This is a genomic window from Gallicola sp. Sow4_E12 (assembly GCF_052116305.1).
Taxonomy (GTDB): domain Bacteria; phylum Bacillota; class Clostridia; order Tissierellales; family Peptoniphilaceae; genus JBQKLI01.
This window is the reverse complement of record NZ_JBQKLI010000003.1, coordinates 1-115,343: the sequence shown is the minus strand read 5'-3', so window position 1 is coordinate 115,343 and position 115,343 is coordinate 1. Positions and strand designations below refer to the sequence as shown.

The window sequence follows — 115,343 nt, the reverse complement described above, 5'->3', positions numbered from 1 at the left end:
AACGCTTGCAGTTAACGGTAGTGCTGCATTAATTTCATGGGAAGTATCTAGTGCATTTTGAAGGTCTTTAATATGAAGACCTATTCTAAAACCGGGCTCATAGTTCCCTTCAATCATCATAGGAACTTTGGCATCCATAACAGTTGAGCCGGCAAGTCCTCCTCGAATTGCTTCATATACAAGTTCTGGGTCCACATCGGCTTTCTTCGCTAATATCATAGCTTCACTAACTGCGGCAATATTTAGGGCAACGATAACTTGATTTGCCAGTTTTGTAGTGTTTCCTGCTCCAACTTCCCCTACTCTTACTACAGATCCTGCCATAGTCATCATAAGATCATAATATTTATCGAAGACTTCTTGCTTTCCTCCAACCATAACGGAAATTGTACCATCTATAGCTTTCGGTTCTCCTCCAGATACTGGAGCGTCTAAAAACTCTACTCCTTGTACACTTAATTTAGCTGCAAATTCTTTGCTTGCTACAGGGTTAATAGAACTCATATCAATAACTGCTTTTCCTTCAGTTAACCCTTCTGCTAGCCCTCCAGGGCTGAATAATACTGTTTCAACTTGAGGAGAGTTAGGAAGCATAGTAATGACTACATCAGATTGTTCTGCAACTTCTCTGCTATTTTCTACACCAATAGCTCCTTCTCCTATCATCTCTTCAATAACTTCTTTTTCTAAAGTATAAACAACTAATTCATATCCGGCTTTTAAGATATTCTTTGCCATTGGTTTTCCCATTATTCCTAATCCTACAAATCCTACTTTCATATTTTCCTCCAAATTATAAGTTCATTTTATTAATTTTTCTATTATTGTTATGTGATTGGTGCAGGGTTAAACACCGCTAGCTGATTATATAATCTATAATGATCAGCACGAGTATCTTCGCCGCTAGCAACTTTTATAATATATTCAAAGAGTTCATTTCCTACTTCTTCTATAGTTTTACTGTGATCTGCTATTTCTCCTGCATTGATATCTATAAGATCTTTCCATTTTTTATAAAGCACATTATTGGATGCAACTTTTATAACCGGCACTTCTTTTAAATTATATGTTGTCCCTCTTCCTGTGGAGAATACCATTATGTTTATACCTGATGCCAGCTGTTGTGTCCCGCAGACAAAATCTGATGCAGGCGTAGCTGCAAAGGTTAAACCTTTCTTCCGAATTCGCTCTCCTGGCGAAAGAACATCCACAATTTCTGATGTACCTGATTTAGCAATCGAACCCATTGCCTTGTCAATAATTGTGGCAAGACCTCCCGCTTTGTTCCCTGGAGAAGGATTTGCCGCTCGATCTACTTCAGCTTGTTCTAAATAATTATCATACCATCTCATTTCCTGTATCATTTTTTCACGAACTGATTTATCACGTATCCTTTTTAGTAAAAGATGTACCCCATCACGAACTTCAGTTACTTCTGAAAATATAACAGATGCTCCTTGCTGGATGAATAAATCAGCTGCATATCCAATTGCAGGATTTGCCGTCATACCGGAAAATGCATCACTGCCTCCACATTGCAAACCTATCCGAAGTTCACTCACAGGAATTTTTTCTCTTTTCCTCTTATTCAATTTCTGTAATACCGCTTCCGACTTTTCCAAAAAGGCATCTAACATTTCTTCCATACCATGATAATCCTGCATAACGAGGATAGATTCAGCCTCTATGCCATTGAATGCATCTTCTGACTTGAACTTTTCACACCCAAGACATACTGCGATACCTCGACCGCCAAAATTTGGATTAAGCGCAATATTACTGATAGTCCGTTGTGGTATTTCTGAATTCTTTGCATTAATAGCCACTCCACAGCCATATAAATGATTTATAGCAGCTACACCGTCAACATTTTTATATTTAGGCAAAAGGTCTTTCTCTACTTTTTCAACTGCGATATTCACAAACCCTTCCGAACATTGTACAGTCGTATTGATCGCTAAAAGATTTCTAGTACCGACAGAACCATCTGGATTTCTATAACCGTAAAAATATCTCTCTTCTATTTTTTCAACATCTTTAAATCGATATTGGTCCTCAAATTCAGGAATATTGTTTTCATTGAGATGATCGATCTTATCTATATATATAGAATGCTCATCTACATATTGCCCTTTCTCTTTAGTTTCAGCTGCATATCCTATAATTTCTCCATATCTTATAATTGGACTGCCTTTTTTTACATCTTCAAGCAGAATTTTTTGACCAAATGGGATATCTTCTTGGACAGTTATTCTAATCTCCTCAAGGTGATCCCCTTCCTTTAGACCTTCTTCCTTGCTGGCTGTAGCTACATTATCTAAATGGTTAACCTTAATGATTCCTGACATAAACTACCCTCCTTATTTAAAGGAATATACTTGCTAAGACGACGGCGAGCAAACTCACTCCGGACCCAATAAAAGAAATCATAGTCTTTGCCCAGAACTGATCTTTAATATCTTTCAATCCATACAATCCATTGAATACCCAATAACCGCTATCATTAAAGTAACTAAATGCAACTCCACCTGCACAAGTAGACATTGCAGCTAAGATAGGTGACATTCCTAACTGTAGTACTAATGGTGCTGTTAATGTTGCTGCAGTTGTTAAAGCGACTGTTGCAGAACCTAATGCAATTCTCATTAAGGCTGCTATAATAAATGGAATAATAATAGGTGGAATTGGAGTATTAAGAATTGCTTGTCCTAATGCATCTCCAATGCCCGCTTCTCTTACTACATTTCCCAAAGCTCCACCGGCTCCAGTAATAAGCATAATCATACCGGTTGCTTTAATTCCTTCTTCCATAAAATCAAGCACTTCTTGTCTACTCATGTTTTTTCCTAATCCATAAGCCGATATTAATGTACCAATAATCAATGCTACGATTGGATGACCAAAAAAGTTTGCAAAGGGTATAGCTCCGCCTTCTAATCCTAAAAATCCTACGATAGAATTAATAAAAATCAGAATTAGCGGGACTACTACAGGTGCAAAGGATAACGCTGTAGAAGGAAGATTTTTATTCTTAAATAATACTTCGATATTTTCAATCGATTTAACGTATTCTTCTTTATAATCTGTTTTATAAAACTCTGTTCCTGTTTCATTTGGAATTAAATATAATTTTTTCCCAAGCCATTTGCAATAAATCATAGAAACAATAAATGTGGGTATAGTTGTCAAAATACCAGCAATAATCATCTGACCAATATCAATATTTAATATCCCAGCTACTGTTAATGGTCCTGGTGTAGGCGGTACAAAGACGTGAGTCAGTTGTAGTCCTGTTGCTAGAGCTAACCCTAATCCGATGACCGATTTCCCTGTTAATCTAGATAATGATTTTGCCAATGGAGTTAAAATAACAAGTCCTGAGTCAGAGAAGACAGGTATAGAAACTATGTATCCGGTTAATCCTAAAGCCCACTCTTCTTTTCCTTTTCCGACCATCTTAATCATACTAAAAGCCATTCTTTCTGCGGCACCCGATTTTTCCAAGATAACGCCCATCATAACGCCTAGCCCAATGATAATACCCGTACTTCTCAATGTGTTTCCAAACCCATCTGTAATAGCTGTCATAACACCATCTACAGACATTCCGCCGATTATTCCTGTGATCATACTTGCAATTATTAATGCTATAAATGTATGAACTTTTGTTTTCATCGATAAAACAATAAGTACAATGATCCCTATTGCCAATCCTAATAACATTTGTGTACTACTTACACTTGCAATTGTTGCATCCATATTATCCCTCCAAATATTTTTTTGATAATGTTTTCCTTTTCTACAATATACATAGAATTTACTTTGTGATAACATTTTATTAGAACAACGCTTCTAAAACTATAGTACAAAAAACATATTTTAAAACGATAAACTAATTAATTTTGTTATAGGAGACATTAAATTATATGAAAATCAATAAATATGCTGCACAATCAATTGTTGACAGCATGAAAGAGATAATCAATTATGATATCAATTTCATAGATAATAACGGAGTAATATTAGCCTCAACAGATGAACATCGTATTGGACAAGAACACTATGGGGCAAAAATCTGCATCCATAATAAGGAGGATCTCTTTATTTATTCCGATGATCTATATAAAGGTTCTAAAAAGGGAATTAATATGTTGCTGTACTTTGAGAATGAAATTATTGGTGTAATAGGAATTACAGGAGAACCTGATGTTATAGATAAATACGGCCGAATTATAAAAAAAATGAGCGAGATTCTTATCTATGAAGATTGGTACAAGACCAATAAAATGAAAATGAAAGAAAATGTCAGAATCTCAATCGAAGGATTACTTTTAGATAATAAATCTGCAGGACCTAGCCTTTATCCAGAAAATGACATTTCTGAGAAATATATTATTACTATAATTTGGGAAAAAGATAGTATCGATTCAGCTCGTCTAGATAAAGTTTATAATAAAATCATGAGTCTAATTAATATTGATAACAATAATTATATAGCTCAATTTTATAACGAAATTGTTGTCATTATCTCTGCTATCAATGAAGATGAATTGTCATATCTCGTCCATAAAATTTATGAAACTATTAAAGTCTATGGTACATTTTCTATTGGAGTTGGTTCATCCTACAGAAATGAGATAGATTTAAAAAAATCTTATGATGAATCAAAAGCCTCTTTAAAATGGAACTCTATCTCTAGCAGCAGCACTTCTATTGCATTTTATGAAAATCTAGATTTAGGTCTTCTATTTAATAATACTACTAAGACAGATATAAAAATCTATATAAATTCTATAACCAAAAACATACCTGAGAAAGACATAGCATTATATCTTGAACTTATCCAATCTTATTCTAAACACAATGGAAAAATCAAGGAAATAGGGGAAGAGTTGTATATTCATAAAAATACAGTGCAGTACAGATTAAATCGCCTGTATGAGATTACTGGGTATAATCCAAGAAATATCACAGATTTTGTAAAATTATATTTAGCTTTTTCCATGATGGAATTAGATGATTAACCGTTTTATATTCATTATTGATATTGAAGTAAAAAAAAAGCACCCCTAAGAATGCTTTTCATTATACTACTGCTATACATATAAAATAGAGAATCAATAAATGCAGCGGATAAAAGAGATAGAAGAAATATTTCGGCTGATTGCCTCTTTCTCCGTTATAGATATGGATCGGAATCAATGATAATACAGGTAAAAGAGCTGGAATTATCGCAGCGATCATCATAGGATGAAATCCGTAACCCATCTGAATATAGGTATAGACTACATTAACGATACATAATACCACAAAGGCAAGAAATCTCTGTAAGGGTTTGTCTCTAAAGAAATAAAATACAAAGATTAAAAGAACTCCAAAAGCTCCGTAATCTGTGTTGATCATTTCAGCTGCAATTGCTGCTAATAAGACAATCATAAAGGCTGCCAAGGTCATATTGAATCTCAGTTTATGAAAAACGATAATAGCGAATAACCCGATGGCTAATGTAAAGAAGATATTCTGATGGCTTGTTTCGAATACTTTTCCGAATAAAGACAAGTCAAAAGGCACTTCAGATAGTAATGCAAAAATAGCCAGACGAATATTATATTTTACAGCATCTTTTGTATGAAAGAATCCCTCTACAATTAAAAAGCAGAAGATGGGAAAAGAGATTCTTCCTATTGTCCTGAGAATTGTATAGATTGTCATAAGCTCCATAGGCATTTGTCCGCCCTGCATATTCGAGATAGATATTAACGGCATTAACACCACTGCACCGATATGGTCTATAAGCATGGTTATAATAGCAATCCATTTCAGTCCCGCTCCTGAAAGACCGCCTTTTCTTGTACTTTCCATAAAATCTCCTTATACTGCTATATCGATATTATACTTTTTGTCGTCTGGATTATAATCTTCTAATGTAAAATCTTCAATAGTAAAATCTTCAAATTCCTTTATGCCAGGATTTAAAAGGAGTTTCGGTTGAGATTCTTCTTTTAATTCGATCTGGCTAATAGATTTTACTGTTTCAATGTGCCGATCGTAGATATGAAGATTTTGAACAAAATGCATAAATTCTCCTGCTTCGTATCCTGTTACCTGAGCTACCATTCGAAGAAGAGCATAGTATTGGAAGGCGTTTACAGATCCAGGACCTGCAGCCGCTAGAAAGTCGCCGCTTCTTTGGATTAAGGTAAGATTCAGTTTTTTTCCAGCCACGGTCCACATGGTCATAAAGGCGCATGGGATCAAGGTCATATCTGCTAAATCTTCCATATCCATCATCGACATAAAGATTCTTCTGTTTAAAGGATTGTTTCGAAGTTCGTCGATAACCCTTTTAATCTGTGTTGTCATCTTCCCTGTTTCCGGACTTTTTATAGATTTTGCTATCTGATAGCCGTAAGATTTCCCAAGGTTTCCCTCTTTATTCTGCCATTCATCCCAGTAGTGTACATTATATTTCTCCTTTAAGAGATTTACATCGTTTGATGCATCCTGATAGATCCAAAGGATTTCTTTTATACCTGATTTCCAAGGAATTTTACGAAGATTGATAATAGGGACTTCTCCCGCTTTATAAGTAGTGATCTGCTGGGGAAGATAGATCGCATAGGCCGCTTCCTTCCCATCCCATTTCGCACGTACAAGGCTATTTTCTGCTTCATTTTCTTTATATCCATTCTCAAGAATGTTCTTTGCTGATTCTATATATAATTCATCTACACGACTCATTTCAAAAACCTCCTAATGGATTAATTATAGCATAATTTAGTAAATTAGTATTAATGGACTTTAAAGCAGATTCTTCTTTTGAATCCAATGCTTTTTCGGAATCAGCTCTCTGATATCCCCGTTCATAATTTCTGCAATAATATTTGCTGCAGCCAGTGTTGTTTTGAATAGGAATAATATACAACTAAAGTCCCCTTCTTTACACCTCTCTTTTGTCTTCAAGTATCTATTTATTCCTTATAGCTTCTATAGCGAAATTACAAAAATATGTTATACTCTTTCATAGAATATAAGGAGGGGAATCCATTGAAATCGATCTATAGAAGGGGAATAAAAGACGGGCTGCCTATATTTATGGGTTATGTCGCTGTATCCTTTACATTTGGAATTCAAGCAAGACTGCAGGGGCTTACGGTCTTTCAGTCGGGAATTCTTTCTTGGACAAATGTAACATCTGCCGGTCAATTTGCAGGCCTCACTTCCATAGCAACCCAGGCTGCCTTATGGGAAGTCATCATAACACAATTTATTATTAATTCTAGATATATGCTTATGTCAAGTGCGCTGTCTCAAAAAATTCCTGTATGGACACCTTTTCAAAAACGAGCTTTAATGGCTGCTGGAGTAACAGACGAAGTTTTCGCCTTATCGATAGCTTATCCCGGCGAGCTGAATCCCGTCTATACCTACGGGCTGATGACAGCCGCTATTCCCGGCTGGGTTCTAGGTACGGTACTGGGCGTCGTTTCAGGCAGTCTCCTTCCTGTTCGGGCTGTCAGTGCTTTAAGTATAGCTTTATACGGTATGCTTATCGCTGTTATTGTACCGCCGTCTAAAAAGCAGAATCTTCTAAAAGGCATTATAGCAATCTCTATGATTTGTTCTTTCCTTTTCTCAGTCCTTCCCGTTGTAAAGGAGATATCTTCAGGTATACGATTAATCTTTCTAACCTTGGTGATAACAGGGATTGCAGCACTGCTCTTCCCTATCAAGGAGGAAAACTATGAATAATCCCTATATTTATATATTTACTATGGCTATTACAACTTATCTTATGAGGCTCCTGCCCTTAACTTTAATACGAGGCAGAGTAAAAAACAGCTTTATACAATCGTTCTTATACTATGTACCCTTTGTCACCTTATCGATACTCATCTTCCCGTCGATCCTTTCTTCCACAGAAAGCTTTTATTCTGCACTGGGAGGATTTATTATCGCTATTGTCTTAGCTTATAAAGAAAAAAGCCTTCTAACCGTAGCGATTGCAGCGTGTATCGCCGTTTATGCTATTGAATTGTTTATAGTCTAAAATAAAAAAGAGAAAAGAACTTTTTCGCCGTTGGCTTAAAAGTTTTCTTGAATAAAAGAAATGAAAAGCCTTGTTTCCGAAATCGAAAACAAGGCTTTTTTGATATAAAAATATAAACGAGGACACAGTATCTACCTATAACAACCTGCTTTTTCCATCCAAAAGAAACACGCTCCACCTTTCTACCATAACTCCACTCTATCACTCTTTCTTTTAAAACTCTTCCTTTAACGCTTCCCCATACTTTTCTTTCACAAAGGTACAGAAAACGATTAAATAGGACAGTCCTACAGAAAATCCGGCTAACACATCGCTGGCGTAGTGGACGCCCAGGTATATTCGGCTGAGTCCGATTAGAATAATCAATATAGAAAATACAGCTGTATATATTTTACTTTTCTTCTCATTCTTTACTTTTTTATGAACTAAATAAATGAGAAATCCGTAAAATGCCATAGAAGACATGGAATGGCCGCTGGGGAAACTGAAACCTCCCTGCTCGATTAAACGATATCCTTCCGGTCTGGGGCGTTGGATTAAGTATTTTAAAGAAGTGTTTATGATAGCCGACAACACAAGGTTTAGAGGGATGAGCCATTTTATGATTTTGTTTTTAACAAGAAAAATAGAAAGGATGCCCATAAGAGTAAGGAAAATCGTCCCTCCAAGTTCGGTTATTATCTTTAAAATCCCAGTCAAATAAGGCGCTCTTAAGTTCTGCACAAAAAAACCATAGGCTAAACGATCCGTCACAAGTGTTTCCCGTTCGAAAACCTCTTCCAAAAGCACTGCAAAAACAAGAAGCAGCAAGGCTAAGGCAAACCATCTGCTTTTAATAAATTTTAAAAATTTATCCATACTTTACTCCTTTTTAATATAAACTTATTCTACCATAAATAGAACTTTAAACGCAGAAAGAAGACTCTTCCAAGTCTTCTCTCTGTGTATCTATATTATTGAGGAGCGTTTTACCCATTTTAATGTTCGTGTGGTTCCTCTAATTTTTTAAATACTTCTGTATCGTATTCGATATTATTTTTATCATAATAGTCTTTAATCGCTGCAAGAACTGCCTCTTCTGCTAATACAGAACAGTGAACTTTGTTCTTTGGAAGCCCGTCTAAAGCTTCAACTACTGCTTTATTGGACAGCTCCATAGCCTCTTCAAGAGTTTTTCCTTTGATCATCTCTGTTGCCATTGAACTTGTTGCTATGGCAGAACCGCATCCGAAGGTGTTGAATTTAACATCTGTAATAACGTCTCCATCTACTTTAATATACATTTTCATGATATCGCCGCATGTAGCGTTTCCTACTTCGCCTACTCCGTCTGCATCGTCCATTTTTCCTAAATTTCTTGGATTTGTAAAGTGATCCATTACTTTATCGCTGTATAACATTTATTTGCTCCTTTCATCTAAAAAGAAATGATTGTTTTTTGTATTTTCTTCCCAAACCGGGGAAATATCTCTTAAATAGTTTACTACTTCCGGTGTCTGTTCCACTATATAATCTACTTCTTCTTCCGTATTGAACGGACTAAGAGATAGTCTTAAGGATCCATGGGCAACTTCGTGAGGAAGCCCTAAGCTCATAAGCACATGACTTGGATCAAGAGATCCGGATGTACAGGCAGATCCTGAAGATCCTTCGATTCCTCTTTGGTCAAGAAGCAGAAGAAGGGATTCTCCTTCGATTCCTTCAAAGATAAAGTTTACTGTACCAGGCAGTCTTTGTTCCCGATCGCCGTTTAACTTGCTGTAAGGGATTTGAGACAAGCCTTCGATTAGTTTATCTCTAAGGGCTGCTACTTTCTTATTATCTTCGTCTAATGTTTCCATAGCTTCTTCTAGAGCCGCTACCATTCCGATAATACCCGGAAGGTTTTCTGTACCGGCTCTTTTCCCTTTTTCTTGTGCTCCTCCGTCGATTAAAGGAAGAATACGTACGCCTTTTCTTGCATAAAGTGCGCCGACTCCTTTTGGTCCATGGAATTTATGGGCTGAAAGGGATAATAGATCGATATTTTCTTTTACAACATTTACATGAAGATGGCCGATCGCCTGTACTGCATCTGTATGGAATAAGACTTTCTTTTCTCTGCAGACCGCCCCGATTTCTTTAATCGGCTGAATCGTTCCGATCTCGTTATTTGCATACATAATAGTAACAAGGGCTGTATCTTCGCGTATTGCACCTTCTACGTCTTTAACGTCAACAATTCCTCTTTCTCCAACATCAAGATAAGTAACTTCGAAACCTTCTTTTTCTAGGCGCTGAAGGGTGTGAAGTACTGCATGATGTTCGATTTTAGTCGAAATAATATGTTTTTTATCTTTCTTCGCTCCTAATAAGGCTGCTGAACGAATCGCTTGATTGTCCGCTTCGCTCCCTCCAGAAGTAAAATAAATCTCTTCCGGTTTCGCTCCGATAATATTCGCAAGTCTTACTCTTGCATCATATAATTTTTCTGCTGCAAGCTGACCTGTTGTATGAAGACTGGAAGGGTTCCCATAATCTTCTTTCATACTTTTTAAAACTGCTTCGATGGATCTATCAGTCATTTGTGTTGTTGCTGCGTTATCTGCATATACTCTCATGTCGATATTCATCTTCTTTCCTTTATTTTAATATTTAGCTGATCGCTTTAAAAGCTCTATCTAAATCTTCTAGTATATCATCTATATGTTCTGTACCAATGGACAAACGAATTGTATTTCCATAGATACCAAGTTTCTCTAAATCTTCTCTGTTCGATTGTGAATGGGTTGTGCTTGCAGGATGGATCACTAAAGATTTCACATCTGCTACATTAGCCAAAAGGGAAAAGAGTTCTAAATGGTCGATAAATTTTTTCGCCTCTTCATCATCACCTTTTATGTTAAACGTGAAGATAGAGCCTCCCCCATTTGGGAAATATTTTTTATAATTATCGTGATCTGGATGATCTTCTAAAGAAGGATGATTCACTTTTTCTACTAACGGATGTCCCTTTAGATAGTCGATCACTTTTAGCGCATTTTCCAAATGTCTTTCTACTCTTAGAGACAGTGTCTCAAGTCCCTGCAATAATAAAAAGGCATTAAATGGAGACAACGCTGCTCCGGTATCTCTTAAGAGTACGGCACGGATTTTTGTTACAAAAGCTGCCGGTCCCAAAGCTTCCCAGAAATTCACACCGTGATAAGACTCATCCGGCTGTGTTAAAGAAGGAAATTTCCCGGATTTTCCCCAGTCGAAATGACCGCCTTCTACGATGACTCCGCCTAAGGTTGTTCCATGTCCGCCGATAAACTTCGTCGCAGATTCGATCACGATATCTGCTCCATGCTCCAAGGGTCTTAATAAGAAAGGCGTTGCAAAGGTGTTGTCTACGATAAGAGGTATTTCCTTTTCGTGGGCAAGCTCAGCTATTGCCTCTATATCAAGGACATCAGAATTTGGATTTCCCAATGATTCTATAAATATAGCTTTTGTATTTTCCAAAATTGCATCTTTATAATCTTCTAAGTCATTTCCTTTAACAAAGGTAGTTTCTATACCGTAATTCGGCAGCGTCTTTTCAAGCAGATTATAGCTTCCGCCGTAAATCGTGCTTTCCGAAACGATATGATCTCCTGCATGTGCTAAAGTAAGAATCGTATAGGTTAATGCTGCGGAACCGGATGCTACAGCTAATGCGGCCGAACCTCCTTCTAAAGCTGCGATCCTTTTTTCAAAGGTATCCCATGTTGGATTTGTCAGTCTTCCATATATATTTCCAGGATCTTTCAAGGCAAAACGAGCCTCGGCGTGATCTGCATCGTGAAATACATAAGAAGTTGTCTGATAAATCGGTACTGCTCTAGAATCCGTTGCCGGATCCGGATTTTCCTGTCCTACATGCAATTGTAATGTTTCAAATTTATAATTTTTAGTCATTGTGTTCTCCTTTAAAATATTTTTATTTGTTCCTGGATGTTATTAATTTGAAGAACACATGAGTCCAGAAGTATATGAATTTCTGGAAATATGAATAAATAATTTAGACATAATAATCCCCCCGAACTTCCTATATTTATCATAAAGGTAAACTCCTACTTTGTCAATAGGACATGAGGAAATTTTTAATAGCTTTTATAATGGAATCTGATTCTCGTTGTTTACATTGCCTTTCAGCACATCTTCCAATGTTAAATTCCCGAAAAAATTCTCGATCAAAGTGTCCAGTTCTCTCCATATTGGAAGGGTCAAACATTTATCGCTGCGGTTGCAGGTTGGTCCTTCTCCTTCTAAACAGCTTACCGGTGCCAGGCTATCTTCCGCTGCTTGAAGAATTTCTAAAAGTGTATACTCTTTCGGTTCGCGTTTTAAACGATAGCCGCCGTTTTTACCCATTTTGCTGATTAAAAAATCTGATTTATTTAAGGGGCGGACAACTGCTTCCAAATATTTTTGCGAGATTTCCTGACGTTCTGCCACATCTGACAATGATACAGGTTTCTCTTTTCCATAAATAGCAATATCTGCCATAGCCCTGATTGCATATCTTCCTTTTGTTGAAACTATCATATGAATTCCTCCTTATATTAATATACCCATAACCAAGTAGGAGTTCAATAGTTATTTTCTGAATTATAATAATTTAATGTACTAATTTTGCAAAAAAAGAGTTATTTTTCATCCTTTCACTAATCCTGTCCATAAAAAAAGCGAAGCTTTTATCCCAACTCCGCTCTTTTACTAATCTTCACTAGATTTACCTTCCGCATTAGCAGCTCCGTATCCCACCAAAACAACCTGCCCTTTTATACACAAAGAAACAAGCCCCATGTTTCTACCATAACTCCACTCTATCACTCTCCCCACTCTCACACTCTTTTTTTATATCTCTTTTTTTAGGGCTTTTAAGTTCTTCCTTTAACTTCATAAGGTATATTTCCGAGTACAATATGCTTAAGATATTTTTCGCCGATCTCCTTGGCTTTATATAAGCTTTCAATCTTTGTGGGTAGATCTGTCCTTTTATAAGCAGGAAAATATCTTGAAAAATGAAGAGGAATATCCGGACCGATCTCTGCGATCCTTTTTACTAACGTTGTTATTTCTTTTTCTTCTGTATTCACCCCGTCGATTAGAAGGGTGGTTACTTCCACATGGCCGAATTCTTTTGCAATCTTTATATTTCTAAGTACTGTTTCCGGATCGCCTCCGCAGATTCTTTTATACTTCTCTCTATCCATCATCTTCAAATCAATATTCCAGGCATCGATAAAAGGCGCCAGCTCTCTCATAGGTCCTTCTTGGAGACTCCCATTTGACACTGCTGCTGTAATAAGATTTCTGTTTTTCGCTTTTTTTGCGAGTCTCAGCATCCCTTCATAGTTCATGGTCGGCTCATTATAGGTAAATGCAATTCCTATAGACCCTTCTAATGCAGCCCGCCTTAATACTTCTTCATCTTCTATTTTATACTGGGGAAGATCCCAGAAGTCTTTTGCAATCTGCCAGTTTTGGCAAAAGTCGCAATGAAAATTGCACCCTGCCGTTCCTACAGAATAAATAACCGACCCCGGTCTGCAATAGGCTAAAGGTTTCTTTTCGATGGGATCGTATCCTTCTGCCAAGAATATTCCGTCGGTCATAGAATAAAGCCTGCCTTTTTTGTTCTTTCGTACCTTGCAGATTCCGTATTCGCCTTCGGAGATGATGCAGCTGTGAAGACAAAGGCTGCACCGGACTTTTTCCTCCTCGAGAGTTTCATACCATAATGCTTCCTTCATTAGATCCCCTCCTCGTAGCGCACTACTTCGAAACGCTCCACCTCATAGATTTCGGAAGGGGAAATATTTGCTTTTCGAAGAGCAATGGAAAGCTGCTTTTCAACCGTATCTACCCCCTCAAGATCCGGCAGAAGGAGACCTCTTCGAGTTCCTTTCGAAACGATGATTCCATAACGTTCCACATTAAGATCCAAGAGAGATTCTACCCTTTCCGGCTCTCCTAGAACATCTACACTATAATCGAGAGTATCGAGTTCTTCCTCCTGTACCAGCGGAAAACGGGGATCTCGGCTGCAGGCGGATAATGCATTTTGAATAATTTCCTCTGCCAGATTATCCTGAACCGGTTCTATCGTTCCGATACAGCCCCGCAGCTCTGGATTATGGAGTGTAACAAAACATCCGGCTTTCAGTTTTTTCAGCTCTTCATAATCTTCTCTCTTTATATTATATTTTTCAAAATCTTCATCCTTTAAAAATACCGGCACTCGTCTTTCTCTTGTGTAAAGCTCCACTGTTGCAATCGCTAAATCCAGTATACAATCTTCTGCACTCATCATTCTTCCTCCACATCTATAAAGGCCGTCATATATCCTACTCCGAATGGTCCTTCATAAGAAAAGACCTCCGGCTTCACGTTTTTTTCTTTTAAAGCTCCTGCCATTATTTGAAAAGACCGCAGTCCGCACTCTGCCGCAGGATCACTGATTTTCTTGTCGAAATCTATAATTCCTTGAAAATCTCCTTGTTCTACTAATTCTTTTATCTTTTTATCGAAAACAGGTCCTTGAGAATTATAGGAATAAGGTCCGGAGTCTTTTAAAGCATGGGATAAGTCCCCGGAAGCAAGAATCATAACAGAACCTTCCCTTTCCTCTATCGCCTCTTTTAATACTTCCCCCATTTTCTCCATCTCTTTTCCATCGAGAAGACCGTAAGCCATAAGGAGTATCTTAACGCTTTCAATTTCCTGATCGATATAATACATGGGAACAAGCACACCCCAGTCCAAGGAGAGTTCTTCCCCGTATTTTTTCATAAATTCTCGATTTATTCTAAGGAGAGGTATATTTTTCTCTTTGCTTTTCGCAAGTATTTTTTCTCCTAATTCCATATCGATCTCGTATTTTTGTGAAGAATCCCCTACTCCGAAACTTGTAAAATCTCCTGAAAGCTCATTTTCCATTACAATGGAGTGAGCATCTCGAAATACTGTTCCGTGGGGAGTGATTACGATAATCGTATCCGGTTTTTTTCTCGCTGCTTCTTTGGCCATTTTTTTCATGCCGGTAATAGTTGTAGAGGCTTCTCTTTCTCTTCCTCCGCCTACAATAGGCAGTATAATAGGCGGATGAGGGCTTATAGCTGCACCTGTTATTTTTCCCATATTCCGCTCCTTTCTCTATTTACTGACTGTTTTTTTATTTTCTTATAACCAAACTTTTACTTCTATCTAATCTATTCCCTTCTTTGTAGTAAAATAACTATAGGAGGGATGTTATGGAGAATTTAATGCCGCAAGAAGTATTGGAACTCTTTGATCTATATAATAAGAACAACTTTAAGCTTTATCTTGTCGGAGGGAGCTTAAGAGATCTTCTTTCCGAAAGACAGATCATGGATTATGATTTCACTACAGACGCACTTCCTTCAGAAACAAAATCGATTTTAAAAGAGGCTAAGATTATCGATATCGGAAAAGAGTTCGGAACGTTGAAAATCTTCTACAAAGGATTCGAATTTGAGATCACACCTTTTCGCAAAGAATCGCAATACGATCATCGAAAACCTGGAAAAGTTTCTTTCGGGATCCGCTTAAAAGAAGATCTTGAGAGAAGAGACTTCACGATCAACGCCTTGGCTTGGTCCCCTCGGGAAAATATGGTGGATTATTTCAACGGAAAAGAAGATCTGGATAGAAGGATCATTCGCGCTATCGGAGACCCTAAAAAACGATTTAAAGAGGATGTGCTCCGTCTCCTTCGTGGGGTGCGTTTCGCTGCAAAAGAAGGCTTCTCCTTTGAAAAAAACACATTTCTTGCCATAAAGGAAATGTCCGGCGATCTTAAATATATAAGCAGGGAACGGATTCTGGAGGAATTCACAAAAATCATAACAGGAGAAAACCCTGCAAAAGGAATCCGATTATTAGAAGAAACGGATATTTTAAAATTTCTTTTTCCCCGGTCTTCAAAATTAAAAAGATACACTTTCAACCATCCTGAAGATCTTTCCCTTCAGCTGACTCTTTTGTTAGAAGCTCTATACAAAGATGTCCAGCTGCAAAAAGAGCATCTTTATCGTTATCCCTACTCTAAGGAACTTCGAAGGCAGGTTCTCTTTCTTTTGGAACATAAAAGGGATGTACTTTTAGATCAGCCTTATTTCATACGAAAAAACAGAGCAGAATTTGGAAACGAAAACATGGAGCGCTTCATCCGCTTTAAAGAAAATACAGGAGAGAATCTTTCCCTATATAAAAAGTCTTTGCAAGACGTTCTAAAAGAAAAGCCCTGCCTGTCTATAAAAAACCTTGCTGTTTCTGGCAAAGATTTGATAAATATCGGCATTCCCCCAGGTCCTCTCATCGGAAAAAGTTTAGAATTTCTCTTTGACGAAGTGTTAAAAGATCCTTCTAAAAACAAAAAGGAGATTCTTTTAAGACTCGTGACAACACCCCCTTATAATCAGCGTTTTTTTGAATGAGTGAAACTATTTCGGGTAAATTATGAAACAAAGGAGATTATTATGAAAAGAATACTGATGCTTTTCTTAGCCCTTTTAGTAGGATGTACAAAAGGAGGAAATTCAATGAATACAGAAAACAACGTTTTAAATATAGGTTTGCAGATAGGTAAAAATACAGATATTTCCACGGCCGATCCTCATAACTCCATTGTTTTAGCGGGAGGATGCTTCTGGGGAACCGATGAATATATGCAGAGGCTGCCCGGGGTTGTCCGAACTTTCTCCGCTTATGCCAACGGAGAATTTCTAGATCCAAGCTATGAAGAAGTCTGCAGCGTACGAACAGGACATGCTGAGGCGGTGTTTGTAGAATACGATCCGAATGTGATTGATTTAGAACATCTGCTGGAACAGTTTTTCCTTACGATCAACCCCCTTCAAAAAAATCGGCAGGGAAACGATCGGGGAAGCCAGTACCGCAGCGGCATCTATTATCTGGATGAAACAGATCTGCCGATTATCGAGAAAGCTGTTCAAAAAGTAGAATCAGAATACGGCAAAAAAATCGAAACGGAAGTAAAACCTTTAGCCAATCTTTCCATTGCAGAAGAATATCATCAGGATTATCTTCAGAAAAATCCTAACGGATACTGTCATGTAAGTTTCGATACACTGCCAAAGGAGGGCGACGTTTTGACAAATAAAAAAGACAATAATCCTTTTTTCGATTATGAGAAGAAAGATAAAGAAACTCTAAAAAAAGAACTGACACCGGATCAATGGAAGGTTACCCAAGAAAGCGGAACAGAAAGACCTTTCACGGGAGAATACGATAAGTTTAGCGACGAAGGAATCTATGTAGATATTACGACCGGACAGCCTTTATTCTCAAGCGATGATAAATTCGACGCCGGCTGCGGATGGCCTTCCTTTACGAAACCCATCGATGATTCTGTTATAGAAGATAAAGAAGACAACAGCCACGGCATGATAAGAACGGAAGTCCGTTCCGCTCTAGGAGATGCTCATCTAGGCCATGTCTTCCCCGACGGTCCAAAAGACAAAGGAGGTCTTCGCTACTGCATCAACAGCGCTTCCTTAAGATTTATTCCAAAAGACAAAATGGAAGAAGAAGGATATGGATACCTTTTGGACAAATAAAGAAGTGTGAGAGCTTTTTTAAAAGAAATGTGGAGTGTGAAGAGTGATAGAGGGGAGTTAGGGTAGAAACATGGGTCTTGTTTCTTTTTGATATAAGAACAGATGATACCGCTTAATCTAGAACTGCTCGAGCGAATGTGCTTTCTACTCTACTCATACTATTTCGAAATAAGATAACATAATAAATTTTAGCAATAAAAAAGGTGGAGACGATTTGTCTTCACCTTTTATTTTTTTAGTCTACTGCTGCTGTTACGATAATTTCTACTAATTCATCTGGATTGTTTGCTGCAGCTTCGATACATGCTCTTGCTGGCGCATTTCCTTCTGCAACCCACTCATCCCAAGCTTCGTTCATTTCTTTGAAAGTTGTAACGTCTTTCATATAGATCGTAGCCATTAAGATTTTAGATTTATCAGAACCTAAGTCAGCTAAAATACCATCAATTTTTTCTAATGTTTGTTTTGTCTGCTCTTTTACTCCGCAGTTTAAGTCGCTGGCAACTTGTCCTGTAATATAAGCAGTACCATTGTGTACTGTAGCAACACTCCAGCGATGACTTGTTTTATATCTTTCGATTGACATAAAATACCTCCTAAAATTTATTCTATTTTCATTATAGCAGAAAACCGCGTGAAGTTCTTCCACCCTTTATTTCAATAAAATCCATGGTTATTTCCTTACACTATCACAAAAGGAGTCCGTCTTTTTACCCCGCAGAAAAACGAATGCACTTCTCATTTTTCGTCAACAACTCCCCTCTCCCCACTATCACACTACACATTTTTCTTCTTTTACCGTTCATCCTCAACTCTGTCTTTAAGCTCTGTAAAAGAGAACCATTCCCATACCACGTCGCTGTTTCTGTAACCGTCGCCAAAAGTTGGATCGGAATAGAAGTACTTATCCTGAGCTTTTACTTCTGTCCAAGCATGGGGAATAGACTCGCCCTTGTTGTTTTTATAGACCCCTTCTACAGATAGATTTCCGATTTCTAACGCATCTAATATACCGTTATAATAATCTACATAACCGGAACAGACAACAGTACCTGTTTTACAAGCGGTATAAGCATTTCTGGGAACCCAGCTTTCTTGAACCCCTAGTTTTACGCCGGCACTGGAATCATCGTATTCTATATCTTTTACTGTAGTTTGATAAGCGAACTCTGCCTGTTTTACAGGATCGCTGGTTTTAGATCTTATATACTCCGCCTTCTCCTGAAATACCTTGTCCAAATATACTAGTTCATCTGCCGTAAGAACAAAATCCATTTCCAGATATATTTTATAGGGCTGTATATCAATATAGGACCATTTCATGCCGGACCAAGATTCTCTCGGGTCGAGATAGGCCTTGTTATTTTTCCAAGCTTCCTGCAGCCCGTCCATATACTTTTCTTGATCTTCTTTTGTTTTGATCCCGTCAATATGAAGATTCACTCTTCCTTCATGAAGATGAGCTAAATATCTTAAGACTTCTTCGTAGGAATTTTCTGTAGTGAACCGAAGAAGCGTAACATCATCCTTGTCCTTTTCTACTTTTATGGAATTGCTTAAGGCTGATTTTTCACTGATCGGCATATAGATGAGTTCTTTCTGATCTTCCCGATTCTGGGCAAGAGGTGTACTGGGCAGCTCTTTTTTTGAACTGGATCGTATTTTTTCTTCCACCACACCAGAAACTACATTTAACGCTGTTGTCTGCCCAAGTTCTATGTTTTCCAGTGTGGGCGCAAGGATCACATTCCATAAAAGGACTGATAGTATAAATGTTATAACAATTTTAAATATTGATTTCATCAAGCCTCCGAATTCCTTTACAAAATCCTGTTATTTCTTTTCTTTCTTTTCCTTTTCATTTTTTTCTATTTCATTTTTCTGGCAGATCGCTTCCGCCCTTTGAATAAAATCTTCAAGGATTTTAATACGGGCATACTTCTTGTCATTTCCTTCAATCAGTACCCATGGAGCTTCCTTTGTATTCGTACGATCGATCATTTCGTTCATCGCTTCTACATACTGATCCCATTTTTCACGATTTCGCCAGTCTTCGTCAGTCAACTTATAGGGTTTCTCTTTCTGACGGCTTTTAAACCGTTCCAGCTGCTCCTCTTTATCGATATAAATAAAGTACTTTACAACCAAGGTATTAAAATCCGCAAGCTCTTTTTCCATCGCATTGATCTCATCATAGGCTCGTTCCCATTCTTGTATATCCGCAAAACCTTCTACTCTTTCCACCATAACACGGCCATACCAAGATCGGTCAAATATAGTCATCCGCCCTTTTTTCGGGAAATTCATATAAAATCTCCACAAATAATGACGATTGTTTTCTGTCTCCGATGGTGCTGACGTAGGGTTGACACGATAACCTCTTGGGTCGATAGGTTTTGTAAGCCTTTTAATCGCTCCGCCTTTTCCAGCCGCATCCATTCCTTCAAAGACTATCACAGAAGGAATTTTATGCTTAAACAGCCGATACCCCAGCTGCTGGACTTCTTCTTGAAGTTCGTCGATTTTTTTATCGTACTTATCCTTTGAAAGCATAAGATCTGTACGAAGTTCCTGGAGATGAGTGGGATTCTTTTGATAATCCCGAACAAAAATATCTCCCGTTTCTTTTAATCCTAATAAATAGTCGATGCCTTTTTGTATTTCTTTGATAGAAAGACCTAAAACACATTTCGATGCCTCTTTAATATTCTCCCCTGAAACAATATGCCAAGGAGCTCTAAACGTATTTGTTTCTTCTAGAATATAATCATAATGCTTAAAATATTTCTTAAAATTCTTATTTTCTTTTCGGTCGAAATCGTCCACTAGAAAATCCCGGTCTTCATCTTTTTCCAACACCTTAAGGCGTTCCGTCTGAGTTTCTTCCTTTATATTTAGAAAGAACTTCAGAATAATCATCCCGTCGTTCATTAAGGTATCTTCTACATCCAAAAGATGCTCCAACTGTTTATCGATTTCTTCTTTCGACTGATCTGCATTCATCTTTACCTGATGGTAATGGCTTCTGTCAAATACAGCAAAATCTCCGCGAGGCGGAATTCTTGTCCATAAACGCCATGTATAAGGTCTTACCAAATCCTCATATCTTAAGCTTTCAAACACATGAACAATAAAGTGTTTCGTATCTAATTCTCTTACAAGATCATTAATAACAGCGCCTTTTCCTGCAGATTCAAAACCATCCACGATAATCATCACAGGGATTTTCATATAAGTGCACTGTCTTTGCAATACAGCCAGCTGTTCTGCTAAATCCTTGGTCTTAAAATTCGAATAGGTATTATCTAAATCTTTAAAATCAAAATCCTTAATCATATAGCCTGCCCCTTCCTTCTGAACGAATCCTAAATTTGTACTGATTATACTAAGAAACGGCTGTATATGCAAATAAAGAGTAGAAGAAACATTAAAAAAGTGTGGAGTATGTTAGAGGGGAGAGGGGAATTTTTTCGCTTTTGCCTCAAAAATCTGCGTACATATAAGAAAAGAAAAAAATCCTTGTTTTTGAATTCGAAAACAAGGATTCTTTAGTAGTACATGTTTTTTATCTTCTAGAAAACTCGAAAAGAAGTAAATAGAACACTTAGACCTGTATTTATACAAACTCTTTATCCTGAGTAAACCTGTCAAGATATCATTATCTACACTTTTATTCTATTGTTCTTTTCCCTTCACCAGATAGTACAAAAGTTTGGAATAAGGGGTTTCGATCCCTGCCTTTTCCCCTAGGCGGATCATTTCTCCTGCAAACAAATCCACTTCTGTCTTTCTGCAGGCTCTAAGATCCTGGAGGGTGGATGGAACTCCTTCGTCTATCTCTTCTATCAATGCCTTAATATTATCCGATATATTCTCTTCCGATAATTTCGCTCCGTAGTGCCTGCCTACCTCAACGACTTCTCTTTGCACCAGTTTTACAGCTTCTAGAATCTCTCTCTTCTTCATCTGTCCATAATTAAAATCCAGCACAGCAGCGATTAGATTTTCAGAAACATTGATGCAGAACTTGCTCCACATATTTGTAATAATATCTTCAGAAAGAATATAAGGATAGCTGATCTGTTTTAGAAATGCTTCGACTTTTGTTACGGCTTCTTTATTTTTACCCTCCGAACCGATGGTGATATTGATTTGATCTTCTTTAAAAACGGTTCCCTCTTTTCCACGGTTAAAGGAACCTCGTACCACTGCATGAACAACAGGGTTTGTGAATCTCTTTCTAAGCTCTGTCTCCGTAGACACTCCGTTCATTAAGGATACAATGATCGTTCTCTTATCGATGGACTTCTGAAGGTTTTCTACTGCCTGCTCAAAATCTATTGATTTCACCGATAGAAACAGGATATCCAGCGGTTGATCCTTCTTTTCTTGAACCTGCACCGCAATATCTCTGCCATTGATCCGGATTCCCTTTTTATATTTTTCCAATCGATCAGGGTCTCCCAGCACGACAATAGCATGTCCCTTCTCTGCTCCAAAATACAGCAGCGAACTGCCTACTGCTCCCGCTCCTATTAATCCCGTGATCATAACTCTTCTGCTCCTTTACTCTGCCTTTTACTCTCTGTATTTTGAAGATATACATCCATCTGAGGATAGGGTATAACAATCCCTTCCTCATCATAGATCTCTTTTATCCTCTCCGTAATCGAAAACTTTGCCTTAAGATAATCTTGGGGCATCACCCATGCTCTTCCTGTTATCGTAACTGAACTGTCCTCTAAATTCTTTATAAAAATTTCAATCTCCTCGGATAAAGTATATTCATTTTCCATAAGGATTTTTTCCATAATTTTTTTAGCCTGTTTCATATCGGAAGCATAACTAATCCCGATATCTACTTCCACCTTTGTCTTTCCAATCACCGAAAGATTTTCTATCTTCTCATTCAGAACTTTTGAGTTCGGGATATAGAGTCTTGATTTTGTAACAGTGAGAAAGCTGGTGTAAAATAAACGTATTTCATCTACTTCCAGAAACTGATCTTTATTGCCTGCCAAATAGACATAATTTCCCCGCCGTATCTGATGCAGGGTTACTAAGAGAATTCCGCTTGCCAAGTCCGATAAGCTTCCCTGCAGAGCCAAACCTATCGTCAGCCCGATCGATGCAACTAAAGCAGCAATCGATGCCGTTTCAATCCCCAACACCGAGGCGATTGCTGTGAGCAGGATAATATAAAGACCGATTTTAAAGGCGACATCCGCAAAATGTCTGAACCCATGGCTTGAATTTTTCTTTATTAAAAAATTATGAAAGAGCTTTCGTAAAAAACGTATAATATACATCCCGATAATAAAAATCAGGATAGCCGCTGCCACACGCTTAAACAGATCAAACCATTGAAATTGTACAGTTTCAGTAGCAATTTCTTCTCTTAATTTTTTTATTTCTTCCGCCATCTCTTGAATTTTTGTGTATTCATCCATACAGATACCTACTTTTCTGTCTTAATTATTAAATCTCCCGGTTCATTATAATAAAACCCATTCATCATTCTCCTATTATCCGGATCTACAATAAATTCCGGATGAGGATAGTTTTTGACTTGTATTTCCAGACCGCCCTTATCCATTGTATTTTTTATGCGCAATAAATTTACATTATACTGATTTTCATTCTCTATCATAGGGACGGCCCTTCTTGCGAGTATAAGTATCAACAGTGCCGATCCCACAGTAATAAGATACCGGTTAAACTGCTTTTTCCCGAACATGTCTTCATCAAAAGACAAAACAGCCAAGATCATAAAAAATATCATCATCAGATAGTAGTCCTTTGCTAAAGGCGAATGGATAAAAAGATTGATCATAAAATTGATAAAGATTCCTGATAAAACCAAAAACCAGGTTCGTCGGTTCTCTCTGTTTTCAATCCCGTGGAATCCGTAAATCATCAGATATAAACAAAAGACCGCATGAACAATAAAATCAAGCTTCATCATGGAGCTGTCGCCGCCTCTATAGATACTGTTTAACTGAAAGAATTCCAAAGGAACCACCTTCGTTAAAAGAGCATAGAGGAAGAAGCACCCAGCAATAACCGCCATAGGAAGATCCAGCTTCGTGTAGTTTTTGCGATAGCGGCTGATAATCCCTATAAGAATCACTACAAATACGGAAAAATTAGTAAAAGGAGATGCCGCTCTAAAGTTGTGATAATATTCAATAAAATTGTCGGAAGCAATCCCGGTTTCATTGGCAAAAACAGTCAACCCTTCTAAAAATGTGGCCGGAGAAGAAAAAAGAATAATCGTACCGATAACCGTTCCAACGCTCCAGCATATTGCCTCTATAGATATCTTGCCGGTACCCCTCTTTTCATACACCAAAAACACAAAACTTAAGGGTAAAAATACTAAGGTAAGGGTCTCGGCGAAAAGACAAGATGCCATCCCTAAAAAAAAGAAGAACACTGCCAGAGGGATTTCTCTTTTTCTTTCTGGATCTCCCTGACCCATCTTCATCCATAGAAGGTAGATCAGAAAGAAATAAACCGGAAATACTTGATAGAAAAAACCTGTATTCCAGAAAAGAACTTGTGAGAGCAGGGGTATCGAAAAGGCTGTAAAAAACAGAAACACTGCTAAAAAACTCATCGTATCTTTACGTTTAGACATTCCCCAAATCACAAAAATCGTTCCTAGGATAAACAAGGCTTTAACAAGATCTCTCAGCCATTCCGGTACCATAAGAAGATAAGAGAAAAGATTCCCCAACACTTTCCCGTCCACATTCTGATACTGCTGCCCTAAAAGCCCGAGAAAGCCGGATGGACTTCTATCTCTAAAACCAACACGATACCAATCCGTACCGCTGGGCTGTGCATGCATCATCATAAAAAAAAGTATAACAGCTGTTACAGCCATTACTGTATATAAATAGTAATCGTATTTTTTCTTTTCCATCTCTTTACCCCGCTAAAATAATCTCTACTTTGATAGTATCATAAGAAAGAATTCCTTTCATTCTTTCTACTAAAACATAATCATTATGCCACTTCTATTCAATAATACTTTCAAATATAGTATATTCTAAGAGAGGTGAATCCTATGAAAATAATAAAGAAAATTTTCTCTATGGCAAAAGTAGAACTTTTAAAATTAAAATATGAACATAAATTCACTCTGGAAGACAAGCCCTTAAAATATATGTTTTTCCCAGAGGACAGCCCCTATCTCATCGTAACTTTCTCCGGTTTTTCGCGAAAAGGAGCAGGAGCCCGGTATAACTATATAAAAAGCTTTCAAGATATTCAGGCAAATAAACTCTTTATCTTAGATAATTACGGACCGGATGGAGTAGAGGGCTCCTATTACTTAGGAGAAAAGAGAGACTTCTTCTTAGACCGGGCTGTAAGCTTTTTAATAAAAAACACCGCTTGTGAAAGAGGAATATCAAAAGACCATATTATCACTGCCGGAAGCAGCAAAGGGGGCTATGCGGCCATCTATCAAGCCCTGAAAAACAACTACGGCTATAGTGTTGTCGGTGCTCCCCAAGTTTATCTTGCAGACTATCTTCAGGAAGTAAAAATGGAGTATATCGACTATATTATGGGGGATCATGGGAAAGCAACTCAGGAAGAAATGAATCAGCTGATTACAAATTTCCTTGTCCCTTCCTCCCAGACAAAATTCTATATCCATATCAGTACCGAAGACCACCATTATAAAAATCATATCCTCCCTTTCACAAAAGTTTTGGACAGGTATGGAATATTCTATGAACTAGATAAAGAAAGTTATACAAACCATGGAGATGTGGGAGAATATTATAAGAATTATGCAGCGGAAAAAATCAAAGAAATAATCGAACAAAATACATAATCTTATCTTGAAATTAAACCTTTTATTAAAATAACTTCTACTAAAAAAGAGTTGGACTGCAGCGGATGCAGTTCAACTCTTTTTTACTCTATCTCCACGATTATACTGTTTTTCTAAAACTTCTATGATTGCCAATACGATATTTTGGAAGGTCTAGTTCACTCAAACTTTCCATCCGTTCTTTAAATTCCTCTTTGCTTAAGTCGCTAAAATACTCCGCTGCATAAGAACCATTTTCTAAAACTTTTCCTTTTCTACGATTCAGTCTTTGGAATATATCAAAGTCCATTGTCTTTTCTTGAGAAGGGAAAAAAGAATATAGATTTCTCTTTCGAAGGAATAGTTCCCGATTCATTGCTGCATATGAATTAATCCAATGATCCGGCATGAGATTGCTCACTTCATAAAACACAATCCTGCAATGCTCTGGAATATTATCTATCATGGACAACAAAAGACCTGTCGTTTGCCGATGGATGGGATGGGCATCATAGGGAGAGACCGTAAAAATTCTATCGAATTGTTCCTCTATAATTATCTGCTTTAGTTTTTCTTTTTTCAATTCAGCTTCTTCTATAAATCGGTCCTCTCCAACACCTAAAAATTCTACTCTTTTTATATTTAATTCTTTTGCAATTCTTAGGGCTTCCCTGCTTCTTTCCTTAACTGTATCTTCGTAGTTATGAGCCGAAAGACTTCCTCCGCTGTCTGTACTATAGCAGAGTATATGTTCCTTAGAACTCTTTAACAGATAGGCACCCATACCTATCGTTTCATCATCTACATGGGGCACAAGGACCAAGTTCTTTTCTTTTTCTGCAATGGGTTTAAGGGAAAATTTTTTATTGTATAATTTATGGATCAATCTTTCATTATATAGACGAATAGGTCCTCTTAAAACTCGCGCTAATTGTTCTTTCATCTTTCCACAACCTTATTATATTTCTTTCCATTCCAATTTTTGAAATACACTTTTCCAATCCTTGAAAAGCCCATTTTATTCATCGCCGACATCGATGGTTTGTTGGATTCATCCACTAAGTCAAGGGCATATTGATAGCCTCTATTTTTATAAAATCTCATTTCATGATGAAAAGCCGTATCCGCAACACCTTGTCTGCGATACTTTTTAAAGGTATAGAGATCATATAAATACATCTCATTCTTTTGAAGTTTCCTCTGGTAACCGGATTCCTCTTCTTCTAACGATCCTATTGAAGACCATAAATAACCGCAAATATCGTTCTTGTACTGAACAACGATCCCTCTATGCTGCGGATCCTTGATCCTGTTTAAAAAGATACTCTTTTTTCTTTCATCAAATTCTTCAGGATAATCTTCTGCTATTTTTTCTATCTCTGCTTTATCTATTACTCTGCATACAAAATTCTCATTTTCTATAGTATTCTCCAGCATCGTAGTTATTTCAGCTTTTAAAATATAGAAGGTTTTATATATTCTAGATTTTCCTCTTTTTATAACACCGCTAAAACCTTCTGAACGAATCACTTCCTTAAATCTCTCCATCTCTTTCTCCTTTTATATTCTTATACCTTTATTAAACATGAATTCGATTTATAGATCAAGCCCAATTCCTTCCTATCTCTCTTATGCTATAATCATTTTAGGAGGAGAACGCATGGATAAAAAAATAATAACAAGTTACGATGAATTTTTAACACTAGAAGAAGACTGGATTCGATTGGAACAACAAGATCCGGATGCACTCGTCTATAACTCTTTTTCCTTTACAAAATCATGGCTCAAAGTTTATGAAAAAGACGATGACATCTCTCCCCTTATCATTGTCCTCTATCATAATGATAAAATAGCAGGCATTGGACCCTTTTATATATTAAAACGAAAAAAGCTGTTTCTTAAATGGCAGGAGCTTCATTTTATAAATCAAGGAGATTATCATAATCTTCTGCTTGACCGCTCCATCCTCTCTAATGTTCAAAAATTTATTAAAGAAATTGTAGAAACGATAGAAGAAAAAGGCAGCTTATGGGATAGAATGGTTCTTTCTTATATTGATAGCAAAAGTGATTTAGCTCATTATTTTTTAAAGAACGAAAAATACAATCCTCTTCTGAAATATCTAGTTGAATCACCCACTTTATATCTAAATAAGTTTGAAAATTTCAATGACTTGAAAAGGGGATTTTCGAAGAATATTAAAAACTTTAAAAACAAGCTAAAAAAAGAAACAGGCTATACTTTTGAAATACATAACTCGATAAACAGCGATCTTTACGAGCAGATTGCACAGCTGCACCGGATGGAACAAAAGTATTTGCAAGAAGAAAAGAATAAAACTGCTCGAAGGAGCCTTTATAATGATGCCTTAAGAAACGAGTATATCGAGCTTGTCTCAAAACAATCCCCCGTTATTCTGTTTTTATTAAGAGATAGCCACGGTGAAATTATATGCTACAACTATAATTTCGTGTTCAAAAAGAGGCTTTATTCTTGGAATATCGCTTACAATCCTACATTCAAACAGTATAGAACAAATTCTGTCCTCTATTATGATCTCTTGCATTATCTTTACGAACGTGATGATATCTTAGAATTTGATTTCGGGGCAGGACGGTACCCATGGAAATACCGCTGGACAAAAGACTTTTATGTATTATACGAACTTGATTATTGGAAACCCAGAAATCAGATGACGGCTTTATTATCAAAATATATGAAACATAAAAAATAGAACATTTTAGAATTTCACCTTAATATTACATTTTCTAACTCTATAAAACAAAAAGTACTGAGCAATATCGCTTCGGTACTTTTTGTTTTATAAAATAGAATAATTGCAGATATTTGCGAAAATACAAAAAAAGAGATGAGCTATGCTCATCTCTTTTGAATTGCTTTTATTCTATTCTTACTTGCTTGCTTCAAGAACAGCAGTGTTTAATTGGCCTTGTACATTTGTAGAAACTGCATTTGTACCACCAAGAATAACTACATCAGTAATTTTGTGTTTAACGATATAGTCTTTAACTGCTGGAGTTAAGTTAGCTGAGTTAGATAAAAGAATAGGAGCTTCTTTTTCTGCTGATAAAGCACCGCCAACTAAAGCGTCAGGGAATCTTAATCCGCCAGCAACAAATGCGCTACCAGCTTGTGGGAAGAATCTTTCAGCTACTCTCATTGAAGTTAACTGTCTGTTTTCTCCGTAGATTCTTTCTTTAGTTGCAATGTTTAAGTTAGTGTAAGTTGCAGGAGTAATCGCTGCGTCTCCACCAACTACAATACCAGATACAACTTTGTAATCGTTGATTACTTTTGTTGTTTCAGCAGGTACAGCGTTTGGAGCTGTAAGAAGAATTGGTGCTCCGTAGATAGCTGCAGGTACAGATGCTACTAATGCATCAGCAAAGTCCATTCCAGATGCTACGAAAGCTTGGAATTCAGTATCTACGTTCGCTTCTTCAACGTCGATCATTGGAAGAACTCCACCATTTAATGATGCAATTCTTTGAGCAACTGCTGCTGAAGTTCCGTAACGGTTATCCCCGAATAAACGAGTAGTAGTTAAACCTTGTTTTTCTAAAGCGGATTCTAAAGCTGGGTTAACAGCTGCAGTACCACCAAGGATAATAACACCTTCAACATCATAATCTTCGATGAATTTTTCAACAGATGGAGCAAGTTTATTGCCATCAGTTAAAAGGATAGGTGCATCATAGTATTTAACTAAACCATTTGCAGTTAATGCATCTGGGAAGTCCATACCATTAGCAAGGATAACAGTTTTCTTACCGTTTAATGGATCAGTTTCTGGTAAGTTAACTTGGTTAGCGCCTAATTCATTAGCGTTAGCATATAATTTTTTAGCTACTTCTACAGAAGTATCAAAACGAGTATCTCCATAGATTCTCTTAACTAATTGGCTTGCGCCAGTTGGTACTAAGTTGATAACAACTTCGCCATTTTGAGCATCAATGATACTAGCAGTTAATGTAACTCCTTCAGGAACTGAGTATCCATTAGCTGCAGTTACGACTGCTCTAAATGGTAATCTGATTTCTTTGAAACTATCTTCGTAATCGACATCATCCTCAATAGCATCGTCGCTTAAATATTTTAATAAGTCAGCAACTTTAACATTTGAGAATGTTACTTCTCCGTTAGAGTTTGTTTTTCCTGTTGCAATTGCTTCTCCGAAAGACTCAGGTCCGAATAATTCAGTTGAGTTCTTTTGGATTTCAACAGTTGCGCCTTCTACAGCTACTGTAGGATTGTTTAATCCTCTAACAATAACTTTAAGATCTGCATAGTTTTCACCTAATACAGGTAATGTTAATACAGCTTGTCTATCTTTAGAGAAGTTTGTAAATACTACGATATCATCGTCAGTATCATAAGCTTTATCTTTACCAGCTTCTACTAAAGCTACGATTGGAAGACCTTCGCCAGAAACGTAGTTTTTAGCTAGTTCTAATGTTGCATCAGAGAATACAAATTTACTGTCAACTGCGATATCTCCGTTGTCATTGTTTCTTCCAGCTGGTACTCCGAAATTACCTAAGTGTCTATCATAGTCTACTTGGTTGATTGCATTAGAATCACCATATACATACTCGCCATTCTCAACTTCTACTGCATAAACTCTTAAGTCAGTAGCAGTTTCAACTGCTTTTCCTTGAGTATCGCGAGTGTAGATAGTATATCCATCTGCATCTGCTGGGTTAGCTAATTTGAATTCGAATTGGAATTCTGAAGGGGCTTTAACGTCTAAAGCTACTTCATTAACTACTACAGGTTCTCCATCTTCCATCTTTTCAGTGATTGCTTTAACTGAAGAAATTTGACCTTTTGCATTTGTAGTTATAGCGAACTTGTTAGGAGTTCCCTCTACTACTTCTTCGATTTCCATTTCTACTACATAAGTAGTATTTTCAGTTAAATACTCACCATCTGTTAATTCGTATTCACCTCTAGCTAATCTTTCGATTTCACCAGGTTTACCAGGTTCAGTAGTTGCTGTACCGTCGTCTGTTTTTAGTCCGCCTTTTGTTACCACAAATTTAATTTGTGTGTGATTAGGATCAGCTGGATCTACTACACCTGTCGCTGCGAATGCAGGAACGGTAGCAAGAACAACCATCGCTAATGCTAAAACAAAAGATAGGACTTTTTTCATGGAACTTTTCATGATAAAAATCACTCCTTCTTAAATTTTTCCCCTCGCTTCTTTGCCACCTTTTAAGACAAAGGCAAGTCCCGGATCCGAAGATCCTTTACTTGACTAGACATCATCACTCTGTGCACCCATCGATACAATGGGCAATGGAAACTGTAGCTTGTAGATACAACACAGTCCTCTACACAACTATAGTAGCCTTACACATGATCGATGTACTACGTAGTTGTGAGTTCCGATGCCTTCTTAATACAGTAAACAAGAAGAAAGGAATTATTTTGTACACTACTATTATACCCTCAATTCCGTTCTCTTACAAGTCTTGGAGCGTTTCTCTAAGAAGTATAAGATGTTGAAAGAAAGTGTATTATTATAATGTACAGAAATAAACTAACGGTAAAGCTTTACCGTCTTCAAATATTATAAATGGCTTGTAACTTTTTTGCAACCTTTTAAGAAAAAAACGGTAAATCTTAAGCTTCTTAACAAAATAAATAATTATAACAGCTGTTAATAAGCTCATTTTTTATATAGTTTTAATTTTAAATATATCTTGTTTTAGAATATGAAATCGTTTTTTCTCCCTTTCACTTTAAAGTATCTGAGATCTTTTTTAACAATTCCATAAAAATCTCTAGTTCCCCTCTATTGTAAAAGCATTTTTTGTTATTTTGATTATTATTACTTTTTTGTAATTTAAAAGGAGATCTTAAGTATAAGTCTCCTTTTATCTGCATTATTCTATTGAAAGTATAAAAATTTATTATAATATGCCTTTTTAAATTTTATTTTCAGTGAATTTGGTGAAGCATTTATTCATGAAGGCTTTCCACTGCATTTAAAACATCTGCTATTTCTAAAATTTCTATATCGAAAATCCTTCCTGCATCGGTGGCTTCGGATATTTTAGGATCGATAGGGATTTGTCCAAAGGTATCGATATTTTCTTCCTGTGCTATCTGAGAAATTTTACTCTTTCCAAAGACTGAAATTTTCTCATCGCAGTTTGGACATTTTAAATAACTCATATTTTCTACCACTCCAATAATCGGAATATTCATCATATCCGCCATTTTAATCGCTTTTCGTACGATCATAGAAACAAGGTCTGAAGGCGAAGTTGCAATAACAATTCCATCAATGGGCAGGGATTGGAATATCGTAAGAGGTACATCTCCAGTTCCCGGAGGCATATCTACAAAGAGAAAGTCCACTTCTCCCCAAGCAGCTTGATTATAAAACTGCTGGATAAGATTTGTAATCACAGGACCTCTCCACAATACAGGATCGTCCTCATGCTCTAGAAGCATATTTGTACTGATAATCTTTACTCCGTTTTCAGCTTCGCTTGGGATTAAAAGCCCCTCTTCATCCCCTCGTGCTTTTTCTGTAATTCCAAAATATTTTGGAATACTGGGTCCAGTGACATCTGCATCCAATATTCCTGCAGTATACCCTCTTTTTTTCATTTCGGAAGCAAGAAGGCTTGTCACTAAGGATTTTCCAACTCCTCCCTTTCCGCTTACTACACCAATAATCTTCTTTATATTTGATTTGCTGTTTTGTTCTATTAAAAGGCTTTGTTCTTCTTGTCTAGAACTGCAAGTTTCCCCGCAGCTAGAACAACCGCCGTCGCAATTATCTGACATAATCTTCCTCCTATATCGTTAAAATTTACTGCCATTTCTTATTTTATTCCTAAGCGTTGTGTTTTTCAAGAGAAAAAGAGATTTTAAAAAAAGTGTGAAGTGTGAGAGAGGGGAGCGATAGGTGTCAAGGTAGCTGACACCTATCGACTCCCCTCTCCCCACTGCACACTTTCTTTTCTAAAGTTCTTCATAGGGAATATTAAAGGTGTCTCCGCCTTTTAGGCTTCCGCTTTCGTATCCTTTCATAAACCATCTTTGTCTTTGTTCTGCTGTTCCGTGGGTGAAGTTGTCCGGCATTACTCTTCCGGTCATTCGTTCTTGCAGAACGTCGTCCCCTACAGCAGATGCAGCGCCTTGAGCTTCTTCAATATCTCCGGCTTCTAGATATCCTTTGCCTTTAATATGATTTGCAAAGACTCCTGCGAAATAGTCTGCTTGAAGTTCCAGTCTGACAGAATACTCATTATAGCGTTTTTCAGAAACTCTTCCTTTGAATCCCTGAACCTGCTCTAAAATGCCTAATTCGTTTTGAACATGATGGCCTACTTCATGTGCAATAACATAAGCATAGGCAAAATCACCCGGCGCTCCGTACTGTGTATGAAGCTGATTATAAAAATTCGGATCGATGTAGACACCGTGATCTCCTCCGCAATAGAAAGGTCCCACATTGGAGGATCCTTGTCCGCAGGCTGTATTTACAACTCCTTGATACAGTATGAGCTGAGGATAATTGTATTGCAGATTATTGTCCGCAAAAATTTGTCCCCAAACATCTTCTAAATCCGCAAATACCGTTGAAGAAAAAGCCTTCAGTTCATCATCTTGTCCTGCTTCTTCCGACATTTCCATTCGTTGCGTGCTGTTTTGTTCATAAGGAATGACAGCTCCTCCGCCGCCTCCCCCCATCATATCTAGAGGATTTACCCCCGTAAACAAAGATATAATGAGAAGCAGCGCGATACCTCCGCAGCCAAGTCCTCCTGCAGCCATCCCGCCGCCCATTCTTCCGCCGCTGCCGCGCAGATCGGTAACGTTGCCGCTTTGTCTACGCCCTTGCCATTTCATAAATTTTCTCCCCCTTAGCCATATCAAGATAGTATTTGACTATATATACCCTTCTCTATTCCACTTTTAACGTAATACCTTGATAAGTTGGAAAAGAGCTGATTTATTTCTTTAACAGGATCTTGAGGACACACTTTTGTCAAATAAATACTTGAAAATAATTTTGCCGGCTATAGGGGCAGAACTAAATCTATGCTTTTCTTCTGCTCTCTCTTATTACACAAAAACGAATATATCTTTTGAACCCTTTTCTGCTGCCATTTCTGAAAGGGCTGAATGTTTTCAAATTGCGAGCCGGTATCTTTTTTTCATAACGGCAGCTTGTATATGTTTTTAATTTTCATATTAAAAGTAAAGGATAAAAATTACTTATTCTTAAAGTTCACCACTACAAGTTCAGGTTTGTTATAGAATCTAGGTATTCTTGTAGATTCTCTGCTTAATCCCCTGCTTACAATCATCTTAAAATTATAAATTTCGTTTATGCCCATTGTATATTTAGGGAACAAGCCTTGATTCGGCGCATAGATCCCTTTTTCTAGAATAAAAGGCAATCTCCATTGTCCGCCATGGGCATGACTTGAAAATACATAGTCAATATCTAATCTTCTATAATATTTAACATCTTCCGGTCTATGGGCTAATAAAATAGATATACTATCGCTTTTGAATTTTCCCAATGTTTCAAACTCTGTCAGATATTGTTCCCCTATCTCAGGATCATCTAAACCTAAAATATTAACTAGATTGCCCTTTACATTTATTTCTTTTATATTTCCTTCTAAAACCTCAATACCCAAGCTCTTAATTTTTCTTTTTATATATTCCTGTTTGCCAGACCATATTTCGTGATTGCCTGTAACATAAAAAACCGGATAACTCTTAGCTAAGTCTTTAATAGTATCAAATCCTGTCTGCATAGGAAGTTCGTCATCAATAATATCTCCGCCCAATAGGATCAGATCCGGTTTTTCTGATTTAACTTTCTGCAACAATTCTTCTTGTTCTTCTCCATACTTGCAGCTATGAGTGTCTGCAATAAACACAACTTTCATCTCTTGTTTTACCCTGTGATCATAGATATCGTATTTTGTTGTCTCTATATTACTATTTAATCCATTAATAAAAATTGCAACCAGCACAAATAAAATTACATACAAACTTTTTCTATTTCTTATTTTTCTCATATCTTCTACAAACTCCATTGATTATTATTTTTAAATTCTCGGCAATCTATTTTGCCTTGTCTATTGTTGTAAGCTTCCTGTCCTTATCATCCTATGAGCTATATATTCACAAAAAAACAATCAAAAAAAGTCTACAATCCTTACACGATCTTACGATATTGCAACGTTTACAGACTCAAATATAATATGTTAGCAACATTTTTTCTACTTTTTTTTATAAAAGAAAAGAGAGTGGATATTTTCCTACTCTCTTCCTCCAGTTCTCAAAAAGGATACTATTTTAAAATCATTTCCGGATGGATATTTTAATGAGTATCCGCTATTCTATTGCTTTTAACGCTTCAACCATATCAATTCTCTTAAGCATTCTGTGAACGATAAGCATTACAATTACAGAAAACAAAAGGGTAATCCCTGCGGAAAGGATGAAGTTTGATGCGTGAAGTGTGGGGTCCATCATTTGGCTGTCGCCCATAAGAAAATCTAGGATTATCTTGTGCATAAGATATCCGATAATATATCCTGCTAAGATTCCGATGATCGTCAGCAGCATAGTTTCCCGATAGACATAGGCTGTTACTTCTTTCGGATAAAACCCTAATACCTTTATCGTAGAAAGCTCCCTTTGTCTTTCCGATACGTTGATATTTGTTAAATTATATAACACCACAAAAGCGAGCATAGATGCTCCTATAATTATGATGTATACCATGACATCGATGGATTCTACTAGATCATTTGTATATCCTTGGAAGGTTTCTGTATTTATTGTTGCTGCAGCAGCATCTAAATTCATAATCTCTAAAAGCAGAGCATCTGTTTCATCTGTATTATGATCCTCCGTAATCGCCATATCTGCATTGAATTCTACATTTTCATCCCATTCTGTATTGAGATACGCCGGTGCTGCAAAGATATAGTGTCCGATATAGTATTCGCAGATATCCGCTACTTTTAGCTTAACCTCTTCTCCCTTGTTATTATAAAGAGTGAAAAGATCGTCTTTTTTCACATTAAAAATTTGGGCTGTTTTTTCTGTAAGGACTATCCCCTGGTTTGTGAGAGGTATTTCCTCATCGGTACGGGGTTTGCGGAGATTGACATATCCTTTGAAAGCTTCTGCATCTTCCGGTGAAATTAATGTAATGTTTTGTGTGATTCCGTCCGTGCTGTTTCTCTGGAATTCTTCCATATAGATATTTGTGCTTTGTTTGATTCGTTTCTCTTTATCGATTTTTTCATTGTATAGCGCAATATTTTCATCAGAAGCATTATTATTATAAACCGATATAAAATCGTATTGTATAATCTGATCAAACTGTTTTGTCATCGTCTCTTTTATAGAATCTCTTATAGCAAATCCCATAAATATCAGCGCCGTACAGCCTGCTACTCCGATTATCGTCATAAACATTCTCTTTTTATAACGGAAGATATTTCTCATAGTTACTTTGTGCAGGAAGCTGAGTCTTGTCCATAGCGGTGTAATTCTCTCTAGGAAAATTCTGGTTCCTCCTTTTGGAGATTTTCCTCTTAATAATGCTGCCGCATTTTCTCTTAAGGACTTTCGAAGGACGAGATATGCTACGCCGGATGTACAAACAAGTCCTACTATTAGAGCTAGAATATTAACATCCCATCTCCATGAACTTTTTACATCCTCAAAGATATAACCTACAGAGTAGGCTCTCGCTATATAGAAACTAATGAGCTTAGTGCCTATAATGATCCCAAGTATCGTTCCGATAAGACTTGCAACTGCTCCATAAATCAAATATTTTCTGCTGATTTGATTGTTGGAATATCCCAAGGCTTTTAATGTACCCACTTGTATTCTTTCTTCATCGATCATACGAGTCATTGTGGTCAAGGACACAAGCATGGCGATAAGAAAGAAAAATACCGGAAAGATATTGCTGATGATATCCAGATTTTCAGCCGCTGTAAAGTATCCATAGAGAGAAGATTCGTCGACTCTGCTGTCTACATTGTAGCTCGGCTCTATGATAAGATTTCTGTTTTCCCGTGCTTCTTGAATATCTTCTTCTGCCTTTTGGAGATCTTCATCTGCTTCCTTTTTTTCTCTATCGTATTCTGCCTTGTTTTCATTAAGTTCTTCTTGAGCTGTGTTTAAGGCATGTTCTCTAGCTGTCAGTTCTCCGGGAATCGGTGCTCCCATGGCGCGGATTTGAGACATTTGATTTTCAATAGCCGCTCTTGCGTTATCTATTTCTTCTTGAGCATCGGTCAGCCTCTGCTGTCCATCCGCTAAATCTCTTCGGCCTTTTCTAATTTCTTCTTGTCCCGTTACTATACTATCGTTTATTTCAGTTATCATAGCATCCTGTTTTTCTTTCGGACGATCTCTTAAAAGCTTTTGGAATTCTGACTGATGATCTTTAATTCGTCTATTATACAGGGGATCTGAGGTTGCTATTCCTTCTAAATTCTCAAAACGATACCTTGCTACAGAATATTTGTCCGCTTTAAAATGTTCTTTGAGTGTAACTGCAAACCCTTTTAAAGATCCATTTCCTTCCGTTGTAGAGCCTTTATTTCCTTCTGTAATATATTCTGGGTTGATGCCGAAACCGGATACTGTATAGTCATATCGATCTAGGAGAGACTCTTCCTCTCCTTTTGCTTCTTCTTGTTCAAAAGAAATGGTATCCCCTATTTTATATTCACTCATTAAATCCCGATCTAAAAGAATTTCTCCCGGTTTTTCCGGAATGTTCCCTGCGACAACTTGAGTTAGGGAGATCTCTTCATTCATGTTCTGAAGGCGTATTACCTCCTCTTTATCTTTTATTAACAGATCCGCATTATATCCGTATTCTAATGCTTCTACACCTGTTTTTTGATTGAGCTGCTGTAGATCTTTATCATTAAGTCCAAATGTAGAACGGACTGTTATATCCTGATAGCGAAGATCTTCTAGGAAGGTATCCCCTTGTCCAGTCATTGCAGGACCGGTCACTTTGAGACCTACAAAAACCGCTACTCCTATCATGATCATAATAATAAGGGAGAGAAGTCGTGGAAATGATGATTTTATTTCGATTAATATATCTTTGTGCAAAGCTTTCATAGGATCACCACTCGATCTCGTCAATGGATTTTGGATTTTCATTCAAAGTAATCGACCGTACTTTTGAATCATTGATTTCAATCACCCGGTCTGCTATAGGAGCGATAGCGCTGTTATGTGTAATCACGATAACTGTTGTATCGGTCTCTATGCAGGTGTCCTGCAGCAGTTTAAGGACTTGTTTTCCTGTATGATAATCTAATGCCCCCGTCGGCTCGTCGCAAAGAAGCAGTTTCGGATTTTTCGCCAAGGCTCTGGCAATCGCCACCCGCTGCTGTTCTCCACCGGAAAGCTGGGCTGGGAAGTTGTTCATTCGATTCTCTAGTCCCACTTCCTTCAACACCGTTTCCGCATCTCTGGCATTCTCTACAATCTGCGAAGCCAGCTCTACATTTTCCTTTGTCGTAAGGTTGGGAACGAGATTGTAGAATTGAAACACGAAACCTACATCCGATCTTCTGTAGCTTGTGAGCTGCTTTTCATTATACAAAGAGATTTCCTTTCCATCGACTAGGATCTTCCCCTCGTCGTTTGTATCCATGCCCCCTAGAATATTCAGGACTGTAGACTTGCCGGCACCGCTTGGCCCTACAATGATGACAAACTCGCCTTTTTCTATCGTAAAATTAATTTTATCATTGGCTATGATGGTGGTTTCTCCCATCTTGTAAAATTTCGAACTGTCGATCATCTCAACATATGACATATTCTCCACCATTCCTTTCAGTTGTATTTACCTTTTGCCTACTCTATAATATTAAGATACCTGTCTTTAGGTACCCTAATCAAATTATTTATTAACTATAATTATACTATAAAGAATTGGAGCATTTATGTTCGAGACTGTTGAATACAAAGAAACGTTAAAAGAAAAAGATAAACTATATGTAGATGTACGGACTCCTAAGGAATTCGAAAAAGAAACGATCCCCGGCGCCATCAACCTGCCTATTCTTTTTGATGACGAAAGGGCTGTCGTCGGAACCTTATACAAACAAAAAAGTCCTGAAGATGCCAAGCTTGCCGGCGTACAATTTATTTCAAAACGGCTGCCGGAAGTTTTTGCTGAATATCAGCGGCTTTTTAAAGAGTACAAAAAGGTTTATGTTTTTTGTTCTAGAGGGGGATACCGAAGCTCTTCTATCGTGTCCTTTATTTATTCCTTGGGGATTCATATTTATAAATTAGACGGGGGCTACAAATTCTACCGCCAGTTTATCCGGGAAGAACTTCAAAAAGAGATCCAAAGAATTACTCCTATCGTTTTATACGGAAACACAGGAACGGGAAAAACTAAAATACTGCAGGAACTGGATGCCTTGGGCTATCCTGTTGTAGACTTAGAAGCAATGGCAAATCATAGAGGCTCTCTTTTAGGTTCTGTCGGTTTGGGTAAACAAACGACTCAGAAGATGTTCGAATCTTATCTCTATGACGGCCTTCTTAAGGGAAATCCCTTTGTGTTTATGGAAGGAGAGTCTAGACGAATCGGAAATGTGGCTCTTCCAAAAGAATTATACGATAAAATGCCGGAAGGAATTTCTATAAAAATAGAAAGCCCCATGGAATACCGGGTCAAAAATCTTGTAGAAGAATATTTAAAGGCTCCCTCTTCCGACGGTAAAGAGGAATTTTCAAAATCTTTAATGGAAGAAGAGCTGATCAGAGCTCTCGATAAGATTAAAAGATACTTTTCTAAAGAGCGAATTGAAGAATATAAAAAACAGATTCATCAGGGAAATTATGATTTCGTAGCAGAAGAACTCTGCAGATATTATTATGATCCGAGATATTCTACTCGAATCAGCGATTATGATTTCGAATTCGTTAACGACAACGAAGTTCAGTGCGCAAAGGTGATCGCAGATCAGTTAGGCTATTTGTTTGAAAAGCAGGAATAAAGTTCTTGACAAGCGGCAATAGCCGCGTTATAATATATTTTCCTAGGTAATTTCTACAAGATTTTATCTATAGCCTGGAGAGTTGGCCGAGCGGTCGAAGGCGCACGATTGGAAATCGTGTAAGCGTGATAAGCGTTTCGAGGGTTCGAATCCCTTGCTCTCCGCCATGCACTAGATGGGGAACTAGCGATGCCCTGTAACCTGCAATCGCTGTAGCAGGGTCGAATTCCCGGTGGAGGGTCTCTTTTGATGAGGTCTGACTGCGACACGTGGTGTTGAAGAACGGGTCCTGCGCAATAGGAAGCTATGAATCTGGTCAGGTCAGGAATGAAGCAGCCATAAGTAGTCCTTTCCTATGTGCCGCAGGGCAGCCTGTTCGGAGCTAACGATCGCGGTTCCGCTCATTGGATTAGATTCAAATCCGGGTGTGCTACATAGAAAAAAACGAGCTCTTTAAAAGAGTTCGTTTTTTATTTGCATTCTTTTAAATTTCTTGTTCGAAAACTTCTCCTCGTTCCATTCTTCGAAGAATAGCTTTTTCATCTCGAAGCTCTGCAAGTATGCCTTGAATCTGTTTCATCGTGCGTTCTACATTCTTTCGATTCTTGCGGACCTGCATCTGAACGATAACGTCTACTACCGTACTATCTAAAAAATAATCCGCTAAGACTGCCGGTTTCGACATTTTAATTTTTAGTGTCGTATAATTGCTTACATTCGCCAGTTCTCTCTCAAAAGTATTTATCGCCAAAACTGCTTCGTCGGCAATTTTGCCGGCTTCTTTTATTTTTCTCTGTTTAATAAAAGTAGTCAGCCACTTTCCTTTTATCGTATCCAGTATTCCCCATCTGCTTGCAGAGGATAGTTCATCTCGTACTTTAGCAAGCTTTTTATAAGCAGTCTCTCCGCTCTTTATCGCTCTATCTAAGTAGTTGATTTCTCTTTTGTAATTTGCGCTCATATAATTCCTCCTTCATTTACCCTTATTGGTTCTTAAATACCCTTTATCCCGTCTCTTTAAGCAGGGGGAATGAAAAGAGCGGGTTTAAATTTTCTCATAAAAAAACAAGAACCAGAGTTCTTGTTTGTATCTTTGCATTAAACTGTTTCTGTTACAACAGCATCGCCTAGTTCAGATGTACAGTTTGGACATCTTGAAGCTTCGATATCGATAGATGTTTTACAGAAAGGACAAATTTTTGTTGTTTCTTTTACAGGCTCTTTTTTCTTGAACTTGTTCATCGCTCTAACAATCATAAATAATACAAATGCAATAATGATAAATTTGATAAGTGCTGTGATTACAGCCCCGTATTTAAAATCGACGCCCATTACAGAAACTGCCAATGTCGTAAAGTCCACTCCTGCTGTCAACGCTCCTACTAACGGCATGATCATAAAATCAACGATAGCTGTTACGATCGCTGTAAATGCAGAACCGATAACAATACCGATTGCCATATCAAGCATATTCCCCTGCAGTGCAAATTCCTTAAACTCTTTTAACATTTTTCTACCTCCTAGTATATTTTTGAGTCATCCTCAATGCCATTATACTCATTATCCCTTATTTAATAAAGTATTCTTTTCGATTCCATAGAAAAAAAGCACCCGTTATGGATGCTTTTTTTATTTTATAATAAATATCCTTACTTGTTTTCGTCCCCACTGATATGCTTCTCTATTGGAGTTCATATAGACATCGATCTTATTTCCTTTGATAGCTCCTCCTGTATCTTCCGCTCTGCCAAATCCATAACCTTCTACATACATTAAGGTTCCTATAGGAATGACCCTGGGATCGACAGCAATTGTTCCTCTTTTTGGATAGGTACCGCTTGCTGTCGGGTACGTTCCCGATTCGTTATAAGCTGTGGCAACAACATTCATCGCTTTTTTATACACGAAATTCTCTCCTGAAGGCGTTGTGTAGGAGTTCTCGACCTTTACTTCTGTCTTTGAAATTCCGGATACCGGCACATATCTCATAGAACCATCAAATTCTATATGAAGATATCCGTTTATAATCTTTCCAGAGACTTTACTCCCTTTGGGAAGTCTTCCTACCGTTCTATAAGATGCATCTGCTCCGGATTTTACTTCTAAATCTTTTCCAGCCCATCCGCTTAAAGACTGGGAAGGTATCTCTTCAGCTTTTGGGGAGGTCTTGCTTACAATTTTCCCTACAGTGTCTGTAATCGCTACTTCTTCTCCTGATAATGTGGATGCTACTTCTTCAAGAGAACTTAATTTAAAGTTTTCCCCTGTACTAAGGGCATATAAGCTATCCACTTTTCTATCGGCTAAAGTTTTCTCTAAATCATTCAGCTGGCTTGGACCGCTGATTAGAAAAACAGGCGCCTTTTTCTGCGCTGACAAAGCCGAACTTAAAAGAGCATCTTTATAATCTCCTCCATCCGCAAGTATTGCAGATTTTGAAGGACCAAAGGCTTCCGCTACTGCTTTGGAGGTTTCGTATCGGTTTTTCCCGAAAAGTATAAAATTATTCAGCTCTTTTTTATCTTTGCCCATCACAGAAAAGATCTCCTCTTTTACAGCATTCGATACTGCAGCATCTCCTCCTACAAAATATACAAGTTTGTCTTTGTTCGCTTGAAGATACTTTCTAGAAGATTCGGAAAGCTCTGCTTTGCGTGTTAGAATAATATTCATATTTTTTTCAATAGCAAGGGCACTGGCTGCCAGGGCATCTGGAAAGTTTTCTCCGCTTGCTATAAGTATATTTCTATTTTGACCTAATGTTCTCGCTACTTCTACGCCGGTTTCATAGCGGGTACTTCCTGAAATTCTGCCTTTGAAGTTTTTTATATTCTTTACAACATTATCCGGCACCGCTTTTTCTCCTCCGACAGCGTATACATTCTGTGCCTGGCGGATTCTTTTATAGCCTAAAGAATCTATCTTCCCATTTTTTACATAAAGAATCGATCCGTTCTTTTCTCCCGCTAAAACTCCTCCCGTTAAGGCATCCGCATAATCCTCTGCGCTTACTAGAAATAAATTTTCTACTTCGTCAAACAAATAGGCGTCGGAAAGATTTGATGTTTCTTTGATTGTAGAACCTTTTATATAAGTGGCATTAAGATTTTGTGCAAAAGACGGTTCGGATACGACTGCTGCCGAGCCGATCATAAGGGATAGTGCAATTTTGTTGATTAATTTCATATATTTCCTTTCTGCTTCTGATTTTCCATATCATTTTATCTGTTCCAAACAAAAAGCACCCTATCGGGTGCCGATGTTATTAGTTTAAAATTCTTCTTGCTGTTACGAATGTGTTTACATAATAGCTTGAATTGATATTGTCCATTTTAACTCCAGTTGATGGTGAAGAAGAGTGGATTAATTTTCCGTCTCCTACATACATTCCAACGTGGCTGATTCTTGATCCTCCGCCTGTTGCAAAGAACATTAAATCTCCTGGCTTAAGATTGTTTCTGCTTACTTGAACTCCGTTAGAAGCCATCGCTGCTGAGTTACGATTTAATTTAATACCTGCATGAGTTTGATATAGGTGATACATAAGACCTGAACAGTCGAATCCAACATTTGGATTCGCTGAGCCCCAAACATATCTTGCTCCTAGGTATCCGTATGCTCCTTTTACTAAAGCATCTTGTGTAGAAGATTTTTCTACTTTAACTTCAGTTTTAGAAAGGTCGCTTACTGCTACATATCTTGTAGATCCGTTGAACTCGATACGTACGTAATTATTAATCACTGCACCGTATACTTTAGTACCTTGGCTTAATGTGCCTACTTGTTTATAAGATGGATCTGCTCCGGATCGAACTGCTGCAGAACTTTTTACCCACCCTGTGAAAGATGTTTGAGGTGCTGGAGCCGGTTTTTCTGGTGCCGGTTCAGCAGGCGCTGGTGCTGGAGCTGGTTCAGCCGGTTTTTCTACATTTATTACTTTTCCTACTGTGTCTTTAATCTGCACTTCTTCAGATCCAGATAGTTTTGTTACGATAGTATCTAAATATTGAACACTGAATTTATCTCCAGTACTGATTCCGTACACATCGGATAAACTTTTAGTTGAAAGGTAATTTGTTAAATCTTCTGCTTGTCTAGGTGATGTAGCTAAGATCATAGGTGCTTGTTTTTTAGCTGCTAAAGATGTTCCTAGCAAAGCATCTTGATACTGGCTTCCATCTGCAATAATTGCATTATTGAAAGGACCGAAAGCTTCTGCTACCGCTTTGGATGTTTCATAACGGTTTTTTCCTGCGATTGTTACTTTATTATAGTCGTTAGGGTTTTTACCCATAATAGACAAAATTTCTTTTTTAACATTGTCGCTGATCGCTGCTTCTCCACCGATGAAGTATACTAAACGATCTTTGTTTCTTTCTAAATATGATTTTGTAGAAGCAGGCACCTGATTCTTTCCAGTTAAGATAATATTATAATCTTTTTGGATAGCTAGTGCTGATGCTGATAATGCATCTGGGAAGTTTTCACCGCTTGTAATAAGGATATTTCTATCTTTTCCTACAATGTTTGCTACGAGCTGAGCTGTTTCGTAACGGTTTGCTCCAGCGATTCTTCCTCTAAAATTGTCTAAGTCTTTCACAAGAGAATCGGGGATACGAGCATCTCCTCCGATAACATAAACATTTTTAGCTTGGGTGATTCTTTTATAACCCCGCTCATCAATTTTCTTATCATTCACGAAGAATAGTGAGCCGTTGTTTTCACCCATATGTACTCCGCCTGTTAAAGCGTCTGCATAATCTTCGCCGCTTACTATAAATAGGTTTTCTACTTGGTCAAACAAGTATCCGTCCAATAGATTAGATGTTTCATCTACTGTTTTTCCATTAATATAAGCAACATTTAATCCAGCTGCTAAAGAAGGTCCTGATACAGATACTGCTGCTGCGCAGATCATAGTAGACAGCGCTGCTTTTTTCATAAATTTATTTATCATATTTTTAATTAAGTCCTTTCTGAATAAATTTGCATTATATTTCGCAAAAGTATTTTTTATTGCTTGATTCATTCAACAAACAGTATTTTAAAGGACTTAATTTTTGATGTCAACGGAATGAAACCTTTTTGTCATAAAAAAGTTCTATTTTGCCTCGTTCTTCTAAAACTCAATAATGTTTGTAACTTTTTTGTAATTTTACTAAGGGTCTGAGAACGCCTAAATTCAAATAGTTACAAAAAGGTTACAAAATGTAACAAATCGAATACAAGCTATTTCAGGCCTAATTATTACATTTTCGTAATTTTTATAGCTCATGTAATGATTTTTTTGCCAAATAAAAATAGCGCAGCTGAAGCTTCCCGATATCAATAAAACTGCCTGCAAAAAGACCGGTCCAAGTATCCTTAAACTCTGTCTTTTGATAGGCTTTCACTTCACACCCCGCTTCTAAAGGATGAAAGGTGTAGTCTACCGTACTTTTTGTTTTTTTGTTCTCCATAGAAAGATAGAGGCGTTCCATAGGGATCTTTTCAAGAATCTTATAATCTGTCCTTTGTCCGTTTATATCGATCTCATAATAAGAATTCTCATCGATTTTTACCGACTCTCTGATTCCTTCTCTCCAATGAAAGTCTTCATGATTTGTTAGTTTTTCCCACACCAGTACAATATCCGTTTTAAATTCCGAGGACACTTTCGCTTCTTTCATCCTATACTCCTTTTATTAGTCTGCTCTTTTTCTCTATAATTTCATCTATTTTATTTTGATAGTCTCTTAGATTCTTATAATTTCTGTAGTTTTCTATGCGGTTTTCATTTGGATAGAGGATTTTGCTGTTGGAAGTCATTCCAAGGCCTATCACCGTCTGCCGTTCCTCCATCATATACATATTATACAAATTCTCTTTTCCGGGCAAAGCATAGCCTACATTTTCATGATTTCCTAGGATCTGCTTTTGACGGTACAGATAATATGGCTCGTAAGGGCTTTCTGCTATAAAACGATGAACTCTCTCGAGCATATCCCCGATCAAATCCCGTTCTCCGCCTAAGTTTTCCTGTCTTTCCATAAATTTCGAACCTCGTTTTACAGAAAGAGTATGGATTGTTAAATTCTCCGGCATTAATTCCTTTATTTTGTGAAGATTATATTCTAAGTCCTCCATTCCCTCCCCTGGAAGTCCTAAGATAAAGTCCATGTTGATACAATCGAATCCAATCTCTTTCGCTTCTTCGTATAAACGGATGAGGCGGTCATTGTTTTGAACCCTTCCGATTTTTTTCAGAGTTTTATCATGAAAACTTTGTGGGTTTAATGATATTCTTGTGACACCCTTCTCTTTGAGCAAAAAGAAGACCTCTTGTGATAAGGTATCTTCTCTTCCGGCTTCCACTGTCCACTCAACAGGCAGTCCAAAATCTTCCTTTACCCCCTCTAGCAGAACTGTTAAATCTTCCTTTTCTAAAGAGGTGGGCGTACCTCCTCCAATATAAACCGTTTCTAATTTCTTGTCTTTAAGGACTTTTCCCATCGCCTCCATTTCTCGAAGGAGCGTCTTTATATAGTCTTTTCTATAATCACGCTTTTTATATAGTATCGTCGGGAAACTGCAGTAATCGCAGCGGGTAGGACAGAATGGGATGTTTATATAAAGAGAATAAGAATCTTCTTTTATAGGATAGAGATAAGGCCTTTGACGGCAGGCTATAGTATAAAGAAGATCTGCTTTTTCCTTAGAAAGAGAGTACTCTTTAGTAAGTCTTTCCAAAATCTCCTCCCGATCTTTCTTTTGGTCCATCAACTCCTGTACTATTTTTACAGGACGTATCCCTGTCAATATCCCCCAAGGAGAAGTCTTTTTATAATACCCTTCCAGCAGTTTCAATACGGCTCTTTTAAAAGCACGCCGTTGAAGTTTTTCTTCTTCTATATAAGGAACAGATAGTTCGACTTTTTTATCTTCTTTATATAAGGAAGCTTTCCTATTTTTGTATTCAATTGCAAGATTTAAATCCTCTTCTCCGGAAAAACAGATTTCTTCCCTCGGTACAAAGGTTCTGACTAATTCAAATATATCATAATGGAGTTTCTCTTCATCTAAATAAATTCTCATATCTTCTCTCTTTTCGTTTTTTTACTATTGTAGCAGATACACAAGTTTTTTGAGAATTTTTATAGATTGTACTATACTGTTATAAGTATTAAACATAGAACTTACTTTAGGAAAGGTTGTTAAGAATGTTAGATGAAGAAGTTTTTAATCCAGTAAAAACAGAAATCGTAAAAGTACTTCAGGATTTAGTCCGTATCCCCAGTGTAAATCCTCCGGGTCTAGAACTGGCAATGGGTGATTATATCTATAAGTATATGACCGAAGCAGGAATCGAAACTGAAAAAGTTTTCGTTGAACCAAACCGCTACAACATTGTCTCTACCCTTCCCGGAAAAAACAGAGAGAAAGGCATTATTTTTACAGGACATATGGATGTGGTTCCTGTCAGCGATGACGAAAAACAAAGATGGAATACCGATCCTTTCGGTGCCAATATCATCGGCGAATATCTATATGGAAGAGGCTCTTCCGATATGAAAGGCGGACTATGCTGCGCCATGGTCGCTATGAAAACTCTGAAGGAGCAAAATATCCTTCCGGATCAAGATATCGTACTGGTTGCAACTGTGGATGAAGAAGACTTGATGAAAGGGTCCAAAGCCATGAGAGGCTCCGATCTTTTAAAACACTGCAGAAGCGTTGTCGTCTGCGAACCTACAGATTTAGAAGTCTGCACCTCCAGCAATGGAAGAACTTATGGATATATTCATGTCCGCGGGAAAACAGGACACGGCTCTCGACCCGGTGTTGGACAAAACGCCATTGAACTTTCAAGATTTATTATGGATCATATGGCTGAAGAAGATTTCAAAGAATTCGAACACAAAGACTATGGCCGAAGCTTCTGGCAGCCTTTAGCCATACACGCAGGAGTCAACCCTTGTGTTGTCCCGGATAAATGCTCTATGGAAATCGATGCAAGAATTGTTCCAGACCACACTCCAGACGATGTTTGGGTAGCTATCAAAAAAATATTTACTGAAATCCAGAAAGATATCCCTGCTTTTAAAGCAGACATCGAACTTATCGATGAAAGAGAATCTTGGGAAACCTCTCCGGAAACAGAAATCATACGACGTACAAAAGAAGCCTTTCAACAACTCCAGCTTCATTATGAAGACTCCCATTTTACAGGCACCACAGACGGGACAATATTAAGACGAGATCATAGAGATGTTGTCATTTTAGGTCCGGGAAGCTTGGATGTCGTTCATCATGAAAATGAAAAGGTCCGCGTCGCCGACCTTTATAAAGCTTTTGAACTTTATCTTCAAATCATGACTTTAGAAGAATTTTAGCCAAAGAAAAAACTCTTCCAAAAAGGAAGAGTTTTTTCTTTGATTATGGCTAATTTTTACGTGTAATCACTTAAGCCTTAATCCAATACGTTGAATTTTTGTAGTAAAAGAATTATTTGATCCCCTATGAATGGTTGAAAATAATTTCAATAATCTCTTTTACTTTTTCATCCACCAATGAATAGCAGCTAAACGCGCCTTTTCGTTCCATACGAACGATTCCCATATCCTTCAGCTTTCCCAACGATTGCGATATCATTGATTGGGAGCAGTCAGAGTTTTCTAATAACTGGGAGACGGTTCTGCTTTCATGCAGGTATAATTCGTGGACGAGAAATAATCTTATCGGATTCGATAAAGCTTTAAGCAAATCTGCACCTTCTAAATAGGCTGTTTCCATTTCGCGTCACTCCAATATCATAATATTGTAATCTTAATAGTATATTAGTAAAGCAAATTTGTCAAATAATTAATGAGAGGTTATTATGGATACTATATTAAATAATAAAAAGAAAGGAATCGCCGCAGCCCTTTTTTGTATGTTTTTATGGGGTTCTGCTTTTCCTGTCTTAAAACTAAGCTATCAAGAATTAAATATCCCTGCCAATGATTTTATGACGAAAATATATTTTGCAGGCATCCGATTTTTTCTGTCGGGAATTTTAGTTTTTCTCTATTCTTTCTTTTTCACCAAAACAAAAAGAGGAAAAATCGATCTGAAATTTTTATTGCTCCTAGGTCTTGTACAAACAACAATCCAATATTTTTTCTTTTATATCGGAGTCGGTAATACAAGCGGAGTGAAGTCTTCTATCCTTCAGGCCTCCTCTACTTTCTTGATCGTCCTCTTCTCCCATTTCATTTTTAAAGACGATTCCCTAAGTCTTCGAAAGATTATCGCTTTGGCTTTTGGTTTCGGCGGGATCTTCGCCGCCAACATCTCCATGGGTTTAGACTTGAGTTTTCGACTGACTGGAGAAGGATTTCTTCTGATGTCCTCTTTGGCAAATGCCTTAGGAACCATCCTTGTGAAGTTAAAAGGAAAAGATATGAATCCTCTAACCCTTACCTTAGGACAAATGATATTCGGTTCTCTTCTTCTTTTAATTCCCGGTAAAATATTTCAACATTCTCCATTAGTATGGACCCCTTTTGCAGTCCTGCTGCTTTTTTATAGTGCCTTTATTTCTGCAGCTGCCTTTACCTTATGGTATGAGTTGTTGAAACATTATAAATCCGGAGAAATTTCAGTGTATCAGCTTTTTATCCCCATCTTCGGTTCTTTTTTATCCTTAGCCCTACTACCGGAGGAACATTTGAATTATAATTTAATTATCGGTTTGATACTTGTCTGTATCGGAATATGGATATTAAATAGAAAGAGGTTCGTATGAAAAAATTAAGAATTGATAAAATCCTTGCCAATCTAGGATATGGAACAAGGTCTTCTATAAAAAAAGAAATGAAAAAAGGCGTGGTTACGGTAAACGATAAAGTCGTAAAAGACAGCTCCACCCTTATCGACCCCGAAAAAGATGAGCTTTATTATAAAGACCTTCTCATTGAATATCAGGAGTATATCTACCTTGTGATGAATAAGCCGGCAGGAATTATTTCTGCAACAGAAGACTATAATCAGGAAACCGTAGTCGATATTTTAATCCCGGAAGACCAGGCACGTGATCCTTTTCCTGTAGGCAGACTTGATATCGACACAGAAGGACTTCTCCTTCTTACAAACGACGGGAAATTTGCCCATAAAATTTCAAGCCCCAAATCAGAAATTCCTAAAACTTATTTTGTAAAAACAAAAGAAAAAATCGAAGAAAAACTCATCAAAAAATTCAAGAAAGGCATTTATCTCATTAACGAAGATATTACGACAAAACCTGCAGAGCTTGAAATATTAAGCGACCACACCGCCCACCTTACCATCTACGAGGGAAAATTCCACCAGGTTAAGCGTATGTTCGAATATACCGGAAACGAAGTACTCTTCCTAAAAAGAATCAAAATAGGCGCCTTTTCGCTCCCTGAAGACCTAGAGCCAGGGGAATATAAGGAAATGGACTTAGAGGATTTAGAAAAAGAGATAGGGATATAGAAGAAATGAAGTGTGGAGTGTGAAAGAGGGAAGAGGGGAGTTGAAGTTGAAAAGTTCCACTTTTCTTTTGTTTGATAAAAGAATTATTTGCGTTTATAACTTTAATGAAGAAGGTTGTTATTCTAATTGTATTTTTAAAAATATAAATAGAAAATAACTTTTTGCTGTTTTATAGTTGCTGATCTCATAGCAGCCTGCTTCTTATAATATAAAGAAAAATGAAATCTTTCTTTCATATTTCTACTATAACTCCCCTCTTCACATTCAACACTTCTTTTTTTAATCTTTCACACAAAAAAAGACCCCTTCCGGGATCTTTTTTTATTTGTTTTCAGCAAGTTCTATATTAACTTTAGAGCCTTTGATATGGCCGCCTTTTAGTTTTTTAAGAATTGTATCGGATACTTTTGGATTTACATCTACAAACGTAAATTTATCATAAATATCGATATTTCCTACGTCAGAAGCTTTTACTCCTGCATCTTTGCAGATTGCAGATAGTATATGTCTTTGGCTGATGCCGACTCTTCTTCCAACATTGAAATAAAGTCTTTTTGATTTGCCGAAAGAATTTGATTTTCTCTTGTCGCCTCTTCTTCGATCGTTTCCTCTACGGTCTCGATCTCTGCCGTCGCGATTATTGCTTCGGCTAAGTTTCTTGTTTGTATTAATATCAACATAATCCAACTCTTTATGTCCTGTAAGATTTGTATTGTTTTGATACAATTTCAAGATTGCAGCAGCGATTTGAGAAGCGCTGTATTCTTCAGCTTCTAGAAAACTTACTGTTTTAATTTGATTTTCAAGATTTTCATGATCCATAATGCGTCTTAATTCGTTAAGAGTCTTGGAATCTTGGTTTTCTCGAATATCTTTTAATGTAGGCATTAACTTTCTTTCGATTGTTGTCTTCGTATATTTTTGAATATCACGAAGATTATTATAATCTCTAGAAGTTACGAAGGATATAGCTGTTCCTTCTCTGCCGGCTCTAGCTGTTCTTCCGATTCTATGAACATAATATTCATTATCCTGCGGAATGTCGTAGTTTACGACAAGATCCACATCGTCCACATCGATACCCCGTGCTGCAACATCTGTCGCAACCAGTATATCAATGGTACCTTTTCTGAATTTGTTCATGACTACGTCTCTTTGAGTCTGCTTTAAGTCTCCGTGAAGACCGTCTGCAAAGTATCCTCTAGACTGCAAATCTGTAGTTAATTCATCCACCATCCGCTTGGTATTACAAAATACTACTGAAAGTTTTGGATTATATATATCTAAAACTCTCGATAAAATTTCCGACTTCATAAAGGATTTTAATTCATAGTAGAACTGATCTACTTTAGGAACGGTCATCTCTTTATGCTGTATTTTTACAATTTTAGGTTCCGCTTGGTATTTCTTTGCGAATCTCAAAATTTCCGGTGCCATAGTTGCTGAGAAGAACAAAGATTGTCTTTCTCCCGGAATATAGTTTAATACAAATTCGATATCTTCTCTAAATCCCATGTCAAACATTTCATCTGCTTCATCCAGTACGAACATGCGTACATCATCAAGCTTCAATGTCTTTCTTCGGATATGATCCATTACACGTCCCGGTGTACCGATAACGATTTGGATTCCTTTTTTAAGACTTCGAATTTGCCGATCTATAGGCTGTCCTCCGTATATTGGGAGTACTCTAATTCCTTGCTTGTATTTTGCAAGCTTTGAGATTTCTTGTGAAACCTGTATGCAAAGCTCTCTTGTTGGACATAATACTATTGCTTGAACAGCATTCTTTGTCGGATCTACTTGTTCTACAATAGGGATACCGAAAGCCGCCGTCTTTCCTGTTCCTGTCTGAGCTTGACCGATAACGTCTTCGCCCTCCATCAAATAAGGTATTGCTTGTGCTTGGATTGGCGACATTTCTTCAAAGCCCATATCGGAAACGGCATCGAGTACCTCTTTTGACAGATTTAATTCTTCAAATCTTTCTTTTGTCATTCATTTGTCCTTTCTAATTAAATTACTTGTCTAGTGTATCACAAAAAACAGCAAGTTGCGAGGGCGAAACCAATGAAAACCTTACCCCAAAAGAAAGAGTGAGAGAAGTAAAAAAAAGTGGTAGAAAAGAAGAGTGGTAGAGTGAAGAGTGGAGTTGTTATAGAAAACGAAAAAAAGTTTTCATTTTTCTTTATATTATAAGAAGCAGGCTGCTATTAGATCAACTATTATAAAATAGCTAAAGGTTAATATCTAATTATACTTCTTAAAATATAACTAGAATAATAACTTTATTCATCGAAGTTACAAACGGGATCAAATTCTTTTATAAAACAAAAGAAAAGCGGAGCTTTTCAACATCAACTCCCCTCTCTCATTCTTTCACTCTTCTTTAAGTTCTCTCACTCTTCTTTTTTAAGCTCTTTCACTCTTCTTCTTTAAGCTCTTTCACTCTTCTTCTTTAAGCTCTACCCTATCATGCTCAAGTCCATTGTGCTTAAGTTTCCTCCACCGGTATAGAGCTGATAATAGAGTCCTTCTTTCTCCATCAGTTCTTGATGGTTTCCTCTTTCCACGATTCCATCTGGTGTTAGTACTATAATTTTGTCTGCATTTTGAATAGTTGTCAGTCTATGGGCGATGGTTAATGTGGTCCTTCCTTCTGAAAGTTTTTCCAAAGATTCTTGGATAATTCGTTCACTTTTATTATCTAGGGCTGAGGTGGCTTCGTCGAGTATAAGTATCTCTGGATTTTTCAAAAAGACTCTGGCAATAGAGATACGCTGTTTTTGTCCTCCTGAAAGTTTTACTCCTCTCTCACCTACATAGGTGTCGAATCCCTGTGGAAGCTCCTGTATAAAAGAGTAGGCTCCCGCAAGCCTTGCAGCTTCCATAATCTCCTCTTTTGAAGCACCTGGTTTTCCGTATTCAATATTTTCATATACCGTTCCTGAAAATAGATAGACATCCTGCTGTACGATTCCGATATTTGAACGAAGGCTCTCCAGTGTCAGTTCTCTTACATCTTTCCCGTCTATAGTAATAGATCCTTCCGTTACATCATAGAACCTTGGAATTAAGTTGCAGATTGTAGTCTTTCCGCCGCCGCTGGGTCCGACGAGGGCTACTTTTTCCCCTGGAGAGATATCCAGATCAATATGGTCCAACACCTTCTCTCCTCCTGGATTATAACGGAAGGAAACATCTTGAAAGCGGATCTTTCCTTGTACTTTTTCTAATTCTTCTGCATCGGATATATTTGTAATCTCTACTTCTTCATCCATGATTTCCATAAACCGTTCCATACCAGTCATGCCTTTTTGGAACTGCTCCGTAAAATTTACGATTCTACGTACCGTATTGATTAAAAGGCTGACATACATAATATAGGCCACTAAGTCTCCTGGTGTGATCGAACCTCTCATCATGAAAATTCCGCCAAGACTCATCACTGCAAGATACATCAGTCCTTCAAAAAGTTTCGTAACAGACATAAACCCTGCCATGCTTTTATAGAATTCTCCTTTTATATCGAGAAATTTGTTGTTGCCTTTTTGGAATTTTTCAAGTTCTATATCTTCATTGGCAAAAGATTTAACTACGCGGATGCCCAACAGATTGTCTTCAATATCCGCATTCAGTTCTCCGATATGATTTCGCTGATCCTTGGAGCTTTTTCTCATATTCGTTCTAAATTTGCTGGAAAAATATATCATAAGGGGAATCAATGTGAATAAAATCAATGTCAACGGCACATTGATCCGAATTAATATAATAAAGGAGAAGATCATTTGAAGAGCACCTATAAAATACTCTTCCGGACAATGATGGGCAAATTCCGTAATATCGAATAAATCCGATGTAATTCTAGACATGATCTGCCCTACTTTATTTTCGTTATAGAAAGAGTCCGATAATTTTTGCAGATGGGTAAAAAGATCTCTTCTCATGTTGGTCTCGATTTTTGCTCCCATCATATGCCCTGTCATGGTCATATAATATCCTGCTACCATGTCGATTATTTTAAGCACCACAAAGAGAACAACCATTGTAGCGATAATTCTAGGGGTGATCAGATTAATATCTTCTAGGGCTAAGTTTGTCATATATCTTAATATCATCGGCAGAATAATTTCCGATGCTGTAGAAAGAGCCGCACAGAACAAATCCAAGAAAAATATAGATGAATATTCTTTAAAATAAGGAAATAGTCTGGCTAATAATTGTTCGTTATTGTAATTTCTGCTTTGAACTCCGTATTCCATTGAAACCTCCTTTATTCTTTTCAAGTGCTTAATCATAACAGTAATTCCAAGGAATTTCAAATATAAATTTCCTCTCGAAAAAACAGAGCAGACATATCTGCTCCGCCTCTTTTCATTTTTAGTTATAGCTTATATATCGATGATTATCTTGCTGCATTTTGGACAGTAAAAAGCTTTTGCCTTGTTGGAAAGACCCTTCGAGAGAATAAACCCTCCTGCTTTTTCTATCTGGACTTTATTCGCCATAGGTACAGACTTTCCTTTCGGCAGATAATAGACTTTGCGATTTGCTGCCGACTGAAGTGTTCCTTCTTCCATTCTTTCATTACAGTATCCGCATTTCATATTATACCTCCGTATATTTGCCCCAAATTTCCCGCAGCTTTTTAATAATATCCCGGTCTGCTTCTTTTGGATAAACATAATTTAATTTCTCTGCAACGACCAATCCCTCTTTTCTAAAAAGCATACAAAGCTGAAAAAGATTTGTCCATAGTTTGTCCCGATCCGGCTGAGGATAAATTTCCAAATATTTTTCATAATGGTCTTCTGTTAAATAGGTTTTAAAATGTTCATAGTGCTGGCCTACATTGACACCAAAATTATAATTGCATCCAATATAATAAGCTGTCATCTCATCTAAATATTTTTTTGCATCCATATAAATATTTGTAGAATAAAGAACCTTGTCATGATACAGCCCTTTTCCAATATTCAAAGCTGTCACAAAAAAATTGCTGCAGCAGTTTGTAAATTCTTCCCGACTTGGCTTATGCTGACGGTATGTTGCTTCAGAACGTTCTTCTTTTCCTTCTAAAAGCTCTTCCTTGTCTAAAAGGATCTTTGCAAGGCTGTCTTTATTGAGATATTCTTGCGCTTCATTGTAGAGTATAAATGTAATATCCAGTTTAGTAATATCATCCAATACTAAAATAAATCGGAGGGAATTCTGATAAAATTTCTTTAAAAACTGCATTCCTTCTTTTTTCTCAAGAACCAAAAGAGATCCGAAATATTCTTCGATTTTACTTGAATTCCTAAACTCTTTTAAATCCTCTACTCCGTAAATAATTACATAATCGTATAGTTCATCTTTTTTAATATTGGGATTGGTACGATCTCCTGTTTCGATCATACATTTGACGCCTTCATTTTCGATGGCAAATTCCATTAATTTTAAACGTAATTGATGTTCATTTGTATTTAACATGATTCAACCTCTAATCTTTTTATAAACCCATCCACTATTCTAGCTGTAAATCCCCATATTAAGGGATCTGTATCCAAATATAAAGGAACGGAATGTACATATTCTCCAAAGGGATAATCCTTTCCCGATGGAATTCGTTCATAAGGAAAATCATCCTGAAGCTGTATTCTCATAGGAGTATTGTAGTTCTTTGGCGGATTTTCTATAAAGTATTTTACAGGAACTGTAAAAATACTTTCTACCTCATCATTTTGCCGAAATTTATTCTGATCAAAATCTTCCGTTCTTCCTACAAAGGAACGAATCATCCTGTTGGATGCAACCAGATAATCCAGCTCTCCGAGAATCTTAATCTTTGACGGATCTATACCGATCTCTTCTTTTGTTTCTCGAATTGCCGCTTCTTCGTAGCTTTCTCCCGCTTCTACTCTTCCCCCCGGCAGGGATACTTCCCCAGGCTGTCTAATGTTTAAGGATCTTTTTTCAAAGAGAATCTCTTCCCTGCCTTCTTCTCCTACTAAAAGAATCAGCACTGCAAAGATCCCGGCATTGCCTAAAGGAACGGGTTTTCTATTTTTAAATTTAATCATATCTTCACCTAGTTCTATTTTAACATAGCCGATGTGTTGGAACAAACATTCGGATCGTGGGCTATTTTATAATAGCCTCCTGTTTTCCAAGAATCGATGATTTTCTTTGAAAAGTACAATTCTTTTTGTTTCTTTCCGATACTTAGATATGGAAAGTCCTCTTCCCAAGGATTCCACTTTAACTTTCCATCATAAACAAAATCGCCGATAATATTTTGAAAGTTCCGGCTGACGATGTCTCCATTTTTCTTATCCCAAGGCAAACGAAACTTCCCTCCCAAGATCCAGTCATAGGAGGAAAAGAGATAGTTAAGCTCCGAAGAATGATAAGCACCCATCAGCCCTAACAAAGGCAAGGTCCAGACATAATCGAAGCGATAGTACCACAAGGGATTTTTCTCAGAATATTTCTCTCCATACCAGATTCCGGGAATTCGGATCACTAAATCAGAATAATAATGATCTTTCCATCTTAAGCCGTACTTTTTCCAATAAAGTTTATTTCTTTCTTTACGGCTTCCTTCTTCCAATTTCTTTAAATAGCTTAATGTATCCTTTAAATTCCACTGATCTAATATATAAGGATATTTTATCGAGTCAATTTCCCCCTTTGTGCTGCCCATCAAGAGAGGAATTCTTTTTACGATATTATCGATGGCTTGGATAGGAGGTTCTTTTATATAATAATTATCTATTGCCAGCTGATAGGTATTGATTCCATATCCCGTCTTTTTCGAAAAAGGCATCTGGCTGTCTGCAATCTGCCTTTGTGTTAAATTCCTGAGCTCTTCTTTTGTCGTAATATTCATATATTCAAGATACTTCCTGCCGACTTCTTCAGAGGCTTCACAAGTATGTATCCCTGTGGGGACTCCGCTTAAAATAACAGCTTTATAAATATATTTATTGATTTCTTCAACCGTTAAAAGGGCAGAGACGATGGTTCCTCCTGCAGACTGCCCCGCTATAACAATCTTCTTCGGATCTCCGCCAAAAGCTTCTATATTATGATAAACCCAGCGTAAAGCTTCTGCCGCATCATAAAACCCTGGATTTCTTTTAAATTCTTCTCCTAAAAAAGAAAAATCCACGAATCCGAAGACACCTAGACGATAATTTATACTTACCATTACAAACTCTTCACGATCCACAAGAATCTCTCCGTCTAAATTCGGGTCTTGGCTGGATCCGGCTACAAAGGAACCTCCGTGTATAAAGAGAAAGACCGGCTTTTTCTTCCAGCCTTTTTTCGTCCATATGGTTAAGTTCAGGCAGTCTTCTCCTTTAGGATAGCCTCTTGTTTCCTGAGGGCAAATATTGCCCATTTCTTTCACTTCTTTTTCTCCTTGATACTCTTTCGGCAAAGGATAGTTCCATCTGTTTTTCCCTGCAGTAGACTCGGCATAAGGAATACTTCGAAAACAAGAAACTTCTTTTAATTCTGTTGTAAAAATTCCGTTTTGTGCTTTTACTGTCCAGTCCATATTACACCTCTATACTATTCTACCCATATTTCTCTCTAGATGTTATACTTAAAATATACGAATTGTTTACAAGATTAAGAAAGGAGAAATTATGAAAAGCCAAATAACGATTTCAAGTTTAGATTCCAATCCGGATCTATTAATGGGAACAATCGCAGCAGCTATGGAAGAGTCCCCTTTTTTCTATTCCGAAAAAGACACCCTGCCTTCTGAAGTGAACAAACTTATAGCGAAAAACGATATCGGCAAAGCTCTTCTTATAAGTACAGAAGATCATCTTTCTTCCGCTATCGAAAAACAGCTTAAAGGTAAAGGCATCGAGGTTGAATGGGTCAAAGGAAAGGACTGTTACGAACTGTCTGTTCTATTGGCAAAAAGATATTTCCCGGAGGCGTCGAAATTTATCATAATTAACCCTTCCTATGTGGAAGATTCCGTTAATGCTCCTATGCTTTCTTTAAACAAAAAAGCACCGATCCTTTTTACTAAAAAAGATTCAGTGCCTCCTGCTGTTGAAGAATATTTAAAAGAACGGTGTATTATAAATTTCCATTTTTTCGGAGATGAAAATGTATTATCCGAGGAACTCGCCGATAAACTTCACAAAATTTCAGAAACTCGTTAAGAAGTCCTATTTTGACAGGGCTTCTTTTATTTTTTCTAAATCCTCAAAATTCTTATAGTCGATGCTTTTATTATAACTGTCGATAATATCCTGATCCATTTCGCTTCTTTTCTCAATGGGCTTTTTCTTTAATGCAAAACAGAACCCCTTCATCATAAGACGATGAATAGTCGACATTCTATCATAGTCCATGGCTCCATTTAAATGAAAGATCTTGTCTTCACCGATAACTCTATTTCCAAGCTGGCTTTTCAGCTGCTTCATTCTGATTCTTACCGTTTCGGCATCCTCCGGATTGCCCATCCCAACTGTAATAATATAGACTTCCTTTTCCCCAGCTTTCTTTAAAAATTGAGATAGATCTTTGATCTTCCCTGCATAAAGTCCGCCGATATAGATAAAACGATCATAATCAGAATACCGATTAAAATCTTTTTGATTCTCAACCTTTATATCCGTCATCTGTCCTAATTTTTCAGCATAGGCTTTGCTTGTACCATAATAGCTTGCATATAGAATAATACTCTTTATGATGTTGTCCATCCTTTCCGCCTCTTATTATCCTTAATTAAAACAGTTCTTTATAAAGTTAATACTAAAGAGCGGTTAATAGTTTTTCTGCAGACAGAAACACTTTTTCGGTAATTTTCTCTTCGTCGATTTTTACAAGCCTTCCCTTTTCTACTACTACTTCGCCGTTAATCATAGAAATATCCACCTCTCCTGTATATCCCACTGTCCCCAAGAAGGATTTTGGATCCTCAAGGGCTCCTGCAAGACCCAGCTGGCTTTTTTGAATCATAAAGAGATCTGCTTTTTTACCGACTTCAATACTTCCGATATCCTCTCGGCCTAAAACTTTCGCTCCGCCTCTTGTGGCGATTTTTAAAATATCGTAACCTGTGGGTGCTTTTCCACTGGAATGAAGCCTATGAAGAAGGAAAGAAGCTCTAATTTCTTCCAAGAGATTTGAGCCGTCGTTGCTGGCACTTCCATCGACCCCCAACGCTACTGGAACACCCAGCTCCAGCATCTCAGAAATTCTCGCTACTCCAGAAGAGAGCTTCATATTCGATATCGGACAATGGCAGACTCCTGTCTTCGTCTGTGCGAGAACTTTCAATTCTTCCTCATTAAAATGAATCCCGTGGGCATACCAGACATCGCTTCCCAACCAGCCTAATGAATCCATATATTCTAAAGGCCTCATGCCGAACTTTTCTAAGGTGAATGTTTCTTCGTCCTTTGTTTCAGCTAAATGGGTATGAAGTCTTGCCCCATACTCTCTTGCAAGAAGGGCAGACTCCCTCATAAGATCTCCTGTTACACTAAAAGGCGAACAAGGCGCTAGAACAATTCCCTGCATATCGTTTTTATTATGATATTTCTCAATCAGTCTTTGGGAATCTTTTAAAATTTCGTCTACAGACTGAACGACAGTATCCGGAGGAAGTCCACCGTCTTTTACACTTAAGTCCATACTTCCTCTAGAAGCAGTAAACCGCATTCCAAGGTCCTTCGCCGCCTCAAACTGAGCTTCGATAAAGCCAACACCATCTTTTGGAAAAACATAATGATGATCGAAAGCAGTCGTACAGCCATGTTTCATCAACTCTCCCATCGCCGCAAGGGAGCTATTGTAAATCGTATCCCTCTCCAAATTTTTCCAAATCTCATACAAAGTTTTAAGCCATGGAAAAAGCTCCATGTTTTGAACTTGCGGAAGATTTCTAGTAAACATCTGATAAAAATGATGATGGGTATTCACAAGGCCGGGATAGAGTATTTTGTTTTTTCCATCAATCACTTCATCCCCTTCTAAACATTCGCCTATTTCCGTGATAATCCCTTCTTCAATTTTAATATCTATATTGTCAAACACTTGATCCTTGTCATCGCAGGTAACCACTGTAGAAATATTCTTAATAACTGTACTCATACTTCCCTCCTCGAAATAAATGATTATTATCTTCAGTATAAGACAGACTAAAAGGAAAAACAACTGCTTTTACAAAAGAACTAGAGGTAGAAAAGTGAAGAACATCTCTTTTCTTATGTATTACCAAATAAATCAGAAGAAACACGCACCCTGTTTCTACTTTCCCTATAATCTACTCCCTATAACCTATTTCCTACTTTACGCAACAAAAAAACCTCCCGACAAACGAGAGGTTTTATGGTAATTCAATATATTTAGAAACAGATTATGCTTAAGTCTTTCATGATACAAACGAAACACGCTTCTTGTTTCTACTTTCCCTATAACCTAGCCCCTAAATCCTATTTCCTACTTTTCACTGACACTAAACTTTAGCTGTCCATTTTCTGTTGTTATTTTTACAGTATCTTTTTCGCCGATTTCGCCTTTTAAGATCATTCGTCCAAGTTCTGTTTCTACATGTTTTTCAACATATCTTTTTACAGGTCTTGCACCGTACTGAACATTGTATGCTCTTGCTAAGATAAGCTCTTTTGCATCTTTTTCAAGTTCAATCTTAATTTGTCTTTCTTCAAGGCGGACTTGTATCATGTCGATATATTTGTCGATGATTTCATAGATTTGTTCTTCAGATAAAGGCTTAAACATTACGATATCATCCACTCTGTTTAAGAACTCTGGTTTGAAAGATCTTTTTAATTGTTCTTCAACCTGAACTCTTGCACTTTCTTCTATTTCTCCTTCTTCTGTAATTCCATCGATCAAGAATTGGGAGCCGATATTCGAAGTCATAATGATAATTGTATTTTTAAAGTCTACTGTTCTTCCTTGGTTGTCGGTTAAACGTCCATCATCCAGTACTTGAAGAAGAATGTTGAAGACATCGGGATGAGCTTTTTCGATTTCATCGAAAAGCACTACAGAATAAGGGTTTCTTCGTACAGCTTCTGTAAGCTGTCCTCCTTCTTCATAACCTACATATCCCGGTGCTGCTCCGATAAGTCTTGACACAGTGTATTTTTCCATATATTCACTCATATCAATACGGATCATATGCTTTTCATCATCAAACATAGTTTGAGTGATAGCCTTAGCAAGTTCTGTTTTACCAACTCCTGTAGGCCCTAAGAATATAAAGGATCCTATCGGCTGATTCATATCTTTAAGCCCAGATTTTGCACGGATAATCGCATCTGCTACTGCATCGACTGCTTCGTCTTGACCGATAACTCTTTTGTGAAGTGTTTCGTCCATGCGGAGAATTTTTTCTCTTTCTGTTTCCACAAGTTTTGTAACAGGGATCCCTGTCCACTTAGAAACAACTTCTGCGATTTCTTCTTCTGTAACCTCTTCTTTCAGCATAGAAGTTTCTTCTTGGCTTTTTTGTTCCGCTTCTTTTAATCTTCCTTCTAATTCAGGAAGTTTTCCGTATTTTAACTGGGAAAGTTTTTCAAAATCATAAGTTCTTTCCGCTTTTTCCATTTCGATCTTTATGCCGTCGATTTCAGATTTGATTTCTTTGACTGCATCGATACTTTCCTTTTGCTCTTTCCAAGTATTGTACTCTGCGTCATATTCATTTTTCAAATCTTGAAGATCTTTTTCAAGTTCCTCTAATCGTTTTTTGCTTAGCTCGTCTTCTTCTTTCTTAAGAGCTGCTCTTTCAATTTCCAGCTGAAGAATTCTTCTGTTTTTCTCGTCTAGCTCGCTTGGCATAGAGTCTATTTCAGTTCTTACCATAGCAGAAGCTTCGTCCATTAAGTCGATAGCTTTATCCGGCAAGAAACGGTCTGTTATATAGCGGTCTGAAAGTGTCGCTGCCGCAATAACTGCATTGTCGGAAATTCGGATTCCATGATGAATTTCATAACGCTCTTTAATTCCCCTTAAGATGGATATAGTATCTTCCACAGTCGGTTCTTGAACCATGACTTTTTGGAAACGTCTTTCTAAAGCTCCATCTTTCTCGATATATTGTCTGTATTCATCAAGAGTTGTCGCACCGATTGTATGAAGTTCTCCTCTTGCAAGCATTGGTTTTAACATATTGGATGCGTCCATCGCTCCATCTGTCTTTCCTGCACCTACTAAAGTATGAAGCTCGTCGATAAATAGGATAATACCGCCTTCAGACTCTTGAATTTCTTTTAATACGCCTTTTAATCGTTCTTCAAACTGTCCTCTAAACTTCGCACCGGCTAAAAGAGAACCCAAGTCTAACGCAAAGATTGTTTTGTCTTTTAAGTTATCCGGCACATCGTTTTTCACAATTCTTTGAGCTAAACCTTCTACTACTGCAGTTTTACCTACACCGGGCTCTCCGATAAGAACAGGGTTGTTTTTTGTTCTACGAGATAAAATTCGAATACAGTGCCTGATTTCTTCATCTCTTCCGATAACAGGATCGAGTTTTCCTTTTCTGGCTTCCTCCGTTAAATCTCTTCCGTATTTTTCCAAAGCTTCATAGGTGCTTTCTGGATCATCGGAATCCACTTTTTGATTTCCTCTTACTTTTTTCAACCCTTCTTTAAATCCTTTCAAACTGATACTGTATTTATCTAAAATATATTTAGATGGCACATTTTTTTCTTTTAATAAAGCCATATAGATATGCTCTACAGATACATACTCATCCCCCATAGCGTTCGCTTCATCTTCCGCTTTTAATAGTATTCTTTGGAAAACGGTAGAAGGGTAAATGTTACTGTTGCCGTCTTGGGAAGGCATTGCTTCCAAGCTTTTTCTTAATTCTTCTACATAAGCTTTTACATCAACATGTTCATGTGTTAATGATTTGTATATAACTCCTTCGATATCCGAAACAAGAGCGTATTGTAAATGGACATCATTTACATCTGGATTGCCGTTTTTAATGGCTATATTTTGTGCTTCTTGAATGGCTTCTATTGATTTTTTTGTAAATTTGTTTAAATCCATATATTATTCTCCTTTTATTTTAGACTTTCTCTGACTTTTAAATCAGTATACACCCTCGAAGGCTTACCTTCAAGGGTTATTTCTTATGATACAGTGTCCTGTAGCTTCTTGAATAGTTCTTCTTGTTCTTCCGTAATATGTTCCGGGTTTTGTATTTGAATTTCTAAAAACAAATCCCCTTGATTTTTCTTCATATCGCGGAATCCCTTCTTCGGAACTCTGATTCTCTTTCCGCTTTGTATTCCCTTAGGGATATTGACTTTAATTTTTCCTTCTAGAGTTTCTACGACTTTTTTTGATCCTAAAGCCGCTTCCCAAGGGTAAACAGCTGTGCTCTTTATAATATCTAATCCTTTTAACGTATTTTTTTCATCAATTACATTGATTTTTATTAATAGGTCGCCGGCTAATCCAAATTTTTCGCCTTTGATTTTTATTTTTTTGCCAGGTAGAATTCCTGCTGGAATTTTTAAAGGAACTGTCTTATTTTCGCCGTTGATATTAAGATTTAAATCTCTTGTACCTCCGTCATAAGCTTCCTTCAAACTAATGGATATCTCGGACTGATACTTTTGTCTAGGGCTTTGTTGTCTGCCATAGCCTGAAAATCCAGAACTTTGTCGATTTCTCCCTCCAAAAAAGGCATTGAAGAAATCTGAGAAGTCTGCTCCGCCCTCGGATCCAGTAGAGTAAGTATAACTATATCCCCCGTCTCCGCCAAAACCAAAATCGCTAAAATCATAACCATACTGATTTGGGTCGAAATTTTGACCTTGAGAGAAATTATAGCTGGAGCCGAAATTATCGTACTGTTCTCTTTTTTCTTTGTCAGACAACACTTCATAGGCTTCGCTTACTTCTTTAAATTTATTTGCAGCATCTTCATCATCTGGATGGAGATCCGGATGATATTTTTTCGCTAAAGAACGATATGCTTTTTTTATTTCGCTTTCCGAAGCCTTTTTATCGACTCCAAGAATCTCATAATAATCTTTATATTCCAAATTCTTCACCTCTTTTTTTGACTATCTTTGACCTACTTATAGTATACTCTCTTTTTCTATGGATTGCAATAGTATTTTTGACTTTTTTGTAATATTTTAATAAAAAAAGAAAAGGAATTAATCTTCCTTTTCTTTTTTTTGATTTTCTTGTGCTTCTAGTTCATAATCTTCAAGCAGTGCATCTTTTGCAGTTTTATGGCGGTTATACACTTCATCGATACTATCAGTATTATACTGATGTCCCATTTTCTCGATTTTTACCTTGCTGATTAAACCATCTTCCACCCGCTCTACGATCAGATAATAATCTTCCACTTTAAAAGTAGCCCCTTTTACAAGAGGGCGGTCGTATTTTTGCGAAAGCTCGAAGAGTAGACCAATAAGTGTTTTTTTATTTGTATGTAAGTCGATATGATATTGATCTTTCAGCCTTTCGATTGGCAAGTTTACAGAATAGATATTGTCGAAACGCGCCAGCATTTTACCATCATTTAGCAGCATCTTCATTAGAAGCAGGACAACGGCTATAGATAATGTTCCCATTAAAATATCGGTCATTGTTTCTGCATAAACCAGCATCTTACGAGCGATAACAAACAGAACCAATGTTAAGATCGCTTCATGGGAGTGGTTTAAAATCATAATTGCAAGCTCTATTCCTACAACAATCATCAATGTATGCTTTAAAAAGTCGTTGAATAGGGTATAGCTCAGCCCTTCTGGACTCGCAACAATCTGAACGATATATTTAAACAGATCTGGAAGACCTAGCAGAACCCCGAAAAGAACGATTGCAGCAATGATCGTTTCTAAAAGCGGTATGGATACTTGTAGATTTTGTAAGACTTTACGTATAAACATTTCGCACCTCCTAGGTACTAGTTTAGCATAAAGTTCACATTCTGAATATCTAATTTATGCAAATAAAAAAAGGGATTTCCTCCCTTTTTACTGTTAGACGATTCCTTCCTTTCCGCCTGCTTTTTCTTGTATTTCCTGAAAGCGATGTATCTTTATCATAACGAAGCGGGCTATGGGCTGTGCGATAAAGATTTCCACCTCGAAAGCAATGGCAAAATTTCTTGGCCATTTATAGAAAAAGTGATAGATCGGTTTTATGCTGATTTGTCCGCTTCCAATCCACGCTCCAGCTATAGTCATACAGATCGACATTAAAAAGACTGAACACAGTGTATTAATAATGATAGCTGCATTAAAGCTGTCCTTTGGACTAACAATTCTTTTTGTTAAAAAGTCAGCGAGACCGTGGGTGATCAAGACAAAGGCAATTACCGCAGCCATAAAACAGGAAGCAGGCTCATCACATCTTTCCATGCCTTCCATGAAAACCCGATTTCAAAGCAGGTAATTAACGGTGCGATAATATTTACAGATATCAGTGAAATAATCCCCATAAATACAGCCATTTCTTTCTTGTTTCTTGGTAATGTTAAATAGTATTCCATTCTTCTCTTCTTTGCATAAAAAAAGCGTAAAACCTCAAAGAAGTTCTACGCTGATCCATTATACGCGTTATTTGTTTTTTTGGCTTGCTCAGTTTATCAAAATCAAAAATATTTGTCAAAGGGATTTTAATATTTCGAAAACACTTCTTTCAGCTGATAAAGAGCTTTTTTTAAAGTTTCCCTAGGACAGGCGATATTGATTCTTTCATAGCCTTCCCCATCCGGTCCAAACATAGATCCGCTGTCAAGCCAAAGACCTGCTTCATTTACAATCAGCTCTTCTCTTTCTTCTTCCGTCAGATTATAGGCTTTGAAATCCAGCCATAAAAGATAAGTTCCTTCCGGCTCAATCAATGTGATTTTTGGAAGATGCTCTTTTAAAAAGGCTCTCGTATATTCGATATTTCCTGCTAAATACTCTTTTAATTCCTCCAGCCATTCTTCTCCGCCTTCATAGGCAGCCTGACAGGCAGCAAGCCCTATCTGATTGACTTGGCTGTACCCTGTTTGTGCAATGGCCTTTTTGACTTTTTCTCGAAGGACCGGGTTTTCGATAAAAATATTCGATATTTGAAGACCTGCTATGTTAAAGGTTTTGCTGGGAGCTGTACATGTTATCGTAATATCGGAAATTTCTTTGGATAAAGAAGCAAACACAGTATGCTGATGCCCAGGATAAACAAAATCGCTGTGAATCTCATCGCTTACAACGATCACCCCATGCTTTAGGCAGATCTCCCCGATCCTCTTAAGTTCATCTTTTTCCCAGACTCTCCCTACCGGATTGTGGGGGCTGCAGAATATAAAAAGTTTTACTTGTTCTTGAATAATCTTTTCTTCAAAATCTTCAAAATCTATTTCGTAACGATCTCCTGTTCTTATTAAAGGACTGTTTACAAGTTTTCTTTTGTTGTCGAGAATCGTTTCGCTGAAAGGATAATACACCGGCTGCTGGATAAGAACAGCGTCTCCTTCCTTTGTAAAGGCATGGATGGCAGCCGCGATAGCAAAGACAATTCCAGGGGTTTTAACCAGCCACTCTTCCTTCACTTTCCACCCAAACTTTTTTTCAAACCAGTTCTTTAACACTAGGAAATAATCTTCTTTTGAATCAGAATAGCCGAATATCCCGTGGTTTACGATTTCTGATAATCTCTCTAGTACGATATCTGGTGCTTTAAAATCCATATCCGCAATCCACAAAGGAAGAACCCCTTCCGGTTTTCCTCTTTCCGAAGCGAAATCGTATTTCAAACAATTTGTTCCTTTTCTGTCTATAATTTCATCAAAATTATATTTCATAGCCACCTCTATCTTATCGCTTGTTCCAAATCCGCTATCAAGTCTTCTACATTTTCAATTCCTATCGAAAGCCTTAAAAAGTCTTCTGTTATTCCTAAGCGCTCTCTTGTCTCGACAGGTACATCTCCATGGGTCTGAAGCATCGGATAAGTGAATAAGGTTTCTACTCCCCCAAGGCTTTCTGCATAGGTAATAATATTTACTCTTTCAAGCATCTGTTTTGCAGTCTCTGGCGAATCCACTTTGAAAGAAATCATAGAGCCCGCTCCTCGAGCTTGGCTTTTGTTCACTTCGTATCCCGGATGATCCTCTAATCCTGTATAATAAACTTTTTTTACCTTTTTCTGCTTTAAAAGCCACTGGACAATTTTAGCTGCATTTTCCTGCTGGCGTTCCATACGGACCGATAAAGTCTTGATGCCTCTTATTAAGAGAAAACTATCGAATGGAGAAAGACAGCAGCCGATGGTTTTATACAAGAACCGAATCTTCTCTGCCAAATCCTCTCTTGATGTACATAGGAAACCTGCTAAAGTATCATTATGGCCGCCTAAAAACTTCGTACCGCTATGGACAACAAGATCTGCGCCTAAATCTAAAGGGTTTTGAAAATAAGGTGATAAAAAGGTGTTGTCTGCTATAAATAAAAGATCTTTCTCTTTTGCAATTTCACCGATTTTTCTTAAATCTGTAACCGCCATCGTCGGATTGCTGGGGGTTTCAATATAAAGAGCTTTCGTGTTTTCTTTAATATTCTTCTTCACCTGTTCTATATCTGAAGTACCTATATAAGAAAACTCTAACCCTCTTTTTTCTCCCACAGTTTCAAAAATCCGTACAGATCCGCCATATAGATCCTCTGTACAGATGATATGATCGCCCTCTTCAAATAATTCAAGCAGAAGTCCCATCGCCGCCATCCCTGTAGAACAGGCTACCGTATCCACTGCATTTTCAAGACCGGAAACGATCTTTTCAAGTTCTGTCCGAGTCGGGTTTGATTCTCTTGTATAGTCATAACCTGTGGAATGTCCAAGACCTGGATGGTAGAAGGTTGCCGTCTGATAAATCGGAACGGTTACAGACCCATATGGATGTACTTCTTCTCCTTCTCTGTGAATGCATTTTGTTTCTATATGATGTCCCATAATAATCTCCTTTTTTATAAAAAAAGACTGTCCCGACGCATAAGACACGGGACAGTCTTTTTATATATAGTACATATTTTGACCATATTCCCTATAAGTGGAATATTCTTTTTCTAAATCGGCTAAAGTTAAATTCATCAAAAGCTCATCGAGCTCATTATTTACTTTGTCGATAATTTCATGTTGAAGTGTTTTTAAAATTCCGTAGGTTTTTCCGTCTTCGGGAATTTCTTCATCCTCTAAATGATATCCTCCATCGGTCGCTTCTATAATAGAGGCCGCTGTTATCTCTTCTGCTTTATGATTGAGGAGATAGCCTCCCTGAGGACCTTTGATACTCCTTACAATACCCGCCACTCTTAAACTGGCAAATATCTGTTCTAAATATTGCAGAGAGATCCGATTTCTTTCAGCAATGCTGCTTAAAGAAATCGGATCTTCTTTCGAACGGGAAGATAAGTCAATCAAAGCGATGATACCGTATCTGCTTTTTTTTGAAAATTTCATAATATACTCCTATTCCTATTCATACTGGTTTTTCTAAAGATAATCATATCATGAAAATTTCTTTTTTGTATATGTTCTTAATCCTCAAATAAAGGTGTGGAATAATAACGGTCGCCAGAATCTGGAAGAATAACAACAATTGTTTTTCCTTTATTTTCCGGTTTTTTCGCAATTTCTATTCCTGCCCATAATGCTGCACCAGAAGAAATTCCTGTTAAGATTCCTTCTTTTTTTGTAAGAAGCTTAGAAGTTTCAAAGGCATCTTCGTTTTCTACAGTAATGACTTCATCGTAGATGTCTTCATTTAATACTGTTGGAACAAAGCCCGCTCCGATTCCTTGAATCTTATGAGATCCAGATTCTCCTTTCGATAACACCGGGGAGTCTGTAGGTTCCACTGCGATAATTTTGATATCGGATTTTTTAGATTTTAAATACTCTCCAGTTCCTGTAATCGTTCCGCCTGTTCCGATTCCAGAAATAAAGTAATCTACCTCTCCCTCTGTATCTTCCCAAATCTCCGGTCCAGTTGCCGCTTTGTGAACTGCAGGGTTTGCAGGATTGTCGAATTGGGCTGGAATAAAGCTGTTTTCTGTCTCTTTTTGAAGCTCTTCTGCTTTTGCAATAGCTCCTTTCATTCCTTTATCCCCTGGAGTCAATACAACTTCGGCTCCGTAGGCTTTTAATATATTTCTTCTTTCAACACTCATTGTTTCAGGCATTGTAAGGATAACACGATATCCTTTGCTGGCTCCGACTGCTGCAAGTCCGATTCCGGTATTTCCTGAAGTCGGCTCAATAAGCACAGCACCTTCTTTTATTTTGCCAGATTTTTCCGCCTCTTCGATCATAGATTTTACAATACGATCCTTCACACTGCCTGCTGGATTTAAATATTCTAATTTTACTAGAACACGGGCCTCTAAACCTAATTCTTCCTCTAAATTGCTTAACTCTACAATTGGTGTATTTCCGATTAGTTCTGTAACATTTTTATATACTTTACCCATTCTTATTCCCTACCTTTCCGCTCGTTTATATATGTTTTATTATGCAGGATGAACTCCTAGTTGTCAAGTATCCCTTAGAGATATAACCTATATATCCTACCTGATTAGTATGTATAATATCATTCCTTCTTATCTTTGTCAAATATTATATTCCCTTTTTGTTTTATTTTAAAAGGGAAACGTATATACGTTTCCCTTTCTTTATTCGAATAATGGTATTTCTTTGAAATGAAGGGTGTCAATAAGTCCCTTATCCGTTAACTTCACTTCAGGTATAACGGCCAAGCTCATAAATCCTAATGTCATAAAAGGCGCTACATCTTCGTTAATACCTAAATTTTTCGCAGCTTCAAACATTTTTTTCTGATTCTCTGCTGTTTCCACCACACTTAAGTCGCTCATTATTCCGCCGATTGGAAGAGGCATTTCAGCTAAAATTTCTCCCTTGGAAACAATGGCTTGTCCTCCGCCCATTTTCTCGATTTCCCGAATGGCTTGATACATATCCTCGTCATTATCCCCGATGCAAATCAGATTATGGCTGTCATGAGCTATGGTCTGGGCAACGGCACCGCCTGTAATTCCATACCCTTTTAAAATTCCTAAGGCTTTATTGCCGGTTGCATTATGGCGTTCAATAACAGCAACCTTAGAATATTCTTTCGAAGGAACGAAAATTTCTCCCGGTTCTCCAACATTTTCTTTCACAAGGGTTGTCGTAATGTTTTGAGAAACCAGCTCGATAATATTCGCTTTTTCTCCAGTGATTTTAATTTCTAAATCTTCTATTGTTAATTCAGGCAGACGAACTGTATTGCCTAATTCTTTGATATACTCTTTTCCTTTGAATATATTTTCTTTTAATTCTCCCTCAGAAACCTTCTTTTCGCCTTTAACAAAAAGATCCTGTATCTGAAAATCCTTTAGATTATCCACTGTAAAAAACGTAGCCTCATAGCCTGGAGCAATAGCTCCTTTATTGTTCAATCCATAAACAGATGCAGGATTAATGGTTGCCATCTTGATTCCATCGATAGGATCCAATCCTAAAGATACAGATTTTCGAATATTGTTGTCGATGCTTCCTTCTCTAATTAGATCTTCTGGGTCTCTATCGTCAGTACAAAAAACTATTCTGCTCAAATTCTCTTTGTTAACCACTGGAATCAATGCTTCAATATTTTTTGTAGCTGAACCTTCTCGAATCTGAACAATCATCCCTCGTCGGAGGCGTTCTTTCATCTCTTCTTCCGTTGAACATTCATGATCTGTTTTCACACCTGCTAAAATATAGGCATTTAGATCCTTCCCAACTAGCCCTGGGCCATGTCCGTCTATAATCTTTCCTTCTGCAAGCGCCGCTTTTTTAAGCACATCTTTATCTCCTGCAAGAAGACCTGGAAAATTCATCAGCTCTCCTAATCCTAATACCTTTTTATCCTCGATTAATTCTTCAAGCTCCTCCGCCCCAAGTACAGCTCCTGCTGTTTCGAAATCTCCTGAAGGAACACAGCTGGGAAGCATAAAATACATATCCACTGGAACATCCTTTGATTCTTCCAGCATAAATTTTATCCCTTCTATCCCTTTAACGTTTGCTATTTCATGAGGATCGGCAATGATTGTAGTCACTCCATGTTTTAACAAAATCTCCGAAAAAGCTTTCGGCGTTGTCATAGAAGATTCAATATGAACATGGCTGTCGATAAGACCCGGAACAACATATTTCCCCTCTAGGTCGATAACTTCTTCTCCTTCATAGTCGCCTAAACCTATAATTTTACCCTTGTCTACCGCGATTGAAATCTCTTCTATTTCTGAAGTAAAAACATTGACTACTTTTCCGTTCACATAAACTTTTTCGGCTTTTTCAAGCCCTCTTGCTTTTTGAATTTCTTCCTGCAGTCTTTTTTCCATATTCTCTCCTTATTTTTTAGGAAGAGTTTTTTTATTCCTGATGATCGATGGCCTTTAAGAAACGGTCGAATTCAACCCGTACATCATCGAAAATACGCTCTTCCATTTTCTTATATTCTTCTAAGAGCTTCTGCCCCTTTTCTGTTAATAATGTTTTACCGCCGTAAGCCCCTCCATGGCGTCTTGCAACTATTTGATACCCCATTTGCCGTTCTAATTCATTAATCATTTTCCAAGCCTTGCTTTTGGAAAGAGACATGCTTTTGCAGGCTCCTTGAACGGAATGAATTACCTGGATCTGTTCAAGCAAAAGTCTAGTTCTTCGGTCAAAAAACACCGTATCTTTTTGTATCATAATCCGAAGATCCGGCTGAAGAAGCTCTTTATTATGATCTTCTGCCAAGGGTTCTAGTTTTTCCGGTTCGTGAATGGTGTATAAGACTCCTTCATCTTCTACTTCTACAAACCGCCTTCTTTCTCCCATTCCCCGGAGCACTCTTCGAAGTCCTTCTTCCCGGTCCTCTGCTTCTAATATCTCTGGAATCGCTTTCTTTCGTATTAAAACAGGATGTCCTGATTTTTTATTTAGAGAAGGATTGATAATTTCACCTTTGGTTTCGATTAATCTTTGAACAGTAGAAGCCTTAAACATTGGGACATTCACCGGAGCCATCAAAACAGCATCGCATTTATCTTCCAGATATTCGAGCCCTATTTTAATAGATGAAAACAAAGAAGGATAATCATTATCATCGTTTTGTATAAAGATAACTCCTTGATCCATTAATTCTGCCTTTACTTCTATCTCGTAAAATCCTGTGACCACTAAAATCGGCCATATTCCACATTTATTCATCGTTAAAACCAATCTCTTTAAAGCAGTAATTCCCCCGATTTCCGTTGTGGGAAACGCGGCCTGCTTGCTGGCAGCCGGTATTAAACCTGCAATTTTTTCCATAACTCTCTCCCCTATCTTTATGTAAATATAACCATAGAAAAAGACGCTCTTTCGAGCGTCTTTTTACAGCAAGAGTCTTTCGTAAAATTATTCTTATTAAGAAATTACGCTCTCTTTTTCTGTGTTTTATTTTATTATATCATATTTACAAATCCTGTAGAAATTTGTAAATCAGGAAGAGAGCCGCCCTTTATACAAAACGAAGGACATCATTTTATTTTTCAGGGCAGCGGATGATCTAGGAGATAGAGTTTATTCCACTTTGGGTTTTTCTCTTCCTGGAAGTACCAAGTTTAATATAAAAGCAACAAGTGTTGCTAAGATTACGGATGATCCGCCTAAGAATGTTACAAAGGCTTCCGGGAATCCGCCTATAGATCCTTGAGTACCGGTTATACCAATACCCATCGCTAAAGATAAACCGATTATCGCTGCATTTCTATTATTAAGTTCAGTTCCCAATAATAGACGGATACCATTTACAGTAATCATAGAGAATACAGAAACAGTTGCTCCTCCTATAACAGGATAAGGAATTGATAATAGTAATTGTGAAAATACAGGTAAGAAACCTGCTATAAGCATTAATACTGCAGCGCCTATAAATACCGGCTTTGCGATTACTTTTGTCATCGCTACAACACCTACGTTTTGACTGAATGTAGCTGTTGGAAGTCCGCCAAAAAGCGTACTGATTACGGAGGCTAATCCATTTCCCATAATGCCGCCGGAAAGCTCGTCTGTTGTGGCTTCACGGTCAAGTCCGCCGATTGTCGTAGAGGAAATATCCCCGATATTTTCAATAGAAGTAATAACAAACATAATTACTAATGTTAATATTGCTTGAGGCGGAAAAGTTAAGCCAAATGGGAAAAGCGTTGGGATCTGTATAAGTCCAGCCCCGCCTATTCCAGACAGATCAACCATTCCTAGTACAAAGGCAAGAGCATATCCTGCCAGCATCCCCATCATAACGCCTAATACTTTAATATAGCCTTTTCCAAACTGGTCAACAATAAGTACCACTGCTAAAGTCGCTATAGCAACTGCCCAGTTCTGCATAGAACCGAAACCTGGCGTTCCGGCATTTCCTGCCATATAATTTACTGCTACCGGGAATAGGGAAACCCCGATGGTAAGTACTGTAGTTCCTGTTACAACTGCCGGGAATAAGTTTCGAATCGTTCTAACAAATCCTCCAAAGGCTATTGTTGCTACCCCTGCTATAATCTGTGCTCCAAACATCGCCGATATTCCAAACTGCTCTGTTAATGCGATAACTACGGGAACAAAATAAAAGTTGATCCCCATAATAATCGGTAGTCTCGCTCCAAATTTCCATACGCCGATTACCTGAATGAAGGTTGCGATAGCAGCGGCAAGCATAGAAGCTTGAAGAAGTGTTGTACTTTCTTCTGGAGTCATACCCATTGTACCTGCGATAATAATTGCAGGAGTTACATTTCCCGCAAGCATTGTGAAAATATGCTGTAACGAGATGGGAATAGTCTTTCCAAGAGAAGGTTTGCCGTTCCATGAAAACAGTTCAATGTTTTCATTATTTACATTGTGATCCATGTCTTTTCTCCTTTTTTAATATGTAAATACTTGAATTAAAGAAGACAGGTAATAAAAAATTATTGCAGAAATGAAAACATATCCCCCGGCTTCTTAATTCTTAATTTATACTTATTATAGGATCCTTTGCTCCTGCCTTCAAGTTATAGATGATAAGTACTTGCAGATTTTCAGAGTTTATACAATCATATTTTATCTAAATTATTATGAGTATATTGAAAAGGGTATGAATACTTAAAAAGAAGAACAGGGGACAAGATATGAAATAAATATACGAAGAGGAACTCCAACAGATCTAGCTGGAATAGCAGAAGTAATAGCAGAAGCTAGTAATAACAGAAGTTTTCTATGAAGCTTTCTATGAAGATTTTAAGATGTTATGCGAATCAAAAGCAACAATCATATCGCTGCTGCTTCAAGGAATACACCCGGAACGGTTTACAGTGTCCATAATTGAAGATAAAGTTGCAGGCACCATAGGCATTGCCGACAGCGCCGGTTATGCTATAAGTGTTCCCAAAAATGGTTTAAAGAGAGAATTCGGTTTTATCAAAGGCTCTGTTGCGGCTAAACTGCTGACTGTTGAATTTCATCGTCCGAAGACCTTTCTTCCTTATCAAGGTCATCTGGAATTCGTGGCGGTACGGGAAGAATTTAGAGGTCATGGTATCGCTAAAAAAATGCTCGAAAGGATCTTTGAAGAAGGAAAATATAAATTATATACATTAGATATAGTAGAAGGCAACGAAAAAGTAATGCCTTTATATGAAAGTGCAGGCTTTCGTTTCGTAAAAAAAGAAAGTTCCAAAGGCAGCAAAAGACCTGGCGTGAATTTCCGCTATCTGATGGAAAAAAAAGGTGGAGATCTAAAAACTCCACCTTTTTTACATTACTAAAGTACATTGATATTTGACAGATATCAAAAATGTTCTGTTCTTATCTTATGAAGAAAAATGATTCTTTTTATCATTTTTCTTCCTCAACTCCACTCTCCCCGCTTTATTTTTAAGCTCTTTCCTTTATTTCCACATTTACAACATCTCCCGGTTCCTTGCCAATCTTTTTTCGGATATCCTTTGGCAGTCCTATAATATAACAAACTGAACCGTCTTCATTTTTTATTCCCATATTTACAAGGCTTCCTTCATAAAGCACTCCGTCAAAAACAGCTGCTGCTTTTACTCTTCCTTTGCCAAATTCTTCGCGAATATCGTAGGGAAATCTTACGTAAGCTCCCTCAATATCAGGTACCTTTTCTATACGCGCTTCGTATCTATAGGTCTTAGTATTCATACACTCCTCCATCTGTATTTTCATTCAAAAAAAGATGGCTGTTCCGCCATCTTTTACTCTTCTTCTGGATGATAATGGACTATACTGATAAACTTGCCATTTCTGTCTTTTATTTTTCGGATTCGTTTATCGAAGTCGATTCGAGAAAGCCAGACGATTTTTTCGCAGCCGAGACATTTTAACTTAATATCTACACCTGTTCGGAGGATTTCCCATTTATTTTCCCCGCAGGGATGTCCTTTTTTTAAGGTTACAATATCGCCGATCTTGTATTTCATTTTATCTCCTCCTCTACTAGAACCCCTGTAAACTGAATCCCCTTTTCTTCTAAAGCTTCAATAACGCCTCCCCGGATTTCCAATTCTAAACTGGCTTGTTTTCCCGGCTTTGTCCAGCCCCATATGGTTAATGTTTTTGTATGGTTGTTCGAAGCTGTTACGCCGACTAAATAAGGCGCTTTCGTAATATAATCAAATTCTTCTACCAAGCGGTCCGACACATTCTGGACCAATTCCTTTACAACTTCCATATCTGTATTATAGGGAATCTGAATTGTCACATTTGCCCTTTGATTTTCTTTCGATCTGTTGACAAGAGAGTGAATATCTCCATTTGTAATAATATAATGGGATCCGTCGTATCCTCGGACAACTGTAGTTCTTAGTCCAAACTCCAGTATCGTCCCTTCAAAACCGTCTATAACTACAGTATCGCCTAAACGATATTGGTCTTCAAAGAGGATAAACATACCGCTTATAATATCTTCTACTACGGATTTCGCCCCGAAACCGATGGCAATACCTCCGACCCCTGCTGTTGCAATAATCGATCCTGTGGGAACCCCGAACAAATCAAGAATCTGCACCAAGGCAAGAAAATAGAAGAATACTTTTACAGCCTTTCCCATAATATTTGTTAAGGTTCTATGCTTTTGATAATTGATAATATGGATATCTCTTTTTATTAATTTATTTACACCATGGGTAGCCAATTTAACCACAATTTGGACTCCAACGATGATGAATAATGCAATCAGGATTTTTGCCAGAAAATTCCAATCTCCATTATCCGTTTTCATATATTCAGTTATCCAAGCCTGTATTTGTCCCCATAGATTCATATTATCCCACCTGTTCTGCTGAGGCTCCCTCTTCTCCCCGTTTATATTTCCAAATATAAGCGATTGGAAGGTCTTGATCTTTTCTCTGAATCATTTCTTCCTGTTCGCTCATATCCATCATAATAGCTAAACCGCATGACTGGCTGATTTGTCTAGGGGTAGGAATTACTTTTATCTTTTTATCTTCCTCTTTCAAAGTCTTTTCTGTAAGCATTGTATGATTTACAGATCGAAAGGTTAATAATAAAGCTTCCATTACCTTATAATCACATTCTTTTCTACTGCTAGTTTTTCATAAATAGTATACATATTTGAAATAGATCCAACTTCTAATTTTTCTTTTAAATTATAATAGTCAAGGCAAGTTCCGCAGGAGATAATTTCTACCCCTTCAGACTCTAGTTTTTTAATTTCTTCTAAGCTTTCAGAACCTTCTGTTGTTAATCGGACACCGCTGTTGTAAAAAACGATCGTTGTAGGATAGGGTTTTGTTTCAGAAACTGTATAAAGAAAAGACTTCATTAATATCTTTCCAAGCTCTTCTTCTCCTCCACCCATAAACTCATTTGAGATCGCAAGGGTGAAAGGCCCTTCTTTTTCATCTGCAGCTGCACTTTCTTCTAAACCGCTTTTTGTAATCGTAACGCGAAATTCATTTTCAGATAAATTCTCTGTTTTATAATCGCATTTTAAACTCTCTGCAAGCTTCTTAAGATTTTCCACAGCTACTTCATTGTCTACTGTAGTTTCTACCGCTTCGTTCTCCGCTTCTTCCAAGGCTTTTTTAGTTAAAATTACTGGTTTTGGACATAAAAGTCCTTTTGCATCTATTTTATTCATAATTATCTCCTTAATAGATTCTACTAACCGCATCGTCATGAATCAAGTAAATATGATCATTGATTACTTCAACATTTTGAATCGGTTTTTCTGAATTCTCTTCCTTTAATGATCCTGTTTGATATACTGCGTAGCCGCTTTCATGATATAAAATCATGCCGCCTTTTACCGCTGCAATTCCTTTATAATCTTTCTTCAAGGCAATCTTGTCCAATAGTTTGAAGTCTTTGTCATAAACAACTAGATCATCTAAATCCATCAGATATATCCGATCTTCTGATACTGCTATTCCCTTTATCAAATTAACGGCAATTTGATTATGGATAATACCTTCATTTAAAAGATACAAATTTTCATTTGTAGCAAACAGCAGTTCATTGTCTTTTAAGAAATTCAAAAACACTCCTATTTCATCGAAAAAACTCTGTTTGCTGAGCACTGCACCCTCGTTATCTGTCCATGTCAAATGAGATAGAACTCTGCCGTCTCGAAGTTCAATACTGGAAAAAGCGATATTTTCATGATCTTTAGACACTGCTCCATCGGTCATACGAACATTCCCATCGCTGATGGATGATTTGATTTCATCATTTGCTACGACAATCTGACGAACATCGCTTCGTATAACTAGGCCTTCATTGTTGATTTTCATTCCTTTGCAGTCCAAAGGAATATCGAGCTGCTTCTTTACTTCCCCTTTTTTATCGAGAATTAAGAGTGTTCTGTCTTCTCCTAGATAGATTCTGTCTTTCCCTGCTGCTATAATCGGATTTTTAAGTCCAACAGTCTTTGTCCACATCTCTTTGCTGTCGTAATTATAAGCTGTAAGCTGATCGCCTTTAAGGATTAAGATCTCGTCTTCGGTTAAAGCCATTTTTTCTAGGGCGGTTACCGGAATATTTTCAGCAACTGTCATCGATTTTGTTCTGAAAAACACCCAAGCCAGAAAGATCAATAAAACAATGATGAATGCTATTGTGGGAATTTTCCAATTCAGTTTTTTGATTCTTTCCATAATGTCCTCCAATAGCCTAATGATAACAAAAAGATAAAATCCCTGCAATCTATAAAGGGCTTTTGTGTTCTTCTTTTCTTGCGAGATCTCCTAACTTTTTACTCCGTCAGATACCATTCCTCTGACCAAGTATTTTTGGATGATCATAAAGAGTATAAAAGGCGGTATAACTGCTATTACACAAGCTGCCATCTGGGTTTCCCAGCTCGTTTTATAAAGTTCTCTAAAGTCTGTTAGATACAGTGAAATCGTCCTTAGCTTCGGGGACAAGATAAAGGCTTTCGCATAAACCAGATCTCCCCAGCTCATAATAAAAGAAAACAGCCCTGCAGTGATAATCCCCGGAAAAGCTAAAGGCAGTATGATATAGCGGATAGCCTGAATCTTATTGCATCCGTCTATCCAAGAAGCTTCTTCATAGCTTTTAGGTATCTGGCTGAAGTAAGAATACAAAAGCCAAATCGTCATCGGCAAAGAACTGGCTGCAGAGGAGATGATAAGAGAGATCTTTGTATCTAGAAGCCCGAGATTTCTAAAAATAACATACATAGGATTGACCAAGATAACAGATGTAAACATCTGAGTTATAATTACGATTTTCAAAAAGGTTCTTCTTCCTGCAAACTCGTATCTCGAAACTGCATAAGCCGCCAAAATTCCTATCGCTATACAAACCACCATAGACGCAAGAGAGATTTGAATACTGTTTAGAAAAGGTCTTGCTATGGATTTGTCTCCGAATAAAACTTCCATATAATTTTGCCACAAAAGAGGCTTTTCAAACCAGGTGGGAGGCCACTGAGTTATCTGGCTGTATGTTTTTAAGGAAGTATTAAAAAGAACGGCAATGGGAAAAAGAAGCAGTACTATAATCCCCGTCATCAATAATGTTCGAATTCCTTTGCTATAATTCTTCATAATTCGTCCTCTTCATATAAATAAATGTACAAATCATTAAAATAACTACTGCAACCACCGTGAGGGTTGCACTCAGACCTAGATCAAAACGGCTGAAAGCTTCTTGATAGATTCTTATAACTAATGTTTCCGTTGCTCTCATAGGCCCTCCTTGGGTTAATACATAGATCACATTAAAGGAATTAAAGGTCCAGATCGCAACAAGTATAAAGGTTGTCAAGAATACTTTTTTTATGCCTGGAAGCGTAATCGTCGTAAACTGTCTAAACTTCGATGCTCCATCCATAGCGCAGGCTTCATATAATTCTCTAGGAATCGCCTCCAGTCCTGTTAGAAACATCATAGAAATCAGCGAGATCCCAAGCCATGTATCCACTGCCGCTGCTGCAAAAAATGCAGAATCCGGATTTGACAAAAAGGCGATATTATCCTTTATAAGACCCAACTTCTGCAGATAATAATTCAAATATCCGTAGTTTCCGTCGAGTATCCATATCCATAAAGTAGAAACAGCGACTTGAGGGATTGCCCACGGGATCAAGATCAGAAAACGAAAAGCTTTTTTCAAGTACAGTCCCTGAAAGAGTAAAAAAGCTAATGCGAAACCAAACCCGATTTTCATCAAAACTGTTATCGCTGTATACTTAAAGGTAATGTTTAAAGTCGTAAAAAATCCCGGATCTTTGAAAACGGTAAGATAATTCTCCAAACCTATAAAAGTCATCTCTGAATTCAAGAGATTCACTTTATGAAAAGACTGTATTATTGTTAAAAGAATGGGATAAGCGTATAGGAGAAGTATCATCACCAAAGAGGGTAATAACAGCATATACGCTGTCCCATTTTTTCGAATTATTTTTGACATTCTTGCTGACTTGTATCCATCGCTTCTTTCGGCTGAGCCTTTTCTGTTAGAATTTTTTGAACTGCGATGGTAAAACTTTGATTGAATTTATCCCAGTCCGGAACTTTCGGCTCTGGAATTCCTTGAGAGATCACTTCTGCAAAAGGCTTCATAAAATCTTCTTTGAAACGTTCGTCTTCTACTTCATCTTTCAGCACTGGAAACCATCCGTGAGATTCGCTTACCGGTCTTTGTCGTTCAGGCTTGCTCATAAGTTTAATAAATTCAACAGCCAGTTCCTTGTTATCCGAAAGACTTGAAACAGAATAAGAATCCGTTACTAAAGCCACTGATTCTTTTTCTCCTTGTGGAAGCACCGCTACTTTATATGGAGTATTTTCCATATTTTTATCCATCTCTTCTTTCTCCCAAGGTCCGGAGATAAACATCGCTAAATCTCCATTTTTAAATAATGCTGCTTGATCCGCCCTCGCTGTGCTTACAGGATCTGGAATAACATCTTTAAAACCCTTTAAGTACTCCATGGTTTTTATATTCGCCTCGGAGTTAATCGTAAACTCTCCGTTTTCATCGACAATATTTCCATTTCCTTGATAGATGAAGTTTAAGATCTCGTCTGTTCCGCTGGTTAAATCTGTTGGAATTGCAAATCCGTATATATTCTTTTCTTCATGAACTCTTTTTGCCGTTTCCAACAGCTCATCCCAGTTGGCAGGAGGAGTGTCGATAAGATCCGAACGATAATACAAAGCTCTAGAAGACAACGCAAAAGGAATACCATACTGTTTTCCATCGATTTTAGCCGACTCCATAACATTTTCAATTCTTGTATCCAAATACTCCTGTTCTAAGTAGGAATCTAAGTTTTCGATAATTCCCATCTCCGCAAATTGTCTAAGAGATCTGGATCCTGCCATCATAATATCCGGTGCTTGCCCTGCTTGATAGAGCTGTACAATCTTAGAATTCAACTCGTCCCATCCGGCAGAAATAATTTCCACTTTGACACCGGGATTAGCCGCTTCAAAATCTTTTACTCCGCTGTCGATTTCTTCTTTTAGATAACCTGTATCATAAGCAGGCGCTAAAATTTGGATCGTTTTTTCACCTGCTTCTTTCGATTCTCCGCTTTTCGTCTCTTCTTGTCCTCCGCCGCAGGCTGTAAGGAAAAGAGCTAGAGTTAAAAATAAACTCATTATAATCTTTTTCATATAATTCCTCCTAATATTATTTCTTCCTTTAATGTACTGGAATTATATCATTCAAAAAAAAGAGCCTCAAGATGCATCTTTTTATACCTCGAAACTCTTTGCCTTTATTCCTACCCTTCTATCCTGTTGCCCGTCTTTTTATCAAAATAATTTAGACGGCTGGAGTCTTTAATCATAATCCCTGCAAAATCCCCTATTTTCTTTGTCGAATTTTGATCTTCTTGTATAATAAACTGCTCTCCCTCGTTTTCGGCATAGATATATTTCATACTGCCTAAATTTTCGATCATAATAATCTTATAATCTCCCTCCTCCGTAAGCTTTAGATTCTCAGGACGAATACCGATTATCGCATCTGGATTCTCTTCAAAGAGGATTCTTCCATTCTCATCTATTTTGTGAGTTGTAAAATTCATTTTAGGACTTCCTATAAACTCGGCGACAAACTGATTGGAAGGCTTTTCATAGACTTCTTGAGGCGTTCCCACCTGCTGAATAACACCTTCTTTCATCACCACAATCCGGCTTCCCATAGTCATTGCTTCCGTCTGATCATGAGTGACAAATACAGTCGTTGTTTTCAAGCGATTTTGAAGGCGCTTAATTTCTGTTCTCATCTGTACCCGAAGTTTCGCATCGAGATTCGATAAAGGCTCATCCATTAAGAAAAGTTTTGGATTTCGCACGATCGCCCTTCCTAAAGCAACCCGCTGCTGCTGACCGCCGGAAAGCTGCTTGGGTTTGCGGTCTAAAAGATCCGTAAGGCCCAAAATTTCCGCTGTTTCTTTTATCTTTTTTTCAATCGTATCTTTATCGACTTTCCGTATTTTTAGTCCGAAACTCATATTCTCTTTTACATTCATATGGGGATAAAGGGCATAATTTTGAAAAACCATCCCTATGTTTCGGTCTTTCGCTTCCACATGATTGATCACTTCTCCGTCAAGGATGATCTCTCCTTCTGTGATCTCCTCAAGTCCTGCAATCATCCGTAAAAGAGTCGACTTTCCGCACCCGGAAGGACCAACCAAAACTAAAAACTCTTCATCTTGTATTTCTAAATTTAGTCCTTCCATAGCAACAAAGCCGTTCTCATATTCTTTTTTTAAATTTTTTATACTAATATTCGCCATATATTCCTTACGCTCCTGCTGTTGTCGATCTATAATTCTTATTTAATTTAAGTATAGCTGTCCTTTCCTTTTTTTTCGAGTATAAGATTTTTTTATCTCGCTAATATTGGTCTACAGCTAAGTACTCCCGTAAAGACTCCCGAAGGGTATAGACGTCGTAATCCGTAGTTAAAATGGCGATTTCATCGCCTCCCTGAAGTACCATTTTCCCTTTTGGAATATACAGTTCTCCCCCTCTTTTAATCTCTATCAAAAGGCAGTTTTCAGGCAGACCAATATCTTTTATTCTTTTGTTCTCGAGCTTTGAACCATGCGGCACTATTGTTTCGAAAATTGTACTTTCGTAAGTTGCCTCTTCGCCTTCAGGTCCTTTTTCGATCATTCTTTGAAGAAGTGTTTCGTAGATCGGTTTTTCTTTCAAAAATTCAGACACAAAATAGGCTACAGAAGAAGCCATACAAAGACCCAGCATCTGGTTTAAATTACCATTCATCTCAAGGACTAAAATGATAGACAATATCGGCGCCCGCACTACCGCTGTCAGTATCGCCGTCATGGACAATACAATCATATTTGCTAAATAATAATCCGGAATTAATCCTAAAGACAAAATAAAGCGATAATAAAGTATTCCGACAATTCCCCCTATGACTAAAATCGGAAGAAAGATTCCTCCCTGAACCCCGCTTCCAAATGAAAAGCAGGTAAATAGAAATCTTCCCGCTAAAAGAAGAGCGATATACTGGACAGCTTCCGGATTGCTTTCCAAATTTTCGATAACATGATGTCCTCCTCCCAAAATATCTGGAAGAAAATGTCCGATAAGTACTGCTGTCAAGAAAACAAAGATCATTCTAAAAGGAACTGGAATCGGAAGCCTTTGATAAAACCGCTGTCCCAGGACAATCCCTTTGCAAAACAATACCCCGACAACCGCTGTAATCGCCCCTAAAGCAATAATATGGCCATAATACTTTAGCGGAAGAAGTTCCGTAATCGTAAAAGAAAAGACCGGCGTCAATTTAAAAACATAAGCTGCAATATAGTTCGCCACAATAGAGGCTGTAAGAGTCACTGCAATCATCGCTTTCGATGTATTCTTGTGAATCTCTTCCACGCTAAACAAAACCCCGGCTAAAGGCGCACTGAAGGCTGCAGAAAGCCCTGCTGCAGCCCCTGCTGTAATGAGCAGTTTTTCCTTTGTCTTATCTCTTTGCACTCCTTTTGAAAAGATCTTCGCCATTGCTGCTCCGATTTGAATAGAAGGCCCTTCTCTTCCCAACGCAAGGCCGATTAACGTAGCTAAACTTCCCCCTATAATTTTAGAAACTGCAACGGGGAAAGCGGACATTCGAAATATTCCTAGAATTTCTCCTTGTACTTGGGGTATCCCTGAACCACCGCTTAAAGGGGCCCATTTTAAAAGACGAATGACAATGATGGCGGATAACACCGCTGCTGCAATTAAAAAAACAAGGCCTCCCATAGAAGTCCATTCAAATAAAAGATGTCTCCAGTCTTCCATAATTCCTAAAATATAGCGGTAAAAGACAGCGACACCACCGCTGAGCGCTCCCACTAGAAGCCCGTCTAGAAGCAGAAAGGCTTTATCCCGATGCTGAAATGGTTTTCTATCCATACTCTCTCCCCTTTTTATAATAATGAATATTTTTATTCTACCATACTCTTAATTAATAAAATTTTATCAATAACGATTCTCAACTATCCATTTAATATAGTTGACATCTCTCTTTAATGATTGGTATCATAATAATATCTCAATCTTTACAAAACTAGGAGGTAAAGTCAATGATTCTAATTAAAGAATTTGAATTTGATGCCGCCCATAATTTAATAGAGTATCATGGAAAATGCGAAAGACTTCATGGTCATACTTATAAATTGGTCGTCAAAGTAGAAGGAACTCGCGATAAAGAAGATATGGTCATCGATTTCATCGAGCTTAAAAATATCGTAAAAGAGGAAATCGTAAACAAATTTGACCACGCTTATTTAAACGATATTATAGAACAGCCTACTGCAGAAAATATAGCAGTTTATGTTTGGGATAAAATTAAGCCGTTAGTAGAACGCCCTAACTGCAGATTATACGAAGTGGAAGTCTGGGAAACTAAAACTTCAGGAATTATTTACAGAGGTGAAGAAGCGTGAAAGATGTCCAATCTCAAGTAGATGAGCGCAATATCTATTTGAATAAAGTAGGAATTAACGAATTTAAAAAACCCATCACCTTAAAGGATAAAAACAGCGAAGTTCAGCACAGTATTGCTACAATCTCTGCATCTGTGGATTTAAAAGCGGAAGAACGCGGTACCCATATGAGCCGTTTTGTTGAAGTACTAAACGATGTTCATAATATAAATCCTACAGAAATCGAACCGATCCTTAAGACAATGAAGGAAAGACTTCATGCTGAGACCAGCTATTTAGAGATGACCTTTGATTACTTTATCGAAAAGACAGCCCCTGTTTCCGGCAAAAAATCTTGGCTGGATGTACAATGCCGCTATGAAGCATCTTTAGATGATGAATTTCACTTTAATTTAACTGTGGAAACTCCAGTAACCACTCTATGCCCTTGTTCTAAGGAAATATCAGAATACGGTGCCCACAATCAAAAAGCAGAAGTTGCAATTACAGTGTCCTTCCATCACATGCTCTGGATAGAAGATATTGTTAAGATCGCTGAAAACAATGCTTCCTGCCAGATCTTCCCTCTTCTAAAGAGAGTCGATGAAAAATATGTCACAGAAACAGCTTACGAAAACCCCAAATTTGTGGAAGATGTATGCCGTGACTGTGCCGTAGAACTGGAAGGTATTGATGAAATCAGCTACTATAAAGTTAAGGCGACAAGTCTAGAGTCTATTCACAGCCATACTGCTTTTGCAATGGCTGAAAAAAAGAGATCATAAGAAAAGTCCCCGCTGGGGACTTTTTCTCTTTATACTTAAGCGAGGATATTATGAGAAAAAAATTAAAGTTAAGAAATGGAGAATATTATCATTTTGATAATATGAAAATCATGGGTATTATCAACATTACTCCAAATTCTTTTTTTGCTGGTTCAAGACGGATGAATGTGGAGGATGCTGTAGAACAGGCCCAAAAAATGAAGGCTGACGGAGCTGATATCCTAGATATCGGCGGAGAATCTACAAGACCGGGAATTGATCCTGTCGCTCCGGAAGAAGAAATCGAACGAATCGTTCCTGTTATCGAAGCCATAAAAAAGGAAATGGATATTTTAATCTCAGTAGATACTTATCATTCAGAAACTGCAGAAGCCGCTCTCTTAGCCGGAGCAGATATTATTAATGATGTTACAGGCCTTCGCGGCGATCCGAATATGGCAAAAATCTGTGCAAAATACGATGCTCCGATTATTATTATGCATATGAAAAAAGATCCGAAAACGATGCAGAAAGATATCCATTACGATGATTTTATGGGGGAAGTCTACGATTATTTTAAAGATCAAATCGATTTTGCCATACAAGAAGGAAACGATCCGGAAAGACTGATCTTAGATCCAGGAGTCGGCTTTGCAAAAAGCTTCGACAATAATATAGAAATCATTCAAAAACTTGAAACCTTTTATGATTTCGACCTTCCGATTCTTTTAGCAGTATCCCGAAAAACATTTATCGGAAAAATATTGGGAGGTTCTCCTCCAGAAGATCGTTTAGAAGGGACCATAGCTATCTCCTGCTGGGCTGCAGAGCGGGGTATTGAAATGATTCGGGTGCATGATGTTAAAGAAAACTGCAATGCAATTCGAGTAATGGAGGCTTTAAAATGATCGTCTATATCGCCGTCGGTACAAATATGGGCAGCTTAGAAGAAAATATCCAACAAGCGGTGGAAAGAATGGAAGATGCGGGAATCCATATTTCGAAAATCGCTACCCCTATTCACAATAAAGCCTATGGGAAAACAGATCAGGCAGATTTTTTAAACACCGTAGTGGAAGCCCAAACCGATTTAGATCCATGGAATCTTTTGGATGCCCTTCAAAAAATCGAAGCTGATATGGGAAGAGTCCGCATAGAACACTGGGGACCTCGAATTATCGATCTGGATATTATATTTTACGGCAATCGAATTATCGAAACAGAAAGACTCGCCGTTCCTCATAGCGATATGAAAAACCGCGACTTCGTACTGAATCCCTTAGCCGAAATCGCACCAGATCTCCGCCACCCTATCGAAGGAAAAACAATCACCGAAATGGCAAAAGAACTCAAAAATAAAGAGTGATAGAGTGGAGAGTGAAAGTGTGGCCGATCATTTCTAGCCAAGAATGAAAAAACACCATTCTTGGGAAATGAGTGGCATGAGACCTGCGTCCAAATCAAAATACCTGATTTGGGCTAGGGCTTCAGAGTGTGAAAGAGGGGAGAGGGGAGTTGAGGTAGGAAAGTGGAAGAACGCCACTTTCCTTTTGTTTTATTAAAGAATAGCAGAAGAAAAGCTTCGCTTTTCTTCGATGACCTGCTTCGCTTAAACATATTCCGCTAAGGTAACTTATTTTATTTCATCCTTTATAAATAAAAAAAACTAGGATATTTGAATACACATAATCAAACAGCATCCTGCTCCTTTTACTAAGAAGAAAAATGAATATTTCCTTCATTTTTCCTCCACAACTCCACTCTTTCACTCTCCACACTTTATTTTTTAAGCTCTTCACTCTTTTTTACTCTTCCTCTTTTCCAATATCAAGCCATTCTTTATTTTCTAGTTTTTCTTTAAAGTGCTGTTCTCTTTGAGTTTCGCTTTCTAGGAAGTAATTTAATTCTTTTTCTAAATCCCCTTCCGGTTCTTGAATAATTTCTTTTAACGCTTCCTGATTTCGAATAGAATCGCAGGTATCCCCTAAAAGTGTCTGATATTTCTTAGCAACTTTATAGTTATCTTTATATTCTTCTGGCAGATAATCTTCAAATGCCTTTACTACATAGCGGTATTTCTTAGCTTTCAAACGGATCTTGTGAGTCGATTGGAATTCAAATTCTTCATACTGTTTCAACGCTTTAAGAATCTGCTTCATCCACTTATCTGCTATCGGCAGGATGTATTCCCATGTCTTCTTTGATTCTATTTTCTTCCATGGAAGACACACAATAAGATCTGTATAGGCCTCTACTAAAATTTGTCTATATTCTTCGGTGATAAAAATTTCTTTTAATCGTTCTTTTTCTTTTCTTCTTTCTTTTCTTAATTCCTGAAGAAGGGCAGATTTTGTTAATAGGATCTCCTGCTCTTGAGATAAGGGTTTGTATTCTTCGATTAATACATCCAACTCTCTTAAGTATCCAGCTTCTCCTCCTATTTCTCTAAACTTCTGCTGAATTCTTAGATAATCCTCTTTCTCGAGAAGCTTTTTCAGTGCAGAAATAATTCCTCGGAATTTTCGGATGGATACTCTATACTGATGAATACTTTCGATGTCATTATTATCTCTTAAATAGTATTCCCTGTTTTCAAAAATTTTATTAAACTGATGGCTTAAGACTTTTTCTAATGAGGTTTTAAAAGATGGATTTTTCAGCTTTTTTAAAATCTTCTTTTCCCTAGCGATGATTTCTTCAAAGTTTTTTAAAGAATATTCCCAGTTAAGAATATCATTGCCGCTGTCCTCCGGGTCGTATTCTATCTCTAGGGCCCCCGCCTTTCTTTATCACAACTTCTTCACCGGTAATTTCCCTTGTCCACGCAGAAAGAAAAGGTTCATGCCCCACAAGAACAATGGTTTTCTCTTCTGTTTGAGAAAGCTCTTCATCCAATTTACCCAAATCCCCTGATGCTATAAAATCTTTGTAGATTATTTCAGTCTCAAAAAGATTCTCTTTTAAAAGCTGAGCTGTTTCATCTGCGCGGACTTTTGGAGAAGACCAGATCTCCGGATCTTTTTTCTCTAAATATGCTGCCAAATAAGGGAGATATTTATTTAGCTTTTCTATCCCCTTCGGCGTTAACTTTCTATCGAAATCGTCAACATTGCCTTTTTCTTCAGCAATCCCATGACGCAAAAATATAAGTTTCATAATATCCTCCTTATCCATTTTATTTATCATCACTCTAATGTTAAAATAATCTTATATTCGTATAATTGAAGCCTTTCTTATATGTACCCTTGAAATAGGCTGGTTAGACATCTATATCGTTAAATTTGTGTTAAATTCTACATATTCCAAAATTAATAAGAGGAAAGGAGCTCCCAATGAATCTACAAGAAGACTGGTTTTTAAAATCAATTACCATCTACACAGACTATCTTTACACAATGGTAGGGCAATACGCTAAAAAGGTGACTCAAGAAGAGTTTCGTGATAAAAATGATTTTGAACTTCTGTTAGAAGGCTATATGCGAGCAGATCTGATCAATGAAGGGGAAAATTTCATCTTCGAATATGCGGATCCCGACAAGCCGGAATATCTTTTCTCGATTCTGCAGTTTTATCTTCGAATCTTATACTATAGCGATGAAAGACTGCGCGAATTAAACTTCTCTAGAGAAGAAATCCAAGAAGGTATAGAGGAGATCGCACAAATATACGGCTATCCTATTTCAGAGAAAGAATCAATATAATTTTCTCAAACTCCTTTATGAATCCTCTTGATTTGCCAGTTTACAGCATCTCACGTATAATAAATAGTAATCTGTATTATAGAATGAATATAGAAATATTATTAGAGGTGACTTAAGTTGAAGAAAATAGCTATTCTTGGAATGGGTACTGTAGGTCAGGGATTATATGAAATCCTGATGGAAAGAAAAGAAAAGATCGAAGAAGTTATTCAAGATACCTTCGAAATTTCTGCTGTCCTTGTAAGTAATTTGGAGAAAGAAAGAAATCTTGCTCCCACGGTTAAGATCACCAATGATTTTACGGAAATCTTAGAGGACGAAGAAATTGATATTGTAGTAGAGCTTACAGGCGCATTGGAACAAGGATATGATTATATAAAATCTTCGCTGGAAAAAGGAAAAGATGTAGTCACTGCCAATAAATCTGTAATCTCGAAATACTACGACTCCCTTCACGAAATCGCTGCAAAAGAAGGACGCAGTCTATTATATGAAGCTTCTGTAGGCGGCGGTATCCCGATTATAAAGCCCCTAAAAGAAGAAATTCTTATCAACGATATTGAATCCATCCAAGGAATTTTAAACGGAACATGCAACTATATCTTAAGCAGAATGTTCCAAGAAAAGATTTCTTATGGAGAAATCTTAAAAGATGCACAAAGATTAGGCTATGCAGAAGCAGATCCTACTGCAGATGTAGAAGGACTCGACAGTATGAGAAAACTTAGAATCCTAAGCTCCATCGCTTATCATACATCTATCGATGAAGAAGAAATCGAAACATACGGTATTTCTACCATCATAAAAGAAGATGTGGATTATATCGAACATATGGATTCTACTCTTAAGCTTCTTGGAATGTCTAAATTAACTGAAGAAGGCTATGTCGCAAGCGTTGAGCCTACTATTGTACATCAGTCCGATTATTTCGCGACTGTGGATATGGCATTCAACTCCATTTCATTTGTAGGCCATAATATCGGTCCTTTGAAATTCTACGGCTATGGAGCCGGCAAACTCCCAACAGGAGACGCTGTGGCACGAGATGTTATCGATATTCTATTAAACCACGCCACTGTAAATCTTAATCACGACAAAAAAGAATATAAAAATTTAAATGAAAGTGCTAAAGGACAGTATTATTTAAGAATCAGCAATAATACAAATACCTTCCGCAAAATTTCAGACAAGTTCCAGCCTATCGAATTTAAAGAGAAAAACGACATCGCTTTCTTTGTCTTCAAAAACGTAAACAGAGATGAAATTATCGAGTATGTCGATAAACTAGGTATTTATCCTAGAGACTTCTTCTTAGCGAAAGTCGGATACTAGAAAAGAAGAAGTGTGGAGTGTGTAAGAGTGGAGAGTGGAGTTAATGAAGGAAAGTGGAAAAACTCCACTTTCCTTTTCTTTTATTAAAATAAAACAGAAGAAACACGTTCTTTGTTTCTTCCATCCCTATTTCCTATTTCCTATTGCCTATTCCCTTTTCCTTACTTCCTATTCCCTGCTCCCTACTCGCTTTTTTATTTCTTTAAACTGCAGATATATTCTGTTATATATTCTCCTTCCCAAGCGATCTTATCTTCCAAGACTCCTTCTAAATCAAATCCTGTTTTTTCTAAAAACTCTTTTTCTATGGAATAATCATTATACATTCTGCACTCGATGCGATGATAACCGGTGTTTTCGAAAACACTGCTGAAAAAGGCATTCCCTGCTGTTATAATTCTTTCGTCACTATTGGAATAGAATCGAATAATGATTTTTAAAGTTCCATAGTTCTCTGGAACAGTTGTGATATGTCCGCAGACTTCTCCCGATTCTTTTTTTACAAGGGTATAACAGCGGTGATCCTCTTTTGGAATCATCTTTATCCACTCAGGAACCTGCTCGTCTTCTTCCTCTAATATCTTTTTGTCATCCTCCGTAAGATCTCTGAAATAAAAACTTTCCCCCTCTACAACAGGTATATTTTCCAGCTCTTCTCGATTTTCATAGAGAGAAACATCTCCGAATGGAATAACCGTTCCATCTTCTTTTTGAAGCAGTCCACCGTTATCCCCTACTGCGTAGATTTTCTTTTTTCTTTCTTCAAAGTATCTTCTCATAGAGCGTCGTTGTCCGTAGGTGTTTCGGAAATGGACCTCCATTTCAAAATCCTCTATTCTTCCAAGTCCTAGATAAAGTCCGAACTCGTTATAATCGTCGTCAGGAGTCATATGATATTCTTTCATCTGCACCATGGCCCCTGCAGAACTTCCCATAAAGATTCCTTTAAAATCTCTCAAAACCTCCACAATACCGAAAGCTTCTGCCCTTCTCATAATCTTTTCAGGGTAGCCTCCAGGCATATAAATAATATCTGCCGAAGCAATTTTTTCTCTGGCTGTGATTCTGTTGTCTTCAAATTCTCGTAGCCAGATAATATTTTTTTCTTTTATTCCATAAGACAAAAAGGGCGCAATGAGCTCGTCGTACATCCTTCCTTCTTTGCCAAACTCTTCTTCCCATTCCCGAGGCGAACCTACCCATTCCTCATGATGAGAAAAAGGAATCATTAAAACTTTATAGGTCTTTTTTATAATCGGACCAAGTACCGGCCATGCATAATCTTCATGGAAATTATAAATATTCATTAATACATTCATATATATTCCTCCTTAAATAAACAGTGTGAAAGATCCTTTTCTCTTAACAGGATTAAACCCTTTTCCTTTAAACTTAGGGTTATATGTATTTTTTTACTTCTTTGCATCTTTATTTTACTATAAAGCCCTTTCTATTACACCTTCCGCTTTTTCAAGTTAAAGTCTAACGATATTTTATTTATTTCCTTTCAATATACTTGACAGGTTAAAACTGATAGAGTATCATAAGAAATACATATGAAACAAATGACAAGAATAGTAGTAAATGCAGCGGCTTTTAGAGAGTTCCGGGGTGGTGAAACGGAATAAGCTTAACGTTTATGAATACGACTTGGATGTTATGAGCTGAAATAAAAGTAGGCCTTACAGGTGCGCCTGTTATAGCGTAAAGTTTTTAACTTATGAAGATGGTATTTGCGAAAATATCATGAACAAAGGTGGTAACACGTCAATTCGTCCTTTCTATATGAAAGGACTTTTTTTATTTTTAGGAGGAGAACAATGACTATTCGATTAACAACAGATGAATTTTTACCTTTAGAGATGCACAAGGTTCGTATTGTCCAGAAATTAAACCTTCCCCCTGTAGAAGAGAGAAGAAAAAACATGGAAGAAGCAGGTTATAATACATTCCTTCTTCAAAACAGAGATGTCTTTTTAGATATGCTTACAGACAGCGGTGTAAACGCTATGAGCGATAAACAGCAGGCAGCTATGTTTATTGCCGATGACGCTTATGCAGGAAGCGAGACTTTTAACCGTTTAAAAGCTTCTTTAGTAGACGTATTCCATAAAGATCTTTATCTGCCAGCCCACCAAGGCCGTGCCTGTGAAAATATTATTGCAAGTACATACTGCAAACCTGGACAATTCACGCCGATGAACTATCATTTCACTACAACAAAAGCCCATATCGAACTGAATGGTTCTAAAGTTGTGGAATTGATAGACGAAAGAGGAATTGAAGTTACTAGCGATCTTCCTTTTAAAGGAAATATGGATATCGAAAAATTAAATGATTTTATCGAGGAAAAGGGTGCTGATAAGATCGCTTTCGTTCGTATGGAAGCCGGTACAAACCTAATCGGAGGTCAGCCATTTTCTTTACAAAACCTTCACGATGTAGCTGATATTTGTCAAAAAAAGGGAATCAAGCTAGTTCTAGACGCTTCCCTTTTACAAGATAATCTTCACTTCATCAAAACGAGAGAGAAAAAATACAAAAATGCATCTATTCGAGAAATTACAGCAGAAATTTCAAGTCTTTGCGATATTATCTACTTCTCAGCTCGTAAACTAGGCTTTGCAAAAGGCGGCGGTATTCTTACAAACAGCCGTAAGATGTTTAATGAAATGAGAGAGCTTGTCACCTTATACGAAGGATTCTTAACCTACGGCGGTATGTCTGTAAGAGAAATGGAGGCAATCGCTGTTGGTCTTCAAGAAACGATGGACGAACAATTCGTAGAACAAGGACCTGTCTTTATTCAATATATGGTAGATGAATTCGTAAAAAGAGGGATTCCTGTCGTTACCCCAGCAGGAGGACTTGGAGTTCACATTGATGCAATGCAGTTTTTAGATCACCTTCCTCGTGAACAATACCGTTCCGGTTCCTTAGCCGCTGCCTTGTATATTGCAGGCGGCATACGTGGAATGGAAAGAGGAACTATGTCTGAAGACCGAGATGAAGAAGGAAATGAAGTATTAAGCAATATGGAACTTCTTAGACTTGCTGTTCCACGCCGTGTCTACACATTATCTCAATTAAAATACGCTATCGACCGTGTATGCTGGTTGTATGAAAACAGAAAACTAATCGGAGGACTTCGTTTTGTAGAAGAACCAAGCACATTGCGTTTCTTCTTCGGAAGGCTGGAAGCAACATCCGACTGGCCAGATCAATTAGTGAAGAAATTCAGAGAAGATTTCGGCGACAGTCTGTAGAAATACCGTGTGAAATGTGAAATTAAAGAAGAAAAGGCCTTGCTTTTTCTTCTTTTGTTTTATGATTTTTATCTAAAATGAATAGAACTGTAAATTTTGATTCTATAGTGTTAAAATAAAGTTTAGAAAAGATTGTACTGTAGAATCATTTTACAGAACTAAGGAAAATAAAGATTCAATATGACAAGGTGTCGTGATGGTATCCTTTTTTGCCATGGAAAAATGCCAAACATTTTCTTTCCCACTCCACACTTGTCAAATAAGATTTCTACATCTAAAAAAGGATATACTGAAATAATAATTTTTCGATTCTAAAAAATGTACGGAGGTAATACAGTGATTAATTATAAAATCGAACATGAAAATGTCTTTGATGAACTGGTTGAACGAGGATATTTTGAACAGGCTACTTACGAAGACGAATTAAAGGAATTATTAGGAAAAGAAAAAATCCCCTTCTATATCGGATTCGATGCCACTGCGGATAGTTTAACGATCGGCCATTTTATTCAAATTATGGTTATGATGAGAATGCAGCGCCATGGTCATATTCCAATTGCTCTTTTAGGAGGCGGTACGACAATGATCGGGGACCCTTCTGGCAGAAATGATATGAGACTTCTGATGACAAAAGAAATCATCGACAACAATGCCGATCGTTTTGCGCAGCAGTTCGCTCGTTTCATAGACTTCGGAGTAGATGGCGGCGCGATTATCGACAACAATGCAAACTGGCTTTTAGATTTAAACTTTCTTGACTTTATGAGAGAAATCGGTGTTCACTTTTCTGTCAACCAAATGCTTTCATTAGATGCTTATAAAAATAGAATGGATCAAGGTTTAACCTTCTTTGAATTCAGTTATATTTTAATGCAGTCCTATGATTTTTTAAAATTGTATCGAAAATACGGCTGCAAGCTGCAAATGGGAGGATCAGACCAATGGTCTAATATCTTAGGGGGCTACGATCTTGTTCGTAAAATCGAAAACGACAAGGTATATGCCATGACCTTCAAACTGTTAACTACAGCAGACGGTGTAAAAATGGGAAAATCTCAAAAGGGTGCTGTGTGGCTTGACGAAGAAAAAACATCTCCCTACGAATTATTCCAGTATATGCGTAATGTAGACGACCGAGATGTAGAAAAATTCCTGCTTATGCTGACCTTCCTTCCAACAGAGGAATGTAAACGCTTAGGAGCCTTAAAAGACGAAAAAATCAATGAAGGAAAAGAAGTTTTAGCTTATGAGATTACAAAGCTTGTCCATGGAGAAGAAAAAGCAAAACAAGCTTTAGAAACTTCTAAAAATCTTTTCGCCAGCGGAGCAACCGATGAAAATATGCCTTCTACGGAAATGGATGCTTCTGCGTTTGACGAAGGAATGGGACTATTAGCTCTCTTAACAGAGCTTGGCCTTACAAAATCCAACGGTGAAGCAAGACGCCTTATTCAGCAAAATGGTATTCGTTTAGATGGAGAAGTCGTAGCAGACCCTTCTAAAGTGATTACAAAAGAAGACTTTAAAGAAGGCGAACTTGTGATTAAAAAAGGTAAAAAAGTATATCATCGTGTTGTTATAAAATAAAAAAATCCAAGGGACATCCCTTGGATTTTTAGTTCTTCTAACCTCTCTACTTCTTAAAATATCCCGCAGCGTTCTCTCCATATTAACAATGAAAAGCCTCTAGGACCCTAGAAGCCCTTTTTCAAAAAAGACCTGATAATCAAAAATAAGACAATCAGGAAAATCCCATTTTATTCTTTTATACGTTTATGTCTTAGGCAAATCCCCTCTATCCTTTAAAAAACACATCTATAAGCTTCCGATTGGCAAAATAAAATGCTGCAACCAAAAGGATTCGAATGAGAAGATCAATACCGATACCTGTTTCTAAAAGTACAGTGTTTGCAATTATTACTGCTAATGCAACAACCAAGAATGTTGTATAATTAAGTACTCTTTTTTTCTGTTAAAGTCTTCATTTGTATCTCCTTTCCATCTTTGAAAAGTACTATTTTATTCTTTATACTTATATTATATATTCCCTTTTCTTTTAAATAAACACACTAATCTGTACCCCTAATTGATAATGTTGACGCAAATCAATTTTGCTTCCTCTCCCCTCTGCTATAATGAAGATAGGAACAAAACATTCCTAGCATTTGTTTCATGATAAAAAGGAATCAAGGGGGAGAAATTATGCAAGGATTTATTTTAAGAAGTAAAAAACAAATAACCATTATAAGTGGACTGCTCATTGTATTCGCCTTTTTTAATCACTGGGTCTTACATAATGAAAGAATGGCCATAGGTGGTTTAGTTGCCGCTTCCATAATCGGTGTTTTGCCGATAGCCATACAGGCCTTTCAAGCGATTAGAGTAAAGGTCATCAGTATCGATCTTTTAGTAACTATCGCCGTTATCGGAGCCTTTATTATTCAAAACTTTGAGGAATCGGCAATTGTGACCTTTCTGTTTTTATTCGGTGCATATTTAGAGCAGCGGACATTAAATCATACACGATCTGCCATCAAAGAATTGACAGAGATGGCTCCAGAAAGTGCATTAAAGCAGATGGCCGATGGAAGCTTTGAAGAAGTTGATGTTGATGATGTAGACGAGGGTGATATTCTGCTTGTCAAAACTGGGGCAAAAGTTCCGGTCGATGGTACCGTACTTTCTGGGGAAGGACATATCAACGAGGCAAGTATTACTGGAGAATCTGTACCGGTAGGCAAAAAAACAGATTCTCAGGTTTTTGCTGGAACCATTCTCGAAAATGGCACAATACAAATCCTAGCGAATAAGGTAGGAGAAGATACTACCTTTGGTAAGATTATCGAACTTGTCGAAGAGGCACAAGATAGTAAAAGCGAAGCAGAGCGCTTTATTGATCGTTTCGCAAAATATTATACACCGGCTGTTCTTGTTATTGCTTTTATCGTGTGGTTGATTACGAGAGATGCAGAACTGGCGATCACTATTCTTGTATTAGGGTGTCCGGGAGCTCTCGTTATCGGTGTACCGGTGTCCAATGTTGCCGGTATTGGCAACGGAGCAAAGAACGGCATTCTTTTAAAAGGAAGCGAGGTCATCCATGATTTTAGCAGAGTCGACAGTATCGTTTTCGATAAAACTGGAACCTTAACTCAGGGAACTCCTGCCGTTTCTGAAACTATTTACTATGGGGAGAAAGACAATGATACCCTTAAGTATTTAGCAAGTATTGAGCATGAATCCGATCATCCTTTAGCAAAGGCGGTTCTTAAAGAGCTTGGGATCAAAAATTATTTAGAAGTTGAAAACACAGAGGTTGTTAAGGGAGGCGGTATCGTCGCCAGCGTTTCTGGAAAACGGATCGCTGTAGGGAACGTATCCCTTATGGTTCAAGAAAATGTTATACTAGATGATAAGGCAAAGGCGGATGCAGAGCGTTTAGAAAAAGAAGGAAACTCTCTCGTTCTTACTTCAGTCGATGGAGAGCTTAAGGTCCTTATGGGCATTAAAGATCTTATCCGCCCAGGGGTAAAGGAAGATCTTCAAAAACTTCGTGCTTTAGGGGTAAAAAATCTGATTATGCTTTCTGGTGATAATCAGGGTACTGTCGATATTATCAACAAGGAACTTCAGTTGACAAAGGCTTACGGAAATATGCTTCCTGAGGATAAATCCGCCTATATTAAAGAACTTAAGGAAAAGGGAGAGATTGTAGCCTTTGTTGGAGATGGAGTCAATGATAGCCCATCCCTTGCCCTCGCAGATGTAGGAATCGCCATGGGCAGCGGGACAGATGTAGCCATCGAAACATCAGATGTGGTATTAATGAACTCCAACTTTAACCGACTTCCTCATGCCCTAGGCCTTGTCAAGGCAACTGCGAATAATATGTTCCAAAATATTGTGATTGCCATTGCTGTTGTTTTTATCCTTTTAACAAGTCTATTGTTTAGTGATTGGATGAATATGTCTATCGGAATGCTGGCTCACGAAGGTAGTATTTTAGTTGTTATTTTAAATGGTATGAGATTATTAGGCTATCACCTAAAAAAATAAACATAAAGGAGAAATAATATGAAAACTGCAACATTACAATTAGAAACGTTAACTTGTCCCTCCTGTACTCAAAAAATCGAGGGAGCCTTAAAATCCCTTGACGGTGTCGACCAAGACAGTATTAAAGTTCTCTTTAATGCCAGTAAGGCTAAGGTTTCCTACGATGAAGAAAAGCTAAGTCTAAAGGAAATTGAAAGAGCAATCCGCCAAGTAGGTTATACCATAGAAAAATCAAAAGAAAGATAATAAAAAGAATCCCTAAGATTGGAAACCAATCTTAGGGATTCTTTTTCACTTCTAATCTTCATTGAAAAACCCTGAAACTTCCGGCATCATTTCTGTACTCATACGATGAAGCATATTTTCCAGCTGATAAACTTCATCCTCTGTAAACTCTTCCTTAGCTCTGTTAATTACAGTATAAATATATTCATTCTTAAATTTATAGTATTTCTCAAATTTTTCCGTTACATCCAAGTAGAATACTCTCTTATCCTCCTTGGACTGTTCTTTTACCACATAGCCCTTTTTTACAAGACTTGCTACTTTATAAGCAGCATTGGGTTGGGAGATATCAAGAAACTCTGCCAGTTTATTAACCGTAGGTCTCTTTAAGGCATGGATTACCTCTACACAGAAGGTTTCTGTTGCCGTTAGACTGGCTTCTCTTCCTGTAAATCCCGCAAAGATATTTCGATAGAAATTCAATTTAAATTTATCATAGAGTTCGATGAATTCTTGCTCTAGCATATTCTCTCCTCATTTCTATTGTACTGCAAAAGTTAATTGGGCTTTACAAGCAACCTGTCCATCTACTTTTGCCACAGCTTCAGCTATGCCGATTCCCATCTTCATCTGCACAAGCTCGCAATGAAGCTCCAACACATCTCCTGGTTTCACTTGTTTTCTGAACTTCGCATTTTTAACCCCTGCAAAAAGGGCGATCTTTCCTTTAAAATCCTCCATACTCAACAGAGCAACTGCCCCAACTTGAGCCAAGGCTTCTAAGATTAAAACTCCCGGCATTACATGATAATCTGGAAAATGACCTTGAAAGAAGGGCTCGTTTACTGTGACACATTTAATCCCCACAGCCGATTTCCCTTCTTCTCCATCGATAATTTTATCCACTAGCTGAAAAGGATAACGATGAGGGATAATTTTTTGAATTTCGTTTGAGTCTAAAATCATTCTTTCCACTCCTTGAAAATAATTGAAATATTATGGCCGCCGAATCCCAAGGCGTTGCTCATCGCATAATGAATATCCTGCTTTAAGCCTTTGTTGGGAACAATATCAAGATCGCATTCTTCATCTGGTACTTGGTAATTGATGGTAGGAGGAACAAAGCCTTTGTTTATCGCAAGGGTCGTAATGACAGCTTCTATCGCTCCGCTGGCACCTAAGAGATGACCTGTCATGGCCTTTGTAGAGCTCATTTTTACATTATAGGCTTCGTCACCGAAAGCTCTCTTAACGGCAATCGTTTCAGACTTATCATTTAAGGGTGTCGAGGTTCCATGAGCGTTAATATAGTCGATATCAGAAGGATTGATGCCTGCTTCTTCCATGGCCATCTCCATAGCTCTGGCTGCCCATTTTCCTTCCGGATTTGGTGCTGTAATATGGTTGGCATCATTTGTATGGCCGTATCCTACGACTTCCCCGTAGATCTTCGCTCCCCTTGCTTTCGCCTGCTCTAATTCTTCAAGAACTAGAAGGGCAGATCCTTCTCCCATAACAAAGCCTTCTCGTTCTTTGTCGAAAGGAATGCTGGCTCTTTTCGGATTGTTTGACGTGTTTAATGCTTTCATGGAAATAAATCCGCCCATTCCAAGATGGGTAATATTCGCTTCAGATCCTCCGCACAAAACCACATCCTGATATCCGTCTTTTATCGCACGGAACGCATCTCCTATGGCATTATTTCCGCCAGCACAGGCAGTAACAGGATCTTGGCAAACTCCGTGAGCTCCGATTTCAATGGCAATAAGTGCTGCATTCAGATTGCCGATAATCATAGGAACAAAGAAGGGAGACATTCTGTTATAGCTTCTTTTTAATGCTTTTAAATGTTCTGTTTCAATCGTTTCGATCCCGCCGATTCCGGATGAGACCATAATCCCAACTCGTTCAGGATTAAGGTCTTCAATGTTCAGTCCGCTGTCTTCCATCGCTTTTTTCGCTGCAGCAACGGCAAATTGATTTGTACGGTCCATTCTTTTAGCCGCTTTCTTATCCACATAATCAAGGGGATCAAACCCCTTTACTTCTGCTGCTATTCGAACATCTAGATCATCAACATTAATCCTTTCAATAAAGTCAATGGCGCATTTGGAATTTTCTACACTATCCCAAACTTCTTCTAATGTATGACCTATCGGAGTGATCGCTCCCATTCCCGTAATTACAACTCTCCTTTTTGTCATATATTCATTCCTCCATCTACACTTAGTACTTGTCCTGTTATATAATCTGCATCTTCCGAAGCTAAAAAGGCACAGACCTTCGCTACATCCTTAGCTTCTCCAAATTTTTTCATTGGAATCGTGGACAAAAGCCCTTCTTTGATCTCATCTTTTAGCTGGTCTGTCATAGCGGTACGGATAAAACCTGGCGCGATTGCATTGACCGTCACATTTCTTCCGGCTAATTCCTTTGCTAAAGTTTTTGTCATGCCGATGACTCCTGCTTTGCTGGCGGCATAGTTTGTCTGCCCTATATTTCCGTGGAGTCCTACAATACTTGTAATGGAAATTATTTTTCCGCTTCGTTTCTTAGACATCATGCGGGAAGCAAGCTTCATACAGTAGAATGTTCCCGTTAGATTCACATCGATTACCCCTTGAAAATCCTCCGGGGACATTCGAAGTATCAGATTATCTTTTGTTATCCCTGCATTATTTACTAAAAGATCCAGACCGCCCCATGTGCTTTTGATTTCATCGAACATTTTTGTACAATCATCGAAGTTCGATACGTCCGCCTTTATTAACAAAACAGCTGCACCTTGTTCTTCTAATTCCTTTTTTAAATCTTCAGCCTCTTCTTCTTGGCTGATATAATTGATGGCAACATCATACTCCTCAGCAAGTGTTTCTGCGATCACTTTGCCGATACCCGTATTTCCTCCGGTGATCAGTGCCTTTTTTCTTTCGCTCATTCTTTTATACTCCTTAAGCATTCTTCAAAACTTTCTACAGAATATACTTCGTAGCATGGAATCTTTCGGTCAATTCTTTTTAAAAACCCTTTTAAAACTCCTCCAAACCCGATTTCTACAAATCCATCGATCCCGTCAGATATCATTTCTTCCAAATCTTCTTGAAAACGAACCGGTGATTTCACTTGCTCCACTAAAAGATCTTTTATTTCCTGCTTTTCCCTTTTTCCACCGATGGCATTATAATATACAGGAATTAATTCTTCTTGAAATTCTATTTCCGATAGTTTTTCTTCTAATTTGCGAGAAGCTTCTTCCATATACGAGGTATGAAAGGGCCCGCTAACCTTAAGAGGAATGCATTTTCTTGCACCATTCTCCTTTAAAATCTCGGAAGCTCTTTCTACAGCTCCTGCTTCTCCTGATATTACGATTTGTCCCGGACAGTTAATATTCGAAATCTCTGCCTTGTTATCTCCCTCAGAGGCTTTTTCGCAGGCAGCCTGAATCGTATTTTCATCTAATCCCAATATGGCAGTCATTCCCGTATTAAAACCCGCTGCAGATTCTTCCATAACTTTTCCTCTGAATTCTGCAAGCTTGACGCATTCTTTCGGATCTATAATTCCAGCTGCCGCAACGGCTCCATATTCTCCGATACTCAAGCCGCAGACTCCATCTGGAGTAATGCCTTCTTCTTTGAACAGCCCGGTCACAGCGCTTTGAAAAGCGTTCATAATCGGCTGGGTATATCTAGTCTGAACAATGACTTCTTCCGGTTTTTCGAAAGAATATTCTTTTAAATCAAAATCTAAGGCGATTTCGTCGTAGAAGGCTTTTACAGAATCGAATTTTTCATAAAAATCTCTCCCCATGCCCGGGGTCTGACTTCCTTGGCCTGAATATAAGAAACCTATTCGCATGCTTCAAATTCCTCCTTGATTTCATCGATTACTTCTTTTACAGTACGGATGGAGTCGATTCTATCTACATTGCTTCCGCAGAACACTACGCCGTTTTCCACATCGCCTTGAGCAGACCGTGTTAAAGCGTCAGAGATACAGTACTTTGTAGTCGCCGGATTGCACGGTTTCAAACAATCAATACAATGTTTTGATGGAACTCGCTCTCCTTTTACCCGGTCGATAAACTCATTTCGAATCCCTCGTGCAATCATCCCCACAGGAGACATAAAGAGTTCTACATCTTCTTCTCTGCTTTTTACAATTAAGTCTTTGAATTCTTGAGAAACATCACATTCTTCTGTGGCTATAAATCTTGATCCTATTTGTGCGCCATCGCAGCCCATATTGACAATTTCTTTTAATTCGCATCCGTCAAAAATAGAACCCGCCCCAAACAGAGGAATCCTTTTTCCCAGTTTAGCCTGAAGTTCTTTATGGAAAGGAATGATATCTCTTAAGATTTCTTTCAGCTTGAATTTAGGATCTTCCGCTTCCTCTTCTTTAAAGCCGAGATGCCCCCCTGCATCCGGTCCTTCCACTACAATAAAATCAGGTGCTCTGTGATATCTTTTTTCCCATGTTCGTATAATAAGCTCTAAGGCTCTTTTGTTGGATACGATGGGAGCTATCAACGTTTCCGTCCCCTCTACAAGTTTAGGAAGATCTAAGGGGAGGCCTGCTCCGGAAATAATGGCATCCACTTTTTCTTTGGCAGCAAACACGGCCATTTCTTTATAGTCTGTCAGGGCTGCCATAATATTGACTGCTATAATGCCTTTTCCCTTTGCAATCTCTCTTGCTTTTGCTAATTCTTTTCGAAAGGCTTCTTTGTTTGCTGCCAAATCATCTTTATAATAATTTTCTTCTCGATATCCTATGCCCACCATAGAAATAACGCCCATGCAGCCTTCTCTTGCTACGGTACCTGCAAGTCTGCCCAGGGAAACACCAATACCCATTCCTCCTTGAATTAAAGGAAAATCTAAGACTTTATCTCCGATTTTTAATTCTTGCATAAATCCCCTTTCTCCCTTTCATATTCTTTCATCAGATTATTTAAAATATTTGAGACACAGTCTTTTTTCTCTACCTGTCCGATATCAAGACCTGCCATAATAGAACCTTCTGTCACATCCCCTTCTTTTACTGCACGGCGAAGAGCTCCTAATGTGAACTTTTCTAATTGTTCCTTATTCCAGCCTTCTTTTTCTTTCGCTAAATAATCCCTTGTCATTTTATTTTTTACAACTCTTGTGGCAACACCGCCGATTCTTCCGATTACCGTTACCTTGTTGCTTCCGCTTTTAATAATTACATCTTTGAAATTCTCATGAGCCGGACATTCGTCGGATACCAACAACAATGTTCCCAGCTGTACCCCGCAGGCTCCCAAAACTTCTGCTGCCAAAAGCTGTGCTCCGCTGGCAACTCCTCCTGCTGCAATCACCGGTATTTTAACTGCAGATTTTACTTGAGGCACAAGTGTCATCGTCGTCATTTCGCCGATATGTCCCCCTGCTTCCATCCCTTCCGCTATAATACCGTCCACTCCTTCTCTTTCCATTTTTATGGCTAGAGACTGGCTGGAAACTACAGGAAATACTTTTACTCCCGCTTTTTTCCATTCTTCGATATACTTTCCAGGATTTCCTGCACCCGTTGTAACGACAGGAATTTTATAATCGATTACGATTTGAGCAATCTCATCTGAATGAGGGCTCATCAGCATAATATTAAGCCCAAAGGGTTTGTCAGTCAGACTTTTACAGATTTCAATTTCTTTTCTTACAATCTCTGGAGACATGGCCCCTGAACCGATAATGCCCAAGGCTCCAGCATTGCTGATCGCTGCTGCAAATTCTCCAGTAGCAATATTCGCCATCCCCCCTTGAATTACAGGGTATTTTATTCCTAATATTTCATTTAAAATCATTGTTGTCCTTTCTCTATCCTATTTCGATTAATGCTGTGGCCCAGCTTAATCCCGCTCCAAAACCTGAAACGATTACTTTTTGGCCTTTCTTAAGATATCCTGATTTGTTCATCTCATCTAAAGCTATAGGAATACTCGCTGCAGATGTGTTTCCATATTTTTCCAAATTCATAAAGAGTTTATCTTTATCAATTTTCATTTTTTTTCGTACATGATCGATAATGCGCTGATTTGCCTGATGGCAGACAAAATGATCGATATCTTCTACTTTTCCATCAAATTTTTCAAGTGTTCGATAAATAGATTTCGGCAGAATATCTACTGCAAAACGGAAAACATCTTTTCCCTGCATCTCTAAAGAACACTTTTCATCTTTTACATTAATACTGCGGCATTTTAATTTATCGATATCGCCTCTTGTGCCGATATCGTAAAACAAAGGTCCTTCTTTTTTCTCAAGAAGAGCCGCCGCTGCTCCGTCTCCAAAAAGAACTACCGTGGAACGGTCCTCTTTATCGAGAACTTTCGATAACACTTCTGCCCCTACAAGAATTGCTTTTTCTCCCAATTCTAAATATTTTTCTAAAAGAATCACACCGGATACAAAGCCGCTGCAGGCGACATTAAAATCCATAGAGAACACGGATTCCTCTGCACCAATTGTCTTTTGTATCATTGCCGCAATTGTCGGCATACTATAATCCGATGTGCAGGTTGCTACGAAAATACCCTTGATGTCCTGAAGATCTTCTTCGCTTAAAGAGAGTTTTTCAACCGCCTTTAAAGCAAGAGAAGAAGTATCTTCTCCCTCTGCAAAACGTCTTTCCTGAATACCAGTTCTTTCCCTTATCCACTCATCGGATGTTTCTAGATATTCTTCGTAATATTTATTAGAAACTACTCTAGGAGGCAGATACGATGAAGTTTTCTTTAAAATAAGACTCATTAAAACCTCCCTATTTTATTAAAATGTTCCGAACGGTCTTCGATTAATTCTTCAGGCGACAGTTCAAGAAGACTTTCCAGCTCTTCTTCCATCGCTTCTTTTAAAGGATCTAAATAATTTAAAAACTCTTCCTTGTCTAGTGCCAGCTTCTCCGGCACAACTCGGTGGATAATCCCATTTTCCATCAAATCTTCCGCTGTTAATTTCATCACTTCTGTAGCCTCTTGAGCTCTAGAAGCATCTTTCCATAAAATGGAAGCAAACCCTTCTGGCGACAATACTGAATACACTGCATTTTCCATCATTAAAATCCGATTTCCAACCCCGATAGCAAGGGCGCCTCCGCTGCAGCCTTCCCCTGTAATAATACAAATCACAGGTACTTTTAAACCGCTCATTTCCATAATCGCATTGGCTATGGCGTTTCCTTGGCCTCTTTCCTCTGCTCCGATTCCAGGGTATGCTCCCGGCGTATCGATAAAGGTAAAGATCGGACGTCCGAATTTCTCAGCCTGCTTCATTAAGCGAACTGATTTTCGATAGCCTTCCGGTCCCGGCATTCCAAAATTATTTTTTACACTTTCTTCTAAACCTACTCCTTTGTGGGTTCCTATAAAGGTGACGGCTCGTCCGTTAAAACTGCCGATTCCGCCAACAATACTCGGATCTTCTCCGAAATATCGGTCTCCATGAAAAAAGAGAGGATTTTCAATAACCGCCTCTATGATTTCCTTTGCCTTAGGACGCTGTTTTAAACGGGCTAGGTCCACTCGGTCCTTCGGCTTTATATTTTGTCTGAAAGCTTCCAAAAGTTCTTGCTTTTCTCCTTGGGCTTTCGGATCTAAACTTTTAATTTTTAATTCTAAATCACGTACATTCATCTTTTCACCTGCTTATCTATGAAGTTCCAGTACTCGAGACAGATACTTTTTCATCTCTTTTCTATGAACAATTTCATCTACAAATCCATGATCCAGTAAAAACTCGGCCCTTTGAAAACCATCCGGCAATTCTTGATTGATAGTTTGTTTGATGACTCTAGGGCCTGTAAAACCGATCAGTGCACCAGGTTCAGCTAAGATAATATCTCCTAAGCTGGCAAAACTAGCTGTGACTCCCCCGGTTGTAGGATCTGTCAAAACCGATACATAAAGATTTCCGCTCTCTCCAAACTCTCGAACTGCATTGGAAGTTTTTGCCATCTGCATTAAAGAAAAGATCCCTTCCTGCATACGAGCGCCGCCGCTTGCACAAAAGGCTACGACAGGTAGATTTTTCTCTTTTGCGATTGAAAATCCTCTTACAATCTCATCTCCTACATAAGAACCCATGCTTCCCATCATAAATCTGGGTTCTAACACAATCATCACACAGGGGTTTCCATCGATTTCTCCCTCTGCTATTACAAGAGCTTCTTTTAAATTCGTAATTCTTTCATAGCGATCCAACTTTTCCTGGTAATTTGGAAAATGCAGAGGATCGAAGCCAACGGGATCTCTTTGAATTTCTTCAAATCCCGGATCTAGAATAGAATTCAGTCTTTTTCTTGCATAATACTTGATATGGGCATCGCATTTTGGACATACCCACATCTCTTCTTCCATTTTTTCTTTTACGACAACAGTATTGCAATGAGGACATTGTATAAAAACCGAAGGATTTAGATCTTTCGATTGAACATCTTTTCTCTGTTTTTTACGTAAATTTTTAATATTTGAAAGAAGAATTCTTCTAGCTTTAAAATTATCCATTCATTACACCCTTTTCATCATTTCGAGCATCTCGTCCAGTTTTTCTTCCATAAATCCTGTATCATAATCCCCTCGGATAAAATCGAAGTCGTGGAGGATTGTATACTGAAGAGCAAGATTTGTTTTGATACCGTCTATAATCGTCTCTTCAATCGCTCTTCTCATTTTTTTTATGGTCTCAAGCCTCGTATCTCCTTGGACAATGATCTTCCCCACCATAGAATCATAATAAGGACTGATTTTGCAGCCGTTATATAAATAGCTGTCGAATCTTGTTCTAAAACCTCCTGGGGGATTGAAGAAACCCACAGTTCCTGTCGAAGGCATAAAATTCATCAGAGGATTTTCTGCATTGACTCTGCATTCCATAGCAAAACCGTTCATTTTGATATCTTCCTGTTTATATCGTAATTTTAGTCCACCTGCGATTCGAAGCTGTTCTTTAATAATATCTACACCTGTAACCATTTCTGTTACAGGATGTTCTACCTGAACTCGGGTATTCATCTCGATAAAATAAAAATTCCTATCCTTATCTACTACAAATTCTATCGTTCCTGCATTTTCATAATTACAGGCTTTTGCAGCTTTTATCGCAACTTCCCCCATTTTTTGACGCATTTCTTCTGTCACAAAAGCAGAGGGGCTTTCTTCGATCATTTTCTGATTTTTTCTTTGAACAGAGCAGTCCCTTTCCCCCAGATGGATCACATTTCCATGGGAATCTGCCAAGATCTGAATTTCGATATGCTTTGGATTAATAATGAGTTTTTCTATGTACATATCCCCGTTATTAAAAGCAGAAACTGCTTCGTTTCGAGCATTTTCGAATTCTTTTTTCAGGTCTTCTTTTTTATAAACACGTCTCATGCCCCGTCCGCCGCCGCCTCCAGCTGCTTTAATTAAAACGGGATAGCCTATTTTTTCGCAGATTTCTTCTGCGGTTTTAATCTCTTCAACGACTCCTGGAGATCCGGGTACAGTAGGGACTCCGTTTTCTTCCATAAGCTTTCTAGCCTCGATTTTATCCCCCATTCGGCTGATAATCCCGCCAGATGGACCGATAAACTTTAACCCGCAGGATTCCACTAAGTTTGCAAACTCTTCGTTTTCTGACAAAAATCCGTATCCGGGATGAATCGCATCGCAGTTTGTAGCATAGGCCGCATTGATAATATTTGTCATATTCAAATAGCTGGAAGCACTTTGAGGGCCTCCTATGCATACCGCTTCATCAGATAATTTTACATGGAGCTGATCTTTGTCTTCTGTAGAATACACAGTAACAACTTCCATACCCATTTCGTGGCAGGAACGAATGATTCTTACTGCGATTTCACCGCGGTTGGCAATTAGAACTTTATTAATCATTACTCTTCCTCGATTTCGAATAGTACTTGATCAAATTCTACAAGATCTCCTTCTTTAGCCAGAATTTTCCGAACTGTTCCGCCCACAGGAGCCTTAATCTCGTTGAACATCTTCATTGCTTCTACCATACACAGGGTATCTCCGGCTTTGACAGTATCCCCATTTTGTACAAAGGGATCACTTTCCGGATCGCTTTTTGGATAAAAAATTCCTACTAAAGGCGAATGAACAGGAGTAAACTCCTCTTCCGCTTCTTCTATAACTTCTTTCTCTATAACAGGAAAGGCTTCCTTTTTATGGGAAGCCTTTGTCTCTGTTATGAGAGTATTATGATTTTCTTCCTTGACAAGTTCTAATTTAAAGGAATCCTCTTCTAATTTTAATTTCGTTAGATTGGAATCCGAAAAAATTTGAATAATGTCTTTGATATCAAAATTCATAGTATTCTCCTATTTGATTAAATTATTGCTGATCGATATAGTTAACGATGTCTTTTACTGTTGTCATTTTTTCGAAGTCTTCGTCTGGAATTTTCACTCCTAATTCATCTTCCAACGCTAAAGAAAGCTCAACAGCATCTAGTGAATCTGCTCCTAAATCATCCATAAGGTTTGCTTCCATTGTTACTTCTGATTCATCGCATCCTAAGTTTTCTACAATAATGTCTTTTACTTTATCAAATGTCATATTTCATTCTCCTTAAATATTGTTATTCTTTTAATTTTTGGTATAATTTTTTATATAAATATTTTTATACAATTACAATACAATTATAATTTTCATAGGATCATTTGTCAATGTATTTCCGTTTTTTTCTACAAAATAATACATTTGCTTAACATTTTTAAAACATTGATATTATAAGAAAGAACAGGAATCCTTTTCTTTTCCTCTCCTAGCAGAAAAAGAAGTAAATGTATCATTTTCAGAATATGTTATCATAATATATAAGTCTTTTATTAAAGGAGTGGTATTATGTTGGGCTCAATATTATCTGCAGGGACACATTTTCATCTTGCACTCGGCGATGAAAGCTACATGATTGTAGATGAAGCGGAAGTTCTAAGAACAAACCCTCAGGAAACAATGAAAAAGATCACAGCTTTCTTTAAAGAAAATCCGCCGGATGCTATCGGCATAGGTTCCTTCGGACCCATAGATATCGATATAAAATCTGATAAATACGGTTTTATTACTTCGACTCCAAAGTTCGGCTGGGAATATTACAATTTCTTAGGAGAGTTAAAGAAGCGTTTTGATATCCCAATGGGCTGGAACACAAACGCCAACGCTTCTGCTCTTGGAGAATATTATCTGCACTCCTCCGATGATATAAAGAGTCTTCTTTATCTTACATTCGGAACAGGTGTGGGGGGAGGATTTATCTATCAAGGCAGAATCTTTCGCGGAAGCAGCCATCCGGAAATGGGGCATATTCTTGTAGAAAGACTTCTGGAAGACGACTTTTCTTCCCGCTGCCCCTATCATGAGAATTGTCTTGAAGGAAGAGTCAGCAGAGCTTCTATCCAAGAGCGGACAGGAAAAAATTTCGAAGATCTTTCAGACGATGATCCTATTTTTGAGATGGTCGGCAATTACATTGCCCAGGCTCTTGTTGATGTTACTATGGTTCTTCGGCCGGATCGGATTGTTCTCGGAGGAAATACTATGGAAAGAACGTCTCTTTTGAACATCACAAAAAAATACTTCGAAAAGTATTTTAATCATTATATACAAATTCCTCCTCTAGACGACTACATCTGCTGCTGGGATCCAGAAGAAAAACCCGGTATTATCGGAGGATTTTTATTGGCACAGCGTGCATTGAAACATTCAGCAAATAAATAAAAAAAGGTGTATTATGAAATTTTTTAAAAAAATATTGTCCTTTGTATTCAGCAGGGCCTTTTTAATCGGCCTGGGCTTTATACTGGAAATCATTCTATTTATCGCTATCGTCAACTATTTCAGCGACCAGTTTGTTTGGGTTTTCGCTTTACATTACGTATTAAGTATTATTACTACAATTTTTATTATTAATAAAGACCTGCTTCCGGAATATAAAATATCCTGGCTTCTGCCTGTATTTTTTATACCGGTCTACGGATGTATCTTCTTCTTTCTCTTTAGCGAAAACCGTATTATGCGCAAAGTTCGAAAGAGCATGAATGCCGTTTCCATCCGTTTAAAGGAATCTCAGACTTCCCACGAAGAGATTCTAGAGTCCTTGGATCCTTCTACAACGGCCTATCATCAAAGCCGCTACTTAACCGAATACGGACACAGCCCGATTTACGAAAACTCTGTTACTACCTTTTACCCTACCGGAGAAGATTATTTTAAAGATCTTGTGGAAGAATTAAAAAAAGCGGAACGTTTTATTTTTCTAGAGTTCTTTATTATCGAAAGAGGATACATGTGGGATACTATTCTGGAAATCCTCCGGGACAAGGTAAAAAAGGGCGTAGACGTAAGAATTATATATGATGATTTCGGCTGCTTGACAAAGCTTCCCCGAAATTACGAAAAAAAACTCTCCTCTTACGGCATAAAAGTCCATGTATTCAACCCTATCCTGCTCTTTGTAATGCCGAAACACAACAACAGAGATCACCGTAAAATTGTTGTGATCGACGGATATGTGGGTTTTACAGGGGGGATCAACCTCGCTGACGAATATATCAATAAAGTAAAACGTTTCGGCACTTGGAAAGATTCGGCAGTTCGGCTAACAGGAGAAGCCGTATACAGCCTGACTACCATGTTCCTTTCTCTGTGGAGCCACTATGAAGAATCTACCGAGCCTTTCGAGTCATTTCTTCCTTCTGCTCTTTCAGTACCGGTTCAGCATCAAGGTTATGTACAACCCTTTAACGACTCTCCATTAGATTCGGAAGCCGTCTGCGAAACAGTCTATTTAAACGCGATTAATGCCGCAAAAAAATATGTGTATATAACAACGCCTTATCTCATCCTTTCTCGAGAGCTTGAAAATGCACTTTGCAATGCGGCAAAAGCCGGGATCGATGTACGCATTATCACACCTCACATTCCAGATAAGAAAATTGTTTTTATGGTAACTAGATCTTATTATAAGAGGCTGATTCACGCAGGCGTTCAAATTTATGAATATACACCGGGTTTTATCCATGCCAAAAATCTGGTTATCGATGATGAGTTTGCCGTTGTGGGAACAATTAATATGGATTTTAGAAGCATGTATCTGCATTTTGAATGCGGTGTTTGGATGTATGAAAGCCCTGCAGTAAAGGATATTTACGACGATTTTATTAACACACTGGAAGTAAGCCGGGAAACAACAAAAGAAGACATCGACAATATCCCCTTCTTCAAAGGAATGTTTATATCTGTAATGCAGCTTTTTGCTCCCTTTATGTAGGTGAATTATGAAAAAACGAAAATTATTTATTGATGCATTAAGAGGATTTGCCCTAGTAAATATGATTCTTTATCATGGGCTATACGATATTGTCTATATATTTCATCAAAATATCACCTGGTATCAGGGAAAACCCGGTTATTTATGGCAGCAGTCCATTGCGATGACTTTTATAATCGTTTCTGGATTTACCCGCCATTTATCTAAAAAACCGGTAAAAGATGGGATCACCATTTTTCTATGGGGATTTCTCCTTACGCTAATCACAACGATATTTATGCCGGATCAGAAAATTCTATTCGGCATATTATCTTTTCTAGGGCTTGCCATTTTGATATCATGGCTCTTCGAGAAATATTTAAATAGGATTGAGCCTATTGCAGGCCTTTTTCTCTCTCTGTTTTTATTTATTTCTACAAAAGAGATACAAAGAGGAAGTTTATTTTTCGATAAAATTCATCTTCCTCAAGAAATTTATGAAATACCCGGACTTTTTGTCTTGGGTTTTCCAGATATACATTTCTCCTCTACAGATTATTTTCCTGTGTTCCCATGGATCTTCTTATTTACAGCAGGCTATTATCTCGGAAAAATGTATAAAAAGAAAAAAATAACCCTTCCGAATATTCCGAAAAAGGAAGATATTTTAACCTTCATAGGTCAAAACAGCCTAAAAGTCTATCTTCTTCACCAGCCTATTTTATATCTGCTCTTAACCGGTATTTTCACCGTCTTAAAAAACTATAGGTAAAAAAGTGTGGAGCTTGGAGAGCTGAGAAAGAAAATGTGGAGAGTGAAGTTATGGAAGAAACATAGAACGTGTTTCTTTTGAGAATAAAAAGAGTATCGGCTTTCCTGTAATCAGGAAAACGGATACTCAAAATTTTTACAAACCTCTTCTAAATGAGAAAAGAGACGAGTGAAATTACAGTAAAAACATAATACATGTTCATTTATAAAAAACATTGATATATCGTTACCTTTCTTTTAAAACGACCTGCCTTTTGTTCTATGAAGAAAATAAATGTTCTTATTATTTTCCTCCTCAACTCCCCTCTCCCCTCTTTCACTCTTTCTTTTTCAGCTCCTTTTATGAAACCCTTTGCCTTACCGAAACCTTCGTTTCTTTCCGTCTTTTATCTCCTTTTAGTCATATTTTTAAAAAAACTGCTCTTAGCCTTGTAACCTTTTTGTAATTATTTTCTATCTATATTATAATATCTAGACGTGAACATTAATAATTAAATCTTTAGGAGGATTAGACCTATGTCATTTTTAAAAAAATCCATGGCGGTAATTTTACTATTTGCCATGACGATTTTGCCGATACAAACATCTTTTGCATCAGGCAGAACTCCCATACTTAATAGAAGCACCGTTACAGTAGCTCAGATGAAAAACTGGGCGCGAAGCAAAGGTGCTACAAAACTTTTTATCGACTTGGCTCAAACATTCTATGATGTTTCAGTTTCCAAAGGAGTCGATCCGGCAGTAACCTATGCCCAGTCTGCAAAAGAAACCGCCTATATGCACTACACAGGGGTTGTAAACGCCAGCTATAAAAATCCCTGCGGTTTAAAAATAACCCAAGGCGGCGGCGACTATGATATTCAAGCTCATAAAAAATTCAGCACATGGACAGAAGGAATTACTGCTCAGGTAGACCACTTGGCATTATACGCAGGACAAAAAGGATATCCAAAAGCTTCTACACCAGACCCGAGACATTTTGCATCTATTGCCGGTACAGCGCCTTTCGTAGAAAACCTAGGGGCAAAATGGGCGCCTAGTCCAAACTACGGAAACGAAGTTGTTCAAATGATGCAGCAGATTCAAGCGCAGCCAGGCGGCAGCAAAACTCCTGCTCCTGTTAAACCTGCACCTGCTCCAGCAAAGCCGGCTCCAGCAAAACCTTCCGTTTCACTAGAAAGAATATTCGGAGCAAACCGATACGACACAGCGGATAAAATCAATCAAATCACAAAACCAAACACTTCAACAGCTGTTATTGCAAATGGAACACTCTATGCAGATGCGATGATCGGAATGAATTTAGCCGAAAAAACAGGGGGTCATCTCTATATTGCACGACCAAACCAGATAAACCCATCTGTACAAAAAGAGATCTCCAGAGGAAAGATTAAAAAAATCTACGTAGTAGGAGACGAAAACAGCTTTAACAATAATATTTTAAAACAGCTGGGCTCTAAAGGCGCTTCTGTAGAAAGAATCAATGCTAGAAACAGATTTTTCTTAGCTGAAAAAGTAGCAGGTATGTATAACAGCACTACAGCTGTACTTGTAAATGGAAACCAGATTTCTGATGCTGTAAGTATCAGCCCTGTAACAGCTAAAGAAAAGCTTCCTCTTTATATGACAAACGGAACGAAGTTGTCTTCCGGCACAAAAAAATCTCTTCAAAACAAAAAGAAAGTTATTATCGTCGGAGGAGATGCGGTTGTTTCCAAAAACATCGAAAAAGAGCTTCAGCAAGCCAGTGTCCATGTCCAAAGAGTTTCCGGCAGCAACCGATATGAAACTTCCTTAGCTATAGCAAACTTCTTCTATGGTTCTACAAATCATATAATCTTTGCTAGAGGCGATGTCTTCGCAGACATTCTAACAGGAACAGATCTTGCTACGGCAGTCAACAGTCCTATCCTTCTTGTTAACGGCAATCAGCTAAGTTCCAGCCAGCGTTCTTATATCGGAAAACAGCGATTAAAGAAAGCTTATGTTCTAGGCGGAACAAATGCCGTATCCGATTCTTTGTTTAGAAATATTCAGCAAAATTTAAAATAATCCAAAAACTTCCCAATGAATTGGGAAGTTTTTATTTGAGAGAAATACTAAAGTATCTATTGTTACGTTATAAAACTATTCCTTTTACTATACTAAGAGAAAAGGAGAGATAAGATGAGTATTTTATTAGAAACAAAAGAGGAACTTTTAAAAAGAATGGATATCAGTTCGATCACAGTAGAACGTGTTGTCGTGGGAATATTCTTCACCGGCGTTAAATTATCCACCGGTCACGGCGGGATGTGCGCTACTCCGGTAAAGGCAATACCTGCTGCAGTATGCTGCCCAAGCTCAGCCAAAGAAATGCCCTTCTCCGGCAAAATGGAAGGCCGAAGCATAGAATGGATCTTAGATCAATTAGACAGTACTCATATTCTTCTAAAAACCATCGCTATCGCCGCATTAAATGCGCTCAGCGCTATGGAATTTGAAAAGGGCGGTTATGAAATCGACAACGAAACAGATTCCTTTGATACCGTAGAACTTCACAAAGATAGTACTGTAGTCGTAGTCGGAGCCTTGGTTCCTATCATCCGAAAAGCACTGCAGGCAGAATGTGAATTGTATATCCTGGAAAAAGATCCTTCCACATTAAAAAGACAAGAATTGGAACACTTCGTAGAGGCAGACCGCTTCAAAGAAGTCGTCCCGAAAGCAACCCATTTGATCATTACAGGCACCACATTAATCAACGACACCTTAGACGGTCTTTTAGCTGCAGCACCAGAAGATGCAGATATTATCGTAACAGGCCCTACTTCCTCCATGATCCCAGATGTATTTTTTAGATCAAAAGTAAAAAAACTAGGAGGAGATATCGTAAAAAAGCCAGATGAATGCCTCGATATTTTATCCGAAGCCGGCTCCGGATATCACCTCTTCGGAAAAAGCACCGAAAAAATACTGATACAAAGAAATTAAAAATGTGTAAAAAGCAAAAAAAGAGTGCAAGAGTAGAGAGTGTAAAAAATAGAGTGTGAGAGTGGTGTTGTGGAGGAAAATAATAAGTGCATTTATTTGCTACTTAGTATAGGAACGGATTTTCATTCATTATGTCGATTTATTTTACTAACCAGTCGCTGACGATTAAGAAAAACTCGTAAAAAAGGAAGGTGTCTTGGCACCTTCCTTTTTTACGAGTTTTGGTTAGTTTTGTGTATCGGATTTTTAGTTGGGGTAAGCTGATAACCTTTTATATTTCTGAATGAAACACGCTATATGTTTCTTTGAACCGACCCCCAAAAGTTGGACCTAGAATCTAACCAAAGGAGGTCGGTTTTTCATGGCAAAATATAGTTACGAACTCAAACGAACCGTAGTAAAAGAATATCTGAAAGGCAAAAGCAGTGTTGAAGATTTAGCTTTGAAATACA

The 115,343-nt window shown here is 37.7% G+C and carries 110 protein-coding genes, 1 tRNA gene, 1 other RNA gene and 1 other annotated feature (1 of these 113 running past the window's edge); of the genes, 30 read left to right on the top strand and 82 right to left on the bottom strand.

Annotation, left to right across the window (positions count from 1 at the left end; genetic code table 11):
- The 3 genes in view from garR to ACTQ46_RS02750 are tightly spaced (at most 47 nt apart) and all read right to left on the bottom strand, a layout consistent with a single transcriptional unit that may run on beyond the window.
- A protein-coding gene (gene garR, locus ACTQ46_RS02760; RefSeq protein WP_441747354.1) for a 2-hydroxy-3-oxopropionate reductase crosses the window boundary here: on the bottom strand, window positions 1-780 show its 5' portion. The gene continues 114 nt to the left of window position 1, outside the view; the window shows 780 of its 894 coding nt (coding positions 1-780); it begins with the start codon at window positions 778-780; its stop codon lies beyond the left edge, outside the window.
- A gap of 47 nt (window positions 781-827) precedes the next feature.
- Window positions 828-2,348 (bottom strand): UxaA family hydrolase, encoded by a 1,521-nt coding sequence (locus tag ACTQ46_RS02755; RefSeq protein WP_441747353.1) that lies wholly within the window; start codon window positions 2,346-2,348, stop codon window positions 828-830.
- Between the two features lie 16 nt (window positions 2,349-2,364).
- Window positions 2,365-3,759 (bottom strand): GntP family permease, encoded by a 1,395-nt coding sequence (locus ACTQ46_RS02750; RefSeq protein WP_441747352.1) that lies wholly within the window; start codon window positions 3,757-3,759, stop codon window positions 2,365-2,367.
- Between the two features lie 167 nt (window positions 3,760-3,926).
- On the opposite strand from ACTQ46_RS02750, the gene ACTQ46_RS02745 reads away from it, so the two are divergent.
- A complete protein-coding gene (locus ACTQ46_RS02745; RefSeq protein WP_441747351.1) occupies window positions 3,927-5,024 on the top strand; it encodes a CdaR family transcriptional regulator in 1,098 nt (365 codons plus the stop codon).
- 61 nt (window positions 5,025-5,085) lie between these two features.
- Here ACTQ46_RS02745 and ACTQ46_RS02740 read toward each other — a convergent pair whose 3' ends face one another.
- The 3 genes from ACTQ46_RS02740 to ACTQ46_RS02730 are packed head-to-tail and all read right to left on the bottom strand — an operon-like array spanning window position 5,086 to window position 6,925.
- On the bottom strand, window positions 5,086-5,862 hold the full coding sequence (locus tag ACTQ46_RS02740) for a TraX family protein (RefSeq protein ID WP_441747350.1): 777 nt from the start codon (window positions 5,860-5,862) through the stop codon (window positions 5,086-5,088).
- A gap of 9 nt (window positions 5,863-5,871) precedes the next feature.
- Entirely contained in the window at window positions 5,872-6,741 is an 870-nt protein-coding gene (gene thyA / locus ACTQ46_RS02735; RefSeq protein WP_441747349.1) for a thymidylate synthase, read from the bottom strand.
- Between the two features lies 1 nt (window position 6,742).
- Window positions 6,743-6,925 carry a hypothetical protein gene (locus ACTQ46_RS02730; protein ID WP_441747348.1) on the bottom strand — a complete coding sequence of 61 codons (183 nt, stop codon included), beginning with the start codon at window positions 6,923-6,925 and terminating at the stop codon, window positions 6,743-6,745.
- A gap of 122 nt (window positions 6,926-7,047) precedes the next feature.
- Between ACTQ46_RS02730 and ACTQ46_RS02725 the strand changes: the two genes are divergently transcribed.
- Window positions 7,048-7,752: an AzlC family ABC transporter permease gene (locus tag ACTQ46_RS02725; RefSeq protein ID WP_441747347.1), complete on the top strand. Its 705-nt coding sequence runs from the start codon at window positions 7,048-7,050 to the stop codon at window positions 7,750-7,752.
- Window positions 7,745-8,050, top strand: a complete 306-nt coding sequence (locus ACTQ46_RS02720; protein ID WP_441747346.1) for an AzlD domain-containing protein — start codon at window positions 7,745-7,747, stop codon at window positions 8,048-8,050. Before ACTQ46_RS02725 ends, ACTQ46_RS02720 begins: the two co-directional genes overlap by 8 nt.
- A gap of 213 nt (window positions 8,051-8,263) precedes the next feature.
- Here ACTQ46_RS02720 and ACTQ46_RS02715 read toward each other — a convergent pair whose 3' ends face one another.
- The 8 genes from ACTQ46_RS02715 to amrB all read right to left on the bottom strand — a co-directional run bounded on the left by ACTQ46_RS02715 (window position 8,264) and on the right by amrB (window position 15,199).
- Window positions 8,264-8,908, bottom strand: coding sequence for a phosphatase PAP2 family protein (locus ACTQ46_RS02715; protein WP_441747345.1), 645 nt, complete (start codon window positions 8,906-8,908; stop codon window positions 8,264-8,266).
- Window positions 8,909-9,027: 119 nt separating this feature from the next.
- Window positions 9,028-9,450 carry a Fe-S cluster assembly scaffold protein NifU gene (nifU, locus tag ACTQ46_RS02710; RefSeq protein ID WP_441747344.1) on the bottom strand — a complete coding sequence of 141 codons (423 nt, stop codon included), beginning with the start codon at window positions 9,448-9,450 and terminating at the stop codon, window positions 9,028-9,030.
- Window positions 9,451-10,662 (bottom strand): cysteine desulfurase NifS, encoded by a 1,212-nt coding sequence (gene nifS / locus ACTQ46_RS02705; RefSeq protein WP_441747343.1) that lies wholly within the window; start codon window positions 10,660-10,662, stop codon window positions 9,451-9,453.
- A gap of 22 nt (window positions 10,663-10,684) precedes the next feature.
- Window positions 10,685-11,971 carry an O-acetylhomoserine aminocarboxypropyltransferase/cysteine synthase family protein gene (locus ACTQ46_RS02700; RefSeq protein WP_441747342.1) on the bottom strand — a complete coding sequence of 429 codons (1,287 nt, stop codon included), beginning with the start codon at window positions 11,969-11,971 and terminating at the stop codon, window positions 10,685-10,687.
- 195 nt (window positions 11,972-12,166) lie between these two features.
- Window positions 12,167-12,601: an RrF2 family transcriptional regulator gene (locus tag ACTQ46_RS02695; RefSeq protein WP_441747341.1), complete on the bottom strand. Its 435-nt coding sequence runs from the start codon at window positions 12,599-12,601 to the stop codon at window positions 12,167-12,169.
- Between the two features lie 335 nt (window positions 12,602-12,936).
- The gene (locus ACTQ46_RS02690; protein WP_441747340.1) at window positions 12,937-13,812 is read right to left on the bottom strand and encodes a radical SAM protein; all 876 of its coding nucleotides are present in this window, start codon (window positions 13,810-13,812) and stop codon (window positions 12,937-12,939) included.
- Window positions 13,812-14,372 carry an AmmeMemoRadiSam system protein A gene (gene amrA / locus ACTQ46_RS02685; protein ID WP_441747339.1) on the bottom strand — a complete coding sequence of 187 codons (561 nt, stop codon included), beginning with the start codon at window positions 14,370-14,372 and terminating at the stop codon, window positions 13,812-13,814. The genes ACTQ46_RS02690 and amrA overlap by 1 nt, the downstream gene beginning before the upstream one ends.
- Window positions 14,369-15,199 carry an AmmeMemoRadiSam system protein B gene (gene amrB / locus ACTQ46_RS02680; RefSeq protein ID WP_441747338.1) on the bottom strand — a complete coding sequence of 277 codons (831 nt, stop codon included), beginning with the start codon at window positions 15,197-15,199 and terminating at the stop codon, window positions 14,369-14,371. The genes amrA and amrB overlap by 4 nt, the downstream gene beginning before the upstream one ends.
- Window positions 15,200-15,312: 113 nt before the next feature.
- On the opposite strand from amrB, the gene ACTQ46_RS02675 reads away from it, so the two are divergent.
- Window positions 15,313-16,518, top strand: coding sequence for a CCA tRNA nucleotidyltransferase (locus tag ACTQ46_RS02675; RefSeq protein WP_441747337.1), 1,206 nt, complete (start codon window positions 15,313-15,315; stop codon window positions 16,516-16,518).
- Window positions 16,519-16,560: 42 nt separating this feature from the next.
- A complete protein-coding gene (msrB, locus tag ACTQ46_RS02670) occupies window positions 16,561-17,661 on the top strand; it encodes a peptide-methionine (R)-S-oxide reductase MsrB (protein WP_441747336.1) in 1,101 nt (366 codons plus the stop codon).
- A 235-nt stretch (window positions 17,662-17,896) separates the two neighbouring features.
- Here the strand turns inward: msrB and ACTQ46_RS02665 are convergent, their stop codons facing one another.
- The 6 genes from ACTQ46_RS02665 to ACTQ46_RS02640 form a co-directional block, all read right to left on the bottom strand.
- The gene (locus ACTQ46_RS02665) at window positions 17,897-18,247 is read right to left on the bottom strand and encodes a RidA family protein (RefSeq protein ID WP_441747335.1); all 351 of its coding nucleotides are present in this window, start codon (window positions 18,245-18,247) and stop codon (window positions 17,897-17,899) included.
- Between the two features lie 209 nt (window positions 18,248-18,456).
- Entirely contained in the window at window positions 18,457-19,464 is a 1,008-nt protein-coding gene (locus ACTQ46_RS02660) for a hypothetical protein (protein WP_441747334.1), read from the bottom strand.
- Between the two features lie 30 nt (window positions 19,465-19,494).
- Entirely contained in the window at window positions 19,495-20,997 is a 1,503-nt protein-coding gene (locus ACTQ46_RS02655) for a hypothetical protein (protein WP_441747333.1), read from the bottom strand.
- 339 nt (window positions 20,998-21,336) lie between these two features.
- Window positions 21,337-22,212 (bottom strand): ketopantoate reductase family protein, encoded by an 876-nt coding sequence (locus tag ACTQ46_RS02650; RefSeq protein WP_441747332.1) that lies wholly within the window; start codon window positions 22,210-22,212, stop codon window positions 21,337-21,339.
- Complete coding sequence (locus ACTQ46_RS02645) at window positions 22,209-23,111, bottom strand: mechanosensitive ion channel family protein (protein WP_441747331.1); 903 nt, start codon at window positions 23,109-23,111, stop codon at window positions 22,209-22,211. The genes ACTQ46_RS02650 and ACTQ46_RS02645 overlap by 4 nt, the downstream gene beginning before the upstream one ends.
- An 8-nt stretch (window positions 23,112-23,119) precedes the next feature.
- Complete coding sequence (locus ACTQ46_RS02640) at window positions 23,120-24,589, bottom strand: DUF6056 family protein (RefSeq protein ID WP_441747330.1); 1,470 nt, start codon at window positions 24,587-24,589, stop codon at window positions 23,120-23,122.
- Between the two features lie 144 nt (window positions 24,590-24,733).
- Here ACTQ46_RS02640 and ACTQ46_RS02635 point away from each other — a divergent pair, with 144 nt between their 5' ends.
- Window positions 24,734-25,510: a hypothetical protein gene (locus ACTQ46_RS02635; protein ID WP_441747329.1), complete on the top strand. Its 777-nt coding sequence runs from the start codon at window positions 24,734-24,736 to the stop codon at window positions 25,508-25,510.
- A 100-nt stretch (window positions 25,511-25,610) separates the two neighbouring features.
- On the opposite strand, the gene ACTQ46_RS02630 is transcribed toward ACTQ46_RS02635, so the two are convergent.
- Both ACTQ46_RS02630 and ACTQ46_RS02625 read right to left on the bottom strand, forming a co-directional pair.
- Window positions 25,611-26,432, bottom strand: a complete 822-nt coding sequence (locus tag ACTQ46_RS02630) for a PIG-L deacetylase family protein (RefSeq protein ID WP_441747328.1) — start codon at window positions 26,430-26,432, stop codon at window positions 25,611-25,613.
- On the bottom strand, window positions 26,429-27,037 hold the full coding sequence (locus ACTQ46_RS02625; protein ID WP_441747327.1) for a GNAT family N-acetyltransferase: 609 nt from the start codon (window positions 27,035-27,037) through the stop codon (window positions 26,429-26,431). The genes ACTQ46_RS02630 and ACTQ46_RS02625 overlap by 4 nt, the downstream gene beginning before the upstream one ends.
- 112 nt (window positions 27,038-27,149) lie before the next feature.
- Here ACTQ46_RS02625 and ACTQ46_RS02620 point away from each other — a divergent pair, with 112 nt between their 5' ends.
- On the top strand, window positions 27,150-28,223 hold the full coding sequence (locus ACTQ46_RS02620) for a GNAT family N-acetyltransferase (RefSeq protein ID WP_441747326.1): 1,074 nt from the start codon (window positions 27,150-27,152) through the stop codon (window positions 28,221-28,223).
- A gap of 177 nt (window positions 28,224-28,400) precedes the next feature.
- On the opposite strand, the gene ACTQ46_RS02615 is transcribed toward ACTQ46_RS02620, so the two are convergent.
- The 6 genes from ACTQ46_RS02615 to ACTQ46_RS02590 all read right to left on the bottom strand — a co-directional run bounded on the left by ACTQ46_RS02615 (window position 28,401) and on the right by ACTQ46_RS02590 (window position 38,366).
- Entirely contained in the window at window positions 28,401-30,677 is a 2,277-nt protein-coding gene (locus ACTQ46_RS02615) for a cell wall-binding repeat-containing protein (RefSeq protein WP_441747325.1), read from the bottom strand.
- A gap of 800 nt (window positions 30,678-31,477) precedes the next feature.
- Complete coding sequence (locus ACTQ46_RS02610; RefSeq protein ID WP_441747324.1) at window positions 31,478-32,314, bottom strand: P-loop NTPase; 837 nt, start codon at window positions 32,312-32,314, stop codon at window positions 31,478-31,480.
- Window positions 32,315-32,491: 177 nt separating this feature from the next.
- Complete coding sequence (gene ypfJ / locus ACTQ46_RS02605; RefSeq protein WP_441747323.1) at window positions 32,492-33,382, bottom strand: KPN_02809 family neutral zinc metallopeptidase; 891 nt, start codon at window positions 33,380-33,382, stop codon at window positions 32,492-32,494.
- Window positions 33,383-33,747: 365 nt separating this feature from the next.
- Window positions 33,748-34,569, bottom strand: a complete 822-nt coding sequence (locus tag ACTQ46_RS02600; RefSeq protein WP_441747322.1) for a metallophosphoesterase — start codon at window positions 34,567-34,569, stop codon at window positions 33,748-33,750.
- Window positions 34,570-34,888: 319 nt separating this feature from the next.
- Window positions 34,889-37,660, bottom strand: coding sequence for an FtsX-like permease family protein (locus tag ACTQ46_RS02595; RefSeq protein WP_441747321.1), 2,772 nt, complete (start codon window positions 37,658-37,660; stop codon window positions 34,889-34,891).
- Between the two features lie 4 nt (window positions 37,661-37,664).
- Window positions 37,665-38,366: an ABC transporter ATP-binding protein gene (locus tag ACTQ46_RS02590; protein ID WP_441747320.1), complete on the bottom strand. Its 702-nt coding sequence runs from the start codon at window positions 38,364-38,366 to the stop codon at window positions 37,665-37,667.
- 127 nt (window positions 38,367-38,493) lie between these two features.
- On the opposite strand from ACTQ46_RS02590, the gene mnmH reads away from it, so the two are divergent.
- From mnmH to ffs, 3 genes are all read left to right on the top strand, one after another.
- Window positions 38,494-39,561, top strand: a complete 1,068-nt coding sequence (mnmH, locus tag ACTQ46_RS02585) for a tRNA 2-selenouridine(34) synthase MnmH (RefSeq protein ID WP_441747319.1) — start codon at window positions 38,494-38,496, stop codon at window positions 39,559-39,561.
- A gap of 76 nt (window positions 39,562-39,637) precedes the next feature.
- Window positions 39,638-39,728 (top strand) — tRNA-Ser (locus tag ACTQ46_RS02580).
- Window positions 39,728-39,994, top strand: an RNA gene (gene ffs, locus ACTQ46_RS02575) — signal recognition particle sRNA large type. Before ACTQ46_RS02580 ends, ffs begins: the two co-directional genes overlap by 1 nt.
- 51 nt (window positions 39,995-40,045) lie before the next feature.
- Here ffs and ACTQ46_RS02570 read toward each other — a convergent pair.
- The 6 genes from ACTQ46_RS02570 to hemZ form a co-directional block, all read right to left on the bottom strand.
- Window positions 40,046-40,522, bottom strand: coding sequence for a hypothetical protein (locus ACTQ46_RS02570; protein ID WP_441747318.1), 477 nt, complete (start codon window positions 40,520-40,522; stop codon window positions 40,046-40,048).
- A 137-nt stretch (window positions 40,523-40,659) separates the two neighbouring features.
- Window positions 40,660-41,070, bottom strand: a complete 411-nt coding sequence (gene mscL / locus ACTQ46_RS02565) for a large conductance mechanosensitive channel protein MscL (protein WP_441747317.1) — start codon at window positions 41,068-41,070, stop codon at window positions 40,660-40,662.
- A gap of 120 nt (window positions 41,071-41,190) precedes the next feature.
- Window positions 41,191-42,747: a cell wall-binding repeat-containing protein gene (locus tag ACTQ46_RS02560; RefSeq protein ID WP_441747316.1), complete on the bottom strand. Its 1,557-nt coding sequence runs from the start codon at window positions 42,745-42,747 to the stop codon at window positions 41,191-41,193.
- 79 nt (window positions 42,748-42,826) lie between these two features.
- The gene (locus ACTQ46_RS02555; RefSeq protein ID WP_441747315.1) at window positions 42,827-44,518 is read right to left on the bottom strand and encodes a cell wall-binding repeat-containing protein; all 1,692 of its coding nucleotides are present in this window, start codon (window positions 44,516-44,518) and stop codon (window positions 42,827-42,829) included.
- Window positions 44,519-44,825: 307 nt separating this feature from the next.
- On the bottom strand, window positions 44,826-45,230 hold the full coding sequence (locus tag ACTQ46_RS02550; RefSeq protein WP_441747314.1) for a hypothetical protein: 405 nt from the start codon (window positions 45,228-45,230) through the stop codon (window positions 44,826-44,828).
- A gap of 1 nt (window position 45,231) precedes the next feature.
- Window positions 45,232-46,635, bottom strand: a complete 1,404-nt coding sequence (gene hemZ / locus ACTQ46_RS02545; protein WP_441747313.1) for a coproporphyrinogen dehydrogenase HemZ — start codon at window positions 46,633-46,635, stop codon at window positions 45,232-45,234.
- A 125-nt stretch (window positions 46,636-46,760) separates the two neighbouring features.
- On the opposite strand from hemZ, the gene ACTQ46_RS02540 reads away from it, so the two are divergent.
- On the top strand, window positions 46,761-47,933 hold the full coding sequence (locus ACTQ46_RS02540) for a M20 family metallopeptidase (RefSeq protein ID WP_441747312.1): 1,173 nt from the start codon (window positions 46,761-46,763) through the stop codon (window positions 47,931-47,933).
- Window positions 47,934-48,057: 124 nt separating this feature from the next.
- Here ACTQ46_RS02540 and ACTQ46_RS02535 read toward each other — a convergent pair whose 3' ends face one another.
- Window positions 48,058-48,333: an ArsR/SmtB family transcription factor gene (locus tag ACTQ46_RS02535; protein WP_441747311.1), complete on the bottom strand. Its 276-nt coding sequence runs from the start codon at window positions 48,331-48,333 to the stop codon at window positions 48,058-48,060.
- An 85-nt stretch (window positions 48,334-48,418) separates the two neighbouring features.
- Between ACTQ46_RS02535 and ACTQ46_RS02530 the strand changes: the two genes are divergently transcribed.
- The gene (locus tag ACTQ46_RS02530) at window positions 48,419-49,327 is read left to right on the top strand and encodes a DMT family transporter (RefSeq protein ID WP_441747310.1); all 909 of its coding nucleotides are present in this window, start codon (window positions 48,419-48,421) and stop codon (window positions 49,325-49,327) included.
- A complete protein-coding gene (locus ACTQ46_RS02525; protein ID WP_441747309.1) occupies window positions 49,324-50,037 on the top strand; it encodes a pseudouridine synthase in 714 nt (237 codons plus the stop codon). Before ACTQ46_RS02530 ends, ACTQ46_RS02525 begins: the two co-directional genes overlap by 4 nt.
- Before the next feature lie 321 nt (window positions 50,038-50,358).
- Here the strand turns inward: ACTQ46_RS02525 and ACTQ46_RS02520 are convergent, their stop codons facing one another.
- The 6 genes from ACTQ46_RS02520 to ACTQ46_RS02495 form a co-directional block, all read right to left on the bottom strand.
- The gene (locus ACTQ46_RS02520; RefSeq protein ID WP_441747308.1) at window positions 50,359-52,035 is read right to left on the bottom strand and encodes a DEAD/DEAH box helicase; all 1,677 of its coding nucleotides are present in this window, start codon (window positions 52,033-52,035) and stop codon (window positions 50,359-50,361) included.
- A 467-nt stretch (window positions 52,036-52,502) separates the two neighbouring features.
- The gene (locus ACTQ46_RS02515; RefSeq protein ID WP_441747307.1) at window positions 52,503-54,299 is read right to left on the bottom strand and encodes an ABC transporter ATP-binding protein; all 1,797 of its coding nucleotides are present in this window, start codon (window positions 54,297-54,299) and stop codon (window positions 52,503-52,505) included.
- A 129-nt stretch (window positions 54,300-54,428) separates the two neighbouring features.
- The gene (locus ACTQ46_RS02510) at window positions 54,429-54,644 is read right to left on the bottom strand and encodes a PF20097 family protein (RefSeq protein WP_441747306.1); all 216 of its coding nucleotides are present in this window, start codon (window positions 54,642-54,644) and stop codon (window positions 54,429-54,431) included.
- A 1-nt stretch (window position 54,645) separates the two neighbouring features.
- Complete coding sequence (locus ACTQ46_RS02505; RefSeq protein WP_441747305.1) at window positions 54,646-55,509, bottom strand: aminoglycoside 6-adenylyltransferase; 864 nt, start codon at window positions 55,507-55,509, stop codon at window positions 54,646-54,648.
- Window positions 55,503-56,099, bottom strand: a complete 597-nt coding sequence (locus ACTQ46_RS02500; protein WP_441747304.1) for an NUDIX hydrolase — start codon at window positions 56,097-56,099, stop codon at window positions 55,503-55,505. The genes ACTQ46_RS02505 and ACTQ46_RS02500 overlap by 7 nt, the downstream gene beginning before the upstream one ends.
- A 14-nt stretch (window positions 56,100-56,113) precedes the next feature.
- Window positions 56,114-57,583 carry a carboxylesterase family protein gene (locus ACTQ46_RS02495; protein WP_441747303.1) on the bottom strand — a complete coding sequence of 490 codons (1,470 nt, stop codon included), beginning with the start codon at window positions 57,581-57,583 and terminating at the stop codon, window positions 56,114-56,116.
- Window positions 57,584-57,674: 91 nt separating this feature from the next.
- Here ACTQ46_RS02495 and ACTQ46_RS02490 point away from each other — a divergent pair, with 91 nt between their 5' ends.
- The gene (locus ACTQ46_RS02490) at window positions 57,675-58,208 is read left to right on the top strand and encodes a cell wall-binding repeat-containing protein (protein WP_441747302.1); all 534 of its coding nucleotides are present in this window, start codon (window positions 57,675-57,677) and stop codon (window positions 58,206-58,208) included.
- A gap of 6 nt (window positions 58,209-58,214) precedes the next feature.
- Here ACTQ46_RS02490 and ACTQ46_RS02485 read toward each other — a convergent pair whose 3' ends face one another.
- From ACTQ46_RS02485 to ACTQ46_RS02420, 14 genes are all read right to left on the bottom strand, one after another.
- The gene (locus ACTQ46_RS02485) at window positions 58,215-58,751 is read right to left on the bottom strand and encodes a flavodoxin domain-containing protein (protein ID WP_441747301.1); all 537 of its coding nucleotides are present in this window, start codon (window positions 58,749-58,751) and stop codon (window positions 58,215-58,217) included.
- A gap of 52 nt (window positions 58,752-58,803) precedes the next feature.
- On the bottom strand, window positions 58,804-60,147 hold the full coding sequence (locus ACTQ46_RS02480) for an 8-oxoguanine deaminase (RefSeq protein ID WP_441747300.1): 1,344 nt from the start codon (window positions 60,145-60,147) through the stop codon (window positions 58,804-58,806).
- Between the two features lie 348 nt (window positions 60,148-60,495).
- Window positions 60,496-63,084 carry an ATP-dependent chaperone ClpB gene (gene clpB, locus ACTQ46_RS02475; protein WP_441747299.1) on the bottom strand — a complete coding sequence of 863 codons (2,589 nt, stop codon included), beginning with the start codon at window positions 63,082-63,084 and terminating at the stop codon, window positions 60,496-60,498.
- Between the two features lie 83 nt (window positions 63,085-63,167).
- Entirely contained in the window at window positions 63,168-64,088 is a 921-nt protein-coding gene (locus ACTQ46_RS02470) for a DnaJ C-terminal domain-containing protein (protein ID WP_441747298.1), read from the bottom strand.
- 117 nt (window positions 64,089-64,205) lie between these two features.
- Window positions 64,206-64,949: a transporter associated domain-containing protein gene (locus tag ACTQ46_RS02465; RefSeq protein ID WP_441747297.1), complete on the bottom strand. Its 744-nt coding sequence runs from the start codon at window positions 64,947-64,949 to the stop codon at window positions 64,206-64,208.
- 93 nt (window positions 64,950-65,042) lie between these two features.
- Complete coding sequence (locus tag ACTQ46_RS02460) at window positions 65,043-65,390, bottom strand: hypothetical protein (protein WP_441747296.1); 348 nt, start codon at window positions 65,388-65,390, stop codon at window positions 65,043-65,045.
- On the bottom strand, window positions 65,378-65,554 hold the full coding sequence (locus tag ACTQ46_RS02455; protein WP_441747295.1) for a hypothetical protein: 177 nt from the start codon (window positions 65,552-65,554) through the stop codon (window positions 65,378-65,380). The genes ACTQ46_RS02460 and ACTQ46_RS02455 overlap by 13 nt, the downstream gene beginning before the upstream one ends.
- A 126-nt stretch (window positions 65,555-65,680) precedes the next feature.
- Complete coding sequence (locus ACTQ46_RS02450; RefSeq protein WP_441747294.1) at window positions 65,681-66,856, bottom strand: MalY/PatB family protein; 1,176 nt, start codon at window positions 66,854-66,856, stop codon at window positions 65,681-65,683.
- An 8-nt stretch (window positions 66,857-66,864) separates the two neighbouring features.
- On the bottom strand, window positions 66,865-68,004 hold the full coding sequence (locus tag ACTQ46_RS02445) for a trans-sulfuration enzyme family protein (protein WP_441747293.1): 1,140 nt from the start codon (window positions 68,002-68,004) through the stop codon (window positions 66,865-66,867).
- Window positions 68,005-68,064: 60 nt separating this feature from the next.
- Entirely contained in the window at window positions 68,065-68,511 is a 447-nt protein-coding gene (locus ACTQ46_RS02440; protein WP_441747292.1) for an RrF2 family transcriptional regulator, read from the bottom strand.
- Window positions 68,512-68,588: 77 nt separating this feature from the next.
- On the bottom strand, window positions 68,589-69,521 hold the full coding sequence (gene cysK / locus ACTQ46_RS02435; protein ID WP_441747291.1) for a cysteine synthase A: 933 nt from the start codon (window positions 69,519-69,521) through the stop codon (window positions 68,589-68,591).
- Window positions 69,522-69,722: 201 nt separating this feature from the next.
- Complete coding sequence (ade, locus tag ACTQ46_RS02430) at window positions 69,723-71,438, bottom strand: adenine deaminase (protein WP_441747290.1); 1,716 nt, start codon at window positions 71,436-71,438, stop codon at window positions 69,723-69,725.
- 31 nt (window positions 71,439-71,469) lie between these two features.
- Window positions 71,470-72,396, bottom strand: a complete 927-nt coding sequence (locus ACTQ46_RS02425; protein WP_441747289.1) for an NTP transferase domain-containing protein — start codon at window positions 72,394-72,396, stop codon at window positions 71,470-71,472.
- Between the two features lie 252 nt (window positions 72,397-72,648).
- Window positions 72,649-73,974, bottom strand: a complete 1,326-nt coding sequence (locus ACTQ46_RS02420) for a uracil-xanthine permease family protein (RefSeq protein ID WP_441747288.1) — start codon at window positions 73,972-73,974, stop codon at window positions 72,649-72,651.
- A gap of 374 nt (window positions 73,975-74,348) precedes the next feature.
- Here ACTQ46_RS02420 and ACTQ46_RS02415 point away from each other — a divergent pair, with 374 nt between their 5' ends.
- Window positions 74,349-74,870 carry a GNAT family N-acetyltransferase gene (locus ACTQ46_RS02415; RefSeq protein ID WP_441747287.1) on the top strand — a complete coding sequence of 174 codons (522 nt, stop codon included), beginning with the start codon at window positions 74,349-74,351 and terminating at the stop codon, window positions 74,868-74,870.
- A gap of 109 nt (window positions 74,871-74,979) precedes the next feature.
- On the opposite strand, the gene ACTQ46_RS02410 is transcribed toward ACTQ46_RS02415, so the two are convergent.
- From ACTQ46_RS02410 to ACTQ46_RS02360, 11 genes are all read right to left on the bottom strand, one after another.
- Window positions 74,980-75,267 carry a DUF1905 domain-containing protein gene (locus ACTQ46_RS02410; protein ID WP_441747286.1) on the bottom strand — a complete coding sequence of 96 codons (288 nt, stop codon included), beginning with the start codon at window positions 75,265-75,267 and terminating at the stop codon, window positions 74,980-74,982.
- 53 nt (window positions 75,268-75,320) lie between these two features.
- Window positions 75,321-75,545: a DUF951 domain-containing protein gene (locus ACTQ46_RS02405; protein WP_441747285.1), complete on the bottom strand. Its 225-nt coding sequence runs from the start codon at window positions 75,543-75,545 to the stop codon at window positions 75,321-75,323.
- On the bottom strand, window positions 75,542-76,387 hold the full coding sequence (locus ACTQ46_RS02400; RefSeq protein ID WP_441747284.1) for a mechanosensitive ion channel family protein: 846 nt from the start codon (window positions 76,385-76,387) through the stop codon (window positions 75,542-75,544). The genes ACTQ46_RS02405 and ACTQ46_RS02400 overlap by 4 nt, the downstream gene beginning before the upstream one ends.
- Before the next feature lies 1 nt (window position 76,388).
- Window positions 76,389-76,643 carry a DUF3343 domain-containing protein gene (locus tag ACTQ46_RS02395; protein WP_441747283.1) on the bottom strand — a complete coding sequence of 85 codons (255 nt, stop codon included), beginning with the start codon at window positions 76,641-76,643 and terminating at the stop codon, window positions 76,389-76,391.
- Window positions 76,643-77,227, bottom strand: a complete 585-nt coding sequence (gene yedF / locus ACTQ46_RS02390) for a sulfurtransferase-like selenium metabolism protein YedF (protein WP_441747282.1) — start codon at window positions 77,225-77,227, stop codon at window positions 76,643-76,645. Before yedF ends, ACTQ46_RS02395 begins: the two co-directional genes overlap by 1 nt.
- A gap of 10 nt (window positions 77,228-77,237) precedes the next feature.
- Entirely contained in the window at window positions 77,238-78,242 is a 1,005-nt protein-coding gene (locus tag ACTQ46_RS02385) for a DUF5711 family protein (RefSeq protein WP_441747281.1), read from the bottom strand.
- Window positions 78,243-78,332: 90 nt separating this feature from the next.
- Entirely contained in the window at window positions 78,333-79,160 is an 828-nt protein-coding gene (locus tag ACTQ46_RS02380; RefSeq protein ID WP_441747280.1) for a carbohydrate ABC transporter permease, read from the bottom strand.
- Window positions 79,147-80,025, bottom strand: coding sequence for a carbohydrate ABC transporter permease (locus ACTQ46_RS02375; protein ID WP_441747278.1), 879 nt, complete (start codon window positions 80,023-80,025; stop codon window positions 79,147-79,149). Before ACTQ46_RS02375 ends, ACTQ46_RS02380 begins: the two co-directional genes overlap by 14 nt.
- Window positions 80,013-81,236, bottom strand: a complete 1,224-nt coding sequence (locus ACTQ46_RS02370) for an ABC transporter substrate-binding protein (protein ID WP_441747276.1) — start codon at window positions 81,234-81,236, stop codon at window positions 80,013-80,015. The genes ACTQ46_RS02375 and ACTQ46_RS02370 overlap by 13 nt, the downstream gene beginning before the upstream one ends.
- 110 nt (window positions 81,237-81,346) lie before the next feature.
- Window positions 81,347-82,369 (bottom strand): ABC transporter ATP-binding protein, encoded by a 1,023-nt coding sequence (locus ACTQ46_RS02365; RefSeq protein ID WP_441747274.1) that lies wholly within the window; start codon window positions 82,367-82,369, stop codon window positions 81,347-81,349.
- 100 nt (window positions 82,370-82,469) lie between these two features.
- On the bottom strand, window positions 82,470-84,008 hold the full coding sequence (locus tag ACTQ46_RS02360) for a ClC family H(+)/Cl(-) exchange transporter (RefSeq protein ID WP_441747272.1): 1,539 nt from the start codon (window positions 84,006-84,008) through the stop codon (window positions 82,470-82,472).
- A gap of 170 nt (window positions 84,009-84,178) precedes the next feature.
- Between ACTQ46_RS02360 and queD the strand changes: the two genes are divergently transcribed.
- Genes queD through folK form a run of 4 tightly spaced genes read left to right on the top strand, consistent with a single transcriptional unit; the run spans window position 84,179 to window position 86,650 of the window.
- A complete protein-coding gene (gene queD, locus ACTQ46_RS02355) occupies window positions 84,179-84,541 on the top strand; it encodes a 6-carboxytetrahydropterin synthase QueD (RefSeq protein ID WP_441747270.1) in 363 nt (120 codons plus the stop codon).
- A complete protein-coding gene (folE2, locus tag ACTQ46_RS02350; RefSeq protein WP_441747268.1) occupies window positions 84,538-85,305 on the top strand; it encodes a GTP cyclohydrolase FolE2 in 768 nt (255 codons plus the stop codon). The genes queD and folE2 overlap by 4 nt, the downstream gene beginning before the upstream one ends.
- 50 nt (window positions 85,306-85,355) lie before the next feature.
- A complete protein-coding gene (folP, locus tag ACTQ46_RS02345) occupies window positions 85,356-86,192 on the top strand; it encodes a dihydropteroate synthase (RefSeq protein WP_441747266.1) in 837 nt (278 codons plus the stop codon).
- Window positions 86,189-86,650 (top strand): 2-amino-4-hydroxy-6-hydroxymethyldihydropteridine diphosphokinase, encoded by a 462-nt coding sequence (gene folK, locus ACTQ46_RS02340; protein ID WP_441747264.1) that lies wholly within the window; start codon window positions 86,189-86,191, stop codon window positions 86,648-86,650. The genes folP and folK overlap by 4 nt, the downstream gene beginning before the upstream one ends.
- A gap of 439 nt (window positions 86,651-87,089) precedes the next feature.
- On the opposite strand, the gene ACTQ46_RS02335 is transcribed toward folK, so the two are convergent.
- Both ACTQ46_RS02335 and ACTQ46_RS02330 read right to left on the bottom strand, forming a co-directional pair.
- A complete protein-coding gene (locus ACTQ46_RS02335; protein ID WP_441747400.1) occupies window positions 87,090-87,944 on the bottom strand; it encodes a CHAD domain-containing protein in 855 nt (284 codons plus the stop codon).
- A gap of 73 nt (window positions 87,945-88,017) precedes the next feature.
- A complete protein-coding gene (locus ACTQ46_RS02330) occupies window positions 88,018-88,440 on the bottom strand; it encodes a SixA phosphatase family protein (RefSeq protein WP_441747263.1) in 423 nt (140 codons plus the stop codon).
- 176 nt (window positions 88,441-88,616) lie between these two features.
- On the opposite strand from ACTQ46_RS02330, the gene ACTQ46_RS02325 reads away from it, so the two are divergent.
- Both ACTQ46_RS02325 and ACTQ46_RS02320 read left to right on the top strand, forming a co-directional pair.
- On the top strand, window positions 88,617-88,985 hold the full coding sequence (locus tag ACTQ46_RS02325; RefSeq protein ID WP_441747261.1) for a DUF6483 family protein: 369 nt from the start codon (window positions 88,617-88,619) through the stop codon (window positions 88,983-88,985).
- A 117-nt stretch (window positions 88,986-89,102) separates the two neighbouring features.
- Window positions 89,103-90,317 (top strand): homoserine dehydrogenase, encoded by a 1,215-nt coding sequence (locus ACTQ46_RS02320; protein ID WP_441747259.1) that lies wholly within the window; start codon window positions 89,103-89,105, stop codon window positions 90,315-90,317.
- Window positions 90,318-90,511: 194 nt separating this feature from the next.
- On the opposite strand, the gene ACTQ46_RS02315 is transcribed toward ACTQ46_RS02320, so the two are convergent.
- Window positions 90,512-91,636, bottom strand: a complete 1,125-nt coding sequence (locus tag ACTQ46_RS02315) for a Type 1 glutamine amidotransferase-like domain-containing protein (RefSeq protein WP_441747257.1) — start codon at window positions 91,634-91,636, stop codon at window positions 90,512-90,514.
- A gap of 237 nt (window positions 91,637-91,873) precedes the next feature.
- Window positions 91,874-92,100, top strand: a binding site (T-box leader).
- A 37-nt stretch (window positions 92,101-92,137) separates the two neighbouring features.
- Here ACTQ46_RS02315 and ACTQ46_RS02310 point away from each other — a divergent pair.
- From ACTQ46_RS02310 to ACTQ46_RS02295, 4 genes are all read left to right on the top strand, one after another.
- Window positions 92,138-93,583 carry a tryptophanase gene (locus ACTQ46_RS02310; RefSeq protein WP_441747255.1) on the top strand — a complete coding sequence of 482 codons (1,446 nt, stop codon included), beginning with the start codon at window positions 92,138-92,140 and terminating at the stop codon, window positions 93,581-93,583.
- Window positions 93,584-93,919: 336 nt separating this feature from the next.
- Window positions 93,920-95,170, top strand: coding sequence for a tyrosine--tRNA ligase (gene tyrS, locus ACTQ46_RS02305; RefSeq protein WP_441747253.1), 1,251 nt, complete (start codon window positions 93,920-93,922; stop codon window positions 95,168-95,170).
- Window positions 95,171-95,785: 615 nt separating this feature from the next.
- On the top strand, window positions 95,786-97,639 hold the full coding sequence (locus tag ACTQ46_RS02300; RefSeq protein WP_441747251.1) for a heavy metal translocating P-type ATPase: 1,854 nt from the start codon (window positions 95,786-95,788) through the stop codon (window positions 97,637-97,639).
- A gap of 18 nt (window positions 97,640-97,657) precedes the next feature.
- The gene (locus ACTQ46_RS02295) at window positions 97,658-97,885 is read left to right on the top strand and encodes a heavy-metal-associated domain-containing protein (protein WP_441747249.1); all 228 of its coding nucleotides are present in this window, start codon (window positions 97,658-97,660) and stop codon (window positions 97,883-97,885) included.
- 51 nt (window positions 97,886-97,936) lie between these two features.
- On the opposite strand, the gene ACTQ46_RS02290 is transcribed toward ACTQ46_RS02295, so the two are convergent.
- Genes ACTQ46_RS02290 through acpP form a run of 13 tightly spaced genes read right to left on the bottom strand, consistent with a single transcriptional unit; the run spans window position 97,937 to window position 108,455 of the window.
- Complete coding sequence (locus tag ACTQ46_RS02290; RefSeq protein WP_441747247.1) at window positions 97,937-98,389, bottom strand: MarR family winged helix-turn-helix transcriptional regulator; 453 nt, start codon at window positions 98,387-98,389, stop codon at window positions 97,937-97,939.
- Window positions 98,390-98,404: 15 nt separating this feature from the next.
- Entirely contained in the window at window positions 98,405-98,830 is a 426-nt protein-coding gene (gene fabZ / locus ACTQ46_RS02285; RefSeq protein WP_441747245.1) for a 3-hydroxyacyl-ACP dehydratase FabZ, read from the bottom strand.
- Window positions 98,827-100,068 carry a beta-ketoacyl-ACP synthase II gene (gene fabF / locus ACTQ46_RS02280; RefSeq protein WP_441747243.1) on the bottom strand — a complete coding sequence of 414 codons (1,242 nt, stop codon included), beginning with the start codon at window positions 100,066-100,068 and terminating at the stop codon, window positions 98,827-98,829. Before fabF ends, fabZ begins: the two co-directional genes overlap by 4 nt.
- Window positions 100,065-100,802: a 3-oxoacyl-[acyl-carrier-protein] reductase gene (gene fabG, locus ACTQ46_RS02275; protein WP_441747241.1), complete on the bottom strand. Its 738-nt coding sequence runs from the start codon at window positions 100,800-100,802 to the stop codon at window positions 100,065-100,067. The genes fabF and fabG overlap by 4 nt, the downstream gene beginning before the upstream one ends.
- Window positions 100,799-101,725: an ACP S-malonyltransferase gene (fabD, locus tag ACTQ46_RS02270; protein WP_441747239.1), complete on the bottom strand. Its 927-nt coding sequence runs from the start codon at window positions 101,723-101,725 to the stop codon at window positions 100,799-100,801. Before fabD ends, fabG begins: the two co-directional genes overlap by 4 nt.
- Window positions 101,716-102,783 (bottom strand): NAD(P)H-dependent flavin oxidoreductase, encoded by a 1,068-nt coding sequence (locus tag ACTQ46_RS02265; RefSeq protein ID WP_441747238.1) that lies wholly within the window; start codon window positions 102,781-102,783, stop codon window positions 101,716-101,718. The genes fabD and ACTQ46_RS02265 overlap by 10 nt, the downstream gene beginning before the upstream one ends.
- Window positions 102,771-103,700, bottom strand: coding sequence for a nitronate monooxygenase (locus ACTQ46_RS02260; protein WP_441747236.1), 930 nt, complete (start codon window positions 103,698-103,700; stop codon window positions 102,771-102,773). Before ACTQ46_RS02260 ends, ACTQ46_RS02265 begins: the two co-directional genes overlap by 13 nt.
- Before the next feature lie 13 nt (window positions 103,701-103,713).
- Window positions 103,714-104,646, bottom strand: a complete 933-nt coding sequence (locus tag ACTQ46_RS02255; RefSeq protein WP_441747234.1) for a beta-ketoacyl-ACP synthase III — start codon at window positions 104,644-104,646, stop codon at window positions 103,714-103,716.
- Window positions 104,646-105,527, bottom strand: a complete 882-nt coding sequence (locus tag ACTQ46_RS02250; protein WP_441747232.1) for an acetyl-CoA carboxylase carboxyltransferase subunit alpha — start codon at window positions 105,525-105,527, stop codon at window positions 104,646-104,648. The genes ACTQ46_RS02255 and ACTQ46_RS02250 overlap by 1 nt, the downstream gene beginning before the upstream one ends.
- A gap of 12 nt (window positions 105,528-105,539) precedes the next feature.
- Window positions 105,540-106,397: an acetyl-CoA carboxylase, carboxyltransferase subunit beta gene (gene accD, locus ACTQ46_RS02245; protein ID WP_441747230.1), complete on the bottom strand. Its 858-nt coding sequence runs from the start codon at window positions 106,395-106,397 to the stop codon at window positions 105,540-105,542.
- Window positions 106,398-106,400: 3 nt separating this feature from the next.
- Window positions 106,401-107,768 (bottom strand): acetyl-CoA carboxylase biotin carboxylase subunit, encoded by a 1,368-nt coding sequence (gene accC, locus ACTQ46_RS02240; protein WP_441747228.1) that lies wholly within the window; start codon window positions 107,766-107,768, stop codon window positions 106,401-106,403.
- A complete protein-coding gene (locus ACTQ46_RS02235) occupies window positions 107,768-108,208 on the bottom strand; it encodes an acetyl-CoA carboxylase biotin carboxyl carrier protein (RefSeq protein WP_441747226.1) in 441 nt (146 codons plus the stop codon). The genes accC and ACTQ46_RS02235 overlap by 1 nt, the downstream gene beginning before the upstream one ends.
- Window positions 108,209-108,230: 22 nt before the next feature.
- The gene (gene acpP / locus ACTQ46_RS02230) at window positions 108,231-108,455 is read right to left on the bottom strand and encodes an acyl carrier protein (protein WP_441747224.1); all 225 of its coding nucleotides are present in this window, start codon (window positions 108,453-108,455) and stop codon (window positions 108,231-108,233) included.
- A gap of 288 nt (window positions 108,456-108,743) precedes the next feature.
- On the opposite strand from acpP, the gene ACTQ46_RS02225 reads away from it, so the two are divergent.
- The 5 genes from ACTQ46_RS02225 to ACTQ46_RS02205 all read left to right on the top strand — a co-directional run bounded on the left by ACTQ46_RS02225 (window position 108,744) and on the right by ACTQ46_RS02205 (window position 114,891).
- Complete coding sequence (locus tag ACTQ46_RS02225; protein WP_441747223.1) at window positions 108,744-109,616, top strand: ROK family protein; 873 nt, start codon at window positions 108,744-108,746, stop codon at window positions 109,614-109,616.
- Window positions 109,617-109,629: 13 nt separating this feature from the next.
- The gene (gene cls, locus ACTQ46_RS02220) at window positions 109,630-111,168 is read left to right on the top strand and encodes a cardiolipin synthase (RefSeq protein ID WP_441747221.1); all 1,539 of its coding nucleotides are present in this window, start codon (window positions 109,630-109,632) and stop codon (window positions 111,166-111,168) included.
- 7 nt (window positions 111,169-111,175) lie between these two features.
- Window positions 111,176-111,919 (top strand): heparan-alpha-glucosaminide N-acetyltransferase, encoded by a 744-nt coding sequence (locus ACTQ46_RS02215; RefSeq protein ID WP_441747219.1) that lies wholly within the window; start codon window positions 111,176-111,178, stop codon window positions 111,917-111,919.
- A 515-nt stretch (window positions 111,920-112,434) separates the two neighbouring features.
- A complete protein-coding gene (locus ACTQ46_RS02210; RefSeq protein ID WP_441747217.1) occupies window positions 112,435-113,970 on the top strand; it encodes a cell wall-binding repeat-containing protein in 1,536 nt (511 codons plus the stop codon).
- A 114-nt stretch (window positions 113,971-114,084) separates the two neighbouring features.
- Window positions 114,085-114,891, top strand: a complete 807-nt coding sequence (locus ACTQ46_RS02205) for a Rossmann-like domain-containing protein (RefSeq protein ID WP_441747215.1) — start codon at window positions 114,085-114,087, stop codon at window positions 114,889-114,891.
- Window positions 114,892-115,343: the final 452 nt, after the last annotated feature.

What these genes read in the sequence shown, in the direction of transcription:
- ACTQ46_RS02570 (WP_441747318.1), bottom strand. Translation starts at nt 40,522, where the DNA reads ATGAGCGCAAATTACAAAAGAGAAATCAACTACTTAGATAGAGCGATA.
- amrB (WP_441747338.1), bottom strand. Translation starts at nt 15,199, where the DNA reads ATGGGAAAAATAACAGGTGCAGCTATAAGCCCTCATCCGCCTATTATA.
- ACTQ46_RS02485 (WP_441747301.1), bottom strand. Translation starts at nt 58,751, where the DNA reads ATGGACAACATCATAAAGAGTATTATTCTATATGCAAGCTATTATGGT.
- ACTQ46_RS02515 (WP_441747307.1), bottom strand. Translation starts at nt 54,299, where the DNA reads ATGGAATACGGAGTTCAAAGCAGAAATTACAATAACGAACAATTATTA.
- ACTQ46_RS02510 (WP_441747306.1), bottom strand. Translation starts at nt 54,644, where the DNA reads ATGAAATGCGGATACTGTAATGAAAGAATGGAAGAAGGAACACTTCAG.
- accC (WP_441747228.1), bottom strand. Translation starts at nt 107,768, where the DNA reads ATGATTAATAAAGTTCTAATTGCCAACCGCGGTGAAATCGCAGTAAGA.
- ACTQ46_RS02480 (WP_441747300.1), bottom strand. Translation starts at nt 60,147, where the DNA reads ATGAGTACAGTTATTAAGAATATTTCTACAGTGGTTACCTGCGATGAC.
- fabF (WP_441747243.1), bottom strand. Translation starts at nt 100,068, where the DNA reads ATGACAAAAAGGAGAGTTGTAATTACGGGAATGGGAGCGATCACTCCG.
- folP (WP_441747266.1), top strand. Translation starts at nt 85,356, where the DNA reads ATGAGAAAAAAATTAAAGTTAAGAAATGGAGAATATTATCATTTTGAT.
- ACTQ46_RS02625 (WP_441747327.1), bottom strand. Translation starts at nt 27,037, where the DNA reads ATGGAGAGATTTAAGGAAGTGATTCGTTCAGAAGGTTTTAGCGGTGTT.
- ACTQ46_RS02520 (WP_441747308.1), bottom strand. Translation starts at nt 52,035, where the DNA reads ATGACAAAAGAAAGATTTGAAGAATTAAATCTGTCAAAAGAGGTACTC.
- ACTQ46_RS02720 (WP_441747346.1), top strand. Translation starts at nt 7,745, where the DNA reads ATGAATAATCCCTATATTTATATATTTACTATGGCTATTACAACTTAT.
- acpP (WP_441747224.1), bottom strand. Translation starts at nt 108,455, where the DNA reads ATGACATTTGATAAAGTAAAAGACATTATTGTAGAAAACTTAGGATGC.
- ACTQ46_RS02555 (WP_441747315.1), bottom strand. Translation starts at nt 44,518, where the DNA reads ATGATAAATAAATTTATGAAAAAAGCAGCGCTGTCTACTATGATCTGC.
- nifS (WP_441747343.1), bottom strand. Translation starts at nt 10,662, where the DNA reads ATGAATATCGACATGAGAGTATATGCAGATAACGCAGCAACAACACAA.
- ACTQ46_RS02700 (WP_441747342.1), bottom strand. Translation starts at nt 11,971, where the DNA reads ATGACTAAAAATTATAAATTTGAAACATTACAATTGCATGTAGGACAG.
- ACTQ46_RS02315 (WP_441747257.1), bottom strand. Translation starts at nt 91,636, where the DNA reads ATGAATGTATTAATGAATATTTATAATTTCCATGAAGATTATGCATGG.
- msrB (WP_441747336.1), top strand. Translation starts at nt 16,561, where the DNA reads ATGAAAAGAATACTGATGCTTTTCTTAGCCCTTTTAGTAGGATGTACA.
- ACTQ46_RS02300 (WP_441747251.1), top strand. Translation starts at nt 95,786, where the DNA reads ATGCAAGGATTTATTTTAAGAAGTAAAAAACAAATAACCATTATAAGT.
- ACTQ46_RS02600 (WP_441747322.1), bottom strand. Translation starts at nt 34,569, where the DNA reads ATGAGAAAAATAAGAAATAGAAAAAGTTTGTATGTAATTTTATTTGTG.
- ACTQ46_RS02610 (WP_441747324.1), bottom strand. Translation starts at nt 32,314, where the DNA reads ATGTCAGATAATTGCGACGGCGGTTGTTCTAGCTGCGGGGAAACTTGC.
- ACTQ46_RS02615 (WP_441747325.1), bottom strand. Translation starts at nt 30,677, where the DNA reads ATGAAAAGTTCCATGAAAAAAGTCCTATCTTTTGTTTTAGCATTAGCG.
- ACTQ46_RS02595 (WP_441747321.1), bottom strand. Translation starts at nt 37,660, where the DNA reads ATGAAAGCTTTGCACAAAGATATATTAATCGAAATAAAATCATCATTT.
- ACTQ46_RS02250 (WP_441747232.1), bottom strand. Translation starts at nt 105,527, where the DNA reads ATGAATGTACGTGATTTAGAATTAAAAATTAAAAGTTTAGATCCGAAA.
- ACTQ46_RS02260 (WP_441747236.1), bottom strand. Translation starts at nt 103,700, where the DNA reads ATGATTTTAAATGAAATATTAGGAATAAAATACCCTGTAATTCAAGGG.
- ACTQ46_RS02360 (WP_441747272.1), bottom strand. Translation starts at nt 84,008, where the DNA reads ATGGATAGAAAACCATTTCAGCATCGGGATAAAGCCTTTCTGCTTCTA.
- ACTQ46_RS02290 (WP_441747247.1), bottom strand. Translation starts at nt 98,389, where the DNA reads ATGCTAGAGCAAGAATTCATCGAACTCTATGATAAATTTAAATTGAAT.
- ACTQ46_RS02440 (WP_441747292.1), bottom strand. Translation starts at nt 68,511, where the DNA reads ATGAAATTTTCAAAAAAAAGCAGATACGGTATCATCGCTTTGATTGAC.
- mscL (WP_441747317.1), bottom strand. Translation starts at nt 41,070, where the DNA reads ATGTTAAAAGAGTTTAAGGAATTTGCACTGCAGGGGAATATGCTTGAT.
- ACTQ46_RS02645 (WP_441747331.1), bottom strand. Translation starts at nt 23,111, where the DNA reads ATGGATGAATACACAAAAATTCAAGAGATGGCGGAAGAAATAAAAAAA.
- folK (WP_441747264.1), top strand. Translation starts at nt 86,189, where the DNA reads ATGATCGTCTATATCGCCGTCGGTACAAATATGGGCAGCTTAGAAGAA.
- ACTQ46_RS02675 (WP_441747337.1), top strand. Translation starts at nt 15,313, where the DNA reads ATGGAGAATTTAATGCCGCAAGAAGTATTGGAACTCTTTGATCTATAT.
- ACTQ46_RS02650 (WP_441747332.1), bottom strand. Translation starts at nt 22,212, where the DNA reads ATGATCACGGGATTAATAGGAGCGGGAGCAGTAGGCAGTTCGCTGCTG.
- fabG (WP_441747241.1), bottom strand. Translation starts at nt 100,802, where the DNA reads ATGAGCGAAAGAAAAAAGGCACTGATCACCGGAGGAAATACGGGTATC.
- ACTQ46_RS02560 (WP_441747316.1), bottom strand. Translation starts at nt 42,747, where the DNA reads ATGAAATTAATCAACAAAATTGCACTATCCCTTATGATCGGCTCGGCA.
- ACTQ46_RS02410 (WP_441747286.1), bottom strand. Translation starts at nt 75,267, where the DNA reads ATGAATACTAAGACCTATAGATACGAAGCGCGTATAGAAAAGGTACCT.
- ACTQ46_RS02620 (WP_441747326.1), top strand. Translation starts at nt 27,150, where the DNA reads ATGGATAAAAAAATAATAACAAGTTACGATGAATTTTTAACACTAGAA.
- ACTQ46_RS02365 (WP_441747274.1), bottom strand. Translation starts at nt 82,369, where the DNA reads ATGGCGAATATTAGTATAAAAAATTTAAAAAAAGAATATGAGAACGGC.
- ACTQ46_RS02465 (WP_441747297.1), bottom strand. Translation starts at nt 64,949, where the DNA reads ATGTTTATACGTAAAGTCTTACAAAATCTACAAGTATCCATACCGCTT.
- ACTQ46_RS02450 (WP_441747294.1), bottom strand. Translation starts at nt 66,856, where the DNA reads ATGAAATATAATTTTGATGAAATTATAGACAGAAAAGGAACAAATTGT.
- hemZ (WP_441747313.1), bottom strand. Translation starts at nt 46,635, where the DNA reads ATGAGAATTTATTTAGATGAAGAGAAACTCCATTATGATATATTTGAA.
- ACTQ46_RS02695 (WP_441747341.1), bottom strand. Translation starts at nt 12,601, where the DNA reads ATGATAGTTTCAACAAAAGGAAGATATGCAATCAGGGCTATGGCAGAT.
- yedF (WP_441747282.1), bottom strand. Translation starts at nt 77,227, where the DNA reads ATGAATAAAATAGATGCAAAAGGACTTTTATGTCCAAAACCAGTAATT.
- ACTQ46_RS02330 (WP_441747263.1), bottom strand. Translation starts at nt 88,440, where the DNA reads ATGAAACTTATATTTTTGCGTCATGGGATTGCTGAAGAAAAAGGCAAT.
- ACTQ46_RS02405 (WP_441747285.1), bottom strand. Translation starts at nt 75,545, where the DNA reads ATGAAATACAAGATCGGCGATATTGTAACCTTAAAAAAAGGACATCCC.
- ACTQ46_RS02395 (WP_441747283.1), bottom strand. Translation starts at nt 76,643, where the DNA reads ATGGAAGCTTTATTATTAACCTTTCGATCTGTAAATCATACAATGCTT.
- ACTQ46_RS02550 (WP_441747314.1), bottom strand. Translation starts at nt 45,230, where the DNA reads ATGAAAGAAGCGAAAGTGTCCTCGGAATTTAAAACGGATATTGTACTG.
- ACTQ46_RS02500 (WP_441747304.1), bottom strand. Translation starts at nt 56,099, where the DNA reads ATGATTAAATTTAAAAATAGAAAACCCGTTCCTTTAGGCAATGCCGGG.
- ACTQ46_RS02590 (WP_441747320.1), bottom strand. Translation starts at nt 38,366, where the DNA reads ATGTCATATGTTGAGATGATCGACAGTTCGAAATTTTACAAGATGGGA.
- ACTQ46_RS02225 (WP_441747223.1), top strand. Translation starts at nt 108,744, where the DNA reads ATGTTGGGCTCAATATTATCTGCAGGGACACATTTTCATCTTGCACTC.
- ACTQ46_RS02455 (WP_441747295.1), bottom strand. Translation starts at nt 65,554, where the DNA reads ATGGAATACTATTTAACATTACCAAGAAACAAGAAAGAAATGGCTGTA.
- ACTQ46_RS02295 (WP_441747249.1), top strand. Translation starts at nt 97,658, where the DNA reads ATGAAAACTGCAACATTACAATTAGAAACGTTAACTTGTCCCTCCTGT.
- queD (WP_441747270.1), top strand. Translation starts at nt 84,179, where the DNA reads ATGATTCTAATTAAAGAATTTGAATTTGATGCCGCCCATAATTTAATA.
- ACTQ46_RS02715 (WP_441747345.1), bottom strand. Translation starts at nt 8,908, where the DNA reads ATGGATAAATTTTTAAAATTTATTAAAAGCAGATGGTTTGCCTTAGCC.
- ACTQ46_RS02535 (WP_441747311.1), bottom strand. Translation starts at nt 48,333, where the DNA reads ATGGAAACAGCCTATTTAGAAGGTGCAGATTTGCTTAAAGCTTTATCG.
- ACTQ46_RS02385 (WP_441747281.1), bottom strand. Translation starts at nt 78,242, where the DNA reads ATGGAAAGAATCAAAAAACTGAATTGGAAAATTCCCACAATAGCATTC.
- ACTQ46_RS02635 (WP_441747329.1), top strand. Translation starts at nt 24,734, where the DNA reads ATGAAAATAATAAAGAAAATTTTCTCTATGGCAAAAGTAGAACTTTTA.
- ACTQ46_RS02235 (WP_441747226.1), bottom strand. Translation starts at nt 108,208, where the DNA reads ATGAATTTTGATATCAAAGACATTATTCAAATTTTTTCGGATTCCAAT.
- ACTQ46_RS02380 (WP_441747280.1), bottom strand. Translation starts at nt 79,160, where the DNA reads ATGAAGAATTATAGCAAAGGAATTCGAACATTATTGATGACGGGGATT.
- thyA (WP_441747349.1), bottom strand. Translation starts at nt 6,741, where the DNA reads ATGAGTCGTGTAGATGAATTATATATAGAATCAGCAAAGAACATTCTT.
- ypfJ (WP_441747323.1), bottom strand. Translation starts at nt 33,382, where the DNA reads ATGAAATGGCAAGGGCGTAGACAAAGCGGCAACGTTACCGATCTGCGC.
- ACTQ46_RS02495 (WP_441747303.1), bottom strand. Translation starts at nt 57,583, where the DNA reads ATGGACTGGACAGTAAAAGCACAAAACGGAATTTTTACAACAGAATTA.
- ACTQ46_RS02490 (WP_441747302.1), top strand. Translation starts at nt 57,675, where the DNA reads ATGAAAAGCCAAATAACGATTTCAAGTTTAGATTCCAATCCGGATCTA.
- ACTQ46_RS02660 (WP_441747334.1), bottom strand. Translation starts at nt 19,464, where the DNA reads ATGAAATCAATATTTAAAATTGTTATAACATTTATACTATCAGTCCTT.
- cls (WP_441747221.1), top strand. Translation starts at nt 109,630, where the DNA reads ATGAAATTTTTTAAAAAAATATTGTCCTTTGTATTCAGCAGGGCCTTT.
- ACTQ46_RS02745 (WP_441747351.1), top strand. Translation starts at nt 3,927, where the DNA reads ATGAAAATCAATAAATATGCTGCACAATCAATTGTTGACAGCATGAAA.
- mnmH (WP_441747319.1), top strand. Translation starts at nt 38,494, where the DNA reads ATGTTCGAGACTGTTGAATACAAAGAAACGTTAAAAGAAAAAGATAAA.
- fabD (WP_441747239.1), bottom strand. Translation starts at nt 101,725, where the DNA reads ATGCGAATAGGTTTCTTATATTCAGGCCAAGGAAGTCAGACCCCGGGC.
- ACTQ46_RS02400 (WP_441747284.1), bottom strand. Translation starts at nt 76,387, where the DNA reads ATGAATCTATGGGGACAAATACAGGCTTGGATAACTGAATATATGAAA.
- ACTQ46_RS02640 (WP_441747330.1), bottom strand. Translation starts at nt 24,589, where the DNA reads ATGGAAAAGAAAAAATACGATTACTATTTATATACAGTAATGGCTGTA.
- ACTQ46_RS02690 (WP_441747340.1), bottom strand. Translation starts at nt 13,812, where the DNA reads ATGAAGGAAGCATTATGGTATGAAACTCTCGAGGAGGAAAAAGTCCGG.
- ACTQ46_RS02525 (WP_441747309.1), top strand. Translation starts at nt 49,324, where the DNA reads ATGAAAAAATTAAGAATTGATAAAATCCTTGCCAATCTAGGATATGGA.
- ACTQ46_RS02750 (WP_441747352.1), bottom strand. Translation starts at nt 3,759, where the DNA reads ATGGATGCAACAATTGCAAGTGTAAGTAGTACACAAATGTTATTAGGA.
- ACTQ46_RS02460 (WP_441747296.1), bottom strand. Translation starts at nt 65,390, where the DNA reads ATGGCTGCGGTAATTGCCTTTGTCTTGATCACCCACGGTCTCGCTGAC.
- ACTQ46_RS02310 (WP_441747255.1), top strand. Translation starts at nt 92,138, where the DNA reads ATGACTATTCGATTAACAACAGATGAATTTTTACCTTTAGAGATGCAC.
- ACTQ46_RS02425 (WP_441747289.1), bottom strand. Translation starts at nt 72,396, where the DNA reads ATGGAAAAAATTGCAGGTTTAATACCGGCTGCCAGCAAGCAGGCCGCG.
- ACTQ46_RS02215 (WP_441747219.1), top strand. Translation starts at nt 111,176, where the DNA reads ATGAAAAAACGAAAATTATTTATTGATGCATTAAGAGGATTTGCCCTA.
- ACTQ46_RS02415 (WP_441747287.1), top strand. Translation starts at nt 74,349, where the DNA reads ATGTTATGCGAATCAAAAGCAACAATCATATCGCTGCTGCTTCAAGGA.
- ACTQ46_RS02505 (WP_441747305.1), bottom strand. Translation starts at nt 55,509, where the DNA reads ATGTTAAATACAAATGAACATCAATTACGTTTAAAATTAATGGAATTT.
- ACTQ46_RS02210 (WP_441747217.1), top strand. Translation starts at nt 112,435, where the DNA reads ATGTCATTTTTAAAAAAATCCATGGCGGTAATTTTACTATTTGCCATG.
- cysK (WP_441747291.1), bottom strand. Translation starts at nt 69,521, where the DNA reads ATGGGTAAAGTATATAAAAATGTTACAGAACTAATCGGAAATACACCA.
- ACTQ46_RS02255 (WP_441747234.1), bottom strand. Translation starts at nt 104,646, where the DNA reads ATGAGTCTTATTTTAAAGAAAACTTCATCGTATCTGCCTCCTAGAGTA.
- fabZ (WP_441747245.1), bottom strand. Translation starts at nt 98,830, where the DNA reads ATGATTTTAGACTCAAACGAAATTCAAAAAATTATCCCTCATCGTTAT.
- accD (WP_441747230.1), bottom strand. Translation starts at nt 106,397, where the DNA reads ATGGATAATTTTAAAGCTAGAAGAATTCTTCTTTCAAATATTAAAAAT.
- ACTQ46_RS02755 (WP_441747353.1), bottom strand. Translation starts at nt 2,348, where the DNA reads ATGTCAGGAATCATTAAGGTTAACCATTTAGATAATGTAGCTACAGCC.
- ACTQ46_RS02370 (WP_441747276.1), bottom strand. Translation starts at nt 81,236, where the DNA reads ATGAAAAAGATTATAATGAGTTTATTTTTAACTCTAGCTCTTTTCCTT.
- ade (WP_441747290.1), bottom strand. Translation starts at nt 71,438, where the DNA reads ATGGAAAAAAGACTGCAGGAAGAAATTCAAAAAGCAAGAGGGCTTGAA.
- ACTQ46_RS02665 (WP_441747335.1), bottom strand. Translation starts at nt 18,247, where the DNA reads ATGTCAATCGAAAGATATAAAACAAGTCATCGCTGGAGTGTTGCTACA.
- amrA (WP_441747339.1), bottom strand. Translation starts at nt 14,372, where the DNA reads ATGATGAGTGCAGAAGATTGTATACTGGATTTAGCGATTGCAACAGTG.
- clpB (WP_441747299.1), bottom strand. Translation starts at nt 63,084, where the DNA reads ATGGATTTAAACAAATTTACAAAAAAATCAATAGAAGCCATTCAAGAA.
- ACTQ46_RS02325 (WP_441747261.1), top strand. Translation starts at nt 88,617, where the DNA reads ATGAATCTACAAGAAGACTGGTTTTTAAAATCAATTACCATCTACACA.
- ACTQ46_RS02205 (WP_441747215.1), top strand. Translation starts at nt 114,085, where the DNA reads ATGAGTATTTTATTAGAAACAAAAGAGGAACTTTTAAAAAGAATGGAT.
- ACTQ46_RS02420 (WP_441747288.1), bottom strand. Translation starts at nt 73,974, where the DNA reads ATGGATCACAATGTAAATAATGAAAACATTGAACTGTTTTCATGGAAC.
- ACTQ46_RS02265 (WP_441747238.1), bottom strand. Translation starts at nt 102,783, where the DNA reads ATGCAAGAATTAAAAATCGGAGATAAAGTCTTAGATTTTCCTTTAATT.
- ACTQ46_RS02530 (WP_441747310.1), top strand. Translation starts at nt 48,419, where the DNA reads ATGGATACTATATTAAATAATAAAAAGAAAGGAATCGCCGCAGCCCTT.
- ACTQ46_RS02445 (WP_441747293.1), bottom strand. Translation starts at nt 68,004, where the DNA reads ATGGGACATCATATAGAAACAAAATGCATTCACAGAGAAGGAGAAGAA.
- ACTQ46_RS02655 (WP_441747333.1), bottom strand. Translation starts at nt 20,997, where the DNA reads ATGATTAAGGATTTTGATTTTAAAGATTTAGATAATACCTATTCGAAT.
- ACTQ46_RS02375 (WP_441747278.1), bottom strand. Translation starts at nt 80,025, where the DNA reads ATGTCAAAAATAATTCGAAAAAATGGGACAGCGTATATGCTGTTATTA.
- nifU (WP_441747344.1), bottom strand. Translation starts at nt 9,450, where the DNA reads ATGTTATACAGCGATAAAGTAATGGATCACTTTACAAATCCAAGAAAT.
- ACTQ46_RS02630 (WP_441747328.1), bottom strand. Translation starts at nt 26,432, where the DNA reads ATGAAAGAACAATTAGCGCGAGTTTTAAGAGGACCTATTCGTCTATAT.
- ACTQ46_RS02540 (WP_441747312.1), top strand. Translation starts at nt 46,761, where the DNA reads ATGTTAGATGAAGAAGTTTTTAATCCAGTAAAAACAGAAATCGTAAAA.
- ACTQ46_RS02740 (WP_441747350.1), bottom strand. Translation starts at nt 5,862, where the DNA reads ATGGAAAGTACAAGAAAAGGCGGTCTTTCAGGAGCGGGACTGAAATGG.